Here is a 115,343-nt window from a genome sequence, read left to right as displayed (position 1 = left end):
AGCCGCGCTCCGGTGCTACCAGGAACTCCGGAGACTTCGGTGCAGGCAGCTCGCCGTCGACCAGGACGGACTCGCGGAACATCTGGGCGATATCCAGAACCTTGGTGCGGTCTTCCTTGTTCTCGATCTCAGACTGACGGTTGTTCACACCGTCGGTCATCATCGTCTTACAGAACGGGCAGCCGATGGCGATGGCGTCCGAGCCGGTAGCCAGAGCCTCGTCCGTACGGTTCAGGTTGATGCGCTCGCCCAGGTGCTCTTCCATCCACATGCGGGCACCACCAGCACCACAGCAGAAGCCGGTATCGCGGTTGCGATCCATCTCCACCAGGTTGGCACCGGAGGCACCAATCAGCTCACGCGGAGCCTCGAAGACCTTGTTGTGGCGACCCAGGAAGCACGGATCGTGGTAGGTGACCTGACGGCCGTTCTGCGGTGCAGATACCGGCTCCAGGCGACCCTCACGGATCAGCTTGTTCAGCAGCTGGGTGTGGTGGACAACCTGGTAGTTACCGCCCAGGTCCGGGTACTCGTTGCGCAGGGTGTTGAAGCAGTGTGCACAGGTCACAACAATCTTGCGCTGCTTCGGCGGCACGCCCTCGAAGGCGTTGTCCAGCATTTCGATGTTCTGCTCTGCCAGCATCTGGAAGAGGAACTCGTTACCGGCACGGCGGGCGGAATCACCAGTACAACCTTCGCCCTCGCCCAGCACGGCGAATTTCACGCCGGCGGTGTACAGCAGGTCAGCGACGGCACGCGTGGTCTTCACAGCGTTGTCGTCGTACACGCCCGCACAGCCGACCCAGAACAGGTACTCGGTGTCGTCGAAGTTCTCGATGTCCTCGCCGAAGACTGGCACCTCGATGCCGTCTTCCTTGGCCTTCTGGATCCAGTCGGAGCGCTTGTTGTTGTTCTGGCCCCACGGGTTGCCCTTGGTCTCCAGGTTCTTGAACAGGCCACCCAGCTCGGTCGGGAAGTCAGACTCAACAAGCACCTGGTAGCGGCGCATATCGACGATGTGGTCGATGTGCTCGATGTCTACCGGGCACTGTTCAACACAGGCGCCACAGTTGGTGCAGGACCACAGCACGTCGGGGTCGATAACACCCATTTCGCCCGCAGCGACAAGCTGCAGCAAAGGCATGTCCGCGTGGGCGTCAACAGAAGGATCGTCCAGAACGGCAGTGTCGGTGGCACCTTCGCCGGAGAACATGCCACCTGCGTGGGCAGCGTCCTTGCGTGCGGCCTTCAGGTACGGCGCGGACTCGATGGCGTGGTCGCGCAGGCTGGTGATCAGCAGCTTCGGGCTCAGCGGCTTCGCGGTGTTCCAAGCCGGGCACTGCTCCTGGCAGCGGCCACACTCGGTACACGAGGTGAAGTCCATCCAGCCCTTCCAGGTGAAGTCGTCGATCTTGCCAACGCCGATCGCGTCTTCCTCTGGATCTGCGTTTTCCATGGTCAGCATGCGGCCACCGGAGGTCAGCGGCTTCGCTGCGCCCAGGGCGTTGCGGCCGTCAGCGTTGCGCTTCAGGAAGATGTTGAAGAACGCCATGAAGCGGTGCCATGCCACGCCCCACTTGACGTTCTGACCCACGATGAACAGCCAGATCATGCCGGACAGCAGCTTGATCAGTGCGAAGATGGAAACCAGCAGCGGGGATTCCGGCAGGATCTTGGCCAGCTGCATGGTGAAGAAGTCGGTGGCCGCGTGGCCGCCCTCGTAGCTGGCGAAGGTGGCGATCTTGGAGGCCTTTACGAAGATCATGCCCAGGCCCTCGATCAGCACAACGGCCTCGACGAAGTACGCCGCGCCGGAGTTAGAGCCGTAGAAACGGGCCTTCTTATCCTTGTCGCCGATCTTCTGGCGAATGATGATCAGCGTGATGATGCCGATGACGGTGCCCAGGCCTAGCAGCTCGTCCACGAAGTGGTACAGGCCCCAGCCACCGATGATCGGCCAGCCGCCCTCGGGGTCGAAGATCTGAATGTAGGCCTCGAACCACACCATGGCTCCCAGCAGGAAGCCGACCATGACCAGCCAGTGGGCGATTGCCACGCCGGGCTTCTTGGCCATCTTGGTGTGGCCGATGATCTCCTTGATCAGGTTCATCAGTCGGCCGGCGGGGTTGTCCGTCCTTTTCAGCGCCGGTTGGCCCAGTCGGATCGTGGTAAAGATCTGCGCCGCGCCACGGATGAAGAAAATCCAGGCGGGCAGTGAAAGCAGTGCGCCAATGATGCCCAGTGGAACGGTGATGTTCCACGGAATGTCATTGGACGTCGCCTGCCCTGCTGCAAGCAGGTCCATTATTGTGCTCCTCGCAAGTCCTGTATGAGCCACGTTGACTCAGTCAAGTAGTTCACATCCGAGCTGGAATCGGAATATGTATGAACTAATTACTTGCTAGGTAGATTAACAATTGAACAGGGCTTTGGTGAAGTTTTCTCCGCTGGTCGCACCTATTTTTTGGCAGTATTTTAGAAACGGTGATGTTGCTTAAATATCCCGAGCTGCTGTGTTGTGCGCCACAGAAATGATCGCTTTCCGGGCTGCGCGCCCTGCCTTTGAATGTCGCAGATGGTATAGGCGGTTGCCGCTAGCGCCTTCGTGGAGGATGACTGTGGCTCCATTTTTCTTTAATTTCGACGCCTCGTCGACGATCCCCGGGCTTCCCTTATCCTTCTTGGCGAAGAAGATGTGTACTTCAGTGTCTAACGCACGGTCTGTGATCGAACTATCGGCTCCGAAGAGCTGTTTCAGTAGGGTTATGTCTTTAGCTTGGGGCGCCAGCAGCACAATGGTGCGCGGTGCGGTCGCTTCCTGGAGTGCGTCCAATAACTCGGGGATGCATGACGATTCCGCTATGGCTGTTACGAGTTGAGGGCCGTGGTCTGTTAGGAGGTTGCGGTAGGTTTGGCGAATGGTCGCAGAGCCTGTGGGGGAGGCGGTAGCGGTTGAAGATGCTGTGCCGGGGTGCGTTGAAGATGCTGTGGTGGGGTGTGGGGGAGGAGTGGAAGGTGATGTGGAAGTTTTATTGGCGCGGGGGATTGGTATTTCAACTCGAAGATCGGTTTCCGCGAGTTGCCAGACGAGGTTCCAATGTCTGTTTGTGAATGGCTCCGAGGGGGAGTGTGGCGCAATAAAAAGAACAGCCTGTGAAGCTGCGTGTTCGGGTGGAATCTCCGCCAAGGCGGAAGTGTGCGGGCTGTAGCGCGTGGCGTCGGTGGCATGAGAGCCCCTGAACTGCATAGGGGCAATGGAGTAGACGGTATGTGTATCGCAGGGGTGGGAGCTCATTGTGAAATGCTGTCGCAACGCATGAGGGGGTTCAGGGGTGGCGCGGGTGAAGATGTCCATGGCGTCCAAGCTTAAGGCACCCTGCGGTGCTGTCGAGAAAAGTTCAAGGGGTTGAAATCTAAATATGCCGTAAGGTAGTTTCTTTTCTAATAATGACAATGAATTGCAATAAGCGCCTTAAATAGGGTGCTGGACAGGAATGACGTATGCGAACAAAACTGCGGCGAGGGGCAGCATGTGCCTTAACCAGCGTGATGATTGGAGGGGCGCTGGTAGCCTGCGGTGACCCGAGCCGCCAAGCTTCCGGTGGGGAGGGCCAGTACCCCACCCGGCTGGTTTTGGCAGACCGTAAAGCTGGCGATGGATTCCACCCAGCGACGGGATATGCCCAAACCGGGGTGAGCCCGATCTACGACGGTCTGCTGCGACCAGAGCCATCGTCGTCAGACAAGGTTCCGAACTTTGTGCCAGCACTGGCTGCGGAAATGCCGAAACACAATGCTGACTCCACGAAGTGGACTGTGAAGCTCAAAGAAGGAGTGAAGTTCAGCGATGGTTCTGATTTCGATGCCGAAGATGTGAAGGCATCGTATGACGTAGCCAAAGACATTTCCGTCGGTTCCGAAGTAGTCAGCCGCTACGACATCATCGACGAGGTGCAGATCCAAGATCCGCACACCGTGGTGTTTAAGTTGCGTTCCCCACTTGCCGAAATGTTGTCGCGACTCACCTACGCGATCGCTCCCTCCGAGATGCTGGGCAAAGGGGCAGTTACCCAAAGCAAGCTGAATACCGAACCCGTGGGTACTGGCGCTTACCACCTGAAGGAGCGCCGGGGTGATGAAACGATCTTTGAAGCCAACGACAACTATTTTGACGGTGCGCCGGAAGTCAAGGAATTGGTTGTTACGACCGCTGCGGATGATACGGCCCGCGCGCAGCGCGTAGCTGCTGGTGAAATTGATGGTGCGGCTATTCCGCCCAGCCAACTGAAGGGGTTAGAAGGTAAGGATGGCATCAGCGTGGATGTCACCAAGACGGCTGATTGGCGGGGTATTTCTTTCCCTGAAACGCCCGAGTTCGCCGATCCGAAGGTGCGCTTGGCATTGAACCTCGCCGCTGATCGGCAGGCATTTATTGATGGACCATTGGCAGGGCAGGGCACTCCGATCTCTGGACTATTGTCCTCAATCTACGGTGATGCCCACGATCCATCCCTGGATTTCCAACACGACGTGGCCAAAGCGGAGAAACTACTCGATGAAGCTGGGTGGAAGAAGAACAGCCAGGGTGTGCGGGAAAAAGACGGTAAGCTCTTCCACGTAGACCTCTACTATGCAGGCAACGACACGCTACGCCGAGACATCGCCATCGAGTTCGCCTCGCAGATGAAGAAGCTGGGCCTAGAGTTCGAAACCAAGTCCAGCACGTGGCATGACATCGAACCGAAGGTACACGATGTGTCGGTCGTTTTGGGCGGCGGATCGGCCCCTTATGACGCCACGGTGATGGCCTATGAGTATTTGCACACACGCACACCCGCGACGGGTAAGTGGGCCAATCCAGGCAACTACGGCTCCAAGAAAATGGATGACCTGCTGGATGAGACGCGCAGTGAGAACGAAGAGGCGAAGCGCAACCAACTGTGGCGCAAGATCCAAGCCGAGCACGCAGAAAACCCATCCATGCTGGCTTTGGCGAACGTCAACCACATTTACGTCTCAAAGGAAAATTCGTGGAAGAAACCGAATCTCCTGCTCGAGCCCCATATTCACGGCGTGACGTGGGGGCCTTGGTGGCGCCTAGTCGCTTGGAAGAAATAACTCATGAGAGCGGTTTCTACCACTTCTTCTGCTGCTAACTCCGCTCATGGCAGAGCCGCTGTGAACACTGCGGACGTTCACACCGCTGAAGGTCACACTGGTGCTGGTTATCCTGCTCCTGGTCACGTTGGTGCTGTTCGGATTGCAGATAAGACAAGCTCGGCTGGAGCATCTCATTCAAACGGAGTTTCCGGTTCAGACGGGGCACCCACTTCAGCAAAAACTCGGCAGTCCTGGCGCAGGTTTGTATTGCCGGGGCGCCGGGATAACCTCGGCGGGATCGGCCGGATGGTTGGTACGCGCTTGTTGCTCATTGCCGTGTCAACCGTGGTGGTCAGCTTCATCATGTTCGGCCTCGCTGCCTTGTCGCCGTTTGATCCCCTTGCGCACCACCTCGGCGCGAACTACGGCAACTACACTGCCGAAGAACGCGCGAGCATTGCCTCTTCTTTGGGGCTCGACGCCCCGTGGTACCAGCAATGGGCCTCCTGGTGGGGGCACGTTTTTACAGGTGATCTGGGTTGGTCCCGGGTGTACAGCAAACCGGTTGTTGAAGTTATTGGCGAGCGCCTGCCGTGGACGATGCTGCTATCCGGAGCGGGCCTGTTGCTGATGCTGGCGATTGCAGCGCTTCTCGGCTTGAGTGCTGCTCGCCGACCCGGCGGAGTGGTGGATCGGGCGATAACCGCGTTGGGCGTATTTGTGGCAGCTACTCCTTCCTACATTTATGCCCTAGGAAGCGTGCTATTTTTTGGCGTGTTCTGGCACCTCATCCCCGTGGGAGGAGCCGCGCCGGTCGGTAAGTCCCCGTCACTGGGAACGGTGGGGCCATATCTCATCGCACCGGCTGTCGTTCTAGCGATCTCGCAGCTGTCGTGGCCTTTGTTGACGATGCAACGCTCTACTGCCGAAGCCGTTGAGTCGCCAGCGGTTGCCAACGCGCGCTTGCGTGGTCTCTCCGAACACACGATCCTCGTTCGGCATGTGCTGCCTATGTCGCTCATGCCGCTGATCACTTTGATCGGAGCGCGCCTCGGCGAGATGGTCGTCGGAGCAGTGATTGTGGAAACGGTTTTCTCCTGGCCGGGGTTGGCGCAAGCCACGGTGGAATCGGCTGTGGCCGTGGACTTTCACCTGCTGGCATTCACCACGGTCGCGACCACGGTAGTGGTGATGTTGGGATCTCTATTGAGCGATCTGTCCTACGTATTTATCGACCCGAGGGTAAGCGATGTCTAACAAGAGTTCTCTTTCCTCCGATGAGCACAGCCCTAGTTCGAATAACTCAGCCTTGAAAGCACACAGTGCTCATCTAGATATTGGCAGCGCTGAAGCACAGGGGTTTAGCACGCATTCGCGGACACAGAGTGTCCGCAGGTGGATGCGTGGGCACCTCATTGGATTAAGCGTTTTTGCACTTCTGGTGCTGTATGCAGCTATAGTTCCCGCCATCTTCGAGGCGGGAACTCCAAGTTTTGCCAATTCCCTGCGTTCACCGACTGCCGCGCATGTTTTCGGTACTGATCACTTTGGGTTCGACCTATTCGTACGAACCGCAGAAAGCTTGCGGGTTTCCCTTTTCATCGGGCTTACGGCTGCGGTTGCCGCTACGACATTGGGCGTGCTCGTCGGCTTATTGGCGGCGGGGCTCGGTGGCGTGGTCGATCGCATTGTTATGCGCATCAACGATGCCGTGAATGCCATTCCGCACCTCATTTTGACAGTGGTTATTGTCGCACTATTCCAGGGATCCGTTGCTGCCATCGTGGGGTCCATCGCTGTGACTCACTGGTCACCGGTTGCGCGTATCGTGCGATCTGCGGTGTTGACGGTCCGCGCGTCCGAAACGGTGCAGTGCTCGTACGGTGCAGGGGCCTCGTTTGGCTGGGTGCTGCGCAAGCATTTGGCACCAGCGGCTTCTGGTCAAGCACTGGTAGCGATGGCGATGCTCACTCCCCACGCTGTGTGGCACGAATCCACCGTGTCCTTCCTTGGCCTGGGCATCCAGGCTGACGAGCCATCACTGGGAACGCTCATGGATTTGGCGCGCGAAGACATCACCCGTGGGACGTGGTGGGCTTTGGTTTTCCCAGCGATGATCTTGCTGCTCACCACGATGTCTGGGGTATCGCTGACCCGAGGAGCGACAGCGCGGGCAGAGCGTGGCGTCGGAAAGCAAAAGAAGAAGTCAGCACTGCAGAAAGAAGCCGGGGCAGGCCGCAGAGGGCGTAGGTCGGAGCCTGCGGAGCCAACTGAGGCGACGAGCGAGTTGGGGGAGCTCCGTGCTCGTGGGCTTGGCGTAGAGGTGGGGGCAAAAAACATTGTGTGTGGGGTGAACCTGACCGTGCGCCGTGGGGAAGTGGCCGGGCTGATCGGAACCTCCGGTTCTGGCAAATCGACCGTGGGGCGCGCGTTGATTGGGGTGGTCCCAACAGGGGCTCGAGTAGAAGGGAAGGTCTCGCTTTGTCCGGCTGAGGTGCCTGATGGGAATTGTGTAGCGCACGGGGCGACCAAAGGGCACCTTGAACCCAGCGGGGTCACCCAAGATACGGAAGCTGGTGGATCCGCTCACGTTGCGGAAGCCGATGAAACCACTGCTGATGAAGCAGACTGGAACAGTACTGATTTCGCTAGTGTGCGGGGCTCAACGGTGGGTTTTGTTCCCCAAGCCGCGGCCTTGTCCTTTACGCCCGTGAGGAGGATTGGAACCCAGCTCCAGGAGATTATCGATCGGCATGGCAGTGGCTTGGATGTGGAGGAGTTGTTAGAACGCGTTCACCTTGACTCTGAGGTCAGCGAGTATTTCCCACACCAGCTATCGGGCGGCATGGCGCAGCGAGCGGCGCTTGCTGCGGCGTTGGCGGGAGATCCGCAATTCCTTATCGCAGACGAGCCCACCGCAGCATTGGACCCACAATTGACGAAGGAGACGCTGGAGCTACTGCGGTCCGCGGCCAAGGATCTGGGGCTCGGAGTAATGCTGATAAGTCACGATCTAGAGGACCTTCGAGAATGGGAAGCGTGCGACCACATTTTTGTGCTGCATGAGGGCGAAGTAGTGGAAAGTAGACAGGCCAGCGAGTTTTGGGCTGCACCGCAAACCGACTTTGGTCACGCGTTGGTTGGGGCTTTGCCCAGCGGAGGCCTTGAATACCAAACCGAGGTAGGGGAGAGAAATGCTTAAAGCTACCGAGGTGACCTATTCCTATGCGGGGAAACTCGTCTTGGAGAAAATTGAACTGAACATTGAACGCGGTGAGCTCGTGGGGCTGATCGGACCTTCAGGATCTGGCAAAACGACGTTGGCCAAGTTGCTTTCCGGGCGTTTCCTCCCAGATTCGGGAAAGGTCACGATTGACGGAGAACCTGTGGTGACGGGGCGAGATCGCCGGCGATCACGAATAGCGTTGGTGAGCCAATCCCCTCGGGATGCGTGCAATCCGCGGTGGACTCTCCGAGAGATCATCGCTGAACCTTTATTGATCGCCGGGGAGCACAATAGGGAAGTGATTCGCGAGTGCGTGGAGGATCATACGAAGCGAGCAATGCTGGATAGGGAATTGCTTGATCGCCGACCAGCACAGGTAAGCGATGGGCAACTGCAGCGAGCATGCTTGGCCCGCGCAACTGTGATGGATCCCGCCTTCCTCATCTGCGATGAACCGACTTCAATGCTCGACCCCATTGCGACGGCGAAAATTGTGGAGATGTTGCGCGAGACCGTGCGGGCGAACCGCGGAGTGCTATTGATTTCCCACGACCATCGGTTATTGGCAGCGTGCGCTGACCGGACAGTGACTATCGAAACCACCCCGCAGGCTTAGAACTTTGCGTTCCGCGCCTGTGCTGGTGAGGAGCGATAATTAGCGCTGGGGGATGTCCAAAGAATGGAGCAACGTACGCTGCGAATCACTAAAGTTATCGTCCGAGATTAAGTACACGCGGTTTAACTTCGCCGGGGAAGTGGAGCTGCCGGCGTGGTTTCCGATGGCGGAGGAGCCCGCAGGAAGGGAGCCGGTGGTGACGGAACCGTGAGCCGGCACATCTGCGGAGTGGGCAGGCGGGGCCGCGAAGGTTAAGCCTTCAACATTTTCGGGGGATGCAGAGATGTTGGGGCTTGCCTCAGTGTTAGCCTTATCGCCACTCGAGCTTTGGTTGTCACCGAGCTTGTGAATGTCACTGGGTTTTTGTCCAGCGAAATCGAAGACCTTCTCGCGGTTAACGGGCACCTCGCTACCGTCCAAGCGCTCCCGGCCAAGCACATTGGTGGCCCCTTCCAGACTCAAACGGTAGATCTCGGCGCGGTTACCTTGTTTGGGGATGTAACCGCGCTGCAGCGCGTAGAGGCTACCATCCGGGGAAGTAGCCAAGGAAGCGTACCCGCGATCGGCCTTGGGGGCGTACGTGGGGTCCACCTCGACCACATACTCGGCCTTGGGCCTGCCGGTTGCAGTGCTGTAAGCGGTCAACCGAGTTTTGGAACCCGCCTCGGGAGTATTGATTGGCCCATCCTGCACCAATGAGTTCTCGTTGAGAGTGTAAAAAGTTTCCCCATCAGGAGAAATTGTCATGCCCTCCGGGCCTTTGTTGGGGCTTATCCCTTTAGTTTGTTCAATATCCTTTGCTGCATTGTGGTCGGGGACGTGATAGTGCGGGGGATGGATGCGCCGGATTTCCCGCCCGTTGCTATCGGATTCGATGACAAGGGGTGAGCGGTTCTTCGATCCCTTTGATTCGCCCTCGGTGGTCCATAGCAAATGGCCGTTAGGTAGCTGCTGGATCTCCTCCGCATCGTATTCCTTGGGGTTGTATGCGCTGCCATCTGGCTTGGTGAAAATAACTTGTCCAGTGACCTTTGCCCGCCCGTTGTTGTCGATGTTCAAGCGGTAGGCGCGCGTGGGGCCATGATCGCCTTTGTCATCCGAGATGGCGAGGTAGGAGCCATCGGCGAGGGCAGTAAGCCCGGATAGTCCACCCACGTTGGGATCCTTGCTCGCTTGGCCGAGGTCGAACGCGCCGTTGTAGTGAGTTTGTTCCTGGCCGCCAGTTTTCAGAGCGCCGGAAGATGGGAAAGTCGATCCTGCGGGGAGTTGCGGTGCGGAGAGCGAGGCGTCGGAACCAAAAGGGGTAGCGGAAGAAAAAGGGGCGGCGGCTGCGGTTGCACCAAAGGCTGTGGGGGCGGCAATGACCGACCCAGCGAGGATCGAGGTAGCGACAAGCGGGGCGGCTGCCAACGGGGTGGAAATGAGGGCGCGGTTTATGCGTATGCGGTTTTTCATGCCCACTATCAAAACAGATGGGGCGGGTTTGCGCATTTCAGGGAAGGTTCAGGGGTGAATCTGTAAAAAATTTTCAAAAAAGTTGAGCCGATCGGGAACAAGTTTGACGTGCGATGAGTTGAGTAGGGTGTGAGCAGGTTGAGTGTGACTGACTCAAGAAGATTTGACTAGAGAGAAAAACTCCGGATACTGGAGAGCATGAGTTGAGTCGTCCACACTAAAGGCTCGATGACTGATAACAGCAATCCGACGAAGGATTAAAACAACAGGAGGTACCCCACTATGGGACGTGCAGTAGGTATTGACTTGGGAACCACCAACTCTGTGGTGTCTGTTCTGGAAGGCGGCGAGGCAAAGGTCATCGCCAACTCCGAGGGATCCCGTACCACCCCGTCCATCGTGGCTTTCGCCAAGAACGGCGAGGTTCTGGTTGGCCAGTCCGCTAAGAACCAGGCGGTCGCCAACGTGGATCGCACCATCCGCTCCGTCAAGCGCCACATGGGCACGGACTGGAAGGTTTCCATCGACGACAAGGAGTACACCGCTCCGGAGATCTCCGCCCGCACCCTGCAGAAGCTGAAGCGCGACGCGGAAAGCTACCTGGGTGAGGACGTGACCGACGCAGTCATCACCGTTCCCGCCTACTTCAACGACGCACAGCGCCAGGCCACCAAGGATGCCGGCCAGATTGCCGGCCTGAACGTCCTGCGCATCGTCAACGAGCCGACCGCAGCCGCCCTGGCCTACGGCCTGGAAAAGGGCGACAAGGAGCAGACCATCCTGGTATTCGACCTGGGTGGCGGTACCTTCGACGTCTCCCTGCTGGAGATCGGCGACGGTGTGGTCGAGGTTCGCGCAACCGCCGGCGACAACGAGCTGGGTGGCGACGACTGGGATCAGCGCATCGTCGACTGGCTGGCTGACAAGTTCAAGGCAAGCCATGGCGTGGATCTGACCAAGGACAAGATGGCCCTGCAGCGCCTGCGCGAGGCAGCAGAGAAGGCCAAGATCGAGCTGTCCAGCTCCCAGCAGGCGTCCATCAACCTGCCGTACATCACGGTGGACGAGGACAAGAACCCGCTGTTCCTGGATGAGACCCTGACCCGCACCGAGTTCCAGAAGATCACCCAGGATCTGCTGGACCGCACCAAGGCCCCGTTCCAGGCAGTGCTGAAGGACGCGGAGATCAGCGTTGACGAGATCGACCACGTCGTGTTGGTCGGTGGCTCCACCCGTATGGTTGCCGTCTCCGAGCTGGTCACCGAGCTGACCGGTGGTAAGGAGCCCAACAAGGGCGTGAACCCGGACGAGGTTGTGGCCGTGGGTGCTGCTCTGCAGGCCGGCGTGCTGCGCGGCGAGGTTAAGGACGTGCTGCTGCTGGACGTCACCCCGCTGTCCCTGGGCATCGAGACCAAGGGCGGCGTGATGACCAAGCTGATCGAGCGCAACACCACCATCCCGACGAAGCGTTCCGAGACCTTCACCACCGCTGAGGACAGCCAGCCCAGCGTGCAGATCCAGGTCTTCCAGGGTGAGCGCGAGATGGCTGCGCACAACAAGCTGCTCGGCTCCTTCGAGCTGGCGGGTATCGCTCCGGCACCGCGTGGCGTTCCGCAGATCGAGGTCACCTTCGATATTGACGCCAACGGCATCGTCTCCGTTTCCGCAAAGGATAAGGCGACCGGCAAGGAGAACACGATCAAGATCCAGGACGGCTCCGGCCTGTCCCAGGAGGAGATCGACCGCATGGTCAAGGACGCCGAGACCCACGCGGAAGAGGACAAGAAGCGCCGCGAGGAGCAGGAGGTCCGCAACTCCGCTGAGTCCATGGCTTACCAGACCCGCAAGTTCGTCGAGGATAACAAGGACAAGGTCAGCGAAGAGACCCAGGCCAAGGTCGAGGACGCAGCCAAGGCTGTCGACGAGGCCCTGAAGGGTGACGACGTTGAGGCCATCAAGGATGCAGTGGAGAAGCTGAACGCCGAGTCTCAGGAGATGGGCAAGGCCATCTACGAGGCAGAGGCAGCCGCCGGTGCCGAGGGTGCCGGTGCAGACGCTGCAGGCTCCGCAGCAACCGATGACCCGAACGTTGTGGACGCCGAGGTTGTCGACGAGGACACTTCCGCAGAGGATGATAAGAAGTAATGTCTGAAGATCTGAATCAGGATCCGGGCGTGGCCTCTGAGGATGTTGTGGCTGACGCTGCTTCCGCCGACACTGCAGACGCTGACGCTGCTTCCGTCGCTGAAGTGGATGCGGCTGAGGCTGGGGGCGTCGATAAGAATGGCGACGAAGGTAACGACGACAGCAACAGCGACGACAGTAACAGCATCGAGGCTGAGCTGGCCGAACGCACCGAGGATCTGCAGCGCGTGACGGCGGAGTACACCAACTACCGCCGCCGCGTGGAGCGCGATCGCGAGAGCGTGATCACTGGCGCGAAGGCAGAGGTGGCCGCCGGGCTCCTGCCGATCCTGGATGACCTGGAGATGGCGGAGCAGCACGGCGACCTGACCGGCCCGCTGAAGTCTATGTCGGACAAGCTGCAGTCTGTGATGGCGTCCATGAAGGTGGAGAAGTTCGGCGAGGAAGGCGACGAGTTCGACCCGACCTGCCACGAGGCTGTACAGGACACGAGCAGCGGCGACGACAAGGTGTTGGCCACCATCCTGCGCCGCGGTTACCGACTGGGCGACCGGGTGCTGCGCAACGCGATGGTCATCATCGGTGATCCGCAGTAGGTACTGTAGGTTAGTTTTTAGAGGGCTCCATGGTCTTTCCGTGGGGTCCTCTTTTGCTGTCTAGCTGGTGTTTTCCTTAACTGATCGAACGGGTGTTCGATTTCGGGAAGTTTTTTCGGGTTGGTTGTCCGGGGTGTTTTCTATATTGATCGCGTACGGAAAATCACGGGACACTTTGGGGACTTTGATCATCGAAGGGGAACGATGTCCGGCCATCCCGCAGACCACAGCAATCAGCCACCAGACCACAACAACCAACCAGAGCCACCAGACCACAACAACCAACCAGAGCCACCAGACCACAACAACCAACCACCGGGGGCGTTTTGGAAAGTTACCGACCCCGCCGACCCGATGAGCGCAGCGATCTGCGACATCAACCGCAACCATGCCCGCCTCGCGCTGGAGTGCGTGCCTCGCGATGACGAATGCGTCAGCGACGTCACCACTCGCCTGTGCGTCCGGCTAGGCCTCCCGGAGTTCCGCGTCGTCCAGCTCGTCGACGTAGGCGTCACCCTCCGCCGCTTCCCGTCGCTGGTGGAGCTGGCGGAGACCGGTGCTTACTCGATCGAGGTCTGGCGGATCGTTGCTCATAGCCTTGTTGCCGTTAGTGACGCCCACACCTCCGCCGTAGAAGCCGACGTCTACACTGCACTGTCACCGACCCGGCCTAACCAGGCGATGTTGGGGCAAGGCACGATCCGCCAACGCCTGAAGAGGATCGTCCTGAGTCACGAACCCTTGGCCTGCCCGATCGACCCCACAGAACCGCCCATGCCACCGGTTGATGGTGCGGACGGCAATGGCGGCGCAGACGGCGCGACAGACGGTGCAATAGACGGCGCGACAGGCGGCGCGATCAGTACAGAAGACGCAGCCATACTCGGTGGCGCGACGCGGCTAAGCATCGACGAGCGGTCGAGTGACTACACCGATTTCTACCTGACCCTCCCCAAACTCGAGGCGTTGGAGCTGATCCAAGCGCTCGATAGTGTGCGGAACAAAGAGAACTGCTCGAGGGTGCGGGCGTTTCTGAGCCTAGTGCGGGGCAGCACTATCGCCGAGGTGAACCTCAATCTGTATCGGCGGGTGGATGCCCCGGATTCTCAGATCTGGGCCGCCGGCACCTGGCTAAACCCGCTGGCCACGGAAGAATGGCTGGAGCGAGTTACCCACCTGCAAGCCCCGGGGAAGGCTACTACCGCCGGCTACACCCCAACGCCAATCATCCGAGCGAGTGTCGAAGGTCGAGATGGCACCTGTCGCTTCCCGGGCTGCGACACTCCGGCGCATAAATGCCAGCTGGATCACGTCAAACGCTTCGAACGCAACAGTTCAGACGGCGGACCGACCGATACGTCGAACCTCCACTGCCTCTGCACCAAACATCACAACGCGAAAACGACCGGAGCGTGGGATGTGACCATCGGTTCCGACGGTGTGGAAACCTGGACCAGTTTCGGGGATGGCCACACGGTGATCACCACGCCGAATGGGCCGCTAGGGAGATTCACCTTCCGGCACCGGGCAGTGAAACGGACTCGAAGGGTGGTGGAGCACAACCAACGGAAGCGCGGCCGCGACCAGGATCGCGACCAAAACCGCAATCAAAACCGCGACCAGGGAGAAGAGCCACCGTTCTAGGTGTGCGGCAACTTGGGTGCAGCAGAGATGCGGCAGGAGTGTTGCAGAGATGCGGCAGGAAGCTGGCTAGCCCTCGTTCTTGTCTCGGTTGAGCTTCTCTAGGAGGTACGCCGGGGGCTGGATCTCGATTTCCGCCTTGCCTGTTTCCGTCTGCTTGATGTCGGTGAAGGTGATGACTTCGCCCATGTGTGAAAACATCACCCGAGGGCTCAGTGCGCCCGCTTGCCTCGAGAACTCCTGAGCGGTCACGGCCGCCATCATCTTGATGGAGCCCAACAGTTCTATGCCTTCACTCATTTCGCGAATCAAGGTGGTGTGGCGATTTGGCGTAGAAAAAATTAGCCCTTCGCTTGGGTTGATCTGTGGTAAGTAGCGCTCGAGGATCTCGTCCATCAGAAGAGGGATCGACCCCGTATAGAAAGAACTGCTTTCGATCGCCCAAAAGCGTTCCCCGGGGTTGCTTTCGCTTGCTCGAATGGGTTGTGCCACTAGTTCTGCATCGACCAGCTCCTGCCACAGGTTGCGGTAGCCGATTCGGAACAGGTCCTCGATGGGGCCTCTGCCTTCGAGCGAGTGGGACGACAGGGTCATCACTGACTCTGGCGTATCCAGAACCAGGTGGATACATAGGTCGTCTGAGAAAGGACGCATCGGCGAGTTCGGGTTGAATTCATACGCATCTGCGCGCGCATCCATCGGTAGGAGATCGATCGCCATCAAACGTGCTCGCAGGTGCGGGTAGAACTGTGCATCGGGAAGCGACAGTAGGGATAGATCCGCTTCGGCCGACCTGATCAGATTGGTGACGAACCCTTCCACCAGTTGAGGCATTTCCCTGCCGAAATCCTCAGCGTTGGCGCATTGCTTCGTGATGTTCTCTAGCCCCAGTTTCCAACCTTCGCCATAGTCCGGAGCGGGGAGTTGTCCCCCATAGGGTCCGGGGGTTGGACCCGGGTAGCTCAGCGGCTTCTTGATGTCGCCAGGCTTGCTGTAATACACCACCTCTGGCGTGGGATTCGCACCATAGCCCAACCGATTGAGTACCTGCACAATCTGCCGGATCATCGTGGTCGACTGGTGCAAGTCCAGCCCGGGTAGCGGCACGGGTGGATCCTCGGGGCCCGGCTGCTGGAAACCCTGAGGCTGTGGGAAACCCTGAGGCTGTGCAGGAATATTGGGGTTGTGTGAGGGATTTGGGGCATGCGAGTTGTGGGAGTCCTGGGAGCCGAAAAGGCGGCTAAACCAGCTGCGCTTTTTAGGTGACATGGTTCCCACCCTAGCTAGTTTCGGGATAGCAAGTCTCAAGCAGCGCACACGGCAAGGCCCGAAGTGATGCGGGGAGGGAATAAATGCGTAGGGGCGTCGTTAAGAAGATTAGATAACGAAAGTTCAGCGCGGTAGACTCAAGGTTGATGAGTGACACCCCGCGTGAACAGCGCAAGCAGGAAGGAGCGACACATGGCGCACAGTGAATGGGCCGAGAAGGATTACTACAAAGACCTCGGCGTGTCCTCCACCGCATCGGCAGAGGAGATCAAGAAAGCGTACCGCAAGATCGCCCGCGAAAATCACCCGGACGCGAACCCGGGCGACACGGCGGCGGAGGAGCGCTTCAAGAAGGCTTCCGAAGCGTACAGCGTGGTGGGGGACAAGGAAAAGCGCGCGGAGTACGACGAGCTGAAGCGTATGCTCGCGAGCGGTTTCGGCGGTTCGAGCTATGGTTCGAGCTTCGGCGCGGGCAGCGCAGGTTACGGCGCTAACTTCGGTGGCAACTTTGGCAGCGGCAACTTTGGCGGTGGCAACTTTGGCAGCGGCTTTAATGTTTCTGATCTTTTTGGAGATGACGCCACCAGTGGCGGGTTCGGCGACGTATTCAGCGGACTCTTTGGCGAAAGAGGTGGTCAGGGTACTCAGCGTACTCAGCGCACCCAACGTACTCAGCGCAGCCGCGGGGCGGATGTAGAGACGGAGCTGACCCTCGAGTTCCGTGAGGCCACGAAAGGCGTGACCGTGCCGATCCGCCTGACCAAGCCGGAGCCGTGTGAAAACTGCCACGGTTCTGGCGCGAAGGCGGGCACCTCGTCGCAGAGCTGCGCGGGCTGCGACGGCAGCGGCATGGTCAGCGAGAACAGGGGCGCTTTCGGGTTTTCGCGCCCGTGCGCGGACTGCTCTGGCACTGGTTCGGTGATTAAGGACAAGTGCGCGGACTGCTCCGGCACGGGGCGCACGACCCAGTCCCGCACAATCACTGTGCGCGTGCCCGCGGGCGTGGTTGATGGGCAGAAGGTGCGCCTGGCCGGCCAAGGTTCGGCGGGGCAGCGCGGCAAGCCGGCCGGCGACCTGTTCGTGACGGTGCACGTGAAGCCCGACAAGGTGTTCAGCCGTGACGGCGACGACCTGAAGCTGACGGTGCCGGTGAGCTACCCCGAGCTGGTGCTCGGCGGCGCGGTGACGGTGCCGACCCTGGCCTCCAAGGTGCGGGTGCGCATCCCCGCCGGCACGCAGGACGGCACCACGCTACGCGTCCGCGGCCACGGTGTGAACAAGCGCAACGGTGCCAGCGGCGACCTGCTGGTGACCGTGAAGGTGGCCGTGCCGAAGAACCTGGACGAGGGCGCGATGAGCGCGCTGCGCAAGTACTCGGAAGAGGAAAAGCGCTCGGGCTTTGACCCCCGCGAAGGATGGGAGGGTAACGAATGAGTGCTGCGAAGAACGGCGGCGAACGCGAAGTCTTCGTGATCTCTGTCGCCGCGCGGATTACTGGAATGCACGCCCAAACGCTGCGCACGTACGACCGTATGGGTTTAGTGACGCCCCAACGCACCAGTGGCGGAGGGCGCCGCTACTCGCGCGAGGATATTGAGCAGCTGCAGGAGATCCAGCGCCTTTCTCACGAGGAGGGCGTGAACCTGGCAGGCATCAAGACGATCATTGACCAGCAGAACCGGATGGACGAGCTGGAGAAGGAAAACGCAGCCCTGCGCCGCCGCCTGGCGGACATGCAGGCGCGCCTAGAAAGGGCAGAGGGCAGAGGCGGCGCCGGTGGTCGCCCGCGAGGTGAGATTGTGCACGTCCCGCGCTCTACCTCTGTGGTGTTGTGGGATCGGCAGAAGCGCCGGTAGTTGTCCCGCGCTACAGGCTTACCTGCCCCGTGCTACAGGCTTACCTGCCCCGTGACGATCAGGTAGAGGGCACCGATCGCCGAGGCGACGACAATGGCGCTAATGATCCACTCGAAGGTGTTGAATACGCGCCCGCCAGCCTTGAGACGAGTGGCGACATAAACAACCAGGCCCGGCACGATCAGCAGCGTGCCTAGCAGCACGAACTGCAGTTCGGCCGCGTAGAGCAGCCACAGGGAGTAGCCGAAAGCCACGACACTGATGAGCAGGTGCATACGGTTGGTCTTCTTGCCGACCTCGGGGCCGGAAATGTCGAACTTCGAGCCCGCGTCCGGGTGCTTGAACCCGTGCCCGCGGGTGGCTAGGAACAGCAGGTACAGGCTAGAGAACACGTAAGGCACCAGGTACAGCGAGGTCGCTAGCTGCACCATCGTGGTGTAGGTGGACTCGTTGAGGTAGAAGACGATGATGAACGCCTGGATCACCAAGGCGGACAGGAACTGCGAGACATACGGGGCACCCATATCGTTGGTGCGCCCCACTGCCTTTGGTAGCAGTCCATCCTGGGCCATCAGGGTGATCGGCTCGGCGCACAGCATCTGCCAGGAGACGTAGGCGCCCAGCACGGAGATGCACAGGCCGACGGAGATCAGGCCTGCGCCCCACGGGCCGACGACGTGCTCCAGGACGGTGCCCATGGAGTTGTCGCCCATCGCGGCGAGCTCCTCGCGGGAGACCACGCCGAAGGACAGGAAGCTCACGGCGGTGAGCAGGAAGAACACCGAGACGAATCCCAGGAAGGTGGCCAGGGAGACATCCTTGCGGTGGCGTGCGCGCTTCGAGTAGGTGGAGGCTCCCTCCACGCCGATGAAGGCCCAGACGGTGAACAGCATCATGCCCTTCACCTGGTCGCTGATGGACAGAGCCTGATCCTGGTTCTCGCCGAAGGTGGCGGCGCGGCCCCAGAAGTCAGAGGTGAACACGTCCGTGTTGAAGCCGACGAAGGCCACGAGTACCAGGAATGCCAGGATCGGCAGGATCTTCGCCACAGTGGTGATGACGTTCATGATCGCCGCCTGGCGCACGCCACGGGAAAGCACCAGGAAGATGCCCCACGTCAGCGCGGACACGCAGATCGACTGCACCAGTGGATGATCGCTGCCAAAGATCGGGAAGAAGAAGCTCAGCGAACTGAAGAACAAGGTGGCGTAACCCACCTGGGCGATGATGGTGCCCAGCCAGTAGCCCCATGCGGAGGCGAAGCCTACGAAGTCGCCCAGACCCGCGCGCACGTAGGAGTACACGCCCGAATCCAGGTGCGGCTTGCGGAGCGCAAGTGCCTGGAAGACGTAGGCGATGCACAGCATGCCCACGCCTGTGACGGCCCAGCCGATCAGCGCCGCGCCGGGCGAGGCCACGGACGCAATGTTTTGCGGCAGCGCGAAGATGCCGGCGCCGACGGTGGAGCCGATAATGAGGCTGACGAGTGTGCCCATGCGTACGGTGCGTGGGTCGTCCTTGACCAGGACCTCGGCAGTGGAGACCTGGGGGTGGTAAGCGTCACCAGCGCCCTGGGTAGATGGGGTATCCCCATTATTAGAGATATTCACGGTTAGTACCGTACAACGTCGCCGGTGGTTTAGACCAACTGGGGCTTTAGTTGTTAGTTAGTTGTTAGTTGTAGGCTGCCAACCCAACGAGGGGGCCACGTGGGTGGCAAAGTTTTTCAGTAGACGAGTGTTGGCCTCTACGCCCAGCTGATTCGGGATAGTGAGCATCAAGGTGTCGGCCTCTGCCACTGCGGCGTCATTAAGAAGGTCTTCGATGAGTGTGTCGGGTTCACCAATATAGGTACGGCCAAAGGTTGAGCGGTAACCATCAATCACGCCGAAGTGGTCGCGGGTCATTCCGTGAGTGCCGACCATCGCCCGATCCTCGGCGCTGACGATGGGGAAGATGCTGCGGGAGACGGAGGTGCGTGGGGTCCAGCCGTGCCCGCTACTGGCGAAGGATTCTTTGAAGACCTGGAGCTGCTCTGCTTGTAAGTCGCCGAAGCTGTCTCCGTTGCTCTCTGTGAGGAGTGTGGAGCTCATGAGGTTGACGCCCACCTGGCCAGCCCACTTGGCCGTTTCGCGTGTACCCGCGCCCCACCAGACGCGGCGGTCCAAATTGGGGGAGTGCGGGAGGACAGGGATCGATGAGCCGGGCTTGTACATGTGCGGGTACTGCTTCTCGGCCGAGGTGGAGGGGGTTTTCGTAACGTATGTCGATGACTCCGGTGCCGACCTCTATGTTCTTGGTGCGGGCGGCGACCGCGGCGAGCAGGGGTATGGGGGCGGCCTGCTGGGGTGCGAAGTGGTGCACGCGGAAGTAGGCGCCGTTGACACCTAAGCGATCGGCTTCTACCGCGAGCTCGATCGACTGGTGCAGCATGTCGTGGGCGCCGAGCGTGTGTGGGTGGTTTGGTTGGGCGTGGTTTGGCTGGGTGTGGTTTGGTTGGGCGTGGAGAGAGTAGTGGCCGAAGCTGAGGAATCCGAAGGCTTTCATAGTGTCAGTATGCGCGCATGTAGTTGATGTGTCAACTAGATTGGTGGTTGGGAGTATTTAGGGTTGAGAGTTTGAGGTATGACGGTAGTCATGGGAGTAGCCATGGAAGAGACCTTCACAGTGCTCGCCACCGATCAGGGAGTGCGGCGCATCGGTTTCCCCGGAGAGGATTTGAGTGCCGGAGATTGGCCTGTGGGAGAGCGGCCCGCGACAGGCCAAGCACGCCGACACGTGGCTGAGACGGAGAAGCAGCTGGAGGAGTACCTCGCCGGGCAGCGCCAGGTTTTCACCGTGCCCGTTGATCTGGTGGACGTGACCACGCCTTTTCGGCGGAGAGTCCTGCAGGCGCTGGCGCAGATTCCATATGGGCAGACCATCACCTACGCCCAGCTGGCGGAGGCTGCGGGGAATCCCCGTGCCGTACGCGCAGTGGCTTCGGCGTGTGCAAGCAATCCGCTGCCGATCCTATATCCCTGCCATAGGGTGATCCGCAGCGACGGAAGCTTCGGGGAATACCGGGGCGGCAGGGAATTAAAGGCAGCACTGTTGGATATGGAACGGGGTGGCGCTGGTGACTAGCGCACGTTGACCTCCGGGGACCACATGTAGGAACTGTGCGCGTCGGTTTCGCCACGCTGCATCAGGTATAGGTCCAGGATTTTGCCCCAGCCGTAGCTGCTCCAGCTGCCTTCACTGGCGCCATCAGCTCCGCGGGGAGGAGCGTTGAAGTCCGGCGCGGCAGGGTCCTTTCCGTGCACTCCGAACTCCGGGGTGGTGGTCAGGCGGATCATATCGCCCGGAACGTGTTCGTTGTGCACCTCGCCGTGGCCGTCCTTCGCGTCGAGCTGCAGATCCTCCGCCTTCTCCGCGTGCACGCCGGGGCTACCCCACAGTCGCACCTCATCGGCAACTAGCCCGTCGCTGCCTTTCGCCGCGGCCTCGCCAACCACCACCGAGCCGTAGCTATAGCCCACCACCTGCAGCTTCGCGTGCGGGTTCCTCTCCCGCAGTTGCCGCTGGTGTTCCCGCAGTGCAGGGGCGCCTATCTTGGCCGCGTCCTTGGAGATCGCACTGGTCAGATCTCCCGGCGCCGGATAACCATGCCAGGCCACCACCGCCACATTCTTGCCCTGCGCCGCCGCGTCGGCCGCGGTTGCCCGCGCCCAGGCCTCGGTGCGCGCCAGCGCCTCCGGACTGCTGGATCCCACGCCACTGACCAGCGTGATTACCTCATCGGCGCTCTCGACATTGCCCGCCGTGACCACCGGCCCGTGCGGTGTTTTCATGCGCTCTACCGGAGGCAGGCTCTGTGGGGAATTGGGTACTGACGCCCCCTCGGCCCCATCTACCTCCACATCACCTCGGGGTGGCGCGACCGAGCTGCTGATCGTGGAGATGGTGCCGCCGGAGGCGATGTCCAGCAGCCTGGCCAGCTTCAACGCCCCACGCAGGACCTGGGTCAGAGTGTGAGCCAGGCTCTGCGCCGCACCGCCGACTCCAGGGATGAAAGCTAGGTGTTGGGCGGAGACCTCGCCATCGGCGCTGACGGACATCAGTGCTGTACGCGCCAACCCCGCGGTCGTGCGCACGGTCGTTCGAGTTGGACTTAGAAGGTCGGCGTGGGTGCCTGCGACCCTCCCGATGATTCGACTGCTAAAACCCGCCGTATCCAGCTGGTTAGCTGCGGAATCCGTGGCGTGGTTGGCAGCATCCGCAGCCTGCCCCGACCAGGACTCGCCCCACTTGGACTTGTTTCGAGCATCAGCCGCATGCTGGGATACCTTTCCGCCCTTGTCTTTGAACAGGTCGGCGGCTGTGCGGAGTGCCTCCACATTTGCGTTCTCCACGGCGTGGACGGTGACGGTGGTGGAGCCGCGGGTGTTTGCGGTAGAGCCGCTGATGTTAGCGGAGCCGCTGGCGGTGGTGCCTGCGAAAATGTTCATCGACCCGCCCCCGTGAGGGCTGCGGAGCCAGCATTATCGGCGCTGTCCACATTGTCGGCGTAAGTACTGATGGACTGGCTCATTTTCTGTAGCTGCCGGCCAAAACCGGTGAAGGAGGCATGGAGCCTATCCGCCGCCTGGGCGATCGCGTGCGTGGTCGACCCGCCTGGAACGCCGGGCGCCTCCGCATTGGCAACCCCGTATCCAGCGGAAGCACACTGCACTCCGTCTTCGGTCAAGTCTTCGCACCGTGCCTGAACTGCCGATACGTCGAGTTGCATTGTGTCTAGATAGTTCAAGTAATTCAGCGTCGAATATTGCATGTGTTCCCCTGTCCCTGTTGCTGCGTGACTCGCTTGTGAGAAGTGAGTGTAGGGAGGCGAGGGGCGTCAATAAAGAAAAAGATGGAGGGGCTGTGGATAACTCAGTTTTATCCACAGGGTGACCGGCGCGGAGGGGACAAAAGGGGGCGCGATGTCGGCAATGTCGCTAGGGTGGGCTGTATGCGTATCGCAGTCATCCAGATGAAGGCCGAACCGGACGTGGAAGCCAACCTGGCTCGCATCCTGAAGTACATCGCGTCCGGCGCGGCGAATGGTGCCGACATGGTCGTTTTCCCGGAAGCGGCTATGTTCCCCTTCGATAACGGGCGGCTGGATACCGTCGCCCAACCGTTGGATGGGCCCTTCGCCCAGGCGATTATCGATACGGCCAAGAAGCACGGAACCATCGCCGTGGTGGGTATGTTCACCCCGGCCGATACCGTCTACCGCTCGCCAAGTGGCCAACTGGTGGAAGAACAGCCCAGCGATTCGCCAGAAGCCAACCAGTTCCGACGCGTGCACAACACGCTGCTGGTCGCGGGGCCGGATTATGTGACGCACTACGACAAGATCCACACCTACGATGCTTTCGGCTACCGGGAGTCCGATACCGTCAAGCCCGGCGACCGGCGCGTGGTTATCGACGTCGGTGGCGTGGGCGTGGGCCTGGCTACCTGCTACGACATTCGCTTCCCGGGCCACTTTGTAGCGATGGCTGCTGCGGGTGCGAAGGTGATGGTAGTGCCCTCTAGCTGGGCGGATGGGCCGGGCAAGCTGGAGCAGTGGCGCGAGCTCACGGCGGCTCGCGCGCTGGATTCCACTAGCTACCTGATTGCTGCGGGCATGGCGCGGCCGGGCTCCCCGGAGCGTTACGGCACTGCGGATGGTCCGACGGGGATCGGGCACTCCGTGGCGATCGGTCCGAATGGCGCCCGGCTGGCGGAAACCGGCTACGCGGCACAGGTTCTGACCATCGACATCGACCCGAACTACGTGGACAAGATCCGCAAGTCGCTGCCCGTGCTGGAAGGCCACCACACCGACCGTGAGCTCGGCCTGGGGGTCGATGTCGTCGGCGATATCGAAAAGAAGTAGCTGCGTTTCTGCAGCGTTGGTACGGCTAACTGTGAGGCACGTCGAAGCGTAGCTGGTCGCGGTCCGCGCCGGCGCGGAGGAAAGCCTCCACTGTGTGCTGCTTCATCTTCGGTCCGCCGGTGATCAGCACCTCGGCATCGCGCCACGCGCCACGTGCGGCGGCCACATCGCCCACCAACCCCCGCGCCGTGTAAGCATCGAAACCCTCCGGGGTGGGCGCGTTATCCTCCACCACCAGGTACAGGTCCAGCCAATCGAAGGCATCCTCGAAGCCCACCAGGCCCTTCCACTCGTAGAGCTCCTCCGGGTTCTGCGCCCCGAAGAAAAGCTGCACCATCGGCGGGCGTTCTCCCGACTGGACCAGCTCCAGCAGAATCGCCCGCACCGGCGCCAGACCCGTGGAACCCGCCACCATCACCACCGGCTTGTTGCCCGAAATCTGCAGTTCGCCGTACGGGTTAGCCACTACCCATTGCTCTCCGACCTGCGTGTTCTCCACGATTCCCTGCGAGAATGGCCCGATCGCGCGCACGTGAAACTCCACCAAACCGTCCTCGTTATAAGGAATCGCCGGCGAAAGCGCCCGCCACATTTGCGGAGTATGCGGCGTACGCACCTCCACATGCTGGCCCGACCAATACGGCAACGGCGGATCCATCTGCACGCGGATGACCGCGATGGCGTCACAAGGATGCAGCACCTCGAGCACCTGCGCGGCCGAAGTCGCAGGCACCGCAGCCTCTTCGTCCTCGATCGCGCCGTAGGCAAGCAGGCTACAGCCGAGGTTGATTGTGTCGCTGAGCTTTTTTGTGACGCCGATATGCTCCCCCACAGCCTCCACCAACGCGGACTCGAGCGCCGCATAATGCTCCGCGGCCACGCCGAACTTGCGGGAGTCTTTGCCGGTGGCGACCAGGAACTCTCCCTGGGCGGGCGCGAATTCGCCGCAGTGAGTGATGCCGCGCAGGATGAAGCGGATGGTGCGATCCAGGTAGGCCTTGTCCAGTTCCATCGTCTCCGAGAAGCTAGGGGAGGGGTTGCTGTACTCGGCGCCCGCGGGGTGGGGAAAGTGGACGACCGTGGGCGTCAGGTGCATGTCGTGCAGCTTGGCCCGAGTGAGTTCGACCAGGTCGTGGCGGTGTTCTTCGATGAGCGCGAGCAGCTCTGCGAAGGTGTATTCCTCGGAGGAAGAGTGGCGTGCCACGGGCTCGAAGTCTCCTTGTTCTGGCAGGGGCGGGCTGAGGCAACCGGGTGAGGGGCCGGTTGGTTGCTCCTCATTGTCGCACCCGAACCTGTGAATAGAAACTTTCCTATTGAAAAGCCTGGTTGCTGAGCTGCTGCGGGGCGGTGTGGTACTCGATCGGAGTCTCCGAGAAGTTGATGGGATTGCGGACGCTGCGCATGCCCTCGACCTCCACGATCGGATCCAGACCTAAGGATTCTGCGAACTCGAAGGCCTGCTTGATGTTGTTCACAGGGCCCGCGGGAACCCCGGCGGCGCGCAGCTTCCGGAACCATTCCTGGGCGCTGGACCGAGCCAGCGCACCCTCGATGATCTCAGCCAACTCGGCACGGTGGGCGACACGGTCGCTGTTGGTGGTGAAGCGGGCGTCATCAATTAAGTCCTCGAGCCCCAACACCCGACAGGTCCGGTGATACAGCGAGTCGTTGCCCGCGGCGATGGCGAGGTCGCCCTCCCGGGTTTTAAAGACCTGGTAGGGGGCGATAGACGGGTGAGTGTTGCCCATGGCCTTGCCGATCACGCCCGCGCCGACGAACGCGCTGGCCTGGTTGGCCAGGGAGGACAGCAGGGTGTGCAGCAGGTTGATCTCGATGTGCTGTCCCTTGCCGGTGGAGGTGCGGGAATGCAGGGCGGCGAGGATTCCCATGCCCATGTGCAGGCCGGTGAGGACATCCACGAGAGCCACGCCGACCTTGACGGGGCGGCCTTCCTCGCCGTTGATGGACATGAGGCCGCCGACGGCCTGCACCATCAGGTCGTAGCCGCCGATGTCCGCGCCCTTGCCGGAGCCGAAGCCGGAGAGGGAGGCGTAGATTAAGCCCTCGTTGCACTGGCGGAGCGTTTCGTAATCCAGCCCCATGCGTTGCATCGTGCCGGGGCGGAAGTTCTCCACCAGGATGTCGGCCTCTTCGGCGATGCGGCGGGCCTGCTGGCGGCCCTCTTCAGTGGAGAGGTCGATTTCCACGGACTTCTTGTTGCGGTTCACTCCGGCGAAGTAGGTGGACATGCCCTGCGCGTTGACGGGCGGCGCCCACGAGCGAGTGTCATCGCCGACACCAGGGCGCTCAATCTTGATGACCTGCGCGCCCATGTCCGCCAGCATCATGGTCGCGTAAGGGCCGGCCAGGACGCGGGAGAAATCGGCCACGACGATGCCTTCGAGGGGGGAACCCATGTGTGCCTTTCTGGTTGGTGGGGTGGGGCTGGGTGGGAGTGGGGCGGGGAGTGGGTTGGGGTGCGCAGAGCTTAGCGGAATGCGTCCTTGCCGGTGAGGGCCTGGCCGATGATTAGCTGGTGCATCTCGGCGGTGCCCTCGTAGGTCAGCACGGACTCCAGGTTGTTGGCGTGGCGCAGCGGCGAGTACTCCAAGGTGATGCCGGAAGCGCCCAGCAGGGTGCGGCACTCGCGGGCGATCTCCAGAGCCACGCGGGTGGAGTTCAGCTTGCCGACGGAAACCTGGTGCGGGGCGAGCTCACCCTTATCCTTCAGGCGGCCGAGCTGTAGGGCCAGCAGGACGGACTTGTTGAGTTCGACGGACATGTTGGCCAGCTTCGCCTGGGTGAGCTGGTAACTGGACAGGGACTTGCCGAACACCTCGCGGGTCTGGGTGTATTCGATGGCGGTTTCTAGGCTGTCGCGGGCGGCGCCCAGGGCACCCCAGATGATGCCGTAGCGGGCCTCGTTCAGGCAGGTCAGCGGGCCGCGGAGGGTATCGATCTTCGGCAGGCGCTGGGAATCCGGCACACGGCAGTTATCCAGCACGATCTCGCCGGTGATGGAGGCGCGCAGCGAGAGCTTCTTGTGGATCTCTGGGGCGGTGAAGCCCTCCATGCCCTTTTCCAGGATGAAGCCAGCGAAGCCATCCTCGGTGCGGGCCCACACGACGGCCACGTCGGCGACGGGGGAGTTGGTGATCCACATCTTGGTGCCGTTGAGGACCCACTGGTCGCCGTCGCGGGTTGCGCGCGTCTTCATGGACGCCGGGTCGGAACCGGCATCGGGCTCCGTCAGGCCGAAGCAACCCAGGTACTCACCGGCGGCCATCTTCGGCAGATACTTTTCCTTCTGCTCCTCGGAACCCCAGTGGTGGATGGCGAACATGGCCAGGGAGCCCTGGACGGAGACGAAGGAGCGCAGGCCGGAATCCACGGCCTCGATCTCCATGCAGGCCAGGCCGTAGGCGACGGCGGAGGCGCCGGGGCACTCGTAGCCTTCCAGGTGCATGCCCAGTGCGCCGAGCTGGCCGAACTGCGGGCCGAGTTCCTCGGCGGGCAGGGTGCCTTTGTCGAACCACTCCTGCACGTTGGGCTTGAGGGATTTGTTGGCGAAGTCCGCCATGGCTTCTTGGAGCATGCGCTCTTCGTCGGAGAGCAGGCTGTTGAAGGAGGTGAGATCCAGCGGGGAGGAAGTCATGCCAGTCAGTTCCTTACGTATATAGGTATCACGATACTGATTTGCGTACCCATGAGTGTAGGGGAAGTTGTATTGCTCCGAAAGGCTTTCGCGGAAACTTCCTCTAAGATCGTCATAGTTAGCTGCCGCCCCAAGCCGAAAGGACCCCCGATGCCCGACGCGCCCCACCCCGAGTTCGCGCCGCGGTTCCCCTTTCCCGTCGACCAGCAGCCCGGTAGGTCTCACCACCGCACCGTCGACCGGATCGCGGACATTCTGGAGTTCGTGGCCCGCAACCCGCAGCCACGCGGACTCACGGATATTTCTAAGGCCATCGGCGCGCCGGTGAGTTCCACCCAATCCCTGGTGAACGGCCTGGTCGCGGCCGGATACCTGGAGGAACGGGATAAAGCCTTCCGCCTGGGGCTCGCTCCCTATCTGCTGAGCACCCTCGCCGGTAGCCGCCCCGTGGATCAGGTCACCCACGAGATGCTGGAAGACGTGGTGGAAGAGACGGGCTATATCGCCGTGTTGGCGTCATTGGTAGGCGACAATGTCTACTACCTCGACTATGCGCTGTCGGACCCCGAGTTCGAGTACCTGGCGCAAAACCGGCTGCAGCGCCCGCCACTCGAGACATCGGCGGGATGGGCGATCCTCTCCGGGCTGGGGCACGAGCAGGTGTGGGGGATTCTGGCTGCTTCCGAGAGTTCGCGGGAGACCATCAATAAGTTCCAGCGCTGGTACCCAGACATGCGCGCGACCGGCGAGTGCGTGGCCCCCGGCGTGGCTTTGAACGGCGCGGATGGTGTGGCCGTGCGCGTCGAGAGCCAGGGAGTGGCGGTGGCCTCGGTGTCCGTCATTGCCTCGACCGAGCAGATCGCGCGCGACGCGGATCGGATTATTGAGGTCTTAAGACGCCACAGCGCCCGCTGGAACCGTTAGCAGCTTAAGCTGAGTTCGTCGTTGAAGAAGTGGCGGTGATTCGCCAGTCCTCTCCCTGGGGGAGGGCGTGCAAGATGGTTTCAAAGGCGCTGGAGATTAGTGCGGGGCGAAAGCTTTCCGCGTAGTACGCCTCCTTGGAAACCTCTTTTCCACCGGAGAATGCGGTGATCTTCCCTCGTTGCTTCATGTGGTGACGAGAGATGGTCTGTTCGAGCGATTTGACGGAGCTGGCCCAAGGTTCGTCCTGTTCATATGCGTTGACGCTTCGCTCGCAAGCGGAGATAGCTTCGATATCGGAAACTGAAGGTATGCCGAAGTCGGAAATCGCGCTCATACTGATGGAGTGGAGAGCTGAGAGCGCGGAACTTGGCAATGCGGAGTCCCACACGGCAAATAACGGGCGAAGAGGGAAGCGATCCTCTTTCGATCGCACGGTTAAGTGTGCGCGAATAGTCTGCAGATCTTCAATAGTGTCGTGGGTAGCATCATTAATTTCCCAAAGGCTAAGAGGGATTACCTTTCCGTCGGAATCGCCGGTGTAGGAAAAACCCAGGGATAATTCGGCCCAGCGAAACCGGTCGAAAAAGAGGTCGGGATCCACATTCTCTTCGGTGAAGGTGGATGCTTGCAGGATAATGTAGCGATCTTTGTGCATGGGCTAAACGCTAATGGATGTTCTGCAGGTTGAACAGGTTTTGAGCACTAGGCGTTCTCTAGCGCTTTGGAGAGGAACGCTGTATCCGACGGGCGCGCCCAGCCTAAGCGGCTAACTCCGGCACCCACAGCACCAGCTCGGGCCACAGCAGGAAGGCCAGGGCGATGATGGCGATTTGATCCATGAAGAAGCCCAGGATCAGGTATACCGCGCCGATCAGAACTATGACGGCTAGTACGCCCAGGGCGGCGGCCTCCGCCGGGGTGATTACGTGGGGTAAATCACACCGATATACGTAAATTGAGCGGAATAGACTCAAGATTGTGGTGGTTGAGTGAGGTGTACTCAAGTAAAGTCGGGGGCGTGCAAGCGCGACCGGCACGAAGCCGTAGGAGGTAGATGTAGAAATGACGAGCTTCAACCCCACCACAAAGACCCAGTCTGCGATGCAGGCTGCACTCCAGGATGCCTCCGCCAAGGGCAACCCGGATATCCGCCCGGCGCATCTGCTTGTTGCGCTGCTCGAGCAGGAAGATTCCATCGCCCTGCCCGTACTGCAGGCCGCAGGCGTACAACCGCAGGTCATCGCCACCAAAGCTAAGAACCTGGTCGCCGGATACCCCCAGGCCACCGGCAGCGAGATGGCGAACCCGCAGTTCAACCGCGACGCGCTGAACGCGCTGACCGCCGCGCAGGAGCTCGCTGAGCAGCTAGGCGATACCTACGTTTCCACCGAGGTGCTGCTGGCCGGCATCGCCAAGGGTAGTTCCGACGCGGCCAAGGTGATGCACGAGGCAGGCGCCACTTTCGAGGCCATCCGCGGCGCTTTCGAATCCGTCCGCGGCAACCGAAAGGTCACCACCGAGGAGCCGGAAGGCCAGTTCCAGGCGCTGGAGAAGTACTCCACCGACCTGACTGCACGCGCCCGCGAAGGCAAAATCGACCCCGTCATCGGACGTGACCAAGAGATCCGGCGAGTCGTCCAGGTACTTTCCCGTCGCACGAAGAATAACCCTGTGCTCATTGGAGAGCCTGGCGTCGGTAAAACAGCAATCGTCGAAGGCCTGGCCCGCCGCATCGTCGCTGGCGATGTGCCCGAGTCCCTGCGTGGCAAGAAGCTCATCAGCCTGGATCTGGGCTCCATGGTCGCCGGCGCGAAATACCGCGGCGAATTCGAGGAGCGGCTGAAGGCTGTGCTGGACGAGATCAAGGAGGCCGACGGCGAAGTCATCACCTTCATCGACGAACTGCACACCATCGTCGGTGCCGGTGCAGGCGGCGATTCCGCGATGGACGCGGGCAACATGATCAAGCCGCTACTGGCCCGCGGCGAGCTGCGACTGGTTGGCGCGACGACGCTGGACGAGTACCGCAAGTACATCGAAAAGGACGCCGCACTGGAGCGCCGCTTCCAGCAGGTCTACGTTGGTGAGCCGACCGCGGAGGACACGATCGGTATCCTGCGCGGCCTGAAGGAGCGCTACGAGGTGCACCACGGCGTACGTATCCAGGACTCCGCGCTGGTGGCAGCAGCAACCCTGTCGGATCGCTACATCACCAGCCGCTTCCTGCCGGATAAGGCGATTGACCTGGTGGACGAGGCTGCGTCTCGACTGCGTATGGAGATCGACTCGCGCCCAGAGGAGATCGACAACGTGGAGCGCGTCGTCCGCCGCCTCGAGATCGAAGAGATGGCGCTGGCCAAGGAGACCGACGCTGCGTCGAAGGACCGCCTCGAGCGCCTGCGCAGCGAGTTGGCCGACGAGAAGGAAAAGCTGGCCGGCCTGACCGCGCGTTGGGAAAACGAAAAGGGCAGCATCGACAGCCTGCGCGAGCTGAAGGAAGAGCTGGACAACCTGCGCCGCGAATCCGAGATCGCTGAGCGCGAGGGCGACTTCGCCAAGGTTGCCGAACTGCGCTACGGCCACATCCCGGACGTGGAGAAGAAGCTGGCCGCGGCCGAAGAGACCGTGGCCGAGCAGCAGGAAGGCATGATGCTGACTGAGGAGGTCACGCCGGATACGATCGCCGACGTGGTGTCCGCCTGGACCGGCGTGCCCGCGGGCAAGATGCTGCAGGGCGAGACCGAGAAGCTGCTGAACATGGAGCTTGTGCTGGGTGGCCGCGTAGTTGGCCAGAACAGTGCGGTCGATGCAGTGTCCGACGCGGTGCGCCGTGCACGCGCTGGGGTAGCGGATCCGAACCGTCCGACCGGTTCCTTCCTGTTCCTGGGTCCGACGGGCGTGGGTAAGACGGAGCTGGCGAAAGCTCTGGCCGACTTCCTCTTCGACGACGAGACCGCCATGGTGCGCATCGACATGTCGGAGTACGGCGAGAAGCACTCCGTCGCCCGCCTGGTCGGTGCCCCTCCGGGATACGTTGGCTACGACGCTGGTGGTCAGCTGACCGAGGCAGTCCGGCGCCGCCCATACACAGTGGTGCTGTTCGACGAGGTGGAGAAGGCCCACCCAGACGTGTTCGACGTGCTGCTGCAGGTGCTGGACGAAGGTCGCCTGACCGACGGCCAGGGTAGGACCGTGGATTTCCGCAACACGATCCTGATCCTGACCTCGAACCTTGGCGCCGGCGGCACCGACGACGAGGTTATGGAGGCTGTGAAGCGCGCCTTCAAGCCGGAGTTCATCAACCGACTGGATGACGTGCTGATCTTCGAGCCCCTGTCGTCTGACCAGCTGAAATCCATCGTGTCTATCCAGGTGGGCGCTCTGGCAGAGCGCCTTGCGGCCCGTCGTTTGATCCTGGATGTTACTGACGACGCCCAGTCGTGGCTGGCAGAGCACGGCTACGATCCTGCCTACGGCGCCCGGCCGCTACGCCGCCTGATCCAGAAGGCGATCGGCGACCAGCTGGCCAAGAAGCTGCTGGCTGGCGAGGTGCGCGATGGCGACACGGTGCGCGTGGACGTTGACCGCAGCGGCGAGGCTGGTGTGGCAGGTGGTGGTGCTGGTGTGGCCGGCGGTAGTGCTCCGGGGTTGGTCATCACCTCCCTGGGAGCCACCGACAGCGAGGCCTAATGACTGGTTATTAGCCTCTGACCTGCGCAAACGTCCCACCTGTTTCGGGTGGGGCGTTTTGCTCTGTTTTGGCAGAAGAGGCTTGTGGGGGGTGGCGGGGTAGAGGGGTGCAGAGGGGTGTGGAGGAGGTGCGGAGGGGTGTGGAGGAGGAGAATGTCGTTAGAACGGGAATGCGTCGGCGCCGTCGCTGGCTCTCTAGAATCCAAAACCTTCTGACCTGCACTTATGTGGTAATAAAAATGGACCCCACTAACGTATTCCCGTTCTAGCGACATCTGCGGGTAAAGAAGTCCGATCTGGCGACATCTGCAGGTGTGCATGGGGGATTGGCGGCCAGGTTGTGTCGAACTGGCCCCAAGTTGGGCGCCTCGGTGGGGTTAAGTGTCGGAAAAGTTGCAAAATGCTCGGAGGCGTACCGGCAAGAAGGGCCTGAAAGCTCCCTGACCTGCATATTTACATTAATGACAAGTTATGCCAATAGCGTTCTGCAACTTTTCCGACATTTACCAAAGGTGGAGTGCGGTTCCGGAGGGGTGAGGTGTGGGGCGGTGAGGCGGCGGGGTTGGGGGCTAATTGGCGCGTGGTGACTGGGATTAGTCCACGTGGTCAGCGACCTCGACGTTGTAGTGGACGTTGTCGCCATCAACGGAGTCCACGGTGACATCAACGCTGATGGAATCGCCAGAATGATGCAGCTTGCACTCTAACTTCGCGCCCTCTTCTGCCTTCAGTCCGCTAGGGCACTCGATGCGCTCGGGCTTGCGACCAACCTCTTTCTCTAGGGAATCGGAGATACCCTTCTCCACTTCTTCCTTGGCGACTTCCCGATCGCCAAGCAAGGAGCAGGCACTCAAGCCAGTGATAGCCAGCGCGCCGGTAAGGAAGGCTGCGCCGATGCGCTTCGACATGCGGGTAGAAATGCCGGCAGAAGTGCGGGAAGAAGTGCCGGCAGAAGTGCGGGAAGAAGTGCCGGCAAAGGTGCGGGTGATGTTCATGGGGTCGCGGTCTCTTTCTCTTGTTTGTGGTCAAGCATTCGTGGTGTGGGATGCCAGGCGCTGGCGTTATGTTCCTCGAGTGTGAACTGCTACACAGTCCGAACTTACCGCACACACAGCTTCAGCACCGGGGTTCGGCAAGCTCACAGCACCGGGGCTCGGCAAGCTCGCAGCACCGAGGCTCCACCACTATCGCCGCTGGGGTGTCGGCCGGGTGGAACGAGGGGGCGTCAAGAATAAGGTGCGATAAGCTACCAGAACCGACAAGGCGCGCAGAGCAAAAAGAGAATACACACAGAATAGAAAAGGGGAGCCTGCATGGACTTTACGGTCTTTGACCTACTGATGGACGTCGGCATGATTTCGGTGCTGTTGATTATCGGTACGTTCATGAGGCGCCACTTCGAGTGGTTCCGCAACCTGCTGATCCCCGCGCCGATCACCGCAGGCCTGCTAGGCCTGATTTTCGGCCCGGAGGTGCTGGGGTGGATGCCGTTCTCTGGCGCGCTGGGCGATTATTCCACGGTGCTTATCGCGGTGGTGTTCGCCTCGATGCCGTACAGCATGACCTTCGCCTCCAAGGATGCCTCGAAGGCGAAGAACATGTGGGCCTTCTCGACCTCCATGTTCCTGGGGCAGTGGGGACTGTTTATCCTGCTTGGCCTGCTGCTTTTCGCTCCGGTATTCGGCGCCCCGGAGTGGTTCGGCATGATGCTGCCCGTCGGTTTCGTCGGCGGATTCGGTACTGCCGCGGCCGTCGGCGGCGCGTTTGGGGATATGTGGTGCGGACGCCGCCATGTCCCTGGGCTTCACCTCAGCGACCGTCGGCACGCTGGCCGCCATCATTGGTGGAATTATCTTCGCGAACTGGGGTATCCGCACAGGCCGGACGTCCACGCTGCCAGAGAAACTGCCGTGGGAGCTGCGCTCTGGCCATATCGAGGATGAGGACAAGCAGCCCTCCATTGGCCGCGCCACCACGAACCCCTCCTCGATTGAGCCGCTGGCTCTGCACGCGGGCTTCATCGTCGTGACCGTCATGTTCGCCTACATCGGCCAGCAGATCATTGGCCACTTCTTCCCGGAAGTATTCGGTGCCTCTGTTCGCCCTGGCTTTTGTGGTGGGCATTGGCGGCAAGGTGTTCCTGCACGTCATTAAGCGCCCGAAGTACCTGGACCAGCAGACGGTGAAGTCCATCTCAGGCGCGTCGACGGACTTCATGATCGCCTTCGGTATCGCCTCCATTAAGCCGGACGCGGTGGCGGACTTCCTGGTGCCGCTGCTGATCCTGTTTGTCCTGGGCATTGCACACTGCTGTGTTTTCTTCTTCGTCTTCGCCCCGCTGTTCTTCGGCGACCAGTGGCTGGAGCGCGGCATCTTCGGCTGGGGCTGGGCGACCGCGGCCGTGGCCACGGGTATCGCGCTGCTGAAGATCGTGGATCCGGACCTGAAGTCCGGCACGATGAACGAATACGGCATCGCCTACGTGGGCTTCGCACCCTTTGAAATTGGCATGAACATCGTTGCCCCCATCGCCGTGATCGCCGGGTTTACCTGGGGTATCGGCGGAATCGCAACCGTCTTCGCGATAGCGGTTATCCTCTTCGCCGCTTTCCGGGGATGGTTCCCCAAACGCACCGGCAGACGGCCTGGAAAGGCATCAGCGCACTAGGGGCCCTAGACTTGGCAACTATGAGCAACTCTTCTGCGCAACAGCAGCCCGCCAGCCCCTTCGTCTCCGGTGAGGAGATGCTGGAGGCTTTCCAGCGGGGCGAACGCATGACCGTGATCGACTCGCACTGGGCGCGCACCGAAAACAGCGCCTGGGAAGCCTACGTCGGGCAGCACATCCCCGGCGCCATGTTCTGCAACCCCTTGGTGCACTTGGCCTCTATCCCGTCCCGCCACAAGGGCCGCAACCCGCTGCCCGAGCCTGAGCGACTGCAGAAGAGCTTTGATGATTGGGGCATTACGGATGGTCGCCCTGTGTACATTTATGACGCCGGCGCCAACCTCTATGCGGCTCGCGCATGGTTCATTTTCCGCTGGGCAGGCGTGCAGAACGTCCGCATCCTGGATGGCGGCACCGGCGCATGGGAGGCCGCGGGCGGAGACGTTGCCGGTGGTATCGGCGCCCTGCGCGGCCGCGGAAACGTGGAAGTTCGCCCGGGCAGCATGCCCACCCTGAACCTCGAGGAAGTGGACGAGTGGCGTGAACAGCGCATCTTGGTGGATGCCCGCGAGCGCTCCCGCTATTCCGGCCAGAAGGAACGCTTCGACCACCAGGCGGGGCGCATCCCCGGGGCAATCAACATCCCGGTCAAGGAGCTTTTCAACAATCACAGCACGCGCGATAGTAGCGCCAGTGGCCGGGTGAAGACTCCGGAGGAGATCCGCCAGATCCTCGCGGACAACGGTGTGACCAGTGGCGATGACGTGTGCGTGTACTCCGGCTCTGGGCTGCACTCCTCGCTGTTTATCGCAGCGATGGAATACGCAGGCCTGCCCGGGGCAAAGAACTTCGTCGGCGGATGGTCGCAATGGTCCGCTTCTTCCTCGCGCCCCATCGAGCGCGACTAGACTCTGCGGATATGGATCCTGTTGTGACCCCGCTGCCGGGAACCGCCACCAGTCTTTCCTCCGTACCCGATCCCGTTCTCGCCACCGGTACCATCGGTGCTGGTGTTGCGGTGATTCCGGATGCTGGCGTGGAAGTTGTGCAAGTGGTCGCGCCCGTCAGCGGGGTGGCCAGGCGGGTGGCGCCGCACATGTTCGTGATCCAGACCCAGCGCGCGGAGGGGGACGACGGCAGCGACGGCCAGCCGTCGGTTTTCATGCAACTGGGAGTGGACACGGGTCGCCTGAACGGCCAGGGCTTCGACCTGCACATCCAAGAGGGCGACATCGTCCGCCAAGGCACTCCCATATGTACGTACACCCCCAGGGAATTGGGCCGGATGGGGTTCGACCCGATAGTGATGGTGGTGGGGTTGCAGATGGGGGCGTCCGAAATAAAAGTAGACGTGATCCCCGGCGAACCAGTTATGGGCGGCGACAACCTGTTCTGGGTGTAGGGGACGCACAAGGCACAATGGTATAAACGCACAATGGCGCGTAGGTTTCTAAGCTTCTTTTCGGTCGTTGGCATGCTGCTGGGGATGTCCCGTGCGGTGGATCTGCTGACCCCGCAGCAGCTGCAGATTGTCGCTGGAATTTACTTCGCGCTACTAGTGGCGCTGCAGGCCTGGCCACTGTTCACAACGCAGCGCGGCAACTATGGGCACCGGCGGCACCCGGTGAACCGCATGTACACCTGGCTGGGCAGCATCGGTCTGGCCGGCACGCTGCTGCTGGCGCTGGTTTTCTACGCGTATTCTTCGATCTGGTTGATCACTCTGGCGGGGTCGTTGATGTTTACGGGCATCGTCGGGGCGGGGGTGTTGGCGTTCTTCGCTACGCCGTGGAACGACTGGTCAACCCGCCGCGGCTTTGCCGATGAGGAAGACCCCTACGCCCGTGAGGACGAGCCCGTGAAGGACGTGTGGGATAACTCGTTTAGCGCCTAGGGGGCGGGCTCGGGGCTGGCGGGTTACGGGCGGGCTTCTACAGTCCGTGCTTCCGGTTAATCAGCCAGTGCATCGCTGCGGTCGGCAGCACGCGCGAGAGAGGGAAAACCACCGGCGCCATTGAGCCCGTCGCGTACAAGGGTTTCGGGCGCGCGGCGGTGATGGGCTTGAGGATTTCCTCGGCCACGCGCTCGGCGGAGATGCCGTTGGCCTCGTTGTTATCCAGGTTCTTCAGCATGGTGGTGAACTCCGCGCCATAGGGGCCGTCCAGGTCGACGTATTTTGTGCGCCGGGCGGACAGTCCGGTGTTGATGGATCCGGGTTCGACGACGGAGATGCCCACCCCGTACGGCCGTACCTCGCGCCGGGCGGCGAATGCGAAGCCCTTGATCGCGGCCTTTGAGGCGACGTAGCTGCTGCGGTAGGCCAGCGGGAAGCTGCCCAACATGGAGCCGACCATGACGATGCGCCCGGCCCCCCGTTGCCGCATTTCCGGAAGGATTTTCTTTGTGACGCCAACCTGTCCCAGCACGTTGATCTCAAACAGACGGTGCAGGGCATCGTCGGGGAGCTCCTCCAGGGGGCCGGATTGGCTTTCGCCTGCGTTGTTAACCAGCACGGTGGGCGGGCCGAAGCGGAGGGCGCTGGCGGCGAACTCGTCGATGCTGGCGGGGTCGGCGAGGTCGAGGGGGAGGTAGTCCACCCCGTCGACGGGGTCGGTGATGGTGTCGGGGTTGCGGCTGGTGCCGATGATGCGGTCGGGGGCGTAAGAGTGGGCGCCGGAGTGGGCGCCGGTGTGGGTGCCGGTGTGGGTGCTGGCTTTGAGTTGGGCGAGGGCGGCGACGGTCGCGCGGCCGATGCCGGAGGAAGCGCCGGTGACAATCGCGACGCCACCGTTGACGGCGGGTAGGGAAGCGCTGGAGTTGCCGGAGTTGCCGGGGAGGAAGCTAGGAAGTTTTGCCATGCTCAATATTTTGGCGGCTGTGGTGGGGGTATGTTGCCGGAATGCGATTTTCCTCATTGTCTGGATTCTTTAGTGATCCGCCACACGACCGCTATGATGTGGGAGAAAACTGCATATACTTTTGCCGCTTTTAGCTGTGGTGGGAGAGGCCCGGCGCCCGACGCGCGCCGGCCGCCGACGGAGCAATTCCTCCCCGGGACACTCTCAGGCCCCAAGTACCGTCGCAGTGAGGCAACTCTGGAAAGACCTGCGCGCAGTCGTGTGCACGCGGGCGCCGAAGGAGAAAAGCCGGGTTTCCCGGGTGAAGCTCTCAGGCACAAGCGACAGAGTGGGGAGGGCTCCTTTTAACGACCGTGCACTTACGACCGGAAAGTCCCTAAAAGCCATGTCAACTGCAGCTACTCGCCGCAATTCCGCCCCCTTCGTCCAGCGCCACATTGGCCCGAACCAGGCTGATACCCAGGAGATCCTGTCTTACCTGGGGTACGAATCCACCGCCGCGCTGGCTGACGATGCCCTGCCGAAGTCCATCCGCCAGGCCGGCCCGATCGGCCTGCCGGACGCTCTGGATGAGACGGACACCCTGGCCGCCCTGCGGGCTTTCGCTGATAAGAACGTGCAGAAGCAGCAGCTGATCGGCAATGGCTACTACGACACGATCACCCCGGCCGTGATCCGCCGCAACGTGGTGGAGAACCCGGGCTGGTACACGGCCTACACCCCCTACCAGCCGGAGATTTCCCAGGGTCGCCTCGAGGCTCTGCTGAACTTCCAGACGATGGTGCAGGATCTGACCGGTCTGCCGGTCGCGGGTGCCTCCCTGCTGGACGAGGCCACCGCTGTGGCCGAGGCCGTGCAGTTGATGGCCCGCGGCAATGCGAAGGCCTTCAAGAAGGGCGGCGCGGTGCTGCTGGATTCCTCCCTGCACCAGCAGTCCATCACCGTCACCCTGGCGCGCGCCGAAGCCGCGGGCATTCCGGTGGAGGTTGTTGACCTGGACGGCGACAACGACAATGACACTGACGGCAATAACGCTGGCGCCGTATTCGAAAACTACGAGAACCCGGTCGGCGTGGTGCTGTCCAACCCGGGCTCCACGGGCCGCGTGCGCGACCTGTCCAGCCTGATCTCCGCAGCAAAGGAGACCGGAGCCCTGGTAACGGTCGCCTGCGACCTTCTGGCCCAGGTGCTGCTGACCTCCCCGGGCTCCCAGGGCGCGGACATCGCCGTCGGTTCCGCACAGCGCTTCGGCGTGCCACTGTTCTTCGGCGGCCCGCACGCTGGCTTCATCTCCTGCACCGAGGCGCTGCAGCGTAAGCTGCCGGGCCGCATCGTGGGCGTATCCGTGGATGCCGAGGGCACCCCGGCCTACCGTCTGGCCTTGCAGACCCGCGAGCAGCACATTCGCCGCGACAAGGCCACCAGTAACATCTGCACCGCCCAGGCTCTGCTGGCCGTCGTCGCCGGTTTCTACGCGGTCTGGCACGGTCCGTCCGGCCTGCGCGCCATCGCCGAGGGTATCCACGCTCGCGCGACCGCCCTGGCCGTCGGTCTGTCCGAGGCTGGCCTGACGCTGGCGCACGACACCTTCTTCGACACCGTCATCGTTGACGTGTCTGGTTCTTCCCTTGGGGACGCCCCTTCGGCTCTGCGCGCTGCAGCCGAGGCAGGCTACAACCTGCGCCAGGTTAACGATTCCTTCGTCGGCATCTCTGTCGGCGAGTCCACCACGGACGAGGACATCGCCAAGCTGATTGAGGTACTGGGATCCCGCACCGGCGAGGTCACCTCCGCAGGCTTCGACATTACCGCCGGCCCGCTGGCCGAGGCTGGCGTGCTGCGCCCGGCTGACGAGGAGATCCTGACCCACCCGATCTTCACCTCCATTGATTCCGAGACCCAGATGATGCGCTACATGCGCAAGCTGGCTGACCGCGACCTGGCGCTGGACCGCACGATGATCCCGCTGGGTTCCTGCACCATGAAGCTGAACGCGGCCGTCTCTATGGAGCCGATCACCTGGCCGGGCTTCGCGGGCATCCACCCGCAGGTCCCGGCCGAGCAGGCGCAGGGCTGGCTGGAGCTCATCGAGGACCTGGAGGAGCGCCTGGCGAAGATCACCGGCTACGCCAAGGTCTCCGTCCAGCCGAATGCGGGCTCCCAGGGCGAGTTCGCGGGTCTGCTGGCGATCCACCGCTACCACCAGTCCCGTGGCGATGACCAGCGCGATATCGTTCTGATCCCGGCTTCCGCCCACGGCACCAACGCTGCCTCCGCCGCACTCGCCGGCCTGAAGGTTGTGGCCGTGAAGAACGCCGAGGATGGCTCCATCGACGTGCCGGACCTGGAAGCGAAGCTGGAGAAGTACGGCGAGCAGACCGCCGCCATCATGCTGACCTACCCCTCCACCCACGGCGTGTTCGAGGAGCAGGTCCGCGACGTCTGCCAGAAGGTGCACGAGGCCGGCGGCCAGGTGTACGTCGACGGCGCTAACCTGAACGCCCTGGTCGGCCTGGCCCAGCCGGGCGAGTTCGGCGGCGACGTATCCCACCTGAACCTGCACAAGACCTTCACCATCCCGCACGGCGGTGGCGGCCCGGGCGTTGGCCCGGTCTGTGTTGCCGAGCACCTGATCCCGTTCCTGCCGACCGACCCGAACGCCGATGTGGTTGAGGGCGACGCCGCACTGCAGACCGGCCAGCCGGTCTCCGGCGCCCGGTACGGCTCCGCTGGCGTGCTGCCGATCACCTGGTCCTACATCGCCCTGATGGGTGACGAGGGGCTGACCGAGGCCTCCCGCATGGCGCTAGTGAACGCCAACTACGTTTCCCGCAAGCTGGAGGAGTACTTCCCCACACTGTACAAGGGCGACACCGGCCTAGTGGCCCACGAGTGCATCCTGGATCTGCGCGAGCTGACGAAGGCCTCCGGCATCACCGCCGAGGACGTGTCCAAGCGCCTGATGGACTTCGGTTTCCACGCCCCGACCCTGGCCTTCCCCGTCGCCGGCACCCTCATGGTGGAGCCGACGGAATCGGAGGACAAGGAAGAGCTGGACCGCTTCATCGAGGCGATGATCACCATCCACGGCGAGATCCAGGAGGTTATCGACGGCAAGGTCACCGCCGAGCAGTCCGTTCTGCGCCACGCGCCGTTTACCGCTTATTCTGTTGTGCGGGACGACTTCGAGGAAGCTGTATCCGGTGGACACTTCAGCCGCGCTAAGGCCGCCTACCCGGTGGCAAGCTTGCGGCACACCAAGTACTTCACCCCCGTGCGTCGTATCGACAATGCCTATGGCGACCGCAATCTCGTGTGCACCTGCCCGCCCCTGGAAGACTTCGCGATCAACGAAGACTAGGGATAGCTGGAGCTGAGGGCGTCACAAAGAGAAGAAGGAGAGCAAGAGATGACCGAACTTAAAAAGACCGCGCTGTATGGCGTGCACCAGAAGCTAGATGCGCGCTTCACCGACTTCGGCGGTTGGGACATGCCGCTGAAGTACGGCAGTGAGCTCGACGAGCACCACGCGGTGCGCAACGCCGTGGGCGTATTCGACCTTTCCCACATGGGCGAAGTTCGCGTGACCGGCCCGCAGGCGGCGGAGTACCTGGACCACGCGCTGATCTCCAAGCTGTCGGCAGTGAAGATCGGCAAGGCAAAGTACTCGATGATCTGCACCGAATCCGGCGGCATCATCGACGACCTGATCACCTACCGCTTGGGCGAGAACGAGTTCCTGATCGTGCCCAACGCAGGCAACGTAGACAACGTGGTTTCCGCACTGCAGAGCCGTACCGATGGCTTTGAGTTAGAGATCAACAACGAATCCGATCAGACCTCCATGATCGCCGTGCAGGGTCCGAAGGCCGCAGCGGCGATGCTGGAGATCGTGGACAACGTTGTGGAGGCACCCGAGGCCTCCGGCGCTGGCGAGACCGTCGCCGAGGCCATCGAGGGGCTGGGTTACTACGCGGCATTCAAGGGAATCGCCGCAGGTCAGCCCGTGCTGGTGGCGCGCACCGGCTACACCGGCGAGGACGGCTTCGAGCTGATCGTGGACAACGACGGTGCGGAGGCCGTGTGGACCAAGGCCATGGATCAGGCCGCGCAGCTGGGTGGCCTGCCGTGTGGCCTGGCGTGCCGCGACACCCTGCGCCTGGAGGCCGGCATGCCGCTGTACGGCAATGAGCTGTCGCTGAAGCTCAACCCTGTTGATGCAGGTCTGGGGATTCTGGCGGCGACGAAGTCCAAGGACTCTTTCGTGGGTCGGGACGCCATCGTCTCCGCCAAGGACAAGGGCACCGAGCAGACCCTGATCGGGCTGGCTGGCGAAGGTCGCCGCGCTGCCCGTGGCGGATACGAAGTGTTCGCAGCGGACGGCGAGAAGGCCATCGGCACCGTAACCTCCGGCGCGCTGTCGCCGACGCTGGGTCACCCGGTGGCCATGGCATATGTATCGAAGTCCGCCGTGAACTCCGGCGCCGCTGCCGAGGGAGCGACGGTGGAAGTGGATATCCGCGGAAAGCGCTACGAGTACAAGGTAGTGGCGCTGCCGTTCTACTCGCGCGAGAAGTAAGCGCGAGTAGGACGAGAAGTAAGCGCGAGTAGCGCGGGAACGCGGCTAACGCACACAGGGTTGTCTGCCCGCTGGTGTATGGTTTGGGCAGATAACTACAGAAAACTTTTAAACGAGAGGCTAAAGAAAATGACTGCACTGCCAACTGACTTCCTGTATTCCGAGGAGCACGAGTGGGTTAACACCTCCGCTGTCGTGGAGGGTGAGACCGTGCGCGTGGGCATCACCCACATCGCTACTGAGGCTCTGGGCGACATCGTCTTCGTCGAACTGCCCGAGGTCGGTACCGAGGTTGAGGCCGGTGAGGCCTTCGGCGAGGTTGAGTCCACCAAGTCCGTCTCTGACATCTACGCACCGGTTTCCGGCGAGGTCGTCGCTGTTAACGAGGCTCTGGAAGACAACGCAGGCCTGATCAACGAGGATCCCTACGGCGAGGGCTGGCTGTACGAGGTTAAGGTGACCGAGGCAGGCGAGCTGATGGACGCCGAGGCTTACCAGGCGGCCAACGAATAAAAACCCTCTCCGTATTCCGTAGTTTATGGTCGGTTCCATTGTCGCTTTGATCGTCGGCTTGGCCCTGCTGGGTCTTGCCGTGTGGTTGCTGCTGCGCGCAAAAGCTGCTGGGGATCCCTCCGTTGAGGGGCTCGAGCCGCCCGCGCATGCCGAGCAGCCCGCGCATGCCGAGCATTCCGCCGAAGGCAATGCCGACCACTACCCGGGCGCTGACTACGTGCCCGAGGGGGAGGACGGCGCTGCGTTTGATGGCGCCGAGTACGAATATGACGATGGCGACTACGCCGAGTACGAGGGCGGGGAGTACGAAGAATACGACGGCGCTGCGTTTGATGGCGCCGAGTATGATGGCGCTGAGTATGACGGCGCCGACTATGAGGACGACGTCGAATACAACGCTGAGCCCGAAGAAGCTGAATCAGAGGTAGTCGCAGCCACGCCCGCGTCCTCGACCGGGATGGCTGGTTTCGGTTTTCCCCGGAGGCGGCGTCGTCAATGGGCGATCGACAACGGCTTCGAATACACGAAGGAAGACAGCGAGCTGGCACGCGCTTGGCCCGTCGCCATCACCGGCGCGCAGCACGGCCGCGTGCCCACGCTGCGAGAGGTTGTCAGCGGATTCGTCGACGGCCACCAGGTGCACATTGGCGACATGGGGTCCTCCACGCTCATGGCGATGCGCCGGGTGGAGGAATCCCCAGTTCAGGTGCTGTATTCCGCGGGAAGTGCGCAGCCCGCAGGGATGCGCCGAACCGACTTGCTAGACCAGCCGCCGTTCGCCGCATACACCACCGACGTCCGCGCTCTGGACCGCATGCTGGACGCCCGCGTGGAAGATGCCCTCGCCGCCTTGTCGCAGGTAGCCACCGACGTGGCATGGGGGCAGAACTGGACCGTCGTGCGCGTATCCCGCAAGCTGGATTTCCACGTGTGGGAGGCGATCTTGCCACGGCTGCACTCCCTGGTGGATGCAGCGATGGTGCTGCCCCCGGCGCAGACCAGCGCGCCGCTGGAGATGCTCTACGCTGACCAGCTGCGCCCCCAGCCCGGTGGGCCACTGCAGGTGCACACCGACGCCCCTCTGAACCAGGAGGAGATCGAGGAACAGGCCGCCGAGACGTCCTCCCGTCGCGCCCACCTGCGAGCCGTTCCGGATGGTGCCGAGGACGCGGACGGTAGTGACGCCCACGCTTCCGCCGCTGGCGAAAGTCCTGGCGCGCAGACCGGGCAAGCTGGAGCTGGGCAAGCCGGGCAGGCTGGGCGCGCAGAGCGCAGCGAGGAAGCTGCCGCGCACGCCGAAGTGCCGAACCCAGAGCGCCCCGACATCACCCGGCCCGCCGAGCCAGTGGCTTTCCCTTCCCGCACCCATGCGCGCTGGGAAGGTGGCGATACGGGCAGCTTCGACAGCTTTGCCGTGGGAGACTACGACGATGCGGACGACGACGTGCACGCAGGTCGCAGACGCCGCCGCGATGGAGGCATCCCCCGCCTAGGCGAGGACCCGGAGCACATGAGCGCGCATGCCTCCCAATATGCGCAGGTCATCCGCGATGATGCGGAAGAGGCCACCATTTTCGAGGAAGTCGAGGAGACCAAGTCCACCGCAATTCGACTGTCTCCTGTGACGCAGCGTCGGCGGAGCGGTGGGCGTCATCGCGCACCAGAGGCACGCCACGCCCGCCCCGAACCCATCGAACCGATCGAGTACGAAACCGTCGACGGCGAGGTCGTCGAAGACGACCAGCAATAAGCCCCACCGGGCAAAGACAACGGCACAGACCAGAAGGAGAAACCTCAATGATCGATGAAGCTAAGAAGCAGCGCCTGGCCGAGCTCGTCAAGGAGCTGGCGGTGGTGCACGGGCGCGTGACCCTTTCCTCCGGCAAGGAGGCCGACTACTACGTTGACCTGCGCCGCGCCACTCTGCACCACGAGGCCTCGCCGCTGATCGGCGAGCTGCTGCGCGAGCTGACCGCCGACTGGAATTACGACCACGTCGGCGGGCTGACCCTTGGGGCGGATCCGGTGGCGACGGCGATTATGCACGCGGGTTCGGCGGGCGCGGCAGGGCGCGACATCGACGCGTTCGTCGTGCGCAAGGAAGCCAAGAAGCACGGCATGCAGCGCCGCATCGAAGGCCCGGACATTGAGGGCAAGCGCGTGCTGATCGTCGAGGATACGACGACCACCGGCAACTCCCCACTGACCGCTGTCGCTGCAGCTCGCGAGGCTGGCGCGACCGTTGTTGGCGTGGCCACCGTCGTTGACCGCGCGACTGGCGCCAAGGATGTTATTGAGGCCGAGGGAGTCGAGTACCGCTCTCTGCTGGGCCTGTCCGACCTGGGGCTTGCCTAGTAATTTTTATGACGCCGACCTCCCCCGAATCACACGATAAACCCGGACCGACGGAGTGGCTGGAGCATCCTCGCGGGGTGCGCAGCTGGGAAGATGAACACCCTGGCCAGCCCCGCCCGACGGATCCGCGCTTCGACTCCGAGCTGCTGGATGCCGGGGACACGCGCAACGTGGTGGATGCTTACCGGTACTGGAAGCAGTCCGCGATTATTGCGGACATTGATACGCGCCGGCACGCACTGCACATTGCCATCGAGAACTTCGAAAACGACTCGAACATCGGCACCGTCGTGCGGACTGCGAATGCCTTCGCGGTGGATACCGTGCACATTGTTGGGCGGCGGCGGTGGAACCGGCGGGGAGCGATGGTCACCGACCGCTACCAGCACTTACAGCACCATGCGACGGTCGGGGAGGTGCTGGAATTTGCCGCCCAGGAGGGGCTAGTTGTGGTGGCCGTGGATAACACCCCGGGGTGCGTGCCGCTGGAGACCGCGGAATTGCCGGAGCGGTGCCTGCTGCTGTTTGGCCAGGAGGGGCCGGGTGTGACCCAGGAGGCGCAGGATGCTGCGCGGATGACGGTCTCTATTGCTCAGTTTGGTTCGACGCGGTCCATTAATGCAGGTGTGGCGGCTGGGATTGCGATGCATGCGTGGATCCGCCAGCACGCGGATCTGTCTCAGGCCTGGTAGCTGGGCCTGGCAGTCTGGTAGCTGGGCCTGGTGGCCCGGCTCAGCCCGGCTCAGTGGCCCGACCCGGCCCAGCCCGGCGGCCCGGTGGCCCGGCCCGGCCCAGCCCGGCGGCCCGGTGGCCCGGCCCGGCCCAGCAGCCTGGTTGTTAGTGCCCTGCTGCTGGCCTGCCAGTCTGTCAGTCTTCCCCTAATTCCGCCTAGTCAGGTTCTGGATGTCCAAAATGTCGGAAAAGTGGTATTTCTTCGGAGTCATCGCCGAGACTCGACCGAATAAAACGTTCTGACCTGCACATTTACATTACTGCGAATAGTCACCAATAACGTTTTGCAACTTTTCCGACACTTAGCCATTCTGCGCTGCCTATTCTGCAACTTTTCCGACACTTAAGTCTCCTGGGTTGCAAGATTTCCGACATTCCGGTCTCTATATGGGCTTGCCTGGGCTTGCTTGGGTTTGCATGGGGTGTTTGCGAGGCGTGCATGGGGCTGCATTGGACTATTCGAGTGCCAAATGTCGTTAGAACGGGAATAGGTCAGCTTTGAGGAGGCGGAAATGGGGATCCAGCTCGCCAAATGTCGCTAGATCGGGAATCTGTGGAAGCAAAAGGTTGGCACCGAAAATTAGAAACGCTTTGACCTGCGTGTTTAGATAGATGAAAAGGGTTGTCTTTAACGGATTCCCGTTCTAGCGACATTTGCCGTTCTGCGGACGGATGAAATCCCGATCTAGCGACATTTGCTACCCCGTGGGCTCGCGCAATCCCGATCTAGCGACATTCCACGCCAGATAGAGCCAGCAGGATGATGGCTAGACTGGTTCGCAAAGCGCTACAACCGAGTGAGGTGTGCAAAGTGTTCAATCTTCCCGGCAAGGGCAAGCGGGATAGCAAGGCGGCTCAGGGAGACCGGAGCTCCGTAGAGGAGACTCAGGTTCCTACGGAAAAGTCGACTATTTCTGCAGGTCAAAAGGGTTCTGAGGTGGGGGAGAATGTGGCCGTGGCGCAGGGACAGGCCGCGGTTGGCGAGCCGGCGGAAGAGCAGGCTGACGCTGAACCGGCGGAAGAGCAGGCTGGGGTTGGCAAACCGGCGGAAGAGCAGGCTGCGGCTACAACCCAACCAACCCAACCAACCCAACTCACCCACACACCTCAACCAACCCACCCCACCCAGGAATTCAGGGAGCGCTGGGATCACCGCGCAGACCTCGCCTACCAGGCGGTTTACGAGCGCCACGCCAGCCGGCTCTGGGGCATCCCCCGCACCACGCTGGGGATTATCGCCTGGCCGCCGACCACTCGCGACCGGCTGTTCGTCCGCTGGCACTACTGGTGGCAGGCTCACTACATCGACAACCTCATCGATGCAGCCGTCCGCCGCCCCACCACGTCGCGGATTCACGCGATCCGCCGCCACCTCCGCGCCATGCGCATCCGCAACATCTCCCGCCTGTCCGCCAATAACTACTACGACGACAAGGCATGGCTCGCCCTCGCCCTCCAGCGCGCTGCGAACGAGCCGAAAATCAACGCCAAGCTCAACGCCGACCGCGACCTGGAACCGCTGGTGGAAAACATTTTCGAGGGTGTGGACAGCCTCACGGGCGTGCTGCCGTGGCGCACGAACGAGACTTTCTACAACGTCCCCACCAACGGCCCCGCCGCGATCCTGGCTGCCCGCAATGGCGACATCGAGACCGCGGAGCGCCTGGTCGACTGGACCTTCGACAACCTCATCAACGAAGACGGCCTGGTCATGGACGGTATCCACATGCGGATGGCCGGCCCGGAGCCCGTCACCGCACTGCACCCTTATTGCCAGGGCGTGATGCTGGGCGCATGCGTGGAGCTCGCCCGCGCGCGCAGACGTGCAGCTGGTGTGGGGGATGAGGAGGTCTCAGATGTGGGCGTCAAAGAAATAACCCGCATCCATGGCCTGCTCCGCGCGATCGAGAATCACATGACGGACCACGACGGCGCGATCAATGTGCGCACTGGCGGTGGCGACGGCGGGCTGTTTAATGGCATTCTTGCGCGTTATCTTTCTCTTGTTGTTGAGTGTTTGCCGACGCCAGGTCGGCACGGCACGGAATCTGTAGCCATAGCCCGGCGAATTGTGTTGGCGACAGCCGAGCAGGTGTGGCGCTTCCGACTGGAGGTCGATGGCCTGCCGGTGTTCTCTGCTGACTGGACGAAGGATGCGACGATGCCGCAGGCCGGTGGGCTGGTTGGCGCGACGATTGCGGGGGCGGTGGCGAGCTCCGACATTGCGGAGCGGGATCTGTCTGTGCAGCTTTCCGGGTGGATGCTGATGGAGGCGGCGGCGCGGGTGAGTGCTGCGGGGGCGCGGGTGAGTGCTGCGGGGGCGCTCTAGCTGGAGTGACTGCACGGCGTGGGAATTGTGGGCATAATTGTGGGCGGAGACAAACCGGACTTATTCAGGTTCATATCTAAGGAGCATCGAAATGCCTATTGCAACCCCCGACGTGTACCGCGACATGCTGGACAATGCGAAGGAAAACGGCTTCGCATACCCCGCCATCAACTGCACTTCTTCTGAGACCATCAATGCTGCTCTGAAGGGCTTTGCGGATGCGGAGTCCGACGGCATCATCCAGTTCTCTACCGGCGGTGCCCAGTTCGGTTCCGGTCTGGCCGTGAAGAACATGGTTGCGGGTGCGGAGGCGCTGGCTGCGTTTGCTCACCAGGCTGCTAAGCACTACGGCGTGAACGTTGCCCTGCACACCGACCACTGCCAGAAGGAAGTTCTGGACGAGTACGTTCGCCCGCTGATGGAGATCTCCCGCAAGCGCGTGGAGGCTGGCGAGAACCCGCTGTTCCAGTCCCACATGTGGGACGGTTCCGCCATCCCGATCGACGAGAACCTGGAGATCGCCAAGGAGCTGCTGGCGGATGCACAGAAGGCCAAGATCATCCTCGAGGTTGAGATCGGTGTTGTTGGTGGCGAGGAAGATGGCGTGGAGGCCAAGGCTGGCGCTAACCTGTACACCACCGAAGAGGACTTCCTGAAGACTGTCGATGCCCTGGGTACCGGCGAAAACGGTCGCTACCTGCTGGCCGCTACCTTCGGTAACGTCCACGGCGTGTACAAGCCGGGCAACGTGAAGCTGCGCCCGGAGGTTCTGGACATGGGCCAGAAGGTTGCAGAGAAGAAACTGGGCCTGGCTGAGGGTTCCAACCCGTTCGACTTCGTGTTCCACGGCGGCTCCGGCTCTGAGAAGGAGAAGATCGAGGAGTCCCTGCGCTATGGCGTGATCAAGATGAACGTCGATACCGATACCCAGTACGCGTTCACCAACCCGGTTGCCCGCCACATGTTCACCAACTTCGATGGTGTGCTGAAGATCGACGGCGAGGTCGGCAACAAGAAGGTTTACGACCCGCGCTCCTACCTGAAGCAGGCCGAGGAGGCAATGTCCGTTCGCGTGGTGGAGGCCTGCAACGACCTGCACTCCGCTGGCACCTCCGTAGCCAAGTAGGCTTCACAAGCACCATGGCAGAACAGATTCGTCGTAGTCGAGACCTCTTTGGCGCGGAGCACCCGGAGGTGCGCCTGCCGCAGGAGCTAGCAAGCTCCGTTCCCGTCGCGGAGGCCGCGGAGGCCGCAGCTGCAGACGCTGATGCCGCAGGCGCAGCAACCCCGCAGTCGCGCGAAGCGCTGGAAGAGGTTGTCGCTGACAACCTGAAGGATTCCGGCGCCTGGGCAGCCCTGGCGGAGGTGCTGCTGGCCGAAGGACAAGCCGTTCAGGCTTATGCCTGCGCCCGCACCGGCTACCACCGTGGCCTGGATGCCCTGCGTGGTAACGGCTGGCGCGGAACCGGCCCGGTGCCGTGGGATCACGTTCCCAACCAGGGTGTACTGCGGGCCATTGGTGCCCTCGTGCAGACCGCCCGCGCCCTCGGCGAGGACGATGAGGTCGTGCGCTGCCTGAACCTCCTGCACGACTGCGACCCGGCAGCAGCCCCGGCTCTGGGGCTGGATAGCTCGGAAAGCTAACTGGTACAACTGGATAGCCAGGCTGGATTGTTAAGGAACCTCCGAATAAGGAAATGAGCAAGCGCCGTTCATTCTCCCAACCAACGCCCTACCCTGTGGCGAATCGCAACCTCTGCATAGCCGCAGTGGTGGTGGCCATGGTGTGGCTGTCCAGCATCCTCTGGCCGGCGCAGACCACCGCCGCGTGGCCCTTCGTCGCCGAAATCCAGGCGAGCTCGTGGGTCGCCGGGGTGCTCGCCGCGGCCGGCATTGGCATCCTCCGCTCTATTCGCCGCGCGGCGCTGTGCGCGGTTCTAGCTTTATTGGCGGTCTTGATCGTCCCGCGCGTACCTGCGCCCAATTTTTCGGACGCCCACACTTCCACCCGAGTATTCTCCCTCAACACATACTGGGGACAAGCCGACGACAAGCGAATCGCCCGTGCCATCGAGGAGCTCAAACCCGATGTCGTATTCCTCATCGAAACGAATGCGGAGGAAGTGGAAAAGGTCGCGGAACAGACTGGCTATGAACCTTTAACTAAGCCGCGTCCTGGCAACGATCGGGCGGATAATGTTGTGGGCCTGGTGTCGGCGTCATTTAAAGAAAAAAGGGGGGCGCACGGCAACATGGTGCGGGGGTTGACCCGCTTCCAAACTCCGCGCGTGAATGCGCCGCTGCACGGTAACAGTGAGTTCGTGGGCGTGCATGCGGTGGCGCCTGCGAAGGACGACCGCAAGGCGTGGGAGCAGGATCTAGCGAGCCTCAGCGATTGGGCGAACTCGCGGCGCCACCTGGTGCTGGCCGGTGACTTCAACGCTACGCGCAGCCATCCGCGTTACCGCGACTTTGAACTCAGCGACTGCACCGGGCACCTGGCGCACACGCCGACGTGGCCGGCGGTATTCCCGGTGATTCGCCTGGACCACATCATGACTACCGGCGAGTGTTTGGGCGGCGGGACGAAGCGGATCCCAGGTACCGACCATCTGGCGGTGTGGGCGGACGTGACCACCTAAACTGGCGGGCATGGCAGAACCACGACGGCGGCCACGAACCGCGAAGGAAATGTGGGGCGAGCCGGCCAACCGCCTGCGCCCCGGAGTGCGCGCAGCAGCCCGGAACCTGCGCCGGATCGCCCCGGTGCAGGGTGCAATCCGCGTGCGCGAGGGGTTAGTCTTCGCGATTCAGTGCGCCATCGGCGCTGGCCTGGCGCTGCTTATCGCGGAACAGATCTTTGACCACCAGCAGGCTTTCTTCGCGCCCATCGCAGCGGTGCTGAGCCTGGGGGTGAGCGCCGGTAAACGCCTGCGCCGCGGCTTCGAGCTGGTGTTGGGAGCCTCCGTGGGTGTGGGCATCGGCGACTTGGTGATCAGCAACATTGGCAGCGGGTACTGGCAGGTCTCGGTGGTGGTGCTGTTCGCCATTCTGGCGGCGATATTCGTGGATAAGTCGGTCTCTGTGGCTTTCCAGGCCGCTAGTTCCGCGGTGCTGGTGGCGACGATCCTGCCGCCCGGGTCTTCTGGTTCGTGGGACCGCATGATAGACGCGCTGATCGGTGGAGTGATCGGCATTGTGGTGTTGGCGATGGTGCCGAACTCGCCGTTGCGCCCGGCTCGGCGGGAGGTATCCGTGCTGGTGTCGAAGGCCTCGCTGGTGATGGACGACGTGGCGCAGGGGATGGCCGAACGTGATGCCTCCAAGATCACCAAGGCTTTGGAGATCGCACGCGGTACGCAGACGAACGTCAATGCGCTGCTGACCAGTGTGGGCGGCGGGTCGGAGGTCGTGGCGGTCTCGCCGATCTATTGGACGGCCAGGCGGCACGCTAGGACGATGAGCCGCATCCTGGTGCCCGTCGATAACGTCATGCGCAATACGCGTGTGTTGGCGCGCCGGGCGGAGATCATGATCATGGACGAGGTCGATCCCCCGGAGGAAATGGTCGAGCTGATACGCAGTATCTCCAACGAACTGGGGCAGCTAGGCGCGTTGTTCGCGGAGGGCGGCACGCGCGGCACTCGCGACGAGGCCGTGGAGATCCCGGAGATCGTCCGCGCACTGCAGAAGCTGGGCGCGGAGGCGGACCTACAGGTTGCTGAGGGTACGGGCTTGTCGGGCATGGTCGTGTTGGCGCAGTGCCGGTCGATTATTGTTGACGCCCTGCAGGTCTGTGGCTATTCGCGGGAGTCGGCTATGGCGTTCCTGCGGCCGACAGTGGATAGGCCGTGGCAGCCACCGGAAGTCTGGGGCGACCAGGAGGGATAAGCGGGGGCTACGAGTGGAACCTTAAGAGTGGCGATAGTAGATTCTTAAAGAAGTTGGGGAATTGTTCCCCGCTCCGACTTAATGTCGTCTCACTCGAATATGAGGTGTCTCCTATGATGTTTCTCCGTTCCCGCCGCGCCATGATTGCTGTCGCGGCTGCCTCCAGCCTGGTGCTGACCGCCACGGCTGTCCCACAGTCCCCGTTCTCTCCGGTAGCTGCCCAGGCCGCCACGGCCAACAAGACGCAGGATACGACCCTGCCGCTGAAATGTAATATTTCTGCTGGTGGTGGCCTCGCAAATGAGAATATGGACTTTGCGGGACAAGTGCATGTGGAAATGCCGGAAACTGCTCACCAGAATGAGGTGGTAACCGCAAAGATCAATATTGATCGTCTTGTGGTTTCTGACCCCAAACTCGGATCAGTACTGGGTATAAACCCAAGTTTCGAAAGCGGAAACACTCAAAGAAACAAGGTGCGTTTCTATATTCCAGACGACGTTGAGCTTGTCGGCTCTAATTTGGACGCTACTTTAGATAAGCATGTCCTAACAGTTGAAAAAATGATGAAGCCCGGAAAGCTCTCCAGTACATCCGTTTTTGTCGATTTTATGCCACTCGAGGTGAAACTGAAGGCGAAGAATGCTGGCAAACTAGAGATTCAAACTCCGACGGAGTATCTGAAGAACGACACCTCGGGCCGTGTAAATAACAACAATATGTTCTACGGTGAAGGGCAATTGAGGTTCAGAGTCGGACTGAGGGTTGCTTGTCGAACCGACCAATACAAGCCGCTGGGTGCCACCGAGGTCAAGCCGTACTCTAATGCTTTGGAGCCCAAGTACTCCAATGTGACCGTGAAACAGCAGGATGCTGCTACCGCGAAGAATGCTGCGCAGGCTCCGGCGGGCACTACCTACGCCAAGGGCGCCAATGCTCCGGAGTGGGCAACTGTCGCTGAGGACGGCACCGTCACCGTTAAGCCTGGCCTGGATGTGGAGCCGGGTGACTATACCGTCCCGGTTGTTGTCACCTATCCGGACTCTTCAGCGGACAACACTGTCGTGAACGTGACGGTGAAGGAGAAGCCCCTGGCGGAACAGCACGATCCGCAGTACGCAGAAGTGACTGTTAAGCAGCTGGATACCGAGACTGTCGAGGCTCCAAAGGATGTCGCCGAGGGCGCAACGTTTGCAGCTGGAGAAAATGCACCGGAATGGGCCACCGTTGCTGAAGATGGCACCGTCACCGTAAAGCCCAGCCGGGAAGTGAAACCAGGCGACTACACCGTTCCAGTCGTTGTCCGCTATCCGGACCAGTCCAAGGATGACACTGTGGTTAACGTCCACGTGAAGGTCACGCACACCAACGAGTTGCACGATCCGCAATTCGGCGAGACCACCGTCGAGCAGGAGAGCACCGCCACTGTCGCCGCCCCAGAGGGGCTGCCGGAGGGTGCGAAGGTTACCGCTGGTGAGGGTGCGCCGGAGTGGGTCACCGTCAACGAGGATGGTTCTATCGAGGCAAAGCCCACCCTGGAGACCGAAGTCAAGGATTACACCGTTCCGGTGGTCGTCACGTATGACGACGGGTCCACCGACGAAGCAACTGCTAAGGTGACCGTCACCAAGAAGCCGGACAACCAGATTTACTCCCCGGAGTATGGCAGCATCACCGTGCAGGCCAACCGTTCCGCAAAGACTCCTGCCATCGAGGGTTTGCCGGAGGGCACCAAGTTCGCCCTGGCTGAGGGTGCTCCGGACTGGGCAACTATCGATGGCAAGGGCGTTGTTCAGCTGAACCCGGGCGGTGACGTTGACACTAAGGATTACGCCGTCCCAGTTACGGTTACCTACCCCGATGGTACTACCGACAAGGCCGAGCTGAAGGTCACGGTCACGGAGCGCGCCATCAACGAGCTACATGATCCGACCTACAAGCCGATCGCGGTAAAGCAGGAAGAGACCGCCACTGTTGCTGCCCCTGAGGGCAGCGCTGCGGACGCCGAGTACTCCCTGGGTGCAGGCGCACCGAACTGGGTCACCCTGAACAAGGATGGCAGCCTCGAGGCACGTCCGGGTCTTGAAGTTAAGCCGGGTGAGTACCAGATCCCGGTGACGGTCATCTACGGAGATGACTCGGCTGACCGCACTACTGCCGTGGTTACCGTGACCGTGAAACCCGCCAACGAAATCCACGATCCGACCTACTCGGACGTGACCGTGAAGCAGGGTGACGAAGTGACCGCTCCGGCTCCGACCGATGTGGCTGAGGGCGCGACCTACGAGAAGGGCGAGGAGGCTCCGGAGTGGGTCACGGTCAACCCAGACGGCACCGTAACCGCCAAGCCGGGCACGGATGTTGAGGCCAAGGAGTACACCGTTCCGGTGAAGGTCTCCTACAAGGACGGTTCCGGCGACGACACGACCGTGAACGTCACCGTCACCGTGAAGCCTGCCAACGAGATCCACGATCCTTCCTTCGAGGATGTCTCCGTGAAGCCGGGCGAGACCGTCACCTCCAAGGTGCCGGGTGATACCGGCGAAGGTGCTAAGTTCACCGCTGGTGAGGGTGCACCTGAGTGGGCCACCGTCAACCCAGATGGCACCGTGACCCTGAAGCCGGGCAAGGATGTGAAGCCGGGCGACTACACCGTTCCGGTCGTAGTCACTTACCCGGATGGATCGACCTCCACCGTGGAGCTGAAGGTGAACGTAGAAAAGCAGGAGAAGCCGAGCGGAAGCTCCGGGTCCAGCAACGGCTCCAGCAGCTCCAGCGGAGTCGCTGGTTCCAGTCCGCTGGGTAAGTTCTTCGCAGCCCTGTTCGGAACGATTGCTATCGGCGCCGGTCTGTTCGGCCTGTACAACTGGGCTCGCGCCCACGGCTACGTCCGCTAATTGCGGGCGAGCTTAGTTTCGCACGAACTGCCCATCCCGCAGGTGGCGGTAAAACGTCACCGACTTCAGCGGGCGGGGATGGCGCACCCCATCACGGGTGACCGCCAGATCCACCCCTCCGGCCTGTAAGGCCCGCCCCCGCAGCACCGTCGGCGAGACGGTACTGCGGGGCTTTTTCGTGCGCCCGAACCAGCCCTTCCGCGGCAACGGTGGGCGCTGCACCGCCGCCAACCCCGGAGCATCCGGGGTGGGGACCAGGCGCACGCCGTTATTGAAGTCGCTGGTTCCGGCCTTGTTCTGCTCGTACAGAACCTCGGAATCGACAATAACTTCGCCGATCATCTCCGCCGCATCTTCGGCCTCTCCCGCCGAGCCTGCCGAGCCAGCCTTGCCAGCCGAGCTCACCGGACCGGTCACCTCCGCGACCCCCAACGTCACCACCCCGTGATCGTCACGGATGACCGGAGTTGGCACAGCCGGGGAGGCGAGCGCGAAGGTGAGGTGCTGGGCGGGGGAGAAGGTGGCGTCCAGACCCCAAGAAAGAGCGACCGACGAAGCGCTGGAAGGGATAAACCCAACCTCGACCCAGAGGGCATCAATGCGCATCAACTTAGAGACCACGGCGGCCACCGCGGCATCGCTGCCATGCACGATCACGCGCACACGCTCGCTGACCTGGTGCGGATCGGGCTGCGGGGTGCCCAAGTGGGGCGCATCGGGGCGCTGCATCAACTCGTCCAACGACGGAGTAGAACCCACCACGAAGCGCTCCAGATCATCCAAGAAGCGCAGCTCCTTGCGGGTGGGGACGGCGGAAAGATCGAGGCACTCCACGGCCTCGCCTGGCAACACGGGATCGCGCAGCCGATCGCTGGCGGGAATATCGCAACGCAACAAGAACAACATAGAAACCCACCATAGCGAGTGCCACAACCACCGGCGACGTACTAGAATAGTTAAACGTCTTAGTGCCCCGCCCGATCAATGACAGCCTGTGAAGATGTGTCGCGTGGGGCTACAACCACGAGTACATCAGTACAAAAGCAGAGGACGTGTTTTAGGTTTCATGGCAGCGATCATTGTCGTGGGTGCCCAGTGGGGCGACGAAGGTAAGGGCAAAGCTACCGACATTCTGGGTGGAAGGGTCGACTACGTAGTTAAGCCCAACGGTGGCAATAATGCGGGCCACACTGTCGTCGTCGGCGGCGAAAAGTATGAGCTCAAGCTGCTGCCCGCAGGTGTTCTGTCCGAAAACGCTACGCCCATCATCGGCAACGGCTGCGTGGTGAACCTGGAGGCGCTGTTCGAGGAGATCGACGGGTTGGAAGCTCGCGGAGCAAACGCCTCCCGCCTGCGCGTGTCCGCCAACGCACAGCTGGTGGCGCCCTACCACGTGGCGATCGACCGCGTGGCCGAGCGCTTCCTGGGCAAGCGCGCCATCGGCACCACTGGCCGCGGAATCGGCCCGACCTACGCCGACAAAGTCTCCCGCGTGGGCATCCGTGCCCAGGACTTGCTGGACGAATCCATCCTGCGCCAGAAGATCGAATCGGCGCTGGACCAGAAAAACCAGATCCTGGTGAAGATCTACAACCGCCGCGCCGTCGACGTGGACGAGGTTGTGGACTACTTCCTGTCCTACGCCGATCGCCTCAAGCCGATGTTGATCGATGCGACGACGGAGCTGAATAAGGCTCTGGACGCCGGTAAGTCTGTGCTGATGGAAGGCGGCCAGGCGACGATGCTAGACGTGGACCACGGCACGTATCCTTTCGTGACTTCCTCTAACCCCACCACCGGCGGCGCGTGCGTGGGCACCGGCATCGGGCCGACGCGCATCACGGCATCGCTGGGCATCATCAAGGCCTACACCACCCGCGTGGGTGCCGGTCCGTTCCCGACCGAGCTGTTCGACAAATGGGGCGAGTTCCTGCAGACCACCGGCGGCGAGGTCGGTGTGAACACCGGACGCAAGCGCCGCTGCGGCTGGTACGACTCTGTGATTGCCCGCTACGCCTCCCGCGTGAACGGCTTTACCGACTACTTCCTGACGAAGCTGGACGTGCTGACCGGAATCGGCGAGATCCCGATCTGCGTGGCCTACGACGTCGACGGTGTGCGCCACGACGAAATGCCAATGACGCAGACCGAGTTCCACCACGCCACCCCGATCTACGAGACCATGCCCGCGTGGGACGAGGACATCACGGACTGCAAGACCTTCGAAGAGCTGCCGCAGAAGGCGCAGGACTACGTCAAGCGCCTGGAGGAGCTGTCCGGCTGCCGGATCTCCTACATCGGCGTTGGCCCGGGCCGCGACCAGACGATCGTCATCAACGACGTCGCGGAGGGCTAGGCCTAGCGCCGCTAGAAATCCCAGTCGTCCTCCTCCGTCGACTCCGCCCGCCCGATCACGTAGGAGGATCCGGAGCCGCTAAAGAAGTCGTGCGTCTCGTTGGAATCCGGCGCCAGGGCGGCGATGATTTCCGGCTCCGTTTTCGCTGCTTCGTCTTCGTACTGCGGCGGATACCCCAGATTCATCAGCGCCTTATCCGCGTTGTAGTGCACGAACGCCATCACGCCGTCGATCAGCGATTTCTCGCCGGGTAGGGTTCCGCCGTACAGGTCTCCGGAATACTCCTTCTCCAGCTCTAGCAGCTCCTCCACTAGCGCGAACGTGAACTCCTCGAGCTCTGCCGTGCGCTCCGGGTGGGCCTCCAGCCCCCGCTGGAACTTGTATCCCGAGTAGTACCCGTGGACGGCCTTGTCCCGCAGGATCAGTCGGATCATGTCGGCTGTATTCATCAGCGTGCCACGGCAGCTAAACCACAGCGGTAGGTAGAACCCGGCGTAAAGCAGCAGGGAGGACAGTAGCGTGGCGGCGACCTTCCGCTTAAGCGGATCGTCCCCGTAGTAGTGCTGCATTACGGCCGTCGCTCGGCGCTGCAGCGCGGGGTTGTCAACAGCCCAGGTATAGGCGGCGTTGATTTCCTCGCTGCTGCACATCGTGCTGAACACACTGCTGTAGCTGCGCGCGTGAACGGCCTGCATAAAGGCGATGTTGGCGTAGACCGCTTGTTCGTGTTCGGTGCGGGCATCCGGGATCTGGCTGATCTCGCCAACGGTCGCCTGCACAGTATCCAGCAGTGTGAGCCCGGTGAATACCTTGGTGGTCAGCTCGCGTTCTGCGTCCGTCAGTGCGTTCCAGGTCGGCAGGTCGTTGGACAGCGGTACTTTTTCCGGCAGCCAGAAGTTGCTGGTCAGCCGCTGCCAGATCTCCAGATCCTTTTGGTCGTCCAGCCGGTTCCAATTCACCGGCCGCAGTGGCCGGGCGGGGTCGTGTGGCCATTGGGGTGGGGTTTGGGAGCGCGTGAGGTAGCTCATTGTTTCCTTTCTGATTCTTCTCGATCGTGTCTTCTTGCTCGTGTTCTCTTGCTCTGTCTTATGGACGCCACATCTCCCCGCCAGTCCGATTCCAGAACTCCCGGATGCCTTCCCGAACACGGGCAACATCGCGGGCTGTGCCGAGTAGCTCAAAGCGATAGAGCTCCGGCACCCGGCACTTGGCGGCGATGGTTGGTCCGGCGCAGCAGTAGGCTGTGCCGAAGTTCCTGTTTCCGCTGGTGATCACACCCCTGATGAGGGAGCGGTTATGCGGATCGTTGAGGAAGTTGATGACTTGCCTGGGCACCGCCTTCCGCGGGTCACCTCCGCCATAGGTGGGGGTGATGAGCACATAGGGCTCGTCAACGATGAGCTCCGGCTCCTTGCGCCGCAAGGGGATGCGGCGGGCGGGAATGTCCAACTTGTCGACGAATCGTCGGGTGTTTTCGGAGGCTGAGGAGAAGTAGACGATGCGCGGCTGCGAGACCGCGGTTGGTTGCATTGGGGGAGAGGTCCTTTACGGCTTGGGTAGTTGGTCGTGTTGTTGGCTGGGGTAGCCGGCCACGGGAAGGTGGCGTCCAAAGTTCAATAATACGAACTTTACAACAACAATGACTTGAACTTTTGTGTAGAGTGCGCGGTGTAGCCAACTTCACATCGCGCGACCGACAGCGCGGTGCGGAAAAACCGCCAGAGAAAACCAGAAAAAGAAAGGACAGAGCTCATGGCGAAGCTAACCCAAGAAATGAAAGACATGATTGATGCACAGCTGCCGTACCTGGCAACTGTGACCGACGGCGAGACGCTGCTGCCGGACATCGGTCCGAAGCGCAGCCTGCGCGTGTGGGATGACGAGACGCTGATCTACAACGAAAACACCGGCCGGCAACACCTGGAAAACCTCCGGGCTGGATCGAAGGCCGCTGTCGCGGTCGTGGATTGGGCAGAGCTGGATGGGTACCGGTTCATCGGCCCCGCGGAGCTATTCCACGAAGGGCCGGTGTGGGATGCAGCGGTGAAGTACGCCGAGGAGATGGGGCATAACCCGCCGAAGATGGCGGTACTGATCCACATCGAGCAGATTTACACGCTCATGCTCGGCAAGAACGCTGGCCGGTTGCTGGCCAGCGATGACGAGTCCCTGATGGTGGACTAAAAACCGTACTCGCGGGCGGTGATGGCCGCCTGGTTGACGATCCACTCCACCATCTCCTGGGTCGGAGCTCCGGAAATCGCCTGGTTGGAGGGGTTGTTCATCACTCGGCGGACCACGCCCTCGACGATGATCGCCACCTTCCACAGACCTAGGACGTGCCAGTAGGCCAGCGCCTGCCGCTCGCGGTCGTGGTAGCCGAACACCGGCAGGTTCCGCACGATGGTCACGCCGGGGGCGTCCGCCGGGACGGCGAGCATGGACTGCTGGCGGTGGATCTCCGCATCCGGGCTGGTCTTGCCCATCACGATCATGACCTTGAGGTGCGGGTGCATGCCGTTGGAAGTGAACCACTTGCGGCCGTTGAGTACGTAGCCGCCGTCTGTGCGTTCCATGCTCATGCGGACGTTGGTGGCGTCGCTAGAAGCAACCCCGGGTTCCGTCATGGCGAAGGCAGAGCGGATTTCGCCGCTGAGTAGGGGTTCCAGGTACTTCTCCCGGTGCTCGTCGGTGCCGTAAAGCTCGAAGACCTCCATGTTGCCCGTGTCGGGGGCGCTGCAGTTGCAGGCCTCGGGGGCGAGGTGGATGGACCGGCCCATGATCTCTGCGAGGGGTGCGTATTCGGCGTTGGTCAGGCCGGGGCGGTTGCTATCGCCGCCGGTGGTTGCTGCGTCCGCGCCGCCAGCGCCAAGGTGAGGGTGGAAGAGGTTCCACAGGCCACGCATTTTCGCCTCGTTCTTCAGCTCCGCGAGGACGGCGGGGAAGTGGTGCGGGTCGCCCGATTCGCGCATCTGCTGTTCGTACACCGCCTCCGCCGGGTAGACGCATTCGTCCATGAACTCGGTGAGCTTGCCCTGGTATTCCAGGGATCGTTCGCTGTGTTGGAAGTCCACTGTTTGTTACCTTTCGACGCCAGATCGTCCGCCGGCCGGCGTGTCAGCGGAGTTGGATTGTCCGGGTGTGGTGACGTCGATCGTCTTGTTGCCGACGAGCATTCCGCCGTCGACCACGAGGTTTTCGCCGGTCAGCCAGGAGCTGGTCGGTGCGGCAAGGAATGCGATGGCGTCTGCGATGTCCTCTGGTTCGCCGATGCGCCCGGCGGGGATGAGGGTGGAGGTGGAGTCTTCGTTTTCCTTCCATAGCGCCTCCGAGAGCTTGGTGCGCACCACGCCGGGGGAGATGCTGTTCACGCGGATGCGTGGAGCCAGTTCGCGCGCCATCTGCTTGGACAAGTGCAACAGGGCGGCCTTGGAGGCGTTGTACACGCCGATGTAGTCCTCCATGGTCAGTGCGCCGATGCTGGAGACGTTCACGACCGCGCCTGCGGGGCCGTCAGTGGTGCCGGGGCTGCCGTCGGCGCCATCGCGGGCGGCCTTGCCGAGGCCTGCCTCGATCGCGGCGCTGGTCCAGATGACCGGGCCGATGGTGTTGATCTGGAACACCTTCGCCATGATGTCCGCGGACTGCTTGTGCACTGGGCCGAAGGCGGGGTTCGTGCCGGCGTTGTTGATGAGGACGTCGAGTCGGCCGAACTCTTCAACGGCCTTGGCGCAGGCCATCTTCGCTGCCTCTGGGTCGGCTACGTGCGCGGCGATTCCCAGTACGCGGCCGGCATTGGGGTTGAGCTTCTGTGCCTCGGCCTGCAGCTCTTCGGCGGCGGGGGTGACTGTTTCTGGCTTGCGTCCGGTGATGACCACGTTCGCTCCGCTGGCTGCAAGCTTCAGTGCGGTGGCGTGGCCGATGCCGCGGGTGCCGCCGGTGACGATGGCGGTGAGCCCGGTGAAATCGTAAGAACTCATGAGGGGGATCCTTCGGGGTGCTCGAGTGTCGGGTGTCGGTGTGATCCCAATCATAAAATGAAATCTGATTCAATAAATGGCGTTCGGGGAAAACGTGGAAAAGTTGTGGCGTTTTACCTGTTCAGCGCACTAGATCCCGAGCGCTGTGAACCAGACCTTGTTGGCGGTAGCCAGAACGCGGTCGAGCGTCCGCTGGTTGGGCTCCCCGAAATACTTCTCAACGAACATGCTGTACGCCAAACGGCTGACCATGCCGGACAGGGAAGCGGCGAGCATCTCTGGATCCTCGGCGACGGGGATAACCCCGTTCTGCTGCAGCTGCTCAATCATGCGAGTGTTCCGATCCACAAAGCGGCGGGCGCGTTGGCGTCGTTGCTCCCGAAAATTCGGATCGATCTGTGCTACCTGATCCATCAGCGCCATTTCGCGGGCGTTGCGCTGGAAGGTGGTCAGGTACTGACGGTTGACCTCCGTGATGGAACGACGAACCGCGGAGGCGCTGTGGAAGTTGAGGTGTTTTCCACCGCTACCACGCATTTCCTCCTCCACCTGGTTCAGCACCGCGGCCAGGAGGTCATCCCTGTCTTCGAAGTAGGTGTAGAGCGTGCCGACGGAACAATGTGCCTCGCGGGCGATCTGGGTGAGCTTCGCTTCGTGGTAGCCATCGCGCACGAAAACTTCGCGCGCCGCGTTGAGGATGGTTGCTCGTCGCTCTCGGGCGCGTGGGGTGAGGCCGGTCTTGCGAGTGGCTCGGTTTGTCCCGTGTGGCATGTACGACATGTTATAAGCTCGATTTTCACGTCACCAGGTTTTTGCGAGTTTGTTTTGGGAGCGGTAGCAATGGGGATTCTCTATCTGGTTCGCCACGGTCAGGCGAATTCCGGTGGGCTGCACACCGACAATGTCGCGGAGGGGGAGATGGAGGCGACGTACGATCAGCTCACTGAACTGGGGCACGAACAGGCGCGGGTGACGGGGCGCGCGCTGGCGGAGCGGATCGGCAGCGGCAGCAGCAGTGGCAGTGGCAGCAGCAGCAGTGGCGAGCGCCCCATCATTCTTTCCGGCCCGCTGGGTCGACAGCTCAGTACGGCTGGGGAGATCCACGCCGAGATGGTCGCAGCTGGCTTGGATCCGCAGCCCGTAGAGACGGTCGAAGAGTGGCGAGAGTTCAGCTCGGATGCCGTGCTCGCACCCTATTTCCGCGCCCATCCTGACGAGCTCGCGCAGATCCGGAGCGCATACGCCACCGCGCGCGCAGGGCACGCAGGCCAAGGTTCAGAGCAAGGTCCAGAGCAAGGTTCAGGACAGGTCGCAGGCGGGATGAAGGAGCACAACCGTCTGCTCGGCCAGGCCATCGATGCGGCCCTACGGGAGTGGCGCTCAACCCCGGGGTTCGCCTCCTTCGCTGCGCAGGTAAGGCAAGGATTTTCGGACGCCACCTTCCTCGCCGCCCAACACGGATCAGTCGTGGTTGTCACCTCCGCCGGCCCGATCTCCATGTGTGCCGCTGCGCTGATCGGCGCCGACTGGACGCACATGATCAACAACATTTTTACTTCTTCGGTGAGTGTGTTCAGCACCCGCGGCGCAGCTGCTTCGGGCCCAGCCGCGGGCGCTGCCGGCACTGACACCGTCGCTGACACTGCAGCGCAGTTGCTGAGCTTCAACGAGCATGCTCACCTGGATTACCCCGACCCATCCGGCGCCCGCCGACTCCGCCGCTACCGCTAAAGATTTTTCGCGCCGGGTTGTTTTCAGCGCTGGTTGAGTGCTTGGGTGCCGCGCGAATCGTTGGATTGGCATGATTGGCATCATGACCTCACACTCGGCAGATACAATTGACTCACCGACCGCGCCCGCGAACCCAGTGAGCGCCCCAGCCAACCCAGCCAACCCAGCCAACCCGGCCAACCCAGCGAAACAGGTGAACGCCACAGGCAACCCGGCGAACCGGGTGAAAGTAGTCGCGGATGTGGATACTGGCATCGATGATGCCCTGGCTCTGACCTATTTAGCTCATCTGCATGCTTCGGGGCGGATCGAACTTGGCGTCACAACGAGCGCCGGCAACTGCGGCGCAGCGCAAGCAGCCACGAACAGCGCGGATGTACTGGCTGCGTGCGGAGTGGACGTGCCAGTCGTCGCAGGCGCGGCCCAGCCCGTGAGCGTGGAGCTGGTGACCACCCCGGAGACGCACGGCCCCACAGGACTTGGCCACTACATCACCAGTGCGGACCCCGCCGACTATGCACCGAATGCCGAAGAGGCTGTGGCCAGCTGGGAGGGCGCCGATTACCTCCTGATTGCGGGGCCAGCTACGAACCTTGCGTGGGCGCTGGAGCACTGCCCCGATGTGTTGGACGGTACTGAGGTTTGCCTCATGACCGGGGCTTTTAACTATCCAGGGAACACTACTCCGCTGGCGGAGTGGAACGCTTGGGTGGATCCGCATGCGCTCGGATACTCGCTGGAGCGGCTGGCGCAGCGTTCGCAGCGGCGCCAGGCGCAGGGTTCGGCCGGCCTGCCAACCTTGTGCCCCCTTAACGTCACCGAGACAGTGCTTTTGTACCCCGATCGGCTTGAACGTTGGCTGGAAGGTTCGGAGGGGGAGGAGGTGGCGTCAACAAGAAAGCAGTTAAAGCACCTGCTTTCCGAGGCGCTGCGCTTCTACTTTGAGTTTCACCAGACAGTAGGGGTGGGGTATTGCGCGCAGATACATGACCTTGCCGCCGCGATGGTGATGCTGGGGCGGGTGCCGTTTTCGGTGCGCGCCGGGGCCGTCGAAGTCGAGGTGGAATCTGCGCTGACGCGGGGTGCGACGCTGGTCGACTGGGACGGCGGGTACTGGCAAAAGCCGGCGAACGCGAAGATCCTCCAGGGGTTGGACCCGCTGGACGTGTTCGCAGAGTTCGAGCGGGTTGTGTTTGGGTAGCGCTGAGGCTGCGAGGAGGCTGCGGTGGCTGAGTTGGGAGTTGAAGGCGCTGATTCGGGGATCTGGCGGGGGCTCTGCTGGGCCAAATGTCGCTAAAACGGGAATCCGTTAACGGGTATGGTTGTCAACTATATAAAGGTGCAGGTCAGGGCGTTTTTGTTTTTGGGGCTCCGGATCTGGGGCTTGCAGAATCCCGTTCTAACGACATTTAGCCCCGGGGAGGGGACTTTCTGTCCCTCCCCGGGACTATTCACCCCTGGTAAACCCAGTTAGGTGCGAGCTGGTCTGCAAAAGCCCAGCTCAGGTGCCTAGGTTTAGTGTGGGCTGGTCTGCAAAAGCCCAGCCAGCACCCCAGGCTAGACGTGCGCGCGAGCCTTCTTGGCAGCCGCGACCAGTACCTCCAGGGAAGCAGTGGTCTCTTCCCAGCCGCGGGTCTTCAGGCCGCAGTCCGGGTTGACCCACAGTAGAGAGGGATCCACGGAACCCAAGGCGGCGGTCAGTAGCTCGTCGACTTCCTCCTGCTTCGGCACACGCGGGGAGTGGATGTCCCACACGCCCGGGCCAACTCCCAGCTCGTAGCCCTCGTCCTTTAGCGCGGCCAGAACCTGCATGCCGTTGCGGGCGGCCTCGATGGAGGTCACGTCGGCGTCCAGGTTGGAGACCGTGTCGATCAGCTCGTTGAACTCGGAGTAGCACATGTGCGTGTGGATCTGAACCTTGTTCTCCGCGCCAGAGGTAGCCAGGCGGAAGGAGCCAACCGCCCATTCCAGGTAGTCCGGCTGCTGCTCCTTGCGCAGCGGCAGTAGCTCGCGGATGGCGGGCTCGTCCACCTGCACCACGCGGGCGCCAGCGGCGATCAGATCGTCAATCTCGTCGCGCAGTGCCAGCGCAACCTGGTCGGCGGTCTCGCCCAGCGGCTGATCGTCGCGCACGAAGGACCAGGCCAGCATGGTCACCGGGCCGGTCAGCATGCCCTTGACCGGCTTGTCGGTCAGGTCGGCGGCAACCTTGTACCAGTCGACGGTCATGGCGTGCGGACGGGAAACGTCACCGAAGATGATCGGCGGGCGCACACAGCGGGAGCCGTAGGACTGCACCCACGCGTACTCGGTGGACAGGTAGCCATCCAGCTGCTCGGAGAAGTACTGCACCATGTCGTTGCGCTCCGGCTCGCCGTGCACCAGCACGTCCAGGCCCAGCTCTTCTTGGCGCTTGATAACGTCCGCGACCTCGTCCTTCATCGCCTGGGTGTAGGCTGCGTCGTCGATCTCACCCTTGCGGTGCTTCGCACGCGCCTGGCGGATCTCCGCGGTCTGCGGGAAGGAACCGATGGTAGTGGTCGGCAGCGGCGGCAGGTTCAGCTCTGCCTTCTGTGCCTCGCGGCGGGCCTCGATGGAATCGCGGCGACGGTCAGCGTCGGTCACAGCATCCTGGCGCTCACGCACGGCTGCGTTGTGGGTCAGGGTGGAGTTCTTGCGGTCCTCGATGGCCGCGCGGGTCTCGGCGAACAGCTGTTCGTCGGCCTCGGTCTGCTCGCCGCGCAGGGTGCGGGACAGGGCTGCGACCTCGCGGATCTTCTCGGAGCCGAAAGCCAGCCACTTCTGCACCTCGGCGTTCAGGTTCTGCTCGCGCTCCAGGGAGTAAGGCACGTGCAGCAGGGAGCAGCTCGTGGAGACAGCAACCGGGCCGCGCTCCTTCAGCCCCTGCAGGGTATTCAGCGCTGCGTCTAGGTCGGTGCGCCAGACGTTGTGGCCATCCACAACACCGGCTGCCAGCAGCTCCTTGCCGGTCCACGCGGGCAGCTCGGCAGCGGCAGCGCCACCGGTGACCAGGTCCACGCCGAAGGCAGCCACACCGGAGCCACCCAGCAGCTCGATCGCGGCGTTGCCGTCGCCGAAGTAGGTCTGGATAAGGAGCTGGACGCCCTCAGCACCAGCACCTGCCACCTCAGCCAGCTTCTCGTAGCCAGCGCGGGTGCGCTTCAGCAGATCCTCGTTGGCGGCCGCATCAGCGTAAGCGAAGTCGGTGACCAGGATCGGCTCGTCGAACTGTACCCACTTCACGCCGCGGTCTGCGATGCGCTTGAGCAGGCGGGAGTAGGCGTCAAAAATTTCCTCGAGGTGAGTGAAGGCATCAGAACCATCGACGGTACGAGACAGCGCCAGGTACGTCAGCGGGCCAACCAGCACGGGGCGGACGGCCTCGCCGGCGCGGGTGACCTGGTCGCGGATGTCCTCGAGGAATGCGGAATCGTCCAGCTCTACGCGGGAATCCTTGGCGAGCTCCGGGACGATGTAGTGGTAGTTCGTGTCGAACCACTTCGTCATTGCGGAGGCCGGCAGGTCCTTGGTGCCGCGGGCGGCGGCGAAGTAGCGGTCGATGAAGCGCGGCAGGCCGTCGTTGTCGTGGTCGGCGATGTCGGCAACGCGCTCGGGCAGCAGGCCTAGCAGGGCGGTGGTATCCAGCACAGCGTCGTAGAAGGAGCGGCCAGAGAACGCGGCGGAATCCAGGCCAGCGGCTAGCAGCTCGTCGGTGTAGTCGTTGACCAGGCGAGTTGCAGTGGTCGCTAGGTTGCGGCCGGTGGAGTTATCGCGCCAGTAGCCCTCTAGAGCCTTCTTGAGCTCGCGGTCGGGTCCGATGCGCGGTACCCCGGCGACGGTTGCGTTGAAAGTCATCGTCTGTCCTGTCTTTCTGTGCTTGTGCTTGTGCAGTCTGCACTTCTGTTTTTCCAGTTCGCGGCTACCTCTGAAGGGGGTAAGCCAGTGCGGTTCCCACGCGGTGCTGCCTTTCCCGGGGCTCCAGAAGGCGCGGTTGTGCGGCAGGCTGTAGTAGCCGCCGCGGTGCGCGGGTCGCTTGCTCAACCATTTAAGAATAGACAGCTTAGTCTGTCAACTAGATCACGAAAATTGGTCACCTGTGAGTCGCCCGATTTGTGTAACCAAGCCGCCATCTGTAAGCATTAGACAAACATCAAAACCACTGGCCACATGGGCGAAACGTCGAGGTGACATAGACGTTGCGCACAGGCCATCGACGTAGAGGATTCCCCCCATGCGCCCCCTGTCACGCACAGCAAGTTACGTACTGCTCGGTCTAGCCGCGATTATCATTGTCGCCACCTGGCTGACCCTCGTCATTTGGCAGCCTAGCGACTCGAACTACGAGTCCCTCGCTGATTCCAAGAGCTCCACTATCGCCCTCGTCGGCTTCGTCGTCCCCGCCATCCTGGCGCTCATCGCCGTGATCCCTCGCCTTCCCGTGCGCACCCTGGCGCTGCTGCCGGTCGCGCTGGCGATCAACGTGGTGCTGGGGCACGTCATCGGCAACATGGGTCTGCCGCTGCCGCTGTACCTAGATTCGATCGGCACGGTGCTGGTCGGTGCCCTTGCCGGCCCCTGGGCGGGGCTGGTCACCGGCGTGCTGTCCGCCCTGGTGTGGGGCACGTTTAACCCCACTGTTGTAGGCTTCGCTGCCGCTTATGCCTTCGTCGGAGTCTGCGCCGGCCTGCTGCGCAACTGGTGGACCGGAGCGTATTGGAAGATCGCCCTGTCCGCCCTGGTGGTGGGCTTCCTGACGGCCCTGCTGTCCGCCCCCATCGCCTCCTTCATCTTCGGCGGCACCGCGGGCACGGGCACGGGTCTGCTGGTCACTGCCTACCGCTCCCTGGGCTTCGACCCGATGACGGCCGTGTTCCTGCAGTCCTGGACGTCCGACCCTGTTGATAAGCTGATCGTGTTCACCGTCATCTACCTGGTCATTCGTGCGCTGCCCCAGCGCACTCGCCGCACTTTCGCCCCGACGGCGGACTAGCCCCATTTCCACATGAACCCACTGACTTACCTGACCCTCGCTATCAGCGGGGTGATCTTCGTCCTCGTCGCCGATAGCCTCGCCGTGTCCGCTATCGCGTGGGTTCTGTGTGCCGTTGTGGCTCTTTTCTTTTCGACGCCCCGTCGTCCCTTCCTTGCAGCCAACCTCTTAGGGCTGCCGGCCTTCGTGGGCTTTGGTTTGATGTATGCCCCCTTTGGCCAGGAGCCCGGCTGGTGGATCATTACCCGCGACGGGCTGCAGATTGCCCTGTCCCTGGGCAGCCGCTTCCTAGCTGCCACCACGATCGGCCTGACCATCGGCAGCTTCGTGAACCTCGACCAGCTGATGCGCACCGTGCAGCCCCGCCTGCCTGCCAAGCTGGTGTACGTCATTGGCGCGACCGCCCGGCTGCTGCCGCTGGCCCGCGCCCGTTGGCAGACGATTCAGCAGGTCCGCGCCTCCCGGGGAGTGGACGTGACGACCGTGCGGGCGAAGTGTCGCATGGTGTTGCCGCTGATCGTCGGCATGGTGGACGATGCCGCCACCCGCGCCCGCCCGCTGCAGCGCACCGGGATCGGCGAGCCCGGCCCGCGCACCGTGCTGCGCCCCGTCCCAGATACCGCAGTGGACTGGGCAGTCCGCCTGTTGGCTATCGCCGCCTTGGTGGTGGGATGCTGGTGGGCAGTGCACTAGCAGTGCTAGGAGCGCAAGTAAGCACCAGCACCACTGAGCACCCGCATGAGCCAAGCGACTAGAAAGACCCACCCGAACAATGCCTTTGAGTACCTACATCTGGGGAGACAGCGGCGCCGGGCTGTCCGAACACGCCTGGGCACACGCTGAAAAGACGGGCGCTGCGTGGGTTGGCAACGAGGCCAGCGCGCACATTTCCCTGCTGCGCAACACGGTCGCCGAAGAGCTCGCCTTCCCCATGGAACAGCGCGGCGTGCCGCAGGCAGAGATGCAGGATCGCGTGGCGGCCGCGCTGCGCCTGTGGGGTCTGGAGGGCCAGGCAGAGCAGAACCCCGCCACCTTATCCACCGGCCAGACCCGCCGCGTAGCTATCGCCGCCGCTCTGCTGGCCCGGCCTGAAGCGTTGGTGCTCGATTGCCCCCTCGACGGTTTGGACGCCACCGCCGTGGAGACGCTGCGCCGCGCCATCGCGGACTTCCCCGGTCCCGTCACCGTTTACGATCGTTCGGGTTCGGCCTTGAGTGATGACGCCCCCTCGCACCAGCGACTACTAGCCGACGGCGCCCTGGAACCTTCCCCTGCGCCGAAGCCTTCGGCCGGTTCGGTGGCCTCGCAGGCTGCAACTCAGGGGAGCGCGGGGACGGCCCTGCTGGCGCGGGAGGTGGTTTTCCGCCGAGGTGGCGTCGGACCCATAAACCTGGAGGTACCCGCAGGGCAGATAGTGCACCTGGCCGGACCGAACGGGTGCGGCAAGACGACCTTTTTCCTGGGGGCGCTGGGTCTGCTGAAGTACCGCGGCACCCTGCTGGCCGAGGGATCGAAGGGCTGGGCGCCGACGCAGATGGACCAGGCGATAACCGCCCGCACAGTCGCCGAGGAACTGGCCATCGGGGCGGGGGAGGAACTGGCCACTGCGGTGATCGATTTTGCCGGACTGGGGCAGTGGGCGGACACGCACCCGCTGGACGTGCCCGCGGCGAAACGGCGGATCGTGCTGGTCGCGGCCGCGATGGTGCGCGGTGCCGACCTGGTGATGCTGGATGAGCCGACGGTGGGGTTAGACACGCCGGGCTATGGCGAGCTGGCGGAGCTGCTGCGCCGCTATGTCGACGGCGAGTATGCGCGGCTGATCGGGCGGGGCCCGCAGAGCCCCGCGAGCCCGCAGAGCCCGGCGAGCACGCAGGCCAGTCAAGCCGCGCCGACAGTGCTGTGGACCTGTCACGACGCCCGCTACGCCACGCAGGTCAGTGATCAGCGCATCGACATGGCGCGTTAGCGTGGTGGCTTAGTTCGGCGCGCTAGTTCGGCGACTGAGCGTGGTGCCTTAGTTGGTGATTTCGATGGAGTCGCCGTTGCGCTCCACCTTCTTGGCCGGGCTCATCGGATCGCGGGAGGGACCTTCCACCACGTCGCCAGTAGCCACGTCGAACTTGGACCCGTGCTTCGGGCAGACCGCCACGGTGACGTCCCCGGCCTTCTCGATGGAATTGATCGTGCCGCCCGCGTGCGGGCAGCTGGTGGAAAACGCCTTGTACTCGTTTTCACCCGGACGGGAAAGCACCCAGCCGTCCAGGATCGTTGCCCCGCCGACCTCCAGGTCAGCGGCATCTGCCTTCGCTACGACCTCTTCGCCGGCGCAGGCGGCCAGCAGCGCTCCGGAGGCGGTGGTGGCGGTGGCGACTGCCACTCCGCGCAGGAAGGAGCGACGGGAACAGGACAGGGGAGTGTTGGGCTGAGAGGTGCTCATGACTGCGATCTTTCCACTGAGAGGCGAAAGCGACAAGCCAGTGCACCGCGTTGGATGCGAAAGGGATACCGAAATAAGTAAGGTGAGTGACTATGTACACTCCCGAGGCCATTGGCACCCCATTGACCCCCACCGCACTGAAGGTTCTACTCCTCGGCGCCAGCGAGCTAGGACGGGAGCTAGCGATCGCCCTGCAGCGCCTGGGCGTGGAGGTCCACGCCGCCGACCGCTACGTTGGCGCCCCCGCCCACCACGTAGCCAACAAGGCGCACGTTCTGGACATCTACGATGGGGAATCCATCCGACGCCTCGTGCAGGAGGTTCGCCCGCACTTCATCGTCCCCGACGTTGAATCCCTGCCCGCCGACGTGCTGCAGGAAATCGAGGCCGCAGGAGTAGCGTCCGTCGTGCCGACCGCCCTGGCCAACCGGCTGACCATGAACCGCGAAGGCATTCGCACCTTCGCCCACGACAAGCTGGGCCTGCCGAACAGCGCCTTCCGATTCGCCTCCACCCCCGAAGAAATGACCCGCGCTGCCGAAGAGATCGGCTACCCATGCGTGGTCAAGCCGGTGATGGGCAGCTCCGGGGCTGGCCAAAGCTACGTCGGAGGAGCCGACGAACTGGAAGCTGCCTGGAACGAAGCGATGAAGAACTCGCGCTTCAACGTCCAGCGCGTGATGGTGGAACAGTACATCCCCTTCGACTACGAGGTCACCATCCTCGCCGTGCGTTCCATCGACCCCGCCACCGGTCGGGAAGCCACCTGGTTCTGCGAGCCCATCGGCCACCGCCAGGACCGCGGCGACTACGTGGAATCCTGGCAACCCGCGCACATGTCAGAGGATGCCCTGGATACCGCACGCAGCATCGCCGCCCGCATCGCCACTGCCCTGGGAGGCCGCGGCGTGTTCGGCGTGGAACTGTTCGTCAAGGGCGACGACGTTTACTTCTCCGAGGTCAGCCCCCGCCCACACGACACGGGCATGGTCACGCTCGGCACCCAGCGGTTCTCGGAGTTCGACCTCCACGCGCGCGCCATCCTGGGGCTGCCGATCGACACCACCCTGATCTCCCCGGGAGCCTCCGCCGTCATCCGCTGCGAGGATAGGGCAGACGGCGATATCGAATACGTGGGCGTCAATAAGGCAATGGCAGTAGAAGAAACAAACGTCTACCTGTTCGGCAAGCCCCGAGCGCTCACGCGACGGCGCATGGGCGTGACCGTTGCCACCGCCGAGGACATCAACCAGGCACGGCAGCGCGCCGAAGAGGCCGCCGGATACATCAAGGTGCGCCCCGCGGTTTTCGCAGAAGACGGGCAGTAGACCTAAGATCCCAGGTATGGGACATAGCGCAACTGACCTCAACGAAACCCGAATCCTGCTGTACTACTGCTTCACCCCGATCGAAGACCCGACCGCGGTGATGCTGTGGCAGCGTGCGCTATGCGAACAGCTGGAGTTGAAGGGGCGCATCCTCATCAGCAAGCACGGCATCAACGGCACCGTCGGCGGCTCGCTGGCCAGCTGCAAGCAGTACGTGCGCCGCACCCGTGAATTCCCAGGATTCAAAAAGATGGAGTTCAAGTGGTCCGCCGGGTCCGCCGACGACTTTCCGCGCCTGTCCGTGAAGGCGCGCGACGAGATCGTGGCCTTCGGAGCCCCGGATGAGCTGAAGGTCGACGAAAACGGCGTGGTCGGCGGTGGTGTGCACCTGAAGCCGGAAGAAGTGAACAAGCTGGTAGAAGAACGCGGCGACGAGGTTGTGTTCTTCGACGGGCGCAACGCCATGGAGGCGGAGATCGGCAAGTTCAAGAACGCCGTGGTGCCCGACGTGCGCACCACCCACGACTTCATCAGCGAGATCGAATCCGGCAAGTACGACGACCTCAAGGACAAGCCAGTCGTCACGTACTGCACGGGCGGCATCCGCTGCGAGATCCTGAGCTCGCTGATGAAGAACCGCGGGTTCGAGGAGGTCTACCAGATCGACGGTGGCATCGTCCGCTACGGAGAAAAGTACGGTGACAAGGGACTTTGGGAGGGTTCCTTGTATGTTTTCGACGGGCGCATGCACATGGAATTTAGTGATGACGCCGCTACGCTGGGCCGCTGCCGGGCGTGTGGGCACGCGACCAACGACTTCCACAACTGTGTGAACGAGCAGTGCCGCGAGCAGATTCTGCTGTGCGACGGGTGTGCCGCGGACCCGGCGAGCGCGACCTGCGGGCGCGACGAATGCGCCGAGGTCGCAGCGGGGATGCCGCGCTAGAGCTCCAGCTCCATGGTGACGTGGGGGATGCCCTCCTCGTCGAAGGGTTCACCGACGGGCTTAAAGCCGAACTTCGCGTAGAAGTCCTGCACCTGCTCTTGGGCATTCAAGGAAATGCGGGCGACCTGGGTAGTCGGGTCGAGCGCGGCGGCGCGTCCCTTGCAGACCTCCAAGGCTTGCTCCATGATTTGGGAGGCGATGCCGCGACCGCGCACATCCTTGGCTACGCACATGCGGCCAATGTGCTGGTCATCCGGCTTGCCGTATACGCGCGCCGTGCCCACCAGGCGCAGGGGAGATCCCGGATCCGGCTGGCCGAAGGGGTACTCCGGGCCGCTGCCGGGGTGGATGTATGCCAGCACGTGGTGGGTGTTGGGGTGCGGGTCGATGTCGTCGATCTCCGCGAAGGGGGTCTGCTGCTCGTGGACGAACACGTCTACACGCAGCTTGTACAGAGGGTGAAGCTGCTGGGCGGGCATCGCCAGAAGCGCGCGACCGGTGAAGTGGACGGCTGGGAACTCGGCCGAGCTTCCAGCGGCGGAGGAGGGAGTGCTGGTCATGTCTTAGGCGTTCTTGCCCTGAGAGTGGCGCAGCATCTCGTCCCACTCGCGCACCTTCTTGCGCTCGCGGCCCTCAGCCTCGCCGAGCTCGCGCTCGTGCTTGTCCAGGCTGTACCAGCCTTCCCAGGTGGTGTGGGCAATGCCCTTGTCCTCCAGGAATGCCTCGACTGCCTCCAGCTCCGGCTTCTCTGGGTTGAAGCCGATGCCGTTGGAAGCGTCCTCCAGCAGGTTGGCGACAGCTTCGTTGGCATCGCCCTTGGTGTTGCCAATCAGGCCGACCGGACCGCGGCGGACCCAACCGGTGGTGTACACGCCGGGCAGGCGCTCGCGCTTCTCGGCCTCCGGGTCGGCGGAGCCGGGAACGCCCGCGATGCCGTCGGCGGTCGGTCCCTCGGTCAGCACACGGCCACCCACGTTCGGCAGAACGTTCTGACGCTCATCCCACGGCAGGCCCGGCTGCTCGTCGGATTTGTAACCCACGGCGCGGTACACCGCGCCGACCGGCCACTCGGTGAGCTTGCCGGTGCCAGAGACAGACCCGTCGCCGTTCAGCTCGGTTCGTTCGGTGACGAATGCGGTGACGCGGCCTTCGGCGTCAGTTTTAACCTCAACCGGGGACTCAAAGAAGTGGATGTACAGCTTGTGGGGAGCGCCCTTCGGGTCGGCGATGGCGTACTGTTCCAGGCGGGTGCAGACCATGTCCTGAATTTTGGACGCCCGGCGGGCCTGCTCGGAGCCTTCGTCGTACTGGATGTCCTCCGGGTCGATAACGATCTCGATGGTGTCGGAATCGTTGAGCTCCTTCAGTTCCAGCGGGGTGAACTTCGCCTGTGCTGGGCCGCGTCGGCCGAAGACGTGGATCTCCTTGGCCTGGTTGTCCTTCAGGGAGTCGTAGACGTTGTCCGGGATCTCGGTGACCTTCAGCTCCTCGCCGGTCTTGGCCAGCACGCGGGCGACGTCCAGGCCGACGTTACCCACGCCGACGACGGCGACGGAGTCTGCGGACAGGTCCCACTTGTCCTCGAAGAAGGGGTTGGCGTCGTAGAAGCCGACGAACTCGCCAGCGCCAATGGTGTGCTCGCCGCCGGGGATGTTCAGCGGGCGGTCGTCGGTGGCGCCGGTGGCGTAGATGACTGCGTCGTAGAACTGCTTCAGCTCGTCGATGGTGATGTCCTCGCCGACGTTGATGTTGCCGAACAGGCGGATCTCGGGCTTGTCCATCACCTTGTGGAGAGACTTGATGATGCCCTTAATGCGCGGGTGGTCGGGGGCGACGCCGTAGCGGATCAAGCCGAAGGGAGCCGGCATGCGCTCGTAAATATCGACGCTGACGTCGGCCTCAGACTTCGTTAGCGCGTCGGAGGCGTAGATGCCTGCCGGGCCGGAGCCGATGACTGCAATGCGAAGTGGGCGATTCTCGGGCATGTCAGGTGTAAATCCTTCTTATTCGGGTCGTACTTCGGTCTTGGGGTAAACCGCGGTGTTGAACTCGTGCAGTGAGCTCGTGCAGCGCGATGGTTGTCGCGCTGCCTTAACCACATGCATTAACCACATGAAGCGTTCGAACTGTTTATGAATTAACACAGTCTAATGTAGCGAAAATCCACGCTGAGTCACTACATGGGGTCACCGCGGGCAACTCCCCGAACTATAGACAACTCTGTCTATAAAAATCAAGAATTCGCTTGAATTTGTGAGTGATCCCATCTAGGCTGAACCGGACAATGTAGACAGACAGATCAGTCTAGACAGAGGTTGGGACAGATGACGACCGGATCGACCACCGGACCAAACGCTGAAAGCAAGCCATCGCGCCCGCGTCGCAAGAAGCAGCGCAAGCCCCAGGGGCAGTGGGCTGTTGACGGCCGCGAGCCGCTCAACGACGATGAGCGGGTCAAGCAGGAAGCCCCTGGCATTAGCGTGATGCAGCGCATTCGCGATATCTACTCCAAGGAGGGCTTCGACTCGATTCCCGCCGAGGACCTCGCCCCGCGCTTCAAGTGGGTCGGCATGTACACCCAGCGCAAGCAGGGCCTCGACGGCGAAAAGACCTCCACGCTAACCAATGCGGAACTGCAGGATAACTACTTCATGATGCGCATCCGCCTTGATGGCGGCGTGGTTAGCTCCGCTGGCCTGCGCGCCATCGGCGAGGTCTCCGAAAAGTATGCCCGCAACACCGCCGACTTCACCGACCGTCAGAACGTGCAGCTGCACTGGATCCGCATCGAAGACGTCCCCACCATTTGGGACGAGCTAGCAAAGGTCGGCCTGGATTCCTTCTTTGGCTGCGGCGACGTGCCACGCGTGATCCTCGGTTCCCCGGTGGCGGGCATCGCCAAGGATGAAATCATCGACGGTCGCCCCGCGATCGAGAAGATTAAGAAGGAACTGCTGCCTGACCCTGAGTTCGGCAACCTTCCCCGCAAGTTCAAGTCCGCGATCTCTGGCCACTCCCGCCAGGATGTCACCCACGAGATCCAGGACCTCGCCTTCATTGGCTCCGAACACCCCGAACACGGCCCTGGCTTCGACGTCTGGGTCGGTGGCGGCCTGTCTACTAACCCGATGCTCGCTCAGCGCCTGGGCGTGTGGGTGCCGATCGATGAGGTGCCCGAGGTCTGGGCTGGCGTGGTCCGCATCTTCCGCGACTATGGCTATCGCCGCATGCGCAACCGCGCCCGCCTGAAGTTCCTGGTGGCCGACTGGGGCGTCGAAAAGTTCCGCGAGGTTCTAGAGACCGAGTACCTCAAGCGTCCGCTGCTGGACGGTCCGGAGCCAGAGGAATACCCCGGCTACCGCGACCACGTCGGCCTGCACGAACAGAAGGATGGAAAGTTCTACCTGGGTGTTAAGCCCACGGTGGGGCACACCGATGGCAAGCAGCTGCAGCAGCTGGCTGACCTGGCGGAAAAGCATGGCACTACCAACATCCGCACTACAGCGGACAAGGAGCTGCTGTTCCTGGACCTGGAGCGCGAGTCCGCGGAAGCCCTCGCCGCGGACCTGGAGGAGCTAGGTCTATCCGCCAACCCCTCGGCCTTCCGCCGCGACATCATCTCCTGTACCGGCCTGGAGTACTGCAAGCTGGCCCACGTCGTCACCAAGCAGCGTGCCATCGCCCTGGTTGACGAGCTAGAGGATCGCCTGGGCGACCTCGATGTGCCGCTGAAGATCAGCCTCAACGGTTGCCCGAACTCCTGTGCCCGTACCCAGGTGGCGGATATCGGTCTGTCCGGCAAGATCCTCACCACTGACGAAGGCGAGCGCGTGGAGGGCTTTCAGGTTCATCTCGGCGGCACCATCGGCATGGAGTCGCACTTCGGCAAGAAGGTTCGCGGCAACCAGGTTTACTCCAAGGATCTGGGCGACTATGTGGTTCGCGTCGTGGAGAACTTCAAGTCCCACCGCACTGACGGTGAGGAGTTCCGCGACTGGGTTATCCGCGCCGATGATGAGCTGCTGGTGTAGCCGATGAGTGTTCCCGATATGGATTCCTTGCCCAGCGTGAACGAGCAGCTTGGCGGCCGTGCGGGCCACCCGAATGCCCGCCGCGCCACCGTGAATAACTGCCCCTACTGCATGTCCCAGAACCTGTTCCCCGACGCGGAGACCGACAACGCCTGGCAGTGCCGCGAGTGTATGCGCGTTTTCTCCGTCAAGTTCCACGGACAGCTGTTGTAACTGACTTTTTATTGACGCCTTTTGCCTCCACCCCTGAAAGGCCTTTCGTGCCCTTTGTGCAGGTCGCGGCGGTGGGGCGTCACAAAGAGTCTTGAACTTGGTTGAGAAGATGGACAGATTGGTCTATTGTGGTGAAAGCTAAAACAGACTGATCGGTCTGTCTAGGGAAAAGCTTCCCCGAGTTCTTGCAAGACACACTTCACAAACCCAACAACCCCGAGAAGAGGAGCTCATGAGCCTGGTAGATGCGACCGGCCTGCTCGGCGGGAATTCGGACAAGTACCGAGACCCCGCCGAGAGTCCGAAGGGCGCGCCGACCAAGACCACGCCGCTAAGCGACGAGGAACGAGCGGCTAACGAGCAGCTCGTCGCCGAATGGAACGACAAGCTAGAGGGCGCCAGCGCCGAAGAAATCATGGACTGGGTGGCCGAACACGTGCCCGGGAAGATCGCCGTGACCATGTCGATGCAGGACACAGTCCTGGCCGAGCTGGCCGAGGGGCGCCTGGCCGACGACCGCGCCGAACTGGTGTTCCTGGATACCGGCTACCACTTCGCCGAGACGCTCGAGACCCGCGACAAGGTCCAGCAGCGCTACAACCTGCCGCTGGAGAACATCACCCCTGTTCTCAGCCGCGAAGAGCAGGACAAGACCTACGGCCCGCGCCTGTACGCCCGCGACAACACCGCCTGCTGCCGCATGCGCAAGGTCGAGCCGCTGGCGCGGATGCTGAACCCCTTCAACGCCTGGATCACTGGCGTGCGCCGCGTGGATAACGCCCTGCGCGCCAACACTCCGGTGCTGGATGTCGACCGCACCGGTCGGCTGAAGATCAACCCCATCGTCGCCTGGAGTGACGAGGACGTGGAGGCCTACATCGCCGACCACGATCTGATCATCAACCCCCTGACGAAGCAGGGCTACCCGTCGATCGGCTGCGAAACATGCACCCTGCCGGTTGCCGAAGGACAGGACCCCCGATCCGGCCGCTGGGCCGGTTCCACCAAGACAGAATGCGGACTTCACACATGAGCAATGACAACACCACCGCCCTCTCGCCGCACCTGGCGAGCCTCGAGGCGGAAGCAATCGAGATCCTGCGCGAGGTAGCAGGCCAGTTCGAGCGTCCAGCGCTGCTGTTTTCCGGCGGCAAGGATTCCGTTGTGGTCCTGGAACTGGCCAAGCGCGCCTTCCACCCGGCACCGGTTCCCTTTGAGCTGGTGCACGTAGACACCGGCCACAACTTCCCGGAGGTCATCGAGTTCCGCGACAAGATCGCCGCGGACCCGAAGGTGACGCTCCACGTCGCCGCCGTGCAGGACTGGATCGACAGTGGTGCTGTCCAGGAGCGCCCGGACGGCACTCGAAACCCGCTGCAGACCGTGCCGCTGGTGGAGACCATCCAGAACCGCGGATACGACGCGGTGCTGGGCGGTGCCCGCCGCGACGAGGAGAAGGCGCGTGCGAAGGAGCGCGTATTCTCCGTGCGCGACAGCTTCGGCGGTTGGAACCCGCGCCGCCAGCGCCCCGAGCTGTGGGGCCTGTACAACGGCCGCCACCAGGTGGGGGAGAACATTCGCGTGTTCCCGATCTCTAACTGGACTGAGGCTGACGTGTGGGACTACATCCGCGACCGCAACGTTGAGGTCCCGGCGATCTACTACTCCCACCAGCGTGAGGTATTCAACCGCAACGGCATGTGGCTGACCCCGGGCGAGTGGGGCGGCCCGAAGGAAGGCGAGGAGCTGGTCGAAAAGACCGTGCGCTACCGCACTGTCGGTGACATGAGCTGCACCGGCGCCGTCCTTTCCACCGCTACGACCATCGAGGACGTAATCGACGAAATCCGCCAGTCCACCACCACCGAGCGCGGCGCCACCCGTGCCGACGACAAGCTCAGTGAGTCCTCCATGGAGGATCGCAAGAAGGAAGGTTACTTCTGATGTCCACCAACCTGCCGACCCTCCGCCTGTGCACCGCCGGCTCCGTCGATGACGGCAAGTCCACCTTCGTGGGCCGCTTGCTGCACGACACGAAGTCCATCCTGGCCGACCAGTATGAATCTGTAGAGCGCGTCTCCAACGCCAAGGGTCTGGAGAACCCCGACCTGTCCCTGCTGGTCGATGGCCTGCGCGCCGAGCGCGAGCAGGGCATCACCATCGACGTGGCCTACCGTTACTTCGCCACCGACAAGCGCAGCTTCATCCTGGCCGACACCCCGGGGCACGTGCAGTACACACGCAACACCGTCACGGGCCTGTCCACCTCCGAGCTGGTCATTGTTCTTGTTGACGCCCGCAACGGCGTGATCGAGCAGACCCGTCGCCACCTGACTGTGGCGGCGATGATGAAGATCTCCCACGTCATCGTGGCCGTCAACAAGATCGACGCGGTCGATTTCAGCGAACAGGTGTTTAACGACGTCAAGGCCGATGTGGACGCACTGGTCACCGAGTTGGGACTGGCACACGTCGACGTGGTTCCGACCTCCGCTCTGCTGGGCGATAACGTCGTCGAGCGCAGCCAGAACACCCCGTGGTACACGGGTCCGTCCGTGCTGGAGATCCTGGAGACTGCCGAGCCGGCGAAGAACACCGCCGACGTGGAGCGCGGCCTGCGCTTCCCGATCCAGATCGTCATCCGCGACCACGCCACCGACTACCGTGGCTACGCCGGCCGCATCACCGCGGGCAAGGTGTCCGTCGGCGATAAGGTGCTGGCCGACGGCCGCGAGGCAATCATCGAAGGCATTGACGGTCCGGCAGGGGAGCAGCAGACCGCCACCCGCGGCGAGTCCGTCTCCCTCCGACTGGACCGCGACATCGACCTGTCCCGCGGGGACATCATCGCGGCCGACGACCTGCCGGAACCACAGCAGACCTTCACTGCCACGGTGTTCCATCTGTCCGAGACCCCGGTGCGTCTGCGCAGCAATGTGCTGGTGCGCTACGGCACCGCCCTGGTGCGGGGCCGCGTGGACGAGGTCATCCGGCGCGTGGACATCTCCGGTCGCAACCGCAGTGAGGAGGAGATCGCCCACGGCAGTGCCGACGAGCTGGCCCTCAACGACATCGCGGAGGTGCGCGTGACGGTGGCCGAGCCCCTGCCGGTCGAGGCCTACCGACGCAGCGGCCGAGTTGGCTCGTTCCTGCTGGTCAACCCAGGTAGCGGCGACACTCTGACCGCAGGCTTGGTGAACTAACATGACCCGGCCGGTACCCATCATCTGCTTGGCGCACGGATCCCGCCACCCACAGGCGGACCAGGCGGTCGTTGAGATCGCCGAGCGTATAGCCGAGAGCACTGGGGTGCCGGCCTTTGCCGCTTTCCTGGATTTCCACCCTGCCACCCTGGCCACCGTCGCGCACCGCGTAGTCGCGGCGGGGTACACGGAGGCGGTCGTGGTTCCGTTGCTGTTCACTAGGGCTTTTCACACCCGTCACGACGTCCCCGCTGCCATTGCTGAGGCTGCCGAGTCTATCGACGCCACCTCTTCCGCCAGCCTGACCCTGCATCTAGCCGATGGCTTGGGGACCGGCGCTGACATGGAGGAACTGGTCGCCGACTTCACGGCCCGGTACCTCGCTGAGATTACCGCTGGGTCTGCAAATGCCGAGAGCGCTGTGCATGCCGCGAACGCCGCGAGCGCTGGCGCCAGCATCGACAAGCTGGCGCTGTATTCCGTGGGCTCCAGCCAGCCCGGCGCCAACGAGGCGGTGGCCGAGTTCGCCGAGCGCGTCGGCGCCCGACTGAACATGCGCACCACTCGCTCCTTCGTCGCCACGGGCGAGCACCCAGGCAGGGATACGAACGCCCTGCTGGACTTCGCGGACGAACGCACCGTCACCGTGCCGCTGTTCGTCAGCCCCGGGCTGCTGTGGGACAGAGCCAAAGACCGAATGCCAAGTGGCCGGACATGTACCCGCCACCTCGGTGCTGCGGTTGCTCCGGTCGTTATCAGCCGCGCCTGTTGCGCGCTGCCCTAACTTCCCCAGCCAAGCTCCCTAACCGATTTCCCACAACAGCTCTCTCCACAACAGCTCCCCTCACAACACAACTCTCTAGGACTAACCCATGAAGATCTTGATTTTCGCCATCGTTGGCGTGGTAGCCCAGTTGGTCGATGGCGCGTTAGGCATGGCATTCGGCATCACGGCGACAACGCTGCTGATTTTCTCCGGCCTCGGTCCCGCGCACGCCTCCGCCGCCGTCCACCTCGCAGAGGTCGGCACCACGCTGTTCTCTGGCCTGTCGCACTGGCGGCTGAAGAACGTCCACTGGCCGACTGTCCTCGCCCTCGGCGTGCCGGGAGCCATCGGTGCCTTTATGGGCGCCTATGTGCTCAGCAACCTATCCACCAAGGCTGCCGAACCCGTCGTCTCCACCCTGCTGGTGCTTCTCGGCGCCTACGTGCTGGTGCGCAGTGTGGCCGTGCCGTGGAAGAAGGATGAAAAAACCCAGCCGGTCTCCACCACCCGCCGCTCCCGTTTCGGCCTGGCAGGCCTGGGCCTGGCCGGTGGCTTCCTGGATGCTTCTGGTGGTGGCGGCTGGGGGCCGGTCACGACCTCCACTCTGATGAGTGTGGGCAAGGCCGAGCCCCGCCGCATCATCGGCACGGTCAACACCGCCGAGTTCCTGGTTTCCGTCTCCGCCTCCGCCGGCTTCGTAGTCGGCATGGGTTCCGAGCTCTCGCAGAACTGGCAGCCCGTGGTCGGCCTGCTGGTCGGTGGCGCCATCGCTGCCCCCATTGCCGCGTGGATCGTGACCATTATGAAGCCAGAAGTACTGGGCGGAGTGGTCGGTGCCCTGCTGATGCTGCTGAACTCCAGCCGACTGGTGAACTACTTCGGTTTCCTCGGCGTAGTCGCCGTCATCCTCATCGGCCTGGCCGTCATCGTCGCACTCGTTGTCGTCCGCAAGCGCTCCCTGCTGGAACGCTCACTGACCGGCGACGATGTACCGGAAAACTCGCAGCAATCCACCTCTGACAGCGATGCTGTGGCCGCCGAGCGGTCGGCAAGTGGGCGTCAATACGAAAAACAGTGCGAACAAGAAAGAGAAAAAGAGCGCGCCAGGGGGTAAAACGAGGGCGAACCTTCCGCGCGCGCCTCGCCAGTGCGGGGCGGCCAAGGCACAATGGAGGTGAGAAAAGAACTCCATTGAGGAAGGTACGTGAGCTGTGTCTACTGGGACTGGATCCACTGGTACGAATGCCGTTATCTCGCCGATAGCTAGCGCCGCCGCCCGGCGCTCCGACATCCTGGAAGCACTGGGCGAAGCAGGTTCCGTCGACATCTTCGACACGATCCGCCCGTCGGCCCCGGACTTTGCCGCCGCCCTCGACGCGGCCTACGGCGCGGAAGCAGCTACCGACAGCGCGGCTGGCAATGCGGCTGGACATACGGCAGGCGCAGTGCTGCTGGGCACCGGGGAAATCAACTTCGATTCGCGCCTCGCCGCCGCTGCCGGAGCCTCCCACTACCTCGTCGCGGGCGGCCCAGCCGATGCCACGGCGCTGCAGTTGGCTTCCGGGCAGCTCGTCCGCTCCGACCGCACACCTGCCGGTATCTCTTTTATTGACGCCACCGCCGCGGCCGGCTCGGCATCGTCCACCGCCGTCGAGGCCGAGGGGAAGGCGATCCGCCACGTCGCCCTGGAGGACATTGCGAAGGCCGGCGCCAAGGAACCGGTGATCGGGCCGGAGCTGTTCGAGCGCAACCTGATGATCAAGGCCCGCGAAAAGAACGCACACATCGTGCTGCCGGAAGGTGAGGACGACCGCATCCTCACCGCCGCCGACCAGCTGCTGCGCGCCAAAGTGTGCAAGCTGACCATCCTGGGCAACCCGGACCAGATCGCCAGCCGCGCCAAGGAGCTGGGGCTGGACCTATCCGGCGCAACGCTGACCGACCCGACCGCGGGCGATCAGCTGGAGGAGTTCGCCGCCGAGTTCGCAGAGCTGCGCAAGCACAAGGGGGTCACACTGGACCAGGCCCGCGAAACCATGCGGGACATCAGCTACTACGCCACCATGATGGTGCACAAGGGCATCGCCGACGGCATGGTTTCCGGTGCGGCGCACACCACCGCGCACACCATCAAGCCGTCGTTCCAGATCATTAAGACCGCGCCGGGATCCTCGGTGGTCAGCTCCATCTTCCTGATGGTGATGGACGGCGTGCTGTGGGCATTCGGCGACTGCGCCGTGAACCCGAACCCCACGCCCGAGCAGCTGGCGGAGATCGCCGCAGTGTCCGCGCAGACCGCCTCCCAGTTCGGCATTGAGCCGAAGGTGGCGATGCTGAGCTACTCCACCGGCACGTCAGGCGCCGGTGCCGACGTCGAGGCCGTGGCTGCCGCAGTGAAGAAGGCCCAAGAGGATAACCCGGATCTGCTGCTGGACGGCCCGCTGCAGTTCGACGCCGCAGTTGTGGAATCCGTTGGCCAGAAGAAGCTGCCGGGCTCCGACGTGGCCGGGCAGGCGACCGTGTTCGTGTTCCCGGACCTGAACTGCGGAAACATCACCTACAAGGCGGTGCAGCGCACCGCCGACGCCCTGGCAGTGGGGCCGATTCTGCAGGGGCTGAACAAGCCAGTGAACGACCTGTCCCGCGGGGCGACCGTTCCGGACATTGTGAACACCGTGGCGATCACGGCGATCCAGGCTAAGTAGAGGCTCATAAAGCGCACTATGCGGCGGCTCCGGCCCAGCGGCAGCCCCGACAAAGCGGCAGCCCCGACAAAGAAGAGAGAAGACAAATGACCCAGTACGTACTCGTCCTTAACTCTGGTTCCAGCTCCATCAAGTTCCAGGTTCTCGACCCGAATGCCGACGCGACGGCCGACCCCTTCGTCTCCGGCATTGTCGAGAAAATCGGCGAGAAGAAGGGGCACATCCAGATTCAGACGGAAACGTCGAAGATGGAGGACAATCGCCCTATCCTCAGCCACTCTGTTGGCCTAGAACGTGCCTTCGGCATGATGACGCTACTGGGCGTCGGACCCCAAGACCTAGACCTGGTAGCAGCAGGGCACCGCGTGGTCCACGGCGGGGCAACGTTCACAGAGCCCGTACTGATCGACGACGACGTGATTGAGCAGCTGAAGGACCTGATCCCGCTCGCGCCGCTGCACAACCCCGCGAACATCGACGGCATCGAAAATGCCCGTGCACTGCTGGAACACGTCCCGCACGTGGCCGTGTTCGATACCGCGTTCTTCTCCACGCTGCCGGAGCACGCTGCGAACTACGCCATCAAGAAGGACGTCGCCGAGGAATACAACATCCGCCGCTACGGCTTCCACGGCACCAGCCACGAGTACGTATCCTCCAAGGTGCCGGACCTGCTGGGCAAGCCCGCCGAGGAAGTCAACCAGATCACTCTGCACTTGGGTAACGGTGCTTCGGCCGCCGCGATTCGTGGCGGGAAGGCTGTTGATACGACGATGGGATTGACGCCACTCGCTGGCCTGGTCATGGGCACCCGTTCCGGCGACATTGACCCTGGCATTATTTTCCACCTGGCGCGCTCCGGTGGCATGACGGTGGATAAGATCGACAAACTGCTGAACCGCGAGTCCGGCCTGAAGGGGCTGGCCGGGGTGAATGACTTCCGCGAGCTGAAGACCCTGATCGAGGAAGGCGATGAGGACGCCCAGCTGGCATACGACGTGTACATCCACACGCTGCGCCGCTTCATTGGCTCTTACATGCTGATCTTGGGCGGCGTGGATGCGATTGTGTTTACCGCGGGTGTTGGTGAAAATGCGGTGCAGGTGAGGCGCGATGCGATGGCTGACCTGCAAAACTTCGGCATTGAGATTGACGAGGCCCGGAATGAGAACTCCGAGGGGATCGTGGGTGCGCGCGAGATCTCGACGGATGCTTCCAAGGTGAAGGTGTTCGTGGTGCCCACCAATGAGGAGCTGGCGATTGCCCGCCAGGCGACGGAGCTGGCTGCGCAGCAGTAGTGCTGGGCAGTGCGCCGGCTGCGGCGGCGCCGCTGTGGTGCTGTAATGCTGGGCTTGCCGGGGTTTGGCTCGGCCGGAAGCGCCGGTTTAGCTCTTTTGGCTGGGTCAAAATGTCGGAAAAGTTGCAAAACGTTATTGGGTACTATTTCTACTTATGTAAAACTGCAGGTAGGAGCGTTGTTGTCGGTGGCACAAGTTTTGCTGGCTCTACGTTTTGCAACTTTTCCGACATGTAGAACTCTTGGGGAGGGTGAATTGCCTCAAAATGTGGAGAGGGTTCGCGCGTTGGCGGTTATTTAGCCCCCGTCGGGGCAGTGATGTCGTTAGGGTGAAGATGTGTGCGCTGTTGGGGTTCCGAGTGGGGGCTTGTGGCACCGAAATGTCGTTAGAACGAGAATATGTTAATGCAATGAGTTTTCACTAATGTAAAAGTGCAGGTAGAGAGCTTGGAGCTGGGCACAAAGTTTTTTCGGCCTTCGCAGATTCCCGTTCTAGCGACATTTGATCCGGGAAAGCTGAGCAGGTGAGACTGCAGGGGAAAGCTGGGCAGGTGAGACTGCAGGGGAAAGCTGGGCAGGTGGGACTGCAGGGGAAAGCCGGGCAGGACGAGAGAGGGCGGAGGGGGCGGAGCAGGGGAAAAGCCTGCTCAGAACCAGGTTCGAGGGCGGATCCGGTTGGCCATGTCCACCAAGTGATACCTGTGGCGGGCGAAAGGAGCCTGGCGAGCCAGCTGGCGCAGGCTCGCTTCAAGGCCGGAGCGTAGTCCGCGCTCGGTGAATTGCACGTCAAATAGTGGCGCTGACGCGGCTCGACGTCTCGCTTTACCGGAGCCGCTGGAGCCGCTTGAGCCGTCTGGGGCTTTAGAGGCGCCAGTCCTGGAGGACGCGCCGGAGGACGCGCTGGACGACGCGCTGGAGGACGCGCCGGAGGACCCGCTGGAAGATGTACTGGGGCTGGGAAGGCTGTCCGGAGCTTTGGATCCGTAAGTGCCGGAAGATGCGTTGAAGTCGCCAGCCGGGCCGCCGCCGACCACGCCGCCGCCGACCACGCCGCCGCCGACCACGCCGCCGACCACACCAGCGCCATCATCCGGCACGTCGCCCACACCCCGCAGCCACGTCAGCCCCGCACTCAGCACGGCTATCCGAACCTGCGACAGTCGCGGCTCGTTAGTCGGCAGCGTTTCCAAACGCCTAGCCGCACGGCGGATGCGGGATTCGGTGAGGCGGTTGGCGTCAGAAATAAGCAACAGAATAGAAGTCAACCGCGCCAAACGATTATGCCGCGACGACTGCGGCAGCCGATCCAACGCCGCGACGGCCGAATCGACCATGCCCTCCGCGTGCAGCTGCCTGGCCAGGCCAAACGCGCTCGAAACGGTGGAAGGGTTCGTGGCCCACACTAACCCGTACAAGCGCATGGCGTGGAATCGCAGGCAGATGGGATCCTGCGTGATGTGATCCCAGCCAGGAATGCCCGTGTAATCCTTCACCGGCACCCGCTGCGCATAAGCCAGGGAAGAGGCCGCGCGGGCGATGTGTTCGCTCAGCAGCTTCGTGGAGTTCACGCCCTGCTGCTGCAACAACAGCTCATCCGTCGCAGCCAAGGCCAGCTTCGGCGCAGGCTCGCCGGGCAGAATGTACAGAACCCGGTTGAAGAACTTCTGCGCCTCCGCAAACTTCCCCGTCAGCAGCGCAGCGACCCCAGAGTGCCACTGGAAACGCCAGTCGTTCTCCAGCCGCGGCTTCAGCTCGGCCAGCAGATCCTGCGCCTCGCGGGTACGCCCCACGTCCAGCAGCGCACGCACCATCGTCAGAGGAATCTCCACGGAATGCTTCAACTCCGGCTGGGCATAGGCTGCGCGCAGGGTATCCAGCAGGTCGCCGGCCTCGGTAAAGCTGGTGGCGGACAGCAGCCCATAGCCCGGATCCTTCGAATCGGCCAGCGGGGTCGGCAACGCGCTGACGACCTCGGGGACGGAAACCTCTGCGGACCTCACCACACCGTCGACCAGCTGGTCCGTGCGGAACACAATGTGCTTCGTGCCGAAGGTACTGCGCTGCGCGGTGAAGCGAGTGTTCAGGTGCGGGTAGTGGCGGCCGTCGCGGATGGCCAGGATCTCCCGCAGCACACCGATCAGCTGGTTTGCCATCGCAGTGGCGGAGCCAAAGCGCGCGTCCGGGTTCTCATCTGTCGCGCGCAACAGCAGCCGGTACAGGGAAAGGTATTCGCGGAACAGCGGCACTTCGTCCGGGGAAGGCAGCTGCGACGAATACACGCCGTCGACCACCGGCAAATTCACAATCAGCGCGGCCAGTGTGCGACCGACGGTGTAGATATCGCTGGCGACGGTCGGCCCGGTCTTCGCGATCTCGGGGGCCTGGAAGCCCTTCGTGCCGAAGATGTGCCCGAACGCGCCGATGCCCGTCACCGCGCCCAGGTCGATCAACTTCACCTGGTCTTCGGTGATCAGGATGTTGTCTGGCTTTAGGTCGTTGTACACCACTCCACGGGAGTGCAGGTAGTCCAGTGCAGGCAGGATCTCTAGGATGTAGCCGATCGCCACGTCCGGCTCCAGCAGCCCGGAAGCCAGCTTGCGCCGCTGGGCGCGCAGCGACGGGCCGCCGACGTACTCCATCACGATGAACCCACCGGGCGAGCGCGGATCGTCGATGAAGTTGAAGATCTTCACGATGCCGGGGTGCGTAATGTCCGCCAGGAATGCCCGCTCTGATTCGGCGACGGCGCGTTCCTGTTCGTTCTTCGTGGCCATCATGCCTTTGAGCACCACGTAGCGGTCGGCGACGTTGTGGTCGACCGCGATGTACACCCACCCCAGGCCGCCGTGTGCGATGGGGCCCAGAATCTCGTATTGGCCTGCGATGATGTCGCCCGCCTTCAACGTCGGCGGGGCAGTGCCCTTTTCAATTGCCGCGGTGGGGTCGATCACCGCGTCTTCGGGGTCCGTCGGGGCGATGAAAGGCAGCTGCACCATGCCGTCGGCCACGGACGCGCCGGAGCGGTGCGTGCCACGCCTCTTGCGGAATGTCGATAGCGCCTCAATCCGGGAGCGTTCGCCCGAGTCCACGGCGCTGGCCGGGGATCCCGCGCCCACGGGGGCGGTGTTGCGTACGGTCTCATCGGTGTCTTCGTCGGCATCGTCGTCGGCGAAGGGGGCGAAGATTACAGCCTCGGTGCTCTCGTCGGTGTCCTCGTCGGCGAAGGGGTCGAAGGGTACCGCCTCGGTGTGCACTTCGGGCTCGCTAACGCCCTCGCCCTCTGCACTATCGCTCACGCCCCCGCGCGGCTGCTCGACATCGTGCTGCGTCATTGTTCCTCCACCGCCTTTCGCCTTAACTTGTTGAGTTCCTTCGATGCTTCTTCGTCGCGGTACTTTAACGGTAGTGGTGACGCCGGCCCCAGGTAGTCCGCCAGCCACGTGTCATACAGGTCTTGCCACGTTCCGTCGCGCCGAATCCTCTCGAGCGTGGAGTTCACCTGCATCACCAGGCCTGTTGTCTTTCGAGGGAATCCCGGGGGTGCGATGGCCACCGCGTAGTGGTTCGTATTCGAGGTTTCGGCCACCAGAGCGGTGTAGGGATCCTGGGCCTTCAGGCCGGTGAGGATGGCGTCATCCGTATAGATAGCGTCGGTCTGGAAGCGCTGCATGGCCATGAGGCAATCAGTCCATGCCTGGGCCAGCAGCAGCCTCCCCACGTCGTATTGCTTGATCCGCACGGCGGAGGTCGAGTCGCGCGTCACGCACACAGTCTTGTCGTGCAGCTGGTCGAAGCTTTCGATCTTGGAATCGCTCAGCACCAGCAGGCGCGAATGAACCTGCAGGTAAGGAATGGAAAACTCGACCTTCGACTGGCGCGAGCGGGTGGGGGACATCGTCCGCACGACGATATCTACGTCCCCGCTCCGTAGCGCTTCCGCGCGCTCGCGGCTCTCCACGTAGCGGAACTCGATCCTGTTGGGGTCGCCGAAGATATCCCTGGCGATCTCCCGCGCCAAGTCCACCTCGAAGCCCGCGACGTCACCCGTGACGGGGTCGCGGAATCCCAGCCGGTTCAGCGATTGGGCTACGCCCACGATCAGACGACCCCGGCGGAAAATCTCCGGCACGCGTTCCTTCGGCTTGCGGGTATCCGGCTTGATAGAGCCATAGGGTTCTTCACTGCCTGTGTTGTCGATGGCTGGGTTCATATCCGCTGCGGCGTCCGCATCGCCCGGTACATCGGCAGAATCGGCGTAGGACGCTCCGTAGGGCAGGTCTTCGCTGGCGTTGTGCTTAGCGTTCGGCCATTCGGGCAGGGTGGGGCTATCCATGGCGCAGGCCGTGGTTGCGGCAAGCGCGGCGGCAGAAAGGGTTGCCGCGATCGGCTTAAACGCTGCGGGCCACCAGCGCTGAATCCGCGGACTGTGTGGATTGCGTGAACGTAAAGTGCGTGAGTGCTGCTGTGCCATTAGAGGAACTCCTGCAGTCGGGGTCGCGTGCCGCCGATGACACACAGGGCCGACAGGACCGTCAGCGCCAGAACCAAGTTCGTCACGCGGCCAGCGGCGCTGCGGCTTTCGACCAGAATATCGCGCAGCTCGGCGCGGATGCTGCTGATGAGTTCCTGCATTTCATCGTCCACGATCCTGTAGTCCGACGTGTCCTCGCCGGGGTCACCCGGCCCGCGGCCGTCCTGGATGCCCTTGCCATTCGGGTCTTTCTTCACCTTCGTATCCAGCGCGGCCGCCAGCGCTTCGGTGTAGCGGCCGTTCTGCAGTTCAGAAACCATGCGCGCGTGCGATTCGTCCCACGAGCGCAGGGCTTCGCGCGCCGTATCGATGCGCTCTGGGTGGCTCACTTGCTTGCGTAGTGCCTCCAGCTTCGAATCGATGTCGGCCATGGAATCAGAGAACTTCTGCTGGCGATCCTTGCCGTAGTCGCGCTGAATTAGCCCCAACGCTTCCTGTGTGCGCGATTGTTGCACCGAGATGCGCACTGCGGTGAGCTGCTCCAGCGGTCGCACGGTGCCTTGCACGTTTTGGTTACCCGCGTGCCACGTCAGGGCTGCGCTTGTGGACGCCCACACGAGTGCAAACAACATAAGTCCGGTGGCCGCTACATATCCGATGTTGAGCCGCCTGTTGGTCAATGCTGCGAGCCAGAATTGCGCGATGACCAGCATGATGATCGCCGCCACAATTCCGGAGAGGGGGAACCAGAGGGGAGCAGATAGCTTCGCCTGCTGGGCGGAGACTTCCTCCGAGGTCCTGGAATACAGCTCCCGGGCAGCGGGCAGCATCGTGTTCTGCATCAGGGTGGAAGCCTGGGTCAGATAGGAAGCGCCGACGGGGTTGCGCAGGCGGTCGTGCGTCTGCGCTTTGGACATCAGCTGGAGGTAATCCGGCAGAGAGTTCTGAATCTGCAGCACCAGTGCCATCTCGCGCGACTCAATGTCATCGATGCCACTGGTGGCGCGGATGATAGCTGACGAGGCGCTGGTCATGGCCGCGTCGTAATCCTTCGTGGCCGTATCGCTGGTGGACTTGCGCAGGAAGCTGGTGGTGGCCACGGAATCCGCCACGGACAGTGAGTTAAAAAGCTCCTGTGCTGCGTCCGACAGGGGTTCGGTACGGGTGACGAGGGTATTTAGCTGCGACTGGCGATTTTCTGAGCTATAGACCATCGCTCCGCCGGCGGCGAGGATAGCCAAGACCAGAATGGTGGAGATGATGCTGAGAAGACCAGGGGATGTCCTGGCAAATCTCAGGAACCTGCGCGGCGCTTCTAGCGCCGGATTCATCAGTCCCCTAAACGACCGCCCACGACCGGTGGGGTGCTCGTCGCTGTCCATCCACCGGTCTGCCTCGAACGCAGTCACTGGGGGCATAAGCACAAAGTATATACACCCTAAGTAATTTCGCGTCTACAAAGTCGACTTAGTGTGGCACACTGGAACGCATGATTACGGTCAGTTCCCTTACCAAAGCCTATAAAGGCACTACGGTAGTCGATGATTTGAACTTTGAGGTCACCCCCGGAATAGTTACCGGGTTCTTAGGACCCAACGGTGCCGGCAAGTCTACGACGATGCGAATGATCGTCGGTTTGGATGAGCCGACGAAGGGCACTGCCCGAATCGACGGCAAGGCATACGCCGAATACAAGCATCCGCTGTCCAAGGTGGGCACCCTGCTGGACGCGAAGTGGGTGCACCCCAACCGCAGCGCGGCTTCGCACCTGCGCTGGGTCGCCGCGGCGAACGGCATCTCCAAGAAACGCGTGGATGAGGTCTTGGGCATCGTGGGCCTCAGCGACGTTGCCGGTCGCAAGGCTGGAAAGTTCTCTCTGGGCATGGGGCAGCGCCTCGGCCTGGCGTGCGCCCTGCTGGGCGACCCGGAGGTCCTGATCCTCGACGAGCCGGTCAACGGCCTGGACCCGGAGGGCATCCGCTGGGTTCGCGACTTCGTCCGGGCGCTGGCCCGTGAGGGTCGCACTGTGCTGATCAGTTCGCACCTGCTCAGCGAGATGGCGCAGACCGCCGACCACCTGATTGTCATCGGCAAGGGTCGGCTGGTGGCCAACCAGAGCACCCACGAGTTCATCAAGTCGACCTCCGAGGTAGCCACCGTCGTCCGAACTGACCACGTTGATGAGATGAAGGCAGCCCTGATGGAGGAGCAGGTGCGCTTCGAAGAGGGCAAGGACCTGGACGGTCGCACGACACTCACCATTCCGCAGCAGGAAAGCGACTGGGTGGGCGCCCTGGCCTACAGCTATGGGCTGCGCCTGCGTGAGCTATCTGAGAAGCGCCCGAGTCTGGAGGACGCATACCTGCGTATGACGCAAGAGCACGTGGAGTACCACGCGAACGTCGAGGCGGCTCAAGCCCCAGAGGCAGCTCAAGCTCCAGAGGCGGAATCCACGGCGGGGCGTCACCAAGAAAAGGCCGAGGAAAGCAGCAAGGCCGACGAAACCAACAAGGCCGAAGAGAGCAGCAAGGCCGACGAGGCAACCGGCAACGCCGTGCGCCTGCAGAAAGAAGGGGACAAGTAATGGTGAACCTGATCCAGTCGGAACTGATAAAGATCCGCAGCACCAAGGCCCTGTGGTGGACCTCCGGGCTGATCCTGTTCTTCTCGCTAGGCTTCGCGCTGCTGAACGGCGGCATGACCGGCTCGCTGCTGAGTAGCGCCGAGACGCAGAAGGACCCGGAGCTGTACATGTCCGTCGCCAGCTCCATTAACGCTGGCATGGGCCTCAACGGCTTCCTGACCTTCGGCATGATGATCGTGATGATCCAGTCCGTCATGATGGTGACCACCGAATACGGTGCGAACACCAGCAAGACCACCCTGCTGGCCACCCCGACGCGCTGGCAGGTGCCGATCGCGAAGTTCCTGGTCTATGGGCTGATTGCCTCGATCCTGGCGTTTATTTCCAACATCGTCGGCACGATCCTGGCGCGCTGGTCGCTCGGTTGGAAGCTGGAGGACGAGGAGCTGCTGAGCAAGGCCGGCCTCGGCGCCGACGGCCTATGGGAGCAGATCTGGCGCACCGAGGTCTTCCTGCTGCTGACCATCGCCGCCGCCATCGGCGTGGGCTACCTGGTGCGCAACACCGCAGGTGGCATTGCCGCCCTGCTGCTGTGGAACCTGGTTATCGAGGGCACGCTGGTGCAACTGGTGCCGAAGGTCCGCGACTGGCTGCCGCCGTACATGCCTTTCACGAACGCCGACGCGTTCACCGGCATGCACGACCTGGAGGATGCGCCGTGGGGTCAGACCGGCTCGATCCTATACTTCGCCGCGTGGTGTGTGGTGCTCTTCGTGGCTGGACTGATCACGCTAAAGAAGCGCGACGCTTAAAGGCGTTCTATTTAGGACGCCCCTTCGCCCCACCGGCTATCACGCGCCAGGTGGGGCTTTCACATGTCGGGCTAAGCCGGCTTGCGCTGATTAGTCTGGCTTGCGCTGTAGATCGTCGACGAGAGATTCCGCGGCCAGGGAAAGATTGCGCAGCGCGGGCACGCCACGGCGCAGCTTTGCGATGTCGCGCGCGTCCATGCGGTCGGTGGCCTTAGTGATGATCAGCGCCCACTCGTCGGTGATGGAGTTCATCATGTCCACGCCCTCGTCGGTGAGGTAAAGATCCTGGGCGCGCTTGTCCTCCGGGTTGGCCTGGCGGCGTACCAGACCGGAGTTGATGAGGCGCCGGACAGTGGCCGATACGTTCGAGGCGCGGAGGAAGCGCAGTCGGGCAACGTCGGAAACGCCGCAGCCCGGATGCTGGGAAATGAACTGCAGCACCTCGATCTCCGACTGGGAGATCTCCAGTGACTGGTTCGGGCGCTCCATCAACCGGCGCGTGGCAGAAAGAAAGTCATACACTGCGGTGGCGATCTCGGCGACGTCGATCTCCGGCAGTATCTCGGGTGCCTTGCGCCCGCGTACCTGTGGCTGGGAAGGCGTTTGTGGCGGCTTCTGGGGTGACGGGGTCATCGGCGAAACTTTCTTTTGGCGTTTTAGCGTTCGTTCATTAATAACTTGTGAAACACCCTATATGACGCTGATCCCACTATTGCCTGATTTGCCAATAAAGGGAACGCCGAACGCTACTGCAGCGCGCTGGTGAGCCGCGCGACGTTATCCACGTACTGCTTGTACAGCGGCCGGGTGCTCCACTGCTCTTCGGTGAGCAGCGCCGAACGCTCCTTGTAGTCGTCCGTCAGCGCACGTAGTGCGTTCAAAAGCTCGCCCTTGCCGACCATCAGTGAAATCTCGTAGTTCAGGCCGAAGCTGCGCATGTCCATGTTAGAGCTACCCATCACTGCCACCTCGCCATCGGCGATGGCGAACTTGGAGTGCAGCACCTTTGGGTAGGGGTACAGGTACATGTGCACCCCGGCCTTCAGTAGCTCCGAGTAGTAGGAGGCCTGCGCGTGCCCCACCATCGGCTGATCCGACTTCTCGGAGACGTAGAGCTCCACCCGCACGCCGCGGTAGCAGGCGGTCGTCACGGCCTCCATGAGGGACTCGTCGGGGATGAAGTACGGGCTGATCAGCTTGAGCGTGTGCTTGGCGTGGTGTGCGATAGAGGTGAACAGCCGCAGGTTCGGCTCTGTGGTGAATCCCGGCCCGGAGGGCACGATCTGCATGATGTCCGCGCCCGTGTCCTGGTCGTGCGTATGCAGCCACTCCTTGGCATCCGTGGGGTTGATCAGGTCCAGTTCCTCGTTGGTTTCGGTGTACCAGTCCACGGCGAACACCGAGTTGATGGTGCTGACGATCGGCCCGGTGAGCTCCGCCATCACGTCCACCCATTCGCGGCCGATCTTGTGGTTCTTCGGCTTCTGGTACGGGGCCTCGATCATGTTTTGCGAGCCGATGAAAGCCACCCGCCCGTCCACGACCACTAGCTTGCGGTGGTTGCGCAGGTCGGGGCGGCGGAAGCGCCACTTGAAAGGTTGCAGCGGCAGCATGACCTGCCAGTCCACGCCCATGGCCTTCAACCTCTTGCCCAGCTTCTTGTTGCCCTTGTACTTGTGCGCGCCGATGTGATCCCACAGCACGCGCACCGTCACGCCGCGCTGTGCGGCGCGTCCCAGCGCCTCGAAGAAGGGCTCGGTCGTATCGTCCCAGGCCATGATGTAGATTTCGACGTTTACGTAGTCTTCGGCCGAGTCGATCGCGCGGGTCATGGCGGCGATGGATTCCTTGTAGTCCGAGTGCAGCGCCTGCATTGTCCCATCCACCGCTGGCAGCGCAGTGAGCTCGCGGTTGAGGCGCACCAGGGAGCGCAGTTCATCGCTCAGTTCGCTGCCCTCTGGCACGTCGGGCTCGTCGGAGCTCATGGTGCGGATCAGCTCGTTGGCCTGGTTCTGGATGCGGTGGCGGCGCCGGTTGATCGCTGGCGAGCCCATCAGCAGGAATAGGAATATGCCCAGGAAGGGAATGAGGAAGATGGCGAGCAGCCAGGCCATGGCGGACGTGGGGCGTCGTTCCTTAGGAACCCAGCCCAGGGCAAAGACCTTGAGCGTGTAGTCCAGAACGACCAGCGTGACCTGCCACCACTGCAGGTCGTCGGTGAACTCGCTGAAGATTCCAAACAGATCGGGAAACGGCATGGCCTAGACTCCGCCGTTGGCTTTGCCGTCAGCGTTGCCGTCGACGCTGTAGTCCACGATCACCGGAGCGTGGTCGGAGGCACCCTTGCCTTTGCGCTCATCGCGGTCCACGCGCGCGGAAGTCGGGGTAATCCCGCGGCAATACTGCAGGTCAATGCGCATTCCCTCGCCCTTTTGGAAGCGCATGGCCTGGTAGTCCCAGTAGGTGTATTCGTCGGCGATCAGGTCCGTCGCGGCCGTCATCCCCGCATCCTCCAGGGCGCGCAGCCGGGCGCGCTCGTTGGGGGTCACATGCGTCCGACCGTCGAAGAAGCTGCGGTCCCATACGTCCTTGTCGCGCGGGGCGATGTTGTAGTCGCCGACCAGGCACAGCTTCTGGCTGCTCTTTCTTTCGGACGCCCCCACGCCCGAGCCCGCCGCATACGCCGCGAGGGCGTCGAGCCACCGCAGCTTGTAGGAGTAATGCGGATCCGCGATCTCGCGGCCGTTAGGAACGTACAGGCTCCAGATCTCCACGCCGCCGCAGGTCGCGCCAATCGCGCGTGCCTCCAGGGCTTGGTCTGCGTCCAGATCCTTGTCGAAGCCGGGCTGGCCGAAGTCGGTCTGCACGTCCTCCAGCCCCACTCGCGACAGGATGGCCACGCCGTTGAAGCTGTGCAGGCCGAAGTGGGCTTGCTGGTAGCCAGTGTCCGAGAAATCGGGGAACTGCTTGTCGGTGCACTTGGTTTCCTGCAGGCACAGTACGTCGACGTCGCTGCGCTGCAGGAACTCGCGCACCCGCTCCTCGCGGGTGCGTACGGAGTTGATGTTCCACGTGGTGATGCGCATGGTTAAGCATTCTAGCGCGTGCGCAGACTGCGACTACGGTGGTGTTCGCTGAAGCCCAGCTTGTGGTACAGCGCCTTTCCGGCGGTGTTGGAATCGATAACGTCCAGGTAGGCGCGGTCGGCGCCGTTGTCCTTGCCCCAGTCCAGGATGTGCTGGCACAGTAGGGTGCCCAGTCCCTGGCGGCGGTATTCCGGGGCGACGGCCACGGCGGAGTAGCCCAGCCAGCCGTCGGTGATGGTGGCGCGGGTGATGGCTGCGAGTTGCCCGTCGATGGTCAGGCGCGCGAAGCCTAGCTGGCCGTCGATGCGTTGGCTCAGCAGATCCAGGGCCTTCTTGGGCAGGGGTTGGCCGCGGAACTCGTACATGGAGAACCAGTCGGCAGTCGGACTGTCGTCGACTGTGAGCGCGACCTGTGCGTCGGCAAGTGGCGGGGTCAGCTGGCTTTCTGGCTGCCTGCCCAGGTCTTTGCTCATCACTACGATCTCCGGCCCGCGTTCACCCGGCAGGTGCTCGGCGGGGCGGCCGATCCGGTCGGGGATCATCAGCTGGCACGGCAGGTCGCGGGAGCGGTAGAACTTCTGCAATTCCGCGAGCGGAACCTCTTGCAGCCCGGCGCTCGGACCGATGGGTACTGCGGAGTTGCTGCGCTCGGTGATGCCATCGCCCGCGCGCGCCAGCCAGCCGCCGATCATCTGGTTATCGATGCCGGGGAAGGCTGCGGCTTTGGCGCTCTCCAGCGCGCGTATATCGCTGTTGCGCACGGGTTTCGCGCTCAGGGTCTTCAGCACCACCACGTCGCCGTCCGGGATGATCCGGTCGTCGACCTGCAAAGGGTTCACGCTGCGGAGCACGCCGATCGCGTCGGTGACCGTGCCTGCGTCTTCAGTGACGCGGTAGCGCACCACCACGCGCACGCCCGGGCGGATGCTGACGGGGTCGGTGAGGCGGCTGATCGGGAACCCGAAGCCTTCCACCCGCCGCGCACCGGCGTGAGCGGCGGAGAAGGTCGTGTCCTTATTCATGCCCGAAAGGATCCTCGTCCACGCCGGGCAGCCAGGTGTTGCCCGCGTGATCCCAGCCCTCGGCCTTAATGGCCTTCTTGGACTTGCGCTTCCAGCGGCCGATCAGGGTGTCGGTGTAGAGGTAACCGTCCAGGTGGCCGACCTCGTGCTGAAGGCAGCGGGCGAAGAAGCCGGTGCCCTCGACGGTGACTTCCTCACCGTTTTCGTCCAGGCCGGTCACTCGCGCCCAGTCGGCGCGGCCGGTGGGGAAGGAGTAGCCGGGTACGGACAGGCAGCCTTCCTCGTCCTCTTCCTCGTCGGGCATGGATTCGGGGATCTCGCTGGTTTCCAGTACCGGGTTGATCACGCAGCCGCGGCGCATTGTGCCCAGCTCTGTGTCGGGGCAGTCGTAGATGAAGAATCTTTTATTGACGCCAACCTGGTTGGCCGCCAATCCCACACCATTGGCCGCGGACAGAGTTTCGTACATGTCCTCGATCAGGGTGGCGAGGTCTGGGATCTCGCTCGGGTCCACCTTGGTGGTGGGGTTGTGGAGGACGGGGTCGCCACAGATGACGATAGGCATGATGGTCATGACTCACAGTCTAGAATCTATTGCCATGTTGTCAGACCGAGAGATCGCCATTTTGGAGTTTGAGCGCCACTGGTGGCTGGATACCAGCGCAAAGAACGAGCACATCCGTGGCGAGTTCGGGGTGGATCCGGTGCGCTATTTCCAACAGCTCAACCGTTTGATCGAGCGCCCCGAGGCGCTGGATTTCGATCCCGTGTTGGTGCGGATGTTGCTGCGCCGCCGCGACGAAGAGTGAGCGACCGCGCGTGTCAGGCTTGTTACCAATGTTGCGAAAGTTAAAATCTGAGGCGTGACTGATTCGAACCGACCACGCCATGCACTCGACGACGCAGAGGATAGCGAGAACCTCGGCTTGCCCCTCCGCGGGCTCGCCATGATTCTGATCGCTGTGGCCGTCCTGCTGATCGGCTGGGCTGCCTACTCCCTGACGGGGAAGGATTCCGACGAATCCAACCGGGCCAGCCAGAGCCAGCAGACCAGCCAGGCGCAGAACCAGCCTGGTAAGGCTCCCTCGAACGAGCAGGGTTCGCGCACCCCCGGTGGTCCCGAGTCCGACAAGCCGAAGCCGGAAGGCGAGCAGGCTGGCCGGGAGAATGCTTCCGCCGATGGGCGCCAGGAAGGCGAAGCTAATCCGGCGGAGGGTGGCGTTAATAAAGAAAACACCTATGTGGCCGTCCTCAACAACAGTCCCATCGCAGGGCTCGCCGGCGACGTAGCTAACAAGATGCGTGATCAGCAGTGGAGCAAGACCGGTGTGGGCAACCTCCCGGACGAATCGGGTGTGTTCCCGACGTCTGTGGTGCTCTACTCGAAGGGTAATGACGCCGAACGTCAGCTGGCCGAGCAGCTTGCCAAGGACCTCGGCATCTCCTCGCGCGAACGGGATGAGGTGACCGATCGCACCCTCGCTGGTGTAACCATGCTGGAGGGGGAGCGCCCTGCGGGTGTCGTTGTTGTGACAACAAATGACATGCCCCGCTAAAGTAAAAGAGTTCTTTAAACTTCTGTCTACATATCTTTAAGGGGCCACAATGGACTTCCCGGGTTCCGCGCCTTCTGTTGGTATTGAGTGGGAAGTCGCCCTCGTTGACCCCGAAACCCGCGACCTGGTTCCGCGTGCTGCGGAACTGCTGGAGCGGATGGACGAGGTACACCCCGGTCACAAGGTCGTCCGCGAGTTTCTAGCGAATACCGTGGAGATGGTCTCCAGTGTGCACGGCACGATCCCGGAGGCTGTGGAGGAGCTGCGCGGCCAGGCCAAGCAGCTGCTGGAATGCGCGGACGACATCGGCGTGAACCTGTTCTCCGCGGGCACGCACCCATTCGCACACTGGGGGGACCAGAAGCTTAGCGAAAAGGGCAGCTACCAGGAGATCATCGAGCGCACCCAGTACTGGGGCCGCCAGATGCTGATCTGGGGAATCCACGTGCACGTGGGTGTGGGCTCCAAGGAAAAGGTGTGGCCGATAATCAACGCGTTGATGACGCACTACCCGCACATTTTGGCCATGTCCGCCAGCTCGCCCGCATGGGAGGGGCTGGATACCGGCTATTCCTCCAACCGCACCCTGCTGTACCAGCAGTTGCCGACCGCGGGCATGCCCTACCACTTCGAGGACTGGGAGCAGTGGGAGGAATTCAACCGGGACCAGGATCGTTCCGGGGTGATCAACCACACCGGCTCGATGCACTTCGACGTGCGTCCCACCAAGTACGGCACGGTGGAGACCCGTTTTGCTGACGCCACGATGGAGCTGTGGGAGCTCGCAGCCATCGCCGCCTACACTCACTGCCTGGTGGTGTACTTCGAGCGCCGCCTGGATGCCGGCCACAAGTTGCCGAGCCTGCAGCCCTGGCATGTTGCGGAGAACAAATGGCGCGCGGCACGCTACGGCCTGGACGCGCTGATCATCACGGATAGGGAGACCAGCGAGGCGCTGGTCACTGACGAGCTGGATGAGTGGGTGGATAGGCTCGCCCCGCTGTCGGAGGAGCTGGGCTGCGCCGCCGAGCTGCAGGATGTGCGCAAGCTGATCGCCCGCGGTGGGGACTACGCGCTGCAGCGCGCCGCTGCCCGGGAACACGGCGCGGCGCCGGAACCGGGTACGCGTACCCGCGGTGACGATGGGGTAGAGGGTGGCTTCACTCAGCCGGAGGCGTGGATCGCTGCGGTCGACCTGACGGTCGACCGGCTGCGGAAGTCACTGTAGCTACGCGGCCTAGCTGCTTTTACGCGGCCTAGCCACCATGACGTGGCGAAGCTTAGAGGTGCAGGCGGGAGGCTGCGTTGCACAGCGCGTTGGCGATCGAGGTATCGCGATCCGCGCCGAAGCCGACGGCCCACACGCGCTTAGACTTGTGCACCGCGTAAATGAAGGTCACTGTGGCCTCGAAGATGTCGTACTGGTGGAACTCCGCAACTTCCACGGGGAAGCCGTGGTCAGCCAGAACCTCCGACATCGCAGAGGATGCGCCCATCGCGGTGATCTCCACGCGGGTGGCCTGCCCATCGGCGCGCAGGCCACTGACCTGCATGCCGAAGTCGTGGCGACCCAGCGAGCGGCGGGTGGCCTTCAGGTAATCCACGCGGATCGCGGCGGGAGCGTAGGTGCGGATGAACTTCTTCCACTCCATGCCACGCGCCTCCTGGCGCATGCCGACCGGCAGGCGCTGCCCGAAGCGGGCGCGAAAAGGATCCTCCGCGAAGGTGCGGGTGCGCTTGCGGCGCTTTTCGATGCGAGTGCGTACCGGCTCGCTGAACGTCTTTGCAGTCGAACGTCGCGCGCTGGGTAGCGGGGTGTACACCGGCGCGTCTAGCTCCATGTCCTGGTCCGAGCTTGCGAAGCGGATCAAGGTCGTGGTGTTCGAAGTAGAGACGTTCATGGGAGTGGCTCGAATTTCTGGAACAGAATCTTACAAAGTGCGGTTGGCTAAAAAGGTGCAGTTGGTTAAGTACTGCTACTTAAATAATGTAATCCGTCTCACTCTGAGATTCAAACTGTTGCCTAGTTCTCATTCTGTGAGATTTCCGGTGGTAGGGGCCGGTTCTAGGCAATAGTTCGGCAACGTCTGGGTAGCGTCTGGGCAATGCTAGGGCAACGCCTCGGCAGTGCACGCGCACTTACCGAGAGTCAAGTGCTAGCTGTGGGCGGCCGCGGTGCGCAGCAGGAACAGTAGCTCCGCCGTGGCGATGGCCTCGATCTCGCCCGGATCCACCGACTCGTCCGCCGAGTGGATGGCGCACTTCGGCTCCTCGATGCCATACAGCGCGAGCTCTGCCTCCGGATACGCGGACAGCAACTTGTTCGTTAGCGGGATCGACCCGCCGGAGGCGACCTCCATCGTCTCCTTGCCGTACACTTCGCCCAGCGCCTCGCCGAGCAGCTGCAAAGCCGGGCCGGACGTATCCGCCTGGAATGCTTCGGCCAGCGATCCGCGCTCGATCTCCACCAGCGCGTTGGTCTTCTGGCTTTCCAGGTGCTTAACCAACAGATCCTGGCACTCCTGCGGGTCGCGTCCCGGCGGAACGCGCAGGCTCACGACGGCCGCCGCGTTCGCCGGAACGGAGTTCACCGAGTCCGCCACCGACAGCGCATCCAGGCCAGTGATCGTGATCGACGGATTCATTACCGTCAGGTCGTTCGGCTGCCACTTGCCGGTGCCGTACAGCTCCACGCCGTCGGTCACCCCGGCGTTGTCGCGGAATGCTTCTTCTGTGGGGCCGACGCCACCCCAGCGCTCCTTTGGCTCCAATCCCGGAACGGCCACCAAGCCGTCCTTGTCGTGGAGGGTGGACAGCAGCTGTACTAGCTCGACGAGGGCATCCGGAGCCGAGCCGCCGAACTGGCCGGAGTGCATCGGCTGCGCCAGCGTGCGGGTGCGCACCGTGACCGGCGCGGAACCGCGCAGTGCGGTGCAAAGGCTTGGCTCGCCCAGAGCGTCATTGCCGGAATCGGCAATGAGGAAGGTGTCGGCGGCGAAGAGTTCCGGCTTCTCGGCTAGAAGATCCTCCAGGCCGTAGCCTCCGCGCTCCTCCGAGCCCTCGACGACGATTCGGATGCCGAGGTTTTTGGCGGCTGGGAAGTGGGCGTCCGAAAGAATAGAAAGAGCACGCAGCACCGCAACGTGCATGGCGACGTGGCCCTTGCAGTCGGCGGTACCACGGCCGTACCAGCGGCCGTCGCGTTCGGTAAGGGTCCACGGGTCGGAGGTCCACTCGTTGACGTCGCCGGCGGGCTGCACGTCGAAGTGGGAGTACAGAAGGATGGTGGGGTAGCTCTCGGCGGGTTCGCGCAGGCCGATGACGGAGGTGGAGCCGTCGGTGGTGACATGACCGGTGACGGGGATGCCCACGCTGGTGAATGCGTCGATGACCCACTGTGCAGCGGCGGCATTGGCTTCCTCGAGGCCCGGGGTGGAGTGGACCGACTCGAAGGAGACGAGGGCGGTGAGGTCCTCCTTGAGTTGTGGCATTTGCTCCGCGATGGCGGCACGGGCGAGGTCTAGCTGAGAGGTGTTGGAATTGTTCATAGATAACTACTGTAGCGACCGCACCGGACAGGGCCTTGTAGGTGGCGGCGCCGCGAGTAGTGCTACGGCTGTGGGTAACGCAAAGAATGCGCAAGCATCTTGCAGACGATGGGGGAGAGTGCTAAAAACGGGATTAGCACTTGAACTAAGGGAGTGCCAGAAAATAACCGTCAGATGAAGTGAGGGTGAATGTCGCGACATTCGTTCACCCGTGCCGTCGCGGGCGCTTGATCTGAACCGTATGTGTCGCCAACTCTAACGGAGGATCGAAAAGCCTCATGGCTAAGATGATTGCATTCGACGAAGAAGCACGCCGCGGACTGGAAAAGGGTCTGAACACCCTGGCAGACGCGGTCAAGGTAACCCTCGGCCCGAAGGGACGCAACGTTGTCCTGGAGCGCAAGTGGGGCGCCCCGACGATCACCAACGACGGTGTGACGATCGCTCGCGAAATCGAGCTGGAAGACCCCTACGAGAAGATCGGTGCTGAGCTGGTCAAGGAAGTTGCCAAGAAGACCGACGACGTCGCTGGCGACGGCACTACCACCGCCACCGTCCTGGCACAGGCCCTGGTGCGCGAGGGTCTGCGCAACGTTGCCGCTGGCTCCAACCCGATGGGCATCAAGCGCGGCATCCAGGCTGGCGTGGAGAAGGTCACGGCAGAGCTGCTGGGCCACGCCAAGGAGATCGAGACTCAGGAGCAGATCGCCGCTACCGCAGGTATCTCCGCTGCTGACGAGAAGATCGGCCAGCTGATCGCCGAGGCTATGTACAAGGTCGGCGACGGCCAGCTGAACAAGGACGGCGTAATTACCGTCGAGGAGTCCAACGCTTTCGGTGTGAACCTCGAGGTCACCGAGGGTATGCGCTTCGACAAGGGCTACATCTCCGGCTACTTCGCCACCGACGTGGAGCGCGGCGAGGCTGTCCTGGAGGATCCGTACATCCTGCTGGTCAGCTCCAAGATCTCCAACGTGAAGGACCTGCTGCCGTTGCTGGAGAAGGTCATGCAGTCCGGCAAGCCGCTGCTGATCGTTGCCGAGGACATCGAGGGCGAGGCTCTGTCCACCCTGGTTGTGAACAAGATCCGTGGCACCTTCAAGTCCGTCGCCGTGAAGGCTCCGGGCTTCGGCGACCGCCGCAAGGCACAGCTGCAGGACATTGCGATCCTGACCGGTGGCCAGGTTATCGCCGAGGAAGTTGGCTTGTCCCTGGAGACCGCTGACCTGCCGATGCTGGGCACCGCCCGCAAGGTCGTTGTGACCAAGGACGACACCACCATCGTTGACGGCGCAGGTTCCGCAGAGCAGCTGGCTGGTCGCATCAAGCAGATCCGCCAGGAGATCGAGAACGCTGACTCCGACTACGACGCAGAGAAGCTGCAGGAGCGCCTGGCTAAGCTGTCCGGCGGCGTTGCAGTGCTGCAGGTCGGCGCCGCTACCGAGGTGGAGCTGAAGGAGCGCAAGCACCGCATCGAGGATGCCGTGCGCAACGCAAAGGCAGCTGCAGAAGAGGGTATCGTCGCCGGCGGCGGCGCAGCCCTGCTGCAGACCGCCAACGTGCTGGACGACAACCTGGGTCTGGAGGGCGATGAGGCTACCGGCGTGCAAATCGTTCGCGCCGCCCTGGCTGCCCCGCTGAAGCAGATCGCCCACAACGCTGGCTTGGAGCCCGGCGTGGTTGTCGACAAGGTCGCCAACCTGCCGGTCGGTGAGGGCCTGAACGCCGCTACCGGCGAGTACGTGGACCTGCTGAACGCTGGTATCTCCGATCCGGTGAAGGTCACCCGTTCCGCTCTGCAGAACGCTGCCTCCATCGCCGCGCTGTTCCTGACGACCGAGGCTGTCGTTGCGGATAAGCCGGAGCCGGAGGCGCCGGCAATGCCGGGTGCCGACGAGATGGGCGGCATGGGAGGCTTCTAATCGCCTCTCAGGAATAGCTAAAAATAGCTAGTTTGCCTAGATTTAACCTAGGTAGACAAGGCGTAAAAACAGCCCCTGAGCTGGAACTTTATCAAACCGTTACCCTCTGTTGGGGGATAGGTTCACAAAAGGTTCCTCTCAGGGGTTGTGTCTTTTCTTAGATACGCTAGTGTATTTCGCAGACGGCCTAAAGGGGGCGTCACTACCAAAGAAAATTTTTGGGCCCAGGGAACCTGGCGCCCCCGATCTCTTAAGAGGAGAACACAATGATCGATCAGATTACCACCATCTTCGGCCAGCTGGGCGACTTCCTGGGCGGCTTCGGCAACATCTTCAAGGGCCTGAAGGACGTTATCAAGACCATCGTTGCTTGGACCGGTGCTTCCAAGTAAGTTCCGCTTCTAGCGATTGTTAAAACCCCGGCTTCGGCCGGGGTTTTTTCATGCCTAGTTGAGCCGTGCTGTATCGCAACATCAATCAGCGCTGTATGGCAACACCGAACGCACTAGAATAGATAGTGTTAATAAGAGTCTAAAAGCTTCAGGCGAAGGAGAACCTAGGCACATGGCCGAAGAAGAATTCCACATGGTTGATCTGGCCGCTACCGAGGGCTACTTGGTGGATGATTCGGATGAAGACGATCCGGTACTGATCACCCCCGACGGCCACCGCGTCGATACTTGGCGCGACCAGTACCCCTACGACGAGCGGATGAGCCGCGAGGAGTACGAAACCACCAAGCGCGCCCTGCAGATCGAGCTGCTGAAGTTCCAGAACTGGACCAAGGATACTGGCCAGAAGCACATCATCATCTTCGAGGGGCGCGACGCTGCCGGTAAGGGTGGCACCATCAAGCGTTTCAACGAGCACCTGAACCCCCGTGGTGCTCGCACCGTGGCCCTGGAGAAGCCCTCCGAGCGCGAGTCGACCTCCTGGTACTTCCAGCGCTACGTCCAGCACTTCCCGTGCGGCGGCGAGATCGTCTTCTTCGACCGCTCCTGGTACAACCGCTCCGGCGTGGAGCGCGTGATGGGCTTCTGCACCAACGACCAGCACGCAGAGTTCCTGCGTGAGGTCCCGATGCTGGAGAACATGATCATGGGCTCCGGTATCTCCCTGACGAAGCTCTGGTTCTCCGTTACTCAGAAGGAGCAGCGCACCCGCTTCGCCATCCGCCAGGTGGACCCGGTCCGCCAGTGGAAGCTCTCCCCGATGGACCTTGCTTCCCTGGACAAGTGGGATGATTACACCCGCGCCAAGGAAGAGCAGTTCCGCTACACGGACACCAACGAGTCCCCGTGGATCACCATCAAGTCCAACGACAAGAAGCGCGCCCGCATCAACGCGATGCGCTACGTCCTGTCGAAGTTCGAGTACGCCGACAAGGACCACGAGGTCGTCGGCGAGCCGGACCCGAAGATCGTCAAGCGCGGCCGCGATCAGATCGGCGACTAATCCACAATCTCGATCGGGTTGCCCTGCCACCTCGTGGCGGCGGGCACGTGGTCGCCGCGCATAACTAGAGACGCCGGGCCGACCGTCGCCGCCTTCTCGATCGCTGCGGCGGGCAGAGCCACGCTGTGCGATCCCATCGTCGCACCGTCACCCAGGGTGACGGTATCCAGACTCATCACGCGATCCTGGAACAGGTGCGTTTGTACCACGCAGCCCGGACCCACGCTCGCGCCCCGGCCGATGGAGACCAGGTCTGCCTCTGGCAGCCAGTAGGAATCCAACCAGGCGCCCCGGCCGATTTTCGCACCGAGGGCACGTAGGAACATGTTCAGGCTTCCGGTGCCCATCGTGTGCGCCAGGAACCACGGGCCGGCCACAGTTTCCACGAACTGATCCTGCAGCTCGTTCAGCCACACGAAGGCAGACCACAGCTCGTGCTCGCCCGGCTTGATGCGCTGCACACACAGCCACTTCATCAGCACCGTCGCCACTGCCGCCACGAAGCCCGCGGCGACCAGCACCAGGCCGGAGACCGCGAAGGTCTGCCAGATGCCCTGGTTCAGCAGCACCCACTGCAGAGCCAGCACAACGCCCGCCGCAATCACGGCAGAGGTCATCGGCGCCAGCAGACGCAGGGTCTCCACGAAGCCACGGGCCACCTTCAGGCCGAAGCCCGGGTTGTAGGTGCGGGACTCGCCACTGGCCTCTACGGCCACGCGGCGCAGCCGCTCCGGCGGGGAGCCCAGCCAGTTGCTACCCGACTTCGTCTTCTCCGGAGTAGAGGACAGCACTGCCACCAGAGAGTTCTTCTTCAACGTGCGATCCGGGCCAGCGATACCCGAATTGCCCAGGAAGGAGCGCTTGCCGACCTTCGTGTTGCCGGTGAGCATCCATCCACCACCGCCGAGCTCGTAGCCGCCGACCATCGTGTCGTCCGCCAGGAACGCGCCCTCGCGCACCTCGGCGAAGCGCGGCACCATCACGGCCGTCGAGATCTCCGCATCCTTGCCGACCTTGGCGCCCAGGCTGCGGAACCACAGCGGGGTCAGCTGGGCTGCGTACATTGGGAACAGCTGCGTGCGGGCGCTATCCATCAGGCGTTCAATCGCCCACACACGCCAGCCACTGAGGCTGCGCACGGCCACCACGCCCGGCTTCAGGCCTGCCGACAGCAGGCGCACGAACACCCACGTCAGTGCTGTGTACGTGGCGAATGCCACCAGGCCACCGGCTGCGGCGATGGGAAGTGCCAGCAGGGGGGCGTCAGAAGGAACGAGCCACAGGACGAACGCAGCCGCGACGAACAAAGCAACCAGGGGCAGCAACGACATCACGATGGCGCTCAGCGCGTAGAGCCAGAACCACATGGTACGGCGCGGGGCGGCCTGCTCCGGGAAGCGGTTGCGGGCCTTGCCGACCTTCACGGCGGGGGAGCCGGCCCATTGGGAACCGGCCTTGACCTTCTTGGCTCCCGTGACGGCCGACCCCGGCTCGATGTGAGCGCGGGCGCCGATACGGGCACCCGGGAACAGGGTGGAGCGGGCGCCGACGGAGGCGTCCTTGCCGATCTCGATGCGGCCGACGTGCAGGACGTCGCCCTCCAACCAGTAGCCGGAAAGATCCACTTCCTGCTCGATGGAACAGTGCTTGCCCAGGGTCAGCAGGCCGGTGACCGGCGGCAGGGTGTGCATCTGCGCGCCCTTGCCGACCTTCGCGCCCAGCCAGCGGGCATACGTGGTGATCCACGCGGCGCCCGAGACATCGCGTGCGCCGGAGGAATCCGCGATACGCTCCGCCGCCCAAATGCGCAGGTGAACAGAGCCACCACGCTTATAGTCGCCCTCGTCGATACCAGCTGTAATCAGGCGGATCAGCAGGGCGGACAGTGGCAGGCGGCCCAGCGGAGTGGCGAAGACGATCACCGCGGCGATGACCACGGCCCACGGCACGTCAACGACCCACGGCAGGTCGCCCGCCCAGGAGGAACCGTGGAACAGAATCGCGTTGAACACCAGGATCCAGGTCACCCACTGCGCACCCGCGAGGGTCAGTGCCGGGATCTGGATCAGGGCCTGTGCCAGGCGAGTGCCGATGCCCACCGGCTTCGCGGGCTTCACGTCCTTGGCCTGCGCGGCCTGGCCCGAGCCGCCGTCCTTGGCGCCGGTCTTTTCGCGCATGGAATCGATGTGCTCGGCCAGAGCGGCCAGACGCGAGTGATCATAAAGATCGCGCACGCTGACGGTCGGAACTTCCTGACGCACGCGGCTGATCAGGGTAGCCGCGCCCAGCGAGGTACCGCCGAGGTTGAAGAAGTCCGCATCCGGGCTGGTCACAGCCGTTCCTAGCGCGTCGGCGAACAGTTCCGCCAGCCACTGCTGGGTCGGGTTATCAAAGTCCGCGGTTTCGTTGGAAGGCAGCGGCCACGGCAGAGCCTTCTTGTCCACCTTGCCGGAGGTCGTTACCGGCAGCTCGTCCAGCGCGCACAGGCGTGGGACCATTGCTGCGGGCATCGAGTCGCGTAGTCGCTGCAGCGCCTCCTGCTGGTCGAACTTGTCGGCGTCGCCCTCCGTAGAGACATAGCCCACCAGCACCTTGTCGCCGCCGCCGGTGGTCTGCACCACGACGGTGGAGCTGCGCACGCCAGGCAGGGCGGACAGCGCCGCGTCTACCTCGCCGAGTTCTATTCGACGCCCACCGATCTTCACCTGGTCGTCGATACGACCGACGAAGTACAGGCCATCTTCCTCCAGGCGTACGTGGTCGCCGGAGCGGTAGGCGCGCTCCCAGCCGAGCTCCGGCATGGGCGCGAACTTTTCTGCGTCCTTTTCCGGATCCAGGTAGCGGGCCAGGCCGACGCCACCGATGATCAGCTCGCCGGTCTCGCCCCAGCCCACCGGCTGGTTGTCTTCGTTAACGACTGCCAGATCCCAGCCACGCAGGGGAGTACCGATGGAAACCGGGCGCACCCCGTCCATGGTGGTGCCGCAGGCCACGACGGTGGCCTCGGTCGGGCCGTAGGTGTTCCACAGTTCGCGGGAATCGGTGGCCAGACGGGCGGCCAGCTCGGGCGGGCATGCCTCGCCGCCGAAGATCAGCAGGCGCACAGCATCCAAGGCCTCGTCCGGCCACAGTCCGGCCAGGGTAGGCACGGTGGACACGGCGGTCACACTGCGGGAAACTAGCCAGGGTCCTAGATCCACGCCGGAGCGCACCAGGGCGCGCGGGGCGGGCACAAGACAGGCGCCGTGGCGCCAGGCCAGCCACATTTCCTCACAGGAAGCGTCGAAGGCTACGGACAGGCCGGCCAGCACGCGGTCGCCCGGAGCCAGGGGCTCGTCCTGCAGGAACATTTCCGCCTCCGCGTCCACGAAAGCGGCCGCGTTGCGGTGGGTAACGGCCACGCCCTTGGGCTTGCCGGTGGAACCCGAGGTGAAGATGATCCACGCGTCGGTCTCCAGGTCGGGGCCGAAAGCCTTGTCGGAGCTTGCCCCAGCGTCGGCCTGCAGGTTGTCGTCGACTACCCGCAGCCCATCGGCGCCGTAAATTGCGGCCACGCCGGCCTCGCCGAAGACAAGGGAGGCGCGTTCTTCTGGATCGTCGGCGTCCACAGGTACATAGGCAGCACCGACGGCGAGGGTGGACAGAATAGCGATGTAGAGCGAACGATCACCGCTGGGCATGCGAATGCCGATGCGGTCGCCGCGCCCGAGGCCGCGCTCGTGCAGCCACTGGGCGGTCTCGTTGATCTCATCGAGAAGCTCGGAATAGGTAATAACCCCCTTACCGTCGTCGATGGCGGGGGCTTCAGGGCATGCCGAAGCCGTCGCACGCACAATATCGATGAGCGTGCGAGGCTCCGGTGCCTCGCTGGAACGGAGGTACCGGGAAGGGATGTGCACTGTTTGCCTAGGCCTCCTCGCTCGCGATGATGGCCTGGGCCAGCTTGCTCAAGTGCTTTAGCTGCTTGGAGGTGGAATCGTCCAGCGCCTTATCTTCCGCGGCTGCGACCAGTGGAGCAAGGCTGCTGTAGGCCTTGTTGCCCTTCTTGGTCACCGAGATGATCTGGCGGCGGCGATCCTTGGGGTCTTTGACCCTCTTAGCGAGGCTGCGCTTTTCCAGGGAATCAACCAGACGCACCATGTCGGAGCGATCCACTCCGAGGATTTCGCCTAGCGTGGCCTGGCTTGCTGCGTCGCCGTCGACGAGGCAGGCAAGAACCCAGAATTCGCGCAGGTTGAAGCCCTCTTCCGCGAGCGCGGTCTCCACGAAGTCGCGGGTGCGGCGACGTAGGCGCTCAAGCTGGAATGAGGGCGAAGACAACAAGTCAGCGGGTAGCGGCATAGATTCGGACATGCCACCAATATAACGCCGACTATGGGTGTTGTCTAATTGTGGGGTTGCCCCACGATGGGAAGGCCTGCGTCGCGCCAACCGGAAGTGCCATTAGCAACATTGATTGCGTCGATACCGTTCTGCTCCAGCCACTGGCAGGCACGCGCAGAGCGACCGCCGGACAGGCAAATTAGGTAGATGTCTTCGTTCAGATCCAGCTCGCCGTAGCGAGCTTGCAGCTCGGACAGGGGCAGGTTGACGGCGCCTTCGGCGTGCCACTGGTTGTACTCATCCACTTCGCGGATGTCGATCAGCTGCGCGCCAGCAGGAACGTCGGTGGGCTGTACTGTTTCGAATTCACTCATGGTGCCCCATTGTAGGTAAAGGTGGGGGCAACCACAGACGGGGAGTTGAATAGCGTGGAGTTAAATAGATAAACATCCGGCTGTAGCAGCCGGTCGCCCATGAAGGAGGTTGAATTGGTGCATGCCGACCCCACGCGGGGCCTTACGGCCGCCGAGGTGGCGGAACGCAAGAAACTCGGCCAGGTCAACACGCACGGCAAGGGGACCGGTCGGAGTGTAGCGCAGATCTTGCGCGCCAACATCTTCACCCGCGTCAATGCCATCCTCGGCGTGCTGTGCGCGATCGTCCTGTCCACCGGCTCGATCATCAACGCCGCCTTCGGCTTGCTTATCATCGCCAACTCCGCGGTGGGCGTGATCCAGGAGCTGCGCGCCAAGAAAACGCTCGACCGGCTGAGGATCGTCGGCGAATCGGAACCCACCGTCATCCGCGACGGTGAGGAAAAGGCCATCCCGCAGCACGAGGTGGTTCTCGGAGACATCATCAAGCTCCGCTCCGGCGACGAGATCGTGGTGGACGGCACCGTCCTATCGGGTTCGGTACGCGTCGATGAATCGCAGCTCACCGGCGAGGCCGATGCCATCAGCAAGGGCGAAGGTGATGAGATCCTGTCGGGCTCCATCGTCAACGAGGGCACCGCGATCTTCCGTGCCGACAAGGTCGGCGAGGCGGCCTATGCCGCTCGGCTTGCCTCCCAGGCCAGCGAGTTTTCGCTTACCGATTCAGTGCTCATGAATGGCATCAACAGCATTCTCAAGGTCATTACCTGGCTGTTGATCCCCACCGGCATCCTCACGATTTGGACTCAACTGGTTCGCTCCGACACTGGCCTGCGCGAATCCATCCTTTCCATGGCCGCCGCTATCGTTCCGATGGTGCCGGAGGGACTGGTGCTCATGACCTCCATCGCTTTCGCCGCCGGTGTGATCCGCCTCGGCAAGTACAAAGCCCTGGTCAACGAGCTCGTCGCGATCGAGGGGCTGGCCCGCGTCAACACGGTCTGCACGGACAAGACCGGCACCCTCACTACCAACGAGATGGAGCTGGACTCCATTGTCGGGTCCGATGGCAGCGACGCGGAGGAACTCTGGGCTCGCCACCTCGCCTCTATGTTGGAGGCTCAGGACGACCTCAATGACACCGCTCGCTCGATCGTGACCGGGCTGCGAGCGCGGGGCGTCGAACCCGAGAAGTGGCAGGGCCAAGAAATCCCGTTTAACTCGAGGTATAAATACTCCGGGTTCGCTAGGTCGGACGCCACAGCGTGGATCATGGGCGCGCCCGATGTGCTCTTGCGCGAGGCAGACCCCGCCGCAGATACAGCCAAGAAGTTGGGGGACGAAGGTCTGCGCATTCTCGTGTTCGGCAAGGTCGCCGGCGACAGTGGTGAACGCTGGGCGGACACCGACAGCCTCAGTATGGACTCCGCCCCTCAGCTGGCCGAGACGGTGCTCGTGGTGTTGCGCCAGCAGCTGCGCTCCGATGCCCGCGAGACGCTCGAATTCTTTGACAAGCAGCATGTCGACCTCAAAGTGATCTCCGGCGACAACCCGGATTCCGTGGCGGCCGTCGCACGCAAAGCGACCGACCGGGAGCTCGTGGCGGTAGATGCCCGCACTCTTAAGGATCTGGACGATGACGCTTTCGACGCCGAGATCCAGCGCGCAAACGTCTTCGGTCGGGTAAGTCCGGAGCAAAAACAACAGATGGTGGAATCCCTGCACCGACAACACCGCACGGTAGCTATGACCGGCGACGGGGTGAACGACGTGCTAGCTCTGAAGAAAGCCGACATCGGCGTGGCCATGGGGTCGGGTGCGCCGGCGACGCGCAGCGTGGCGCAGCTGGTGTTGCTGACGAACAAATTCTCCGCCCTGCCGCGAGTGGTGGCCGAGGGGCGCCGGGTAATCGGAAACATCGAGCGCGTGGCACACCTGTTCCTGACGAAGACGGTGTACTCGGTGGTGTTGGCGCTGGTGGTTGCGGTGCTGGGTATCTCATTCCCATTCCAGCCGATTCACGTGACGATCACTGGCTGGTTCACCATCGGTATTCCGGCGTTTGTGCTGTCGCTGGCTCCCAATACGGAGCGACCACGCGAAGGATTCGTCAAGCGGGTGCTGTCCCTGGCGCTGCCTTCCGGCGTGCTCATAGGTGGAATCTGCGTGGCGATGTGGATCATCATCTACCCCGGGGCCGATGTGCCGGAGATGCAAAGGCGCCAGGCAGGCACGGCCGTGCTGCTGGCGCTGATCATTATGGGCCTGTGGGTGCTGGGCATTGTGGCGCGGCCGCTGAACTGGTGGAAGGTACTTCTGCTGGCCTGCTGCGTGGGCGGCTATGTGGTGATTTTCCTGGTGCCGCCGCTACGCGAACTGTTGATGTTGTACCCAGGGAACCGCCACCTAATGATCGTGGGGTTGGCGGTGGGCGCGGGCGGGGCGGCGCTTATTGAGATCGTGCACCAGATCGCCGCCCGACGGCAAAGAGCCCTTTGAAGAGCCCTTTAACTAGCCCTGGTAGCGGTCGATGGCTTCCTGCAGGATGCGCTCGGCCTCTGCCTTGTTGCCCCAACCGGAGCCGTTAACTTCCTTGCCCGGCTCCAGGTCCTTGTAGTGGACGAAGAAGTGCTCGATCTCGTTCTTGGTGAACTGGTCGATGTCCTCGATGTCCTGGAACTGCTCGAAGCGAACGTCATCCAGTACGCACAGCAGCTTGTCGTCGCCGCCGGCCTCGTCGGTCATCTTGAACACGCCAACCGGGCGAGCCTTGACGATCACGCCGGGGAATACTGGCTCCGGCAGAATCACCAGGGCGTCCAACGGGTCGCCGTCCTCGCCCAGGGTGTGGTCGATGAAGCCGTAGTCGGCCGGGTAAGCCATCGGGGTGAACAGGTAGCGGTCCAGGTAGACCTTGCCGGACTCGTGGTCTACCTCGTACTTGTTGCGGGAGCCCTTCGGGATTTCAATGGTTACTTCGATGTTTTTACTCATGCGCACCATTCTAACCGAGCGCCGTTTTTCGGCTAGGGTGAAGCAAGTGAGTAAGCAGAAGTCCCTGAAAGTGTGGCTGTGGAGCATCCTGGCCTTCGTGGTCGTGGTCGCCGCCGTGGTGGGGGCTGCCTTGGTGTGGGCGATGAATGGCCGCTACGAGGTGCAGGCCGCTGACCAGCTCGCGCAGCCCGCCGCGGTGATGCACGCGCCTGAGGGGGACGTGCCCGATGTTGAGGCCGCGGTGCGCCGCGCCGCTGCGGATCCGGCGCTCGGCATGCTGTCTGCCTCTGTCACCGACGCGAAGACTGGCGAGGTGCTGTGGGCCAAGGATGAGAACCGGAAGCTTACCCCGGCTTCTGCCACCAAGCTGGTTACTGCTGCTGCCGCGCTGCTGGCGCTAGACGGTGACGCTACGTGGAAGACCGAGGTCCTGCAGGATCCTTCCGACCCCGGCACGCTGTATCTGCGCAGCGATGGCGATGTCACTCTTTCCCGCGACGGCAATGGCTTTTTTAACGACGCTGCCTCGATCGCCACGCTGGCCGAGGACGTAAAGAAGGAGCTGGGGGGTCAGTCCGTCAACAAGATTGTCGTGGACAACTCCATTCGTTCCGAAGACCTTTTCAACAAGTCGTGGGATCGCGCGGATATCGATGGCGGTAACGTCGCGAACCTCGATGCTGTGATGTTGGACGCCGGCCGGCTCAACTCTGGGGAGTCCTATTCTGCCCGCTCCCACACCCCGGGCGAGGATGTGGGGCGTGCCCTAGCCGATGCGCTCGGCGCTGATGCGGAGGTCGGTGTTTCTTCGGAAATGACGCCAGATCTCAGCAACCAAAGCCCTATTGCACAGGTCGAGTCTGCACCGCTGAAGGTTCGCCTGCGCGACATGCTGGTGCACAGCGACAACATGCTGGCCGAGGCCGTTGGCCGGGAGATTGCTAAGGCGAAAGGCGCACCACAGACTTTTGAGGGCGCCACGAAGGCGACTCTGGACGTGCTGAAGGAACACGGCATCGATACCGAGGACGCGGTGCTTTTCGACAACTCGGGTATGAGCGACAAGAACCGCCTGACCGCCCACGAACTGGATGCCCTCCTGGCCAATGAGCAGCTGCGGCCTTTGCTGGACATGCTGCCGGTCTCCAGTGTGGAGGGAACCCTGGCGGAGCGCTACGGTGCTGGTTCGGGGGCGGAACAATCCGCAGGCTGGGTGCGCGCCAAGACGGGCACCCTGTCCGGGGTTAATACTCTGGCGGGCACCGTCATGACCTCCTCCGGGCGTTCCCTCACTTTCGCCTTCCTGTCCAACGACTCTTCGCCGGACGCCGCCCGCCCGGCGCTGGATCGGCTGGCCGATGCGGTGCGCTCCGCAAAGTAGTAGCCAATGAGTGTGCAGTCGCAGATCCGAGCCTGGCTGCAGGCACTGGATAACAGCGAAGCTGGCGCAGCACGAACCGGCGCAGCACGGGCGGAGCAGGTTCGCGCCGGGGCAGTAGTGGGACTGTCTGGCGGCGCGGACTCATTGGCGCTCGTCCATGGGCTGCTGCGCTGCGGAGTACCCGTGCACGCGGTGGTGGTTGACCACCAGCTGCAGGCGGGCTCGGTGCAGGTGGCGGCGGAAGCTGCGGCCACCGCACGCTCGTTGGGCGCCACAGCGGAAGTTCGTACGGTTGAGGTCGCAGGGGCGGGCGAAGGCCCGGCGCGTGAAGCTCGCTACCGCGCCCTGGGCAATGCTGCCGCCGGGCGCCCCCTGTTGGTCGCCCATACTGCGGACGACGATGCCGAAGGGCTGCTTATTGGGCTGACCCGCGGATCTGGGGCGGAGGCCATCGCCGGGATGCGCGGTGTACACACCGACCACGTCGCCGTGGCTGCGGGGGCGGCCTGGCTCGGTCGGCCACTACTGCGCTGCGCGCGGGCGGAGACGGAAGCGGAATGCCTCAACGCGGGGCTTTCCTGGTGGGAGGACCCGCACAATTCCAGCGATGCTTACCTGCGCAGCCGCATTCGCACCCAGGTGCTGCCATATCTGCAGGATCAACTCGGGGAACATATCGGCTCTAACATGGCGCGCACCGCGCGGATGCTGCGGGAAGATGCCGAGCTACTGGACGAACTCGCGGCACGGGGGCTGCGGGTGGCGGAGCAGGGGGCGTCATTAAAATGCGCCGAACTACAACAACAACCAGCGGCACTACGGCGCAGAATCGTTAAGCAATGGCTGGCCGAACGCACCGGACCGCTCACCAGCGCGCACCTGCACGCCATAGACGCGCTGGTCGT

At 62.7% G+C, this 115,343-nt stretch carries 94 protein-coding genes, 3 pseudogenes and 1 riboswitch (2 of these 98 running past the window's edge); of the genes and pseudogenes, 58 read left to right on the top strand and 39 right to left on the bottom strand.

Annotated elements, in window-relative coordinates; translation table 11 throughout:
- Together CRD15_RS03030 and CRD15_RS03025 are read right to left on the bottom strand one after the other, a co-directional pair.
- On the bottom strand, positions 1–2,305 hold the 5' portion of the coding sequence (locus CRD15_RS03030; RefSeq protein WP_187401871.1) for a (Fe-S)-binding protein. It extends 1,577 nt beyond the left edge of the window; only the first 2,305 of its 3,882 coding nucleotides appear in the window; it begins with the start codon at positions 2,303–2,305; the stop codon falls past the left edge of the window.
- Positions 2,306–2,494: 189 nt separating this feature from the next.
- Positions 2,495–2,833, bottom strand: coding sequence for a hypothetical protein (locus tag CRD15_RS03025; RefSeq protein WP_005297142.1), 339 nt, complete (start codon positions 2,831–2,833; stop codon positions 2,495–2,497).
- Between the two features lie 716 nt (positions 2,834–3,549).
- Here CRD15_RS03025 and CRD15_RS03020 point away from each other — a divergent pair.
- The 4 genes from CRD15_RS03020 to CRD15_RS03005 all read left to right on the top strand — a co-directional run bounded on the left by CRD15_RS03020 (position 3,550) and on the right by CRD15_RS03005 (position 8,942).
- On the top strand, positions 3,550–5,118 hold the full coding sequence (locus tag CRD15_RS03020; protein WP_255463716.1) for an ABC transporter substrate-binding protein: 1,569 nt from the start codon (positions 3,550–3,552) through the stop codon (positions 5,116–5,118).
- A gap of 288 nt (positions 5,119–5,406) precedes the next feature.
- Entirely contained in the window at positions 5,407–6,357 is a 951-nt protein-coding gene (locus CRD15_RS03015; protein WP_187401869.1) for an ABC transporter permease, read from the top strand.
- A 142-nt stretch (positions 6,358–6,499) separates the two neighbouring features.
- Entirely contained in the window at positions 6,500–8,302 is a 1,803-nt protein-coding gene (locus CRD15_RS03010) for an ATP-binding cassette domain-containing protein (RefSeq protein ID WP_187401868.1), read from the top strand.
- Positions 8,295–8,942 (top strand): ABC transporter ATP-binding protein, encoded by a 648-nt coding sequence (locus tag CRD15_RS03005; protein ID WP_187401867.1) that lies wholly within the window; start codon positions 8,295–8,297, stop codon positions 8,940–8,942. Before CRD15_RS03010 ends, CRD15_RS03005 begins: the two co-directional genes overlap by 8 nt.
- Positions 8,943–8,981: 39 nt before the next feature.
- On the opposite strand, the gene CRD15_RS03000 is transcribed toward CRD15_RS03005, so the two are convergent.
- Positions 8,982–10,433: an esterase-like activity of phytase family protein gene (locus CRD15_RS03000; protein ID WP_255463710.1), complete on the bottom strand. Its 1,452-nt coding sequence runs from the start codon at positions 10,431–10,433 to the stop codon at positions 8,982–8,984.
- 246 nt (positions 10,434–10,679) lie between these two features.
- Here CRD15_RS03000 and dnaK point away from each other — a divergent pair, with 246 nt between their 5' ends.
- From dnaK to CRD15_RS02985, 3 genes are all read left to right on the top strand, one after another.
- Positions 10,680–12,542, top strand: a complete 1,863-nt coding sequence (gene dnaK / locus CRD15_RS02995; protein WP_034969393.1) for a molecular chaperone DnaK — start codon at positions 10,680–10,682, stop codon at positions 12,540–12,542.
- Positions 12,542–13,138, top strand: coding sequence for a nucleotide exchange factor GrpE (grpE, locus tag CRD15_RS02990; RefSeq protein ID WP_187401866.1), 597 nt, complete (start codon positions 12,542–12,544; stop codon positions 13,136–13,138). The genes dnaK and grpE overlap by 1 nt, the downstream gene beginning before the upstream one ends.
- Before the next feature lie 204 nt (positions 13,139–13,342).
- Positions 13,343–14,782: an HNH endonuclease signature motif containing protein gene (locus CRD15_RS02985; RefSeq protein ID WP_255463708.1), complete on the top strand. Its 1,440-nt coding sequence runs from the start codon at positions 13,343–13,345 to the stop codon at positions 14,780–14,782.
- 66 nt (positions 14,783–14,848) lie between these two features.
- Here the strand turns inward: CRD15_RS02985 and CRD15_RS02980 are convergent, their stop codons facing one another.
- Entirely contained in the window at positions 14,849–16,048 is a 1,200-nt protein-coding gene (locus CRD15_RS02980; protein ID WP_187401865.1) for a hypothetical protein, read from the bottom strand.
- A 192-nt stretch (positions 16,049–16,240) separates the two neighbouring features.
- Between CRD15_RS02980 and dnaJ the strand changes: the two genes are divergently transcribed.
- Both dnaJ and CRD15_RS02970 read left to right on the top strand, forming a co-directional pair.
- Positions 16,241–17,482, top strand: a complete 1,242-nt coding sequence (gene dnaJ / locus CRD15_RS02975; protein WP_035002748.1) for a molecular chaperone DnaJ — start codon at positions 16,241–16,243, stop codon at positions 17,480–17,482.
- Positions 17,479–17,904 carry a heat shock protein transcriptional repressor HspR gene (locus CRD15_RS02970; protein WP_034971617.1) on the top strand — a complete coding sequence of 142 codons (426 nt, stop codon included), beginning with the start codon at positions 17,479–17,481 and terminating at the stop codon, positions 17,902–17,904. The genes dnaJ and CRD15_RS02970 overlap by 4 nt, the downstream gene beginning before the upstream one ends.
- A gap of 32 nt (positions 17,905–17,936) precedes the next feature.
- Here the strand turns inward: CRD15_RS02970 and CRD15_RS02965 are convergent, their stop codons facing one another.
- Together CRD15_RS02965 and CRD15_RS02960 are read right to left on the bottom strand one after the other, a co-directional pair.
- Complete coding sequence (locus tag CRD15_RS02965; protein WP_222866389.1) at positions 17,937–19,430, bottom strand: amino acid permease; 1,494 nt, start codon at positions 19,428–19,430, stop codon at positions 17,937–17,939.
- 141 nt (positions 19,431–19,571) lie between these two features.
- Positions 19,572–20,451: pseudogene (locus tag CRD15_RS02960) on the bottom strand (LLM class flavin-dependent oxidoreductase).
- A gap of 78 nt (positions 20,452–20,529) precedes the next feature.
- Here CRD15_RS02960 and CRD15_RS02955 point away from each other — a divergent pair.
- Positions 20,530–21,030, top strand: a complete 501-nt coding sequence (locus CRD15_RS02955; protein ID WP_187401863.1) for a methylated-DNA--[protein]-cysteine S-methyltransferase — start codon at positions 20,530–20,532, stop codon at positions 21,028–21,030.
- Here CRD15_RS02955 and CRD15_RS02950 read toward each other — a convergent pair.
- Together CRD15_RS02950 and CRD15_RS02945 are read right to left on the bottom strand one after the other, a co-directional pair.
- Positions 21,027–22,394, bottom strand: a complete 1,368-nt coding sequence (locus CRD15_RS02950; protein ID WP_187401862.1) for an alpha/beta hydrolase — start codon at positions 22,392–22,394, stop codon at positions 21,027–21,029. The genes CRD15_RS02955 and CRD15_RS02950 overlap by 4 nt on opposite strands.
- Positions 22,391–22,675, bottom strand: coding sequence for a hypothetical protein (locus CRD15_RS02945; RefSeq protein ID WP_255463707.1), 285 nt, complete (start codon positions 22,673–22,675; stop codon positions 22,391–22,393). Before CRD15_RS02945 ends, CRD15_RS02950 begins: the two co-directional genes overlap by 4 nt.
- A 222-nt stretch (positions 22,676–22,897) precedes the next feature.
- Between CRD15_RS02945 and CRD15_RS02940 the strand changes: the two genes are divergently transcribed.
- A complete protein-coding gene (locus CRD15_RS02940; protein ID WP_034969364.1) occupies positions 22,898–23,812 on the top strand; it encodes a carbon-nitrogen hydrolase family protein in 915 nt (304 codons plus the stop codon).
- A 25-nt stretch (positions 23,813–23,837) separates the two neighbouring features.
- Here the strand turns inward: CRD15_RS02940 and CRD15_RS02935 are convergent, their stop codons facing one another.
- The 3 genes from CRD15_RS02935 to CRD15_RS02925 form a co-directional block, all read right to left on the bottom strand.
- On the bottom strand, positions 23,838–25,016 hold the full coding sequence (locus tag CRD15_RS02935) for an FAD-binding oxidoreductase (RefSeq protein ID WP_187401861.1): 1,179 nt from the start codon (positions 25,014–25,016) through the stop codon (positions 23,838–23,840).
- Between the two features lie 106 nt (positions 25,017–25,122).
- The gene (locus tag CRD15_RS02930) at positions 25,123–26,229 is read right to left on the bottom strand and encodes a CaiB/BaiF CoA-transferase family protein (RefSeq protein ID WP_187401860.1); all 1,107 of its coding nucleotides are present in this window, start codon (positions 26,227–26,229) and stop codon (positions 25,123–25,125) included.
- A 71-nt stretch (positions 26,230–26,300) separates the two neighbouring features.
- On the bottom strand, positions 26,301–27,467 hold the full coding sequence (locus tag CRD15_RS02925) for an acyl-CoA dehydrogenase family protein (RefSeq protein ID WP_187401859.1): 1,167 nt from the start codon (positions 27,465–27,467) through the stop codon (positions 26,301–26,303).
- 150 nt (positions 27,468–27,617) lie between these two features.
- On the opposite strand from CRD15_RS02925, the gene CRD15_RS02920 reads away from it, so the two are divergent.
- Complete coding sequence (locus tag CRD15_RS02920; protein ID WP_187401858.1) at positions 27,618–28,391, top strand: IclR family transcriptional regulator; 774 nt, start codon at positions 27,618–27,620, stop codon at positions 28,389–28,391.
- 4 nt (positions 28,392–28,395) lie between these two features.
- Here the strand turns inward: CRD15_RS02920 and CRD15_RS02915 are convergent, their stop codons facing one another.
- Positions 28,396–29,046 carry a hypothetical protein gene (locus CRD15_RS02915; RefSeq protein ID WP_051892194.1) on the bottom strand — a complete coding sequence of 217 codons (651 nt, stop codon included), beginning with the start codon at positions 29,044–29,046 and terminating at the stop codon, positions 28,396–28,398.
- A gap of 103 nt (positions 29,047–29,149) precedes the next feature.
- Positions 29,150–29,365: a hypothetical protein gene (locus tag CRD15_RS02910; RefSeq protein ID WP_034974798.1), complete on the bottom strand. Its 216-nt coding sequence runs from the start codon at positions 29,363–29,365 to the stop codon at positions 29,150–29,152.
- Positions 29,366–29,453: 88 nt separating this feature from the next.
- Between CRD15_RS02910 and clpB the strand changes: the two genes are divergently transcribed.
- Positions 29,454–32,081 carry an ATP-dependent chaperone ClpB gene (clpB, locus tag CRD15_RS02905; RefSeq protein WP_187401857.1) on the top strand — a complete coding sequence of 876 codons (2,628 nt, stop codon included), beginning with the start codon at positions 29,454–29,456 and terminating at the stop codon, positions 32,079–32,081.
- A 593-nt stretch (positions 32,082–32,674) separates the two neighbouring features.
- On the opposite strand, the gene CRD15_RS02900 is transcribed toward clpB, so the two are convergent.
- A complete protein-coding gene (locus CRD15_RS02900) occupies positions 32,675–33,076 on the bottom strand; it encodes a DUF4333 domain-containing protein (RefSeq protein WP_187401856.1) in 402 nt (133 codons plus the stop codon).
- 318 nt (positions 33,077–33,394) lie between these two features.
- Here CRD15_RS02900 and CRD15_RS02895 point away from each other — a divergent pair.
- From CRD15_RS02895 to CRD15_RS02880, 4 genes and pseudogenes are all read left to right on the top strand, one after another.
- Positions 33,395–34,749, top strand: a pseudogene (locus tag CRD15_RS02895) (sodium/glutamate symporter).
- 20 nt (positions 34,750–34,769) lie between these two features.
- Positions 34,770–35,657 carry a sulfurtransferase gene (locus CRD15_RS02890; protein ID WP_187401855.1) on the top strand — a complete coding sequence of 296 codons (888 nt, stop codon included), beginning with the start codon at positions 34,770–34,772 and terminating at the stop codon, positions 35,655–35,657.
- Between the two features lie 11 nt (positions 35,658–35,668).
- On the top strand, positions 35,669–36,151 hold the full coding sequence (locus CRD15_RS02885) for a PTS glucose transporter subunit IIA (RefSeq protein WP_034971642.1): 483 nt from the start codon (positions 35,669–35,671) through the stop codon (positions 36,149–36,151).
- 33 nt (positions 36,152–36,184) lie between these two features.
- The gene (locus CRD15_RS02880) at positions 36,185–36,643 is read left to right on the top strand and encodes a hypothetical protein (protein WP_035007566.1); all 459 of its coding nucleotides are present in this window, start codon (positions 36,185–36,187) and stop codon (positions 36,641–36,643) included.
- A 37-nt stretch (positions 36,644–36,680) separates the two neighbouring features.
- Here the strand turns inward: CRD15_RS02880 and CRD15_RS02875 are convergent, their stop codons facing one another.
- On the bottom strand, positions 36,681–37,607 hold the full coding sequence (locus CRD15_RS02875) for an SDR family oxidoreductase (protein WP_255463705.1): 927 nt from the start codon (positions 37,605–37,607) through the stop codon (positions 36,681–36,683).
- Between the two features lie 227 nt (positions 37,608–37,834).
- A riboswitch (glycine riboswitch) is annotated at positions 37,835–37,944 on the top strand.
- A gap of 48 nt (positions 37,945–37,992) precedes the next feature.
- On the opposite strand from CRD15_RS02875, the gene gcvP reads away from it, so the two are divergent.
- The 12 genes from gcvP (at position 37,993) to CRD15_RS02815 (ending at position 54,903) form a co-directional block, all read left to right on the top strand.
- The gene (gene gcvP / locus CRD15_RS02870; RefSeq protein WP_187401853.1) at positions 37,993–40,968 is read left to right on the top strand and encodes an aminomethyl-transferring glycine dehydrogenase; all 2,976 of its coding nucleotides are present in this window, start codon (positions 37,993–37,995) and stop codon (positions 40,966–40,968) included.
- A gap of 48 nt (positions 40,969–41,016) precedes the next feature.
- A complete protein-coding gene (gcvT, locus tag CRD15_RS02865; protein ID WP_187401852.1) occupies positions 41,017–42,186 on the top strand; it encodes a glycine cleavage system aminomethyltransferase GcvT in 1,170 nt (389 codons plus the stop codon).
- Positions 42,187–42,315: 129 nt separating this feature from the next.
- Positions 42,316–42,699, top strand: coding sequence for a glycine cleavage system protein GcvH (gcvH, locus tag CRD15_RS02860; protein ID WP_034974814.1), 384 nt, complete (start codon positions 42,316–42,318; stop codon positions 42,697–42,699).
- A 25-nt stretch (positions 42,700–42,724) separates the two neighbouring features.
- Positions 42,725–44,449, top strand: a complete 1,725-nt coding sequence (locus CRD15_RS02855) for a hypothetical protein (protein WP_187401851.1) — start codon at positions 42,725–42,727, stop codon at positions 44,447–44,449.
- Between the two features lie 47 nt (positions 44,450–44,496).
- Positions 44,497–45,054, top strand: a complete 558-nt coding sequence (gene pyrE / locus CRD15_RS02850; protein ID WP_187401850.1) for an orotate phosphoribosyltransferase — start codon at positions 44,497–44,499, stop codon at positions 45,052–45,054.
- Positions 45,055–45,062: 8 nt separating this feature from the next.
- Entirely contained in the window at positions 45,063–45,746 is a 684-nt protein-coding gene (locus CRD15_RS02845) for an RNA methyltransferase (RefSeq protein ID WP_070550753.1), read from the top strand.
- A 1,250-nt stretch (positions 45,747–46,996) separates the two neighbouring features.
- The gene (locus CRD15_RS02840; protein WP_034981853.1) at positions 46,997–48,115 is read left to right on the top strand and encodes a glycoside hydrolase family 76 protein; all 1,119 of its coding nucleotides are present in this window, start codon (positions 46,997–46,999) and stop codon (positions 48,113–48,115) included.
- Between the two features lie 91 nt (positions 48,116–48,206).
- On the top strand, positions 48,207–49,241 hold the full coding sequence (gene fbaA, locus CRD15_RS02835) for a class II fructose-bisphosphate aldolase (RefSeq protein ID WP_187401849.1): 1,035 nt from the start codon (positions 48,207–48,209) through the stop codon (positions 49,239–49,241).
- Positions 49,242–49,255: 14 nt separating this feature from the next.
- On the top strand, positions 49,256–49,759 hold the full coding sequence (locus tag CRD15_RS02830; protein WP_187401848.1) for a DUF3151 domain-containing protein: 504 nt from the start codon (positions 49,256–49,258) through the stop codon (positions 49,757–49,759).
- A gap of 53 nt (positions 49,760–49,812) precedes the next feature.
- Positions 49,813–50,757 carry an endonuclease/exonuclease/phosphatase family protein gene (locus CRD15_RS02825; RefSeq protein WP_187401847.1) on the top strand — a complete coding sequence of 315 codons (945 nt, stop codon included), beginning with the start codon at positions 49,813–49,815 and terminating at the stop codon, positions 50,755–50,757.
- Positions 50,758–50,767: 10 nt separating this feature from the next.
- Positions 50,768–52,006 carry an aromatic acid exporter family protein gene (locus CRD15_RS02820; RefSeq protein ID WP_187401846.1) on the top strand — a complete coding sequence of 413 codons (1,239 nt, stop codon included), beginning with the start codon at positions 50,768–50,770 and terminating at the stop codon, positions 52,004–52,006.
- 113 nt (positions 52,007–52,119) lie between these two features.
- Complete coding sequence (locus tag CRD15_RS02815; RefSeq protein ID WP_187401845.1) at positions 52,120–54,903, top strand: Rib/alpha-like domain-containing protein; 2,784 nt, start codon at positions 52,120–52,122, stop codon at positions 54,901–54,903.
- Between the two features lie 12 nt (positions 54,904–54,915).
- Here the strand turns inward: CRD15_RS02815 and CRD15_RS02810 are convergent, their stop codons facing one another.
- On the bottom strand, positions 54,916–55,809 hold the full coding sequence (locus CRD15_RS02810) for a hypothetical protein (RefSeq protein WP_187401844.1): 894 nt from the start codon (positions 55,807–55,809) through the stop codon (positions 54,916–54,918).
- Positions 55,810–55,969: 160 nt separating this feature from the next.
- Here CRD15_RS02810 and CRD15_RS02805 point away from each other — a divergent pair, with 160 nt between their 5' ends.
- The gene (locus CRD15_RS02805; RefSeq protein WP_034969285.1) at positions 55,970–57,259 is read left to right on the top strand and encodes an adenylosuccinate synthase; all 1,290 of its coding nucleotides are present in this window, start codon (positions 55,970–55,972) and stop codon (positions 57,257–57,259) included.
- A gap of 11 nt (positions 57,260–57,270) precedes the next feature.
- On the opposite strand, the gene nrdF is transcribed toward CRD15_RS02805, so the two are convergent.
- Positions 57,271–58,287, bottom strand: coding sequence for a class 1b ribonucleoside-diphosphate reductase subunit beta (gene nrdF, locus CRD15_RS02800; RefSeq protein WP_051894216.1), 1,017 nt, complete (start codon positions 58,285–58,287; stop codon positions 57,271–57,273).
- A gap of 58 nt (positions 58,288–58,345) precedes the next feature.
- Positions 58,346–58,789 (bottom strand): class Ib ribonucleoside-diphosphate reductase assembly flavoprotein NrdI, encoded by a 444-nt coding sequence (gene nrdI, locus CRD15_RS02795; RefSeq protein ID WP_034969281.1) that lies wholly within the window; start codon positions 58,787–58,789, stop codon positions 58,346–58,348.
- A gap of 222 nt (positions 58,790–59,011) precedes the next feature.
- Here nrdI and CRD15_RS02790 point away from each other — a divergent pair, with 222 nt between their 5' ends.
- Positions 59,012–59,443, top strand: a complete 432-nt coding sequence (locus CRD15_RS02790; protein WP_034969277.1) for a pyridoxamine 5'-phosphate oxidase family protein — start codon at positions 59,012–59,014, stop codon at positions 59,441–59,443.
- Positions 59,444–59,613: 170 nt separating this feature from the next.
- Here CRD15_RS02790 and CRD15_RS02785 read toward each other — a convergent pair.
- The 3 genes and pseudogenes from CRD15_RS02785 to CRD15_RS02775 form a co-directional block, all read right to left on the bottom strand.
- Positions 59,614–60,333, bottom strand: a pseudogene (locus CRD15_RS02785) (acyl-CoA dehydrogenase family protein); the annotation flags it as partial.
- A gap of 6 nt (positions 60,334–60,339) precedes the next feature.
- On the bottom strand, positions 60,340–61,239 hold the full coding sequence (locus CRD15_RS02780) for an SDR family oxidoreductase (RefSeq protein WP_187401843.1): 900 nt from the start codon (positions 61,237–61,239) through the stop codon (positions 60,340–60,342).
- 129 nt (positions 61,240–61,368) lie between these two features.
- Positions 61,369–62,010, bottom strand: coding sequence for a TetR/AcrR family transcriptional regulator (locus tag CRD15_RS02775; protein ID WP_034971683.1), 642 nt, complete (start codon positions 62,008–62,010; stop codon positions 61,369–61,371).
- Positions 62,011–62,079: 69 nt separating this feature from the next.
- On the opposite strand from CRD15_RS02775, the gene CRD15_RS02770 reads away from it, so the two are divergent.
- Both CRD15_RS02770 and CRD15_RS02765 read left to right on the top strand, forming a co-directional pair.
- Positions 62,080–62,970 carry a histidine phosphatase family protein gene (locus tag CRD15_RS02770; RefSeq protein ID WP_187401842.1) on the top strand — a complete coding sequence of 297 codons (891 nt, stop codon included), beginning with the start codon at positions 62,080–62,082 and terminating at the stop codon, positions 62,968–62,970.
- A gap of 82 nt (positions 62,971–63,052) precedes the next feature.
- The gene (locus tag CRD15_RS02765; protein ID WP_187401841.1) at positions 63,053–64,171 is read left to right on the top strand and encodes a nucleoside hydrolase; all 1,119 of its coding nucleotides are present in this window, start codon (positions 63,053–63,055) and stop codon (positions 64,169–64,171) included.
- 356 nt (positions 64,172–64,527) lie between these two features.
- Here CRD15_RS02765 and metE read toward each other — a convergent pair whose 3' ends face one another.
- Positions 64,528–66,846 carry a 5-methyltetrahydropteroyltriglutamate--homocysteine S-methyltransferase gene (metE, locus tag CRD15_RS02760; protein WP_187401840.1) on the bottom strand — a complete coding sequence of 773 codons (2,319 nt, stop codon included), beginning with the start codon at positions 66,844–66,846 and terminating at the stop codon, positions 64,528–64,530.
- A gap of 385 nt (positions 66,847–67,231) precedes the next feature.
- Here metE and CRD15_RS02755 point away from each other — a divergent pair, with 385 nt between their 5' ends.
- From CRD15_RS02755 to CRD15_RS02745, 3 genes are all read left to right on the top strand, one after another.
- Positions 67,232–67,981, top strand: a complete 750-nt coding sequence (locus tag CRD15_RS02755; protein WP_187401908.1) for an ECF transporter S component — start codon at positions 67,232–67,234, stop codon at positions 67,979–67,981.
- Positions 67,982–67,993: 12 nt separating this feature from the next.
- Positions 67,994–68,674, top strand: a complete 681-nt coding sequence (locus tag CRD15_RS02750; protein WP_034969255.1) for an energy-coupling factor transporter transmembrane protein EcfT — start codon at positions 67,994–67,996, stop codon at positions 68,672–68,674.
- Positions 68,675–68,753: 79 nt separating this feature from the next.
- On the top strand, positions 68,754–69,950 hold the full coding sequence (locus CRD15_RS02745; protein WP_043014719.1) for an ATP-binding cassette domain-containing protein: 1,197 nt from the start codon (positions 68,754–68,756) through the stop codon (positions 69,948–69,950).
- 48 nt (positions 69,951–69,998) lie between these two features.
- Here the strand turns inward: CRD15_RS02745 and CRD15_RS02740 are convergent, their stop codons facing one another.
- Entirely contained in the window at positions 69,999–70,421 is a 423-nt protein-coding gene (locus CRD15_RS02740; RefSeq protein ID WP_034981718.1) for a Rieske (2Fe-2S) protein, read from the bottom strand.
- Between the two features lie 92 nt (positions 70,422–70,513).
- Between CRD15_RS02740 and purT the strand changes: the two genes are divergently transcribed.
- Positions 70,514–71,749: a formate-dependent phosphoribosylglycinamide formyltransferase gene (gene purT, locus CRD15_RS02735; RefSeq protein WP_043014720.1), complete on the top strand. Its 1,236-nt coding sequence runs from the start codon at positions 70,514–70,516 to the stop codon at positions 71,747–71,749.
- A 16-nt stretch (positions 71,750–71,765) separates the two neighbouring features.
- Positions 71,766–72,695 (top strand): rhodanese-related sulfurtransferase, encoded by a 930-nt coding sequence (locus tag CRD15_RS02730; protein ID WP_035007550.1) that lies wholly within the window; start codon positions 71,766–71,768, stop codon positions 72,693–72,695.
- Here the strand turns inward: CRD15_RS02730 and CRD15_RS02725 are convergent.
- Both CRD15_RS02725 and CRD15_RS02720 read right to left on the bottom strand, forming a co-directional pair.
- The gene (locus tag CRD15_RS02725; RefSeq protein WP_187401839.1) at positions 72,692–73,255 is read right to left on the bottom strand and encodes a GNAT family N-acetyltransferase; all 564 of its coding nucleotides are present in this window, start codon (positions 73,253–73,255) and stop codon (positions 72,692–72,694) included. The two genes, CRD15_RS02730 and CRD15_RS02725, sit on opposite strands and share 4 nt — an antisense overlap.
- 3 nt (positions 73,256–73,258) lie before the next feature.
- Positions 73,259–74,680, bottom strand: a complete 1,422-nt coding sequence (locus CRD15_RS02720; RefSeq protein WP_070550611.1) for an FAD-dependent oxidoreductase — start codon at positions 74,678–74,680, stop codon at positions 73,259–73,261.
- Between the two features lie 339 nt (positions 74,681–75,019).
- Between CRD15_RS02720 and CRD15_RS02715 the strand changes: the two genes are divergently transcribed.
- The 9 genes from CRD15_RS02715 to CRD15_RS02675 all read left to right on the top strand — a co-directional run bounded on the left by CRD15_RS02715 (position 75,020) and on the right by CRD15_RS02675 (position 84,911).
- Positions 75,020–76,726: a nitrite/sulfite reductase gene (locus tag CRD15_RS02715; protein ID WP_187401838.1), complete on the top strand. Its 1,707-nt coding sequence runs from the start codon at positions 75,020–75,022 to the stop codon at positions 76,724–76,726.
- Positions 76,727–76,729: 3 nt separating this feature from the next.
- Positions 76,730–76,939 (top strand): hypothetical protein, encoded by a 210-nt coding sequence (locus tag CRD15_RS02710; RefSeq protein ID WP_034971702.1) that lies wholly within the window; start codon positions 76,730–76,732, stop codon positions 76,937–76,939.
- Positions 76,940–77,171: 232 nt separating this feature from the next.
- On the top strand, positions 77,172–77,972 hold the full coding sequence (locus CRD15_RS02705; protein WP_034974854.1) for a phosphoadenylyl-sulfate reductase: 801 nt from the start codon (positions 77,172–77,174) through the stop codon (positions 77,970–77,972).
- Complete coding sequence (gene cysD / locus CRD15_RS02700; RefSeq protein WP_187401837.1) at positions 77,969–78,883, top strand: sulfate adenylyltransferase subunit CysD; 915 nt, start codon at positions 77,969–77,971, stop codon at positions 78,881–78,883. Before CRD15_RS02705 ends, cysD begins: the two co-directional genes overlap by 4 nt.
- Entirely contained in the window at positions 78,883–80,142 is a 1,260-nt protein-coding gene (locus CRD15_RS02695; RefSeq protein ID WP_034974858.1) for a sulfate adenylyltransferase subunit 1, read from the top strand. Before cysD ends, CRD15_RS02695 begins: the two co-directional genes overlap by 1 nt.
- Position 80,143: 1 nt before the next feature.
- Entirely contained in the window at positions 80,144–80,926 is a 783-nt protein-coding gene (locus tag CRD15_RS02690) for a sirohydrochlorin chelatase (RefSeq protein WP_187401836.1), read from the top strand.
- An 88-nt stretch (positions 80,927–81,014) separates the two neighbouring features.
- Complete coding sequence (locus tag CRD15_RS02685; protein ID WP_034969216.1) at positions 81,015–82,022, top strand: sulfite exporter TauE/SafE family protein; 1,008 nt, start codon at positions 81,015–81,017, stop codon at positions 82,020–82,022.
- 97 nt (positions 82,023–82,119) lie between these two features.
- The gene (gene pta / locus CRD15_RS02680; RefSeq protein WP_370546767.1) at positions 82,120–83,613 is read left to right on the top strand and encodes a phosphate acetyltransferase; all 1,494 of its coding nucleotides are present in this window, start codon (positions 82,120–82,122) and stop codon (positions 83,611–83,613) included.
- Positions 83,614–83,699: 86 nt separating this feature from the next.
- Positions 83,700–84,911: an acetate kinase gene (locus CRD15_RS02675; protein WP_187401835.1), complete on the top strand. Its 1,212-nt coding sequence runs from the start codon at positions 83,700–83,702 to the stop codon at positions 84,909–84,911.
- Between the two features lie 646 nt (positions 84,912–85,557).
- Here the strand turns inward: CRD15_RS02675 and CRD15_RS02670 are convergent.
- Genes CRD15_RS02670 through CRD15_RS02660 form a run of 3 tightly spaced genes read right to left on the bottom strand, consistent with a single transcriptional unit; the run spans position 85,558 to position 90,799 of the window.
- Positions 85,558–88,242, bottom strand: coding sequence for a serine/threonine protein kinase (locus CRD15_RS02670; RefSeq protein WP_187401834.1), 2,685 nt, complete (start codon positions 88,240–88,242; stop codon positions 85,558–85,560).
- Positions 88,239–89,381, bottom strand: coding sequence for a transporter substrate-binding domain-containing protein (locus tag CRD15_RS02665; protein ID WP_187401833.1), 1,143 nt, complete (start codon positions 89,379–89,381; stop codon positions 88,239–88,241). The genes CRD15_RS02670 and CRD15_RS02665 overlap by 4 nt, the downstream gene beginning before the upstream one ends.
- Positions 89,381–90,799, bottom strand: coding sequence for a hypothetical protein (locus CRD15_RS02660; RefSeq protein WP_034969204.1), 1,419 nt, complete (start codon positions 90,797–90,799; stop codon positions 89,381–89,383). Before CRD15_RS02660 ends, CRD15_RS02665 begins: the two co-directional genes overlap by 1 nt.
- A 71-nt stretch (positions 90,800–90,870) precedes the next feature.
- Here CRD15_RS02660 and CRD15_RS02655 point away from each other — a divergent pair, with 71 nt between their 5' ends.
- Positions 90,871–91,965, top strand: coding sequence for an ABC transporter ATP-binding protein (locus CRD15_RS02655; protein ID WP_034981752.1), 1,095 nt, complete (start codon positions 90,871–90,873; stop codon positions 91,963–91,965).
- Complete coding sequence (locus CRD15_RS02650; protein ID WP_187401832.1) at positions 91,965–92,777, top strand: ABC transporter permease subunit; 813 nt, start codon at positions 91,965–91,967, stop codon at positions 92,775–92,777. The genes CRD15_RS02655 and CRD15_RS02650 overlap by 1 nt, the downstream gene beginning before the upstream one ends.
- Positions 92,778–92,867: 90 nt before the next feature.
- Here CRD15_RS02650 and CRD15_RS02645 read toward each other — a convergent pair whose 3' ends face one another.
- From CRD15_RS02645 to CRD15_RS02625, 5 genes are all read right to left on the bottom strand, one after another.
- Positions 92,868–93,410 carry a MarR family winged helix-turn-helix transcriptional regulator gene (locus CRD15_RS02645; protein ID WP_034969194.1) on the bottom strand — a complete coding sequence of 181 codons (543 nt, stop codon included), beginning with the start codon at positions 93,408–93,410 and terminating at the stop codon, positions 92,868–92,870.
- A gap of 113 nt (positions 93,411–93,523) precedes the next feature.
- On the bottom strand, positions 93,524–95,035 hold the full coding sequence (cls, locus tag CRD15_RS02640; RefSeq protein ID WP_187401831.1) for a cardiolipin synthase: 1,512 nt from the start codon (positions 95,033–95,035) through the stop codon (positions 93,524–93,526).
- A gap of 3 nt (positions 95,036–95,038) precedes the next feature.
- Complete coding sequence (locus CRD15_RS02635; protein WP_187401830.1) at positions 95,039–95,863, bottom strand: exodeoxyribonuclease III; 825 nt, start codon at positions 95,861–95,863, stop codon at positions 95,039–95,041.
- Positions 95,864–95,874: 11 nt separating this feature from the next.
- Positions 95,875–96,885 (bottom strand): N-acetyltransferase, encoded by a 1,011-nt coding sequence (locus CRD15_RS02630; protein WP_187401829.1) that lies wholly within the window; start codon positions 96,883–96,885, stop codon positions 95,875–95,877.
- Positions 96,878–97,459 (bottom strand): peptide deformylase, encoded by a 582-nt coding sequence (locus tag CRD15_RS02625; protein ID WP_034969180.1) that lies wholly within the window; start codon positions 97,457–97,459, stop codon positions 96,878–96,880. Before CRD15_RS02625 ends, CRD15_RS02630 begins: the two co-directional genes overlap by 8 nt.
- 25 nt (positions 97,460–97,484) lie before the next feature.
- Here CRD15_RS02625 and CRD15_RS02620 point away from each other — a divergent pair, with 25 nt between their 5' ends.
- Genes CRD15_RS02620 through CRD15_RS02610 form a run of 3 tightly spaced genes read left to right on the top strand, consistent with a single transcriptional unit; the run spans position 97,485 to position 99,669 of the window.
- The gene (locus tag CRD15_RS02620; RefSeq protein WP_034971735.1) at positions 97,485–97,694 is read left to right on the top strand and encodes a DUF3263 domain-containing protein; all 210 of its coding nucleotides are present in this window, start codon (positions 97,485–97,487) and stop codon (positions 97,692–97,694) included.
- Between the two features lie 54 nt (positions 97,695–97,748).
- Positions 97,749–98,441: a LytR C-terminal domain-containing protein gene (locus tag CRD15_RS02615; protein ID WP_035007536.1), complete on the top strand. Its 693-nt coding sequence runs from the start codon at positions 97,749–97,751 to the stop codon at positions 98,439–98,441.
- A gap of 49 nt (positions 98,442–98,490) precedes the next feature.
- A complete protein-coding gene (locus tag CRD15_RS02610; RefSeq protein ID WP_187401828.1) occupies positions 98,491–99,669 on the top strand; it encodes a glutamate--cysteine ligase in 1,179 nt (392 codons plus the stop codon).
- A 52-nt stretch (positions 99,670–99,721) separates the two neighbouring features.
- On the opposite strand, the gene CRD15_RS02605 is transcribed toward CRD15_RS02610, so the two are convergent.
- Together CRD15_RS02605 and CRD15_RS02600 are read right to left on the bottom strand one after the other, a co-directional pair.
- Positions 99,722–100,342 (bottom strand): hypothetical protein, encoded by a 621-nt coding sequence (locus CRD15_RS02605; RefSeq protein WP_187401827.1) that lies wholly within the window; start codon positions 100,340–100,342, stop codon positions 99,722–99,724.
- A 255-nt stretch (positions 100,343–100,597) separates the two neighbouring features.
- Positions 100,598–101,989 (bottom strand): dipeptidase, encoded by a 1,392-nt coding sequence (locus tag CRD15_RS02600; RefSeq protein WP_187401826.1) that lies wholly within the window; start codon positions 101,987–101,989, stop codon positions 100,598–100,600.
- Between the two features lie 278 nt (positions 101,990–102,267).
- Here CRD15_RS02600 and groL point away from each other — a divergent pair, with 278 nt between their 5' ends.
- From groL to ppk2, 3 genes are all read left to right on the top strand, one after another.
- Positions 102,268–103,911 (top strand): chaperonin GroEL, encoded by a 1,644-nt coding sequence (gene groL / locus CRD15_RS02595; RefSeq protein WP_034981764.1) that lies wholly within the window; start codon positions 102,268–102,270, stop codon positions 103,909–103,911.
- A 266-nt stretch (positions 103,912–104,177) separates the two neighbouring features.
- A complete protein-coding gene (locus tag CRD15_RS02590; RefSeq protein WP_168163075.1) occupies positions 104,178–104,303 on the top strand; it encodes a PorACj family cell wall channel-forming small protein in 126 nt (41 codons plus the stop codon).
- Positions 104,304–104,475: 172 nt separating this feature from the next.
- Positions 104,476–105,366, top strand: a complete 891-nt coding sequence (ppk2, locus tag CRD15_RS02585) for a polyphosphate kinase 2 (protein WP_005296894.1) — start codon at positions 104,476–104,478, stop codon at positions 105,364–105,366.
- Here the strand turns inward: ppk2 and CRD15_RS02580 are convergent.
- Genes CRD15_RS02580 through CRD15_RS02570 form a run of 3 tightly spaced genes read right to left on the bottom strand, consistent with a single transcriptional unit; the run spans position 105,363 to position 110,063 of the window.
- Entirely contained in the window at positions 105,363–109,265 is a 3,903-nt protein-coding gene (locus CRD15_RS02580; protein ID WP_187401825.1) for a Pls/PosA family non-ribosomal peptide synthetase, read from the bottom strand. The two genes, ppk2 and CRD15_RS02580, sit on opposite strands and share 4 nt — an antisense overlap.
- Positions 109,266–109,272: 7 nt before the next feature.
- Positions 109,273–109,719, bottom strand: a complete 447-nt coding sequence (locus CRD15_RS02575; protein WP_034971747.1) for a MarR family winged helix-turn-helix transcriptional regulator — start codon at positions 109,717–109,719, stop codon at positions 109,273–109,275.
- A 32-nt stretch (positions 109,720–109,751) separates the two neighbouring features.
- Positions 109,752–110,063, bottom strand: coding sequence for a rhodanese-like domain-containing protein (locus tag CRD15_RS02570; RefSeq protein WP_034969468.1), 312 nt, complete (start codon positions 110,061–110,063; stop codon positions 109,752–109,754).
- A gap of 99 nt (positions 110,064–110,162) precedes the next feature.
- Here CRD15_RS02570 and CRD15_RS02565 point away from each other — a divergent pair, with 99 nt between their 5' ends.
- Positions 110,163–112,562 carry an HAD-IC family P-type ATPase gene (locus tag CRD15_RS02565; RefSeq protein WP_187401824.1) on the top strand — a complete coding sequence of 800 codons (2,400 nt, stop codon included), beginning with the start codon at positions 110,163–110,165 and terminating at the stop codon, positions 112,560–112,562.
- A gap of 12 nt (positions 112,563–112,574) precedes the next feature.
- Here CRD15_RS02565 and CRD15_RS02560 read toward each other — a convergent pair whose 3' ends face one another.
- Positions 112,575–113,057: an inorganic diphosphatase gene (locus CRD15_RS02560; RefSeq protein ID WP_034969150.1), complete on the bottom strand. Its 483-nt coding sequence runs from the start codon at positions 113,055–113,057 to the stop codon at positions 112,575–112,577.
- 46 nt (positions 113,058–113,103) lie between these two features.
- Here CRD15_RS02560 and dacB point away from each other — a divergent pair, with 46 nt between their 5' ends.
- Both dacB and tilS read left to right on the top strand, forming a co-directional pair.
- Positions 113,104–114,438: a D-alanyl-D-alanine carboxypeptidase/D-alanyl-D-alanine-endopeptidase gene (gene dacB, locus CRD15_RS02555; RefSeq protein WP_187401823.1), complete on the top strand. Its 1,335-nt coding sequence runs from the start codon at positions 113,104–113,106 to the stop codon at positions 114,436–114,438.
- Between the two features lie 6 nt (positions 114,439–114,444).
- Positions 114,445–115,343, top strand: the 5' portion of a protein-coding gene (gene tilS, locus CRD15_RS02550; RefSeq protein ID WP_187401822.1) for a tRNA lysidine(34) synthetase TilS. Its footprint extends 160 nt past the window's final position; the window shows 899 of its 1,059 coding nt (coding positions 1–899); the start codon lies at positions 114,445–114,447; its stop codon lies beyond the right edge, outside the window.

Source organism: Corynebacterium sp. LK28, assembly GCF_014335105.1.
GTDB classification, from domain to species: Bacteria; Actinomycetota; Actinomycetes; order Mycobacteriales; family Mycobacteriaceae; genus Corynebacterium; species Corynebacterium macclintockiae.
The sequence above is the reverse complement of the archived record's forward strand: the minus strand, read 5'-3'. Positions and strand labels throughout refer to the sequence as shown.

What these genes read in the sequence shown, in the direction of transcription:
- CRD15_RS02575 (WP_034971747.1), bottom strand. Translation starts at nt 109,719, where the DNA reads ATGTCCGAATCTATGCCGCTACCCGCTGACTTGTTGTCTTCGCCCTCA.
- CRD15_RS02970 (WP_034971617.1), top strand. Translation starts at nt 17,479, where the DNA reads ATGAGTGCTGCGAAGAACGGCGGCGAACGCGAAGTCTTCGTGATCTCT.
- ppk2 (WP_005296894.1), top strand. Translation starts at nt 104,476, where the DNA reads ATGGCCGAAGAAGAATTCCACATGGTTGATCTGGCCGCTACCGAGGGC.
- CRD15_RS02590 (WP_168163075.1), top strand. Translation starts at nt 104,178, where the DNA reads ATGATCGATCAGATTACCACCATCTTCGGCCAGCTGGGCGACTTCCTG.
- grpE (WP_187401866.1), top strand. Translation starts at nt 12,542, where the DNA reads ATGTCTGAAGATCTGAATCAGGATCCGGGCGTGGCCTCTGAGGATGTT.
- clpB (WP_187401857.1), top strand. Translation starts at nt 29,454, where the DNA reads ATGACGAGCTTCAACCCCACCACAAAGACCCAGTCTGCGATGCAGGCT.
- CRD15_RS02985 (WP_255463708.1), top strand. Translation starts at nt 13,343, where the DNA reads ATGTCCGGCCATCCCGCAGACCACAGCAATCAGCCACCAGACCACAAC.
- CRD15_RS02745 (WP_043014719.1), top strand. Translation starts at nt 68,754, where the DNA reads ATGCCTTTGAGTACCTACATCTGGGGAGACAGCGGCGCCGGGCTGTCC.
- CRD15_RS02805 (WP_034969285.1), top strand. Translation starts at nt 55,970, where the DNA reads ATGGCAGCGATCATTGTCGTGGGTGCCCAGTGGGGCGACGAAGGTAAG.
- CRD15_RS02915 (WP_051892194.1), bottom strand. Translation starts at nt 29,046, where the DNA reads ATGCACAAAGATCGCTACATTATCCTGCAAGCATCCACCTTCACCGAA.
- dnaK (WP_034969393.1), top strand. Translation starts at nt 10,680, where the DNA reads ATGGGACGTGCAGTAGGTATTGACTTGGGAACCACCAACTCTGTGGTG.
- CRD15_RS02880 (WP_035007566.1), top strand. Translation starts at nt 36,185, where the DNA reads ATGGCGCGTAGGTTTCTAAGCTTCTTTTCGGTCGTTGGCATGCTGCTG.
- CRD15_RS02775 (WP_034971683.1), bottom strand. Translation starts at nt 62,010, where the DNA reads ATGCCACACGGGACAAACCGAGCCACTCGCAAGACCGGCCTCACCCCA.
- CRD15_RS02565 (WP_187401824.1), top strand. Translation starts at nt 110,163, where the DNA reads ATGAAGGAGGTTGAATTGGTGCATGCCGACCCCACGCGGGGCCTTACG.
- CRD15_RS02885 (WP_034971642.1), top strand. Translation starts at nt 35,669, where the DNA reads ATGGATCCTGTTGTGACCCCGCTGCCGGGAACCGCCACCAGTCTTTCC.
- CRD15_RS02720 (WP_070550611.1), bottom strand. Translation starts at nt 74,680, where the DNA reads ATGCCCGAGAATCGCCCACTTCGCATTGCAGTCATCGGCTCCGGCCCG.
- CRD15_RS02635 (WP_187401830.1), bottom strand. Translation starts at nt 95,863, where the DNA reads ATGCGCATCACCACGTGGAACATCAACTCCGTACGCACCCGCGAGGAG.
- CRD15_RS02630 (WP_187401829.1), bottom strand. Translation starts at nt 96,885, where the DNA reads ATGAATAAGGACACGACCTTCTCCGCCGCTCACGCCGGTGCGCGGCGG.
- CRD15_RS02855 (WP_187401851.1), top strand. Translation starts at nt 42,725, where the DNA reads ATGGTCGGTTCCATTGTCGCTTTGATCGTCGGCTTGGCCCTGCTGGGT.
- CRD15_RS02605 (WP_187401827.1), bottom strand. Translation starts at nt 100,342, where the DNA reads ATGAACGTCTCTACTTCGAACACCACGACCTTGATCCGCTTCGCAAGC.
- CRD15_RS02810 (WP_187401844.1), bottom strand. Translation starts at nt 55,809, where the DNA reads ATGTTGTTCTTGTTGCGTTGCGATATTCCCGCCAGCGATCGGCTGCGC.
- CRD15_RS03010 (WP_187401868.1), top strand. Translation starts at nt 6,500, where the DNA reads ATGCGTGGGCACCTCATTGGATTAAGCGTTTTTGCACTTCTGGTGCTG.
- CRD15_RS02930 (WP_187401860.1), bottom strand. Translation starts at nt 26,229, where the DNA reads ATGGGTTCCCCCCTCGAAGGCATCGTCGTGGCCGATTTCTCCCGCGTC.
- gcvT (WP_187401852.1), top strand. Translation starts at nt 41,017, where the DNA reads ATGACCGAACTTAAAAAGACCGCGCTGTATGGCGTGCACCAGAAGCTA.
- metE (WP_187401840.1), bottom strand. Translation starts at nt 66,846, where the DNA reads ATGACTTTCAACGCAACCGTCGCCGGGGTACCGCGCATCGGACCCGAC.
- CRD15_RS02570 (WP_034969468.1), bottom strand. Translation starts at nt 110,063, where the DNA reads ATGAGTGAATTCGAAACAGTACAGCCCACCGACGTTCCTGCTGGCGCG.
- CRD15_RS02920 (WP_187401858.1), top strand. Translation starts at nt 27,618, where the DNA reads ATGCCCGACGCGCCCCACCCCGAGTTCGCGCCGCGGTTCCCCTTTCCC.
- CRD15_RS02560 (WP_034969150.1), bottom strand. Translation starts at nt 113,057, where the DNA reads ATGAGTAAAAACATCGAAGTAACCATTGAAATCCCGAAGGGCTCCCGC.
- CRD15_RS02695 (WP_034974858.1), top strand. Translation starts at nt 78,883, where the DNA reads ATGTCCACCAACCTGCCGACCCTCCGCCTGTGCACCGCCGGCTCCGTC.
- CRD15_RS02950 (WP_187401862.1), bottom strand. Translation starts at nt 22,394, where the DNA reads ATGAACATTTTCGCAGGCACCACCGCCAGCGGCTCCGCTAACATCAGC.
- fbaA (WP_187401849.1), top strand. Translation starts at nt 48,207, where the DNA reads ATGCCTATTGCAACCCCCGACGTGTACCGCGACATGCTGGACAATGCG.
- CRD15_RS02945 (WP_255463707.1), bottom strand. Translation starts at nt 22,675, where the DNA reads ATGCAACTCGACGTATCGGCAGTTCAGGCACGGTGCGAAGACTTGACC.
- CRD15_RS02670 (WP_187401834.1), bottom strand. Translation starts at nt 88,242, where the DNA reads ATGACGCAGCACGATGTCGAGCAGCCGCGCGGGGGCGTGAGCGATAGT.
- CRD15_RS02765 (WP_187401841.1), top strand. Translation starts at nt 63,053, where the DNA reads ATGACCTCACACTCGGCAGATACAATTGACTCACCGACCGCGCCCGCG.
- CRD15_RS02770 (WP_187401842.1), top strand. Translation starts at nt 62,080, where the DNA reads ATGGGGATTCTCTATCTGGTTCGCCACGGTCAGGCGAATTCCGGTGGG.
- CRD15_RS03005 (WP_187401867.1), top strand. Translation starts at nt 8,295, where the DNA reads ATGCTTAAAGCTACCGAGGTGACCTATTCCTATGCGGGGAAACTCGTC.
- CRD15_RS02710 (WP_034971702.1), top strand. Translation starts at nt 76,730, where the DNA reads ATGAGTGTTCCCGATATGGATTCCTTGCCCAGCGTGAACGAGCAGCTT.
- CRD15_RS02725 (WP_187401839.1), bottom strand. Translation starts at nt 73,255, where the DNA reads ATGACCAGCACTCCCTCCTCCGCCGCTGGAAGCTCGGCCGAGTTCCCA.
- groL (WP_034981764.1), top strand. Translation starts at nt 102,268, where the DNA reads ATGGCTAAGATGATTGCATTCGACGAAGAAGCACGCCGCGGACTGGAA.
- CRD15_RS02980 (WP_187401865.1), bottom strand. Translation starts at nt 16,048, where the DNA reads ATGTCACCTAAAAAGCGCAGCTGGTTTAGCCGCCTTTTCGGCTCCCAG.
- CRD15_RS02845 (WP_070550753.1), top strand. Translation starts at nt 45,063, where the DNA reads ATGACGCCGACCTCCCCCGAATCACACGATAAACCCGGACCGACGGAG.
- nrdF (WP_051894216.1), bottom strand. Translation starts at nt 58,287, where the DNA reads ATGAGCTACCTCACGCGCTCCCAAACCCCACCCCAATGGCCACACGAC.
- cysD (WP_187401837.1), top strand. Translation starts at nt 77,969, where the DNA reads ATGAGCAATGACAACACCACCGCCCTCTCGCCGCACCTGGCGAGCCTC.
- CRD15_RS02825 (WP_187401847.1), top strand. Translation starts at nt 49,813, where the DNA reads ATGAGCAAGCGCCGTTCATTCTCCCAACCAACGCCCTACCCTGTGGCG.
- cls (WP_187401831.1), bottom strand. Translation starts at nt 95,035, where the DNA reads ATGCCGTTTCCCGATCTGTTTGGAATCTTCAGCGAGTTCACCGACGAC.
- CRD15_RS02645 (WP_034969194.1), bottom strand. Translation starts at nt 93,410, where the DNA reads ATGACCCCGTCACCCCAGAAGCCGCCACAAACGCCTTCCCAGCCACAG.
- CRD15_RS02740 (WP_034981718.1), bottom strand. Translation starts at nt 70,421, where the DNA reads ATGAGCACCTCTCAGCCCAACACTCCCCTGTCCTGTTCCCGTCGCTCC.
- CRD15_RS02815 (WP_187401845.1), top strand. Translation starts at nt 52,120, where the DNA reads ATGATGTTTCTCCGTTCCCGCCGCGCCATGATTGCTGTCGCGGCTGCC.
- CRD15_RS02650 (WP_187401832.1), top strand. Translation starts at nt 91,965, where the DNA reads ATGGTGAACCTGATCCAGTCGGAACTGATAAAGATCCGCAGCACCAAG.
- purT (WP_043014720.1), top strand. Translation starts at nt 70,514, where the DNA reads ATGTACACTCCCGAGGCCATTGGCACCCCATTGACCCCCACCGCACTG.
- nrdI (WP_034969281.1), bottom strand. Translation starts at nt 58,789, where the DNA reads ATGCAACCAACCGCGGTCTCGCAGCCGCGCATCGTCTACTTCTCCTCA.
- CRD15_RS02790 (WP_034969277.1), top strand. Translation starts at nt 59,012, where the DNA reads ATGGCGAAGCTAACCCAAGAAATGAAAGACATGATTGATGCACAGCTG.
- CRD15_RS02925 (WP_187401859.1), bottom strand. Translation starts at nt 27,467, where the DNA reads ATGACTTCCTCCCCGCTGGATCTCACCTCCTTCAACAGCCTGCTCTCC.
- CRD15_RS02890 (WP_187401855.1), top strand. Translation starts at nt 34,770, where the DNA reads ATGAGCAACTCTTCTGCGCAACAGCAGCCCGCCAGCCCCTTCGTCTCC.
- pyrE (WP_187401850.1), top strand. Translation starts at nt 44,497, where the DNA reads ATGATCGATGAAGCTAAGAAGCAGCGCCTGGCCGAGCTCGTCAAGGAG.
- CRD15_RS02655 (WP_034981752.1), top strand. Translation starts at nt 90,871, where the DNA reads ATGATTACGGTCAGTTCCCTTACCAAAGCCTATAAAGGCACTACGGTA.
- CRD15_RS02610 (WP_187401828.1), top strand. Translation starts at nt 98,491, where the DNA reads ATGGACTTCCCGGGTTCCGCGCCTTCTGTTGGTATTGAGTGGGAAGTC.
- CRD15_RS03000 (WP_255463710.1), bottom strand. Translation starts at nt 10,433, where the DNA reads ATGCGCAAACCCGCCCCATCTGTTTTGATAGTGGGCATGAAAAACCGC.
- CRD15_RS03020 (WP_255463716.1), top strand. Translation starts at nt 3,550, where the DNA reads ATGATTGGAGGGGCGCTGGTAGCCTGCGGTGACCCGAGCCGCCAAGCT.
- CRD15_RS02660 (WP_034969204.1), bottom strand. Translation starts at nt 90,799, where the DNA reads ATGCCCCCAGTGACTGCGTTCGAGGCAGACCGGTGGATGGACAGCGAC.
- gcvH (WP_034974814.1), top strand. Translation starts at nt 42,316, where the DNA reads ATGACTGCACTGCCAACTGACTTCCTGTATTCCGAGGAGCACGAGTGG.
- CRD15_RS02675 (WP_187401835.1), top strand. Translation starts at nt 83,700, where the DNA reads ATGACCCAGTACGTACTCGTCCTTAACTCTGGTTCCAGCTCCATCAAG.
- CRD15_RS02665 (WP_187401833.1), bottom strand. Translation starts at nt 89,381, where the DNA reads ATGGCACAGCAGCACTCACGCACTTTACGTTCACGCAATCCACACAGT.
- CRD15_RS02780 (WP_187401843.1), bottom strand. Translation starts at nt 61,239, where the DNA reads ATGAGTTCTTACGATTTCACCGGGCTCACCGCCATCGTCACCGGCGGC.
- CRD15_RS02940 (WP_034969364.1), top strand. Translation starts at nt 22,898, where the DNA reads ATGCGTATCGCAGTCATCCAGATGAAGGCCGAACCGGACGTGGAAGCC.
- CRD15_RS02955 (WP_187401863.1), top strand. Translation starts at nt 20,530, where the DNA reads ATGACGGTAGTCATGGGAGTAGCCATGGAAGAGACCTTCACAGTGCTC.
- CRD15_RS02600 (WP_187401826.1), bottom strand. Translation starts at nt 101,989, where the DNA reads ATGAACAATTCCAACACCTCTCAGCTAGACCTCGCCCGTGCCGCCATC.
- CRD15_RS02715 (WP_187401838.1), top strand. Translation starts at nt 75,020, where the DNA reads ATGACGACCGGATCGACCACCGGACCAAACGCTGAAAGCAAGCCATCG.
- CRD15_RS02620 (WP_034971735.1), top strand. Translation starts at nt 97,485, where the DNA reads ATGTTGTCAGACCGAGAGATCGCCATTTTGGAGTTTGAGCGCCACTGG.
- CRD15_RS02900 (WP_187401856.1), bottom strand. Translation starts at nt 33,076, where the DNA reads ATGAACATCACCCGCACCTTTGCCGGCACTTCTTCCCGCACTTCTGCC.
- CRD15_RS02730 (WP_035007550.1), top strand. Translation starts at nt 71,766, where the DNA reads ATGGGACATAGCGCAACTGACCTCAACGAAACCCGAATCCTGCTGTAC.
- CRD15_RS02685 (WP_034969216.1), top strand. Translation starts at nt 81,015, where the DNA reads ATGAAGATCTTGATTTTCGCCATCGTTGGCGTGGTAGCCCAGTTGGTC.
- CRD15_RS02705 (WP_034974854.1), top strand. Translation starts at nt 77,172, where the DNA reads ATGAGCCTGGTAGATGCGACCGGCCTGCTCGGCGGGAATTCGGACAAG.
- CRD15_RS03015 (WP_187401869.1), top strand. Translation starts at nt 5,407, where the DNA reads ATGGTTGGTACGCGCTTGTTGCTCATTGCCGTGTCAACCGTGGTGGTC.
- CRD15_RS02690 (WP_187401836.1), top strand. Translation starts at nt 80,144, where the DNA reads ATGACCCGGCCGGTACCCATCATCTGCTTGGCGCACGGATCCCGCCAC.
- CRD15_RS02875 (WP_255463705.1), bottom strand. Translation starts at nt 37,607, where the DNA reads ATGGCAAAACTTCCTAGCTTCCTCCCCGGCAACTCCGGCAACTCCAGC.
- gcvP (WP_187401853.1), top strand. Translation starts at nt 37,993, where the DNA reads ATGTCAACTGCAGCTACTCGCCGCAATTCCGCCCCCTTCGTCCAGCGC.
- CRD15_RS02820 (WP_187401846.1), top strand. Translation starts at nt 50,768, where the DNA reads ATGGCAGAACCACGACGGCGGCCACGAACCGCGAAGGAAATGTGGGGC.
- CRD15_RS02750 (WP_034969255.1), top strand. Translation starts at nt 67,994, where the DNA reads ATGAACCCACTGACTTACCTGACCCTCGCTATCAGCGGGGTGATCTTC.
- CRD15_RS02625 (WP_034969180.1), bottom strand. Translation starts at nt 97,459, where the DNA reads ATGACCATCATGCCTATCGTCATCTGTGGCGACCCCGTCCTCCACAAC.
- dnaJ (WP_035002748.1), top strand. Translation starts at nt 16,241, where the DNA reads ATGGCGCACAGTGAATGGGCCGAGAAGGATTACTACAAAGACCTCGGC.
- CRD15_RS02830 (WP_187401848.1), top strand. Translation starts at nt 49,256, where the DNA reads ATGGCAGAACAGATTCGTCGTAGTCGAGACCTCTTTGGCGCGGAGCAC.